The sequence below is a fragment of the Pedobacter steynii genome (assembly GCF_001721645.1).
GTDB classification, from domain to species: domain Bacteria; phylum Bacteroidota; class Bacteroidia; order Sphingobacteriales; family Sphingobacteriaceae; genus Pedobacter; species Pedobacter steynii_A.
Window position 1 is genome coordinate 4,037,000 of sequence record NZ_CP017141.1, and the last position, 115,343, is coordinate 4,152,342.

Annotated in this window: 62 protein-coding genes (2 of these 62 running past the window's edge); 50 read left to right on the plus strand and 12 right to left on the minus strand. The window is 40.1% G+C overall.

All coding sequences use genetic code 11. The features are described 5' to 3' along the window. Positions 1-876: the 5' end (the start) of a SusC/RagA family TonB-linked outer membrane protein gene (locus BFS30_RS16895; protein ID WP_069380368.1), read on the minus strand. The gene continues 2,193 nt to the left of window position 1, outside the view; only the first 876 of its 3,069 coding nucleotides appear in the window; it begins with the start codon at positions 874-876; the stop codon falls past the left edge of the window. Between the two features lie 292 nt (positions 877-1,168). Here BFS30_RS16895 and BFS30_RS16900 point away from each other — a divergent pair, with 292 nt between their 5' ends. Beyond that, the gene (locus tag BFS30_RS16900; protein ID WP_069380369.1) at positions 1,169-3,934 is read left to right on the plus strand and encodes a TonB-dependent receptor; all 2,766 of its coding nucleotides are present in this window, start codon (positions 1,169-1,171) and stop codon (positions 3,932-3,934) included. 165 nt (positions 3,935-4,099) lie between these two features. Here BFS30_RS16900 and BFS30_RS16905 read toward each other — a convergent pair whose 3' ends face one another. Beyond that, complete coding sequence (locus tag BFS30_RS16905; protein ID WP_069382487.1) at positions 4,100-4,885, minus strand: M12 family metallopeptidase; 786 nt, start codon at positions 4,883-4,885, stop codon at positions 4,100-4,102. Positions 4,886-5,186: 301 nt separating this feature from the next. On the opposite strand from BFS30_RS16905, the gene BFS30_RS16910 reads away from it, so the two are divergent. Genes BFS30_RS16910 through BFS30_RS16930 form a run of 5 tightly spaced genes read left to right on the plus strand, consistent with a single transcriptional unit; the run spans position 5,187 to position 9,540 of the window. Then, a complete protein-coding gene (locus BFS30_RS16910) occupies positions 5,187-5,726 on the plus strand; it encodes a hypothetical protein (protein WP_069380370.1) in 540 nt (179 codons plus the stop codon). Between the two features lie 42 nt (positions 5,727-5,768). Then, complete coding sequence (locus BFS30_RS16915; RefSeq protein ID WP_069380371.1) at positions 5,769-6,683, plus strand: UbiA family prenyltransferase; 915 nt, start codon at positions 5,769-5,771, stop codon at positions 6,681-6,683. Then, positions 6,680-7,309, plus strand: coding sequence for a class I SAM-dependent methyltransferase (locus tag BFS30_RS16920; RefSeq protein ID WP_069380372.1), 630 nt, complete (start codon positions 6,680-6,682; stop codon positions 7,307-7,309). The genes BFS30_RS16915 and BFS30_RS16920 overlap by 4 nt, the downstream gene beginning before the upstream one ends. A 50-nt stretch (positions 7,310-7,359) precedes the next feature. Further along, positions 7,360-8,325 carry an energy transducer TonB gene (locus BFS30_RS16925; protein WP_069380373.1) on the plus strand — a complete coding sequence of 322 codons (966 nt, stop codon included), beginning with the start codon at positions 7,360-7,362 and terminating at the stop codon, positions 8,323-8,325. Positions 8,326-8,379: 54 nt separating this feature from the next. Next, a complete protein-coding gene (locus BFS30_RS16930) occupies positions 8,380-9,540 on the plus strand; it encodes a DUF3095 family protein (RefSeq protein WP_069380374.1) in 1,161 nt (386 codons plus the stop codon). Here the strand turns inward: BFS30_RS16930 and BFS30_RS28125 are convergent. The 3 genes from BFS30_RS28125 to BFS30_RS16940 all read right to left on the minus strand — a co-directional run bounded on the left by BFS30_RS28125 (position 9,504) and on the right by BFS30_RS16940 (position 12,314). Further along, complete coding sequence (locus BFS30_RS28125) at positions 9,504-9,632, minus strand: hypothetical protein (RefSeq protein WP_257785582.1); 129 nt, start codon at positions 9,630-9,632, stop codon at positions 9,504-9,506. The genes BFS30_RS16930 and BFS30_RS28125 overlap by 37 nt on opposite strands. A 108-nt stretch (positions 9,633-9,740) precedes the next feature. Then, a complete protein-coding gene (locus tag BFS30_RS16935) occupies positions 9,741-10,385 on the minus strand; it encodes a carbonic anhydrase (RefSeq protein ID WP_069380375.1) in 645 nt (214 codons plus the stop codon). 12 nt (positions 10,386-10,397) lie between these two features. Continuing rightward, complete coding sequence (locus BFS30_RS16940) at positions 10,398-12,314, minus strand: SPFH domain-containing protein (RefSeq protein ID WP_069380376.1); 1,917 nt, start codon at positions 12,312-12,314, stop codon at positions 10,398-10,400. Between the two features lie 99 nt (positions 12,315-12,413). On the opposite strand from BFS30_RS16940, the gene BFS30_RS16945 reads away from it, so the two are divergent. Continuing rightward, positions 12,414-13,316 (plus strand): hypothetical protein, encoded by a 903-nt coding sequence (locus BFS30_RS16945; protein WP_069380377.1) that lies wholly within the window; start codon positions 12,414-12,416, stop codon positions 13,314-13,316. Between the two features lie 86 nt (positions 13,317-13,402). Here BFS30_RS16945 and BFS30_RS16950 read toward each other — a convergent pair whose 3' ends face one another. Both BFS30_RS16950 and BFS30_RS16955 read right to left on the minus strand, forming a co-directional pair. After that, the gene (locus BFS30_RS16950; RefSeq protein WP_069380378.1) at positions 13,403-16,681 is read right to left on the minus strand and encodes a TonB-dependent receptor; all 3,279 of its coding nucleotides are present in this window, start codon (positions 16,679-16,681) and stop codon (positions 13,403-13,405) included. Positions 16,682-16,736: 55 nt separating this feature from the next. Further along, complete coding sequence (locus BFS30_RS16955; protein WP_069380379.1) at positions 16,737-17,699, minus strand: MBL fold metallo-hydrolase; 963 nt, start codon at positions 17,697-17,699, stop codon at positions 16,737-16,739. A 184-nt stretch (positions 17,700-17,883) separates the two neighbouring features. On the opposite strand from BFS30_RS16955, the gene BFS30_RS16960 reads away from it, so the two are divergent. The 10 genes from BFS30_RS16960 (at position 17,884) to BFS30_RS17005 (ending at position 25,613) form a co-directional block, all read left to right on the plus strand. After that, positions 17,884-18,264 (plus strand): hypothetical protein, encoded by a 381-nt coding sequence (locus tag BFS30_RS16960; protein WP_069380380.1) that lies wholly within the window; start codon positions 17,884-17,886, stop codon positions 18,262-18,264. A 74-nt stretch (positions 18,265-18,338) separates the two neighbouring features. Continuing rightward, positions 18,339-18,812 carry a DUF3347 domain-containing protein gene (locus tag BFS30_RS16965; RefSeq protein WP_069380381.1) on the plus strand — a complete coding sequence of 158 codons (474 nt, stop codon included), beginning with the start codon at positions 18,339-18,341 and terminating at the stop codon, positions 18,810-18,812. A 34-nt stretch (positions 18,813-18,846) separates the two neighbouring features. Next, positions 18,847-19,422: a DUF3347 domain-containing protein gene (locus tag BFS30_RS16970; protein ID WP_069380382.1), complete on the plus strand. Its 576-nt coding sequence runs from the start codon at positions 18,847-18,849 to the stop codon at positions 19,420-19,422. 9 nt (positions 19,423-19,431) lie between these two features. Further along, positions 19,432-19,896 (plus strand): heme-binding domain-containing protein, encoded by a 465-nt coding sequence (locus BFS30_RS16975; RefSeq protein ID WP_069380383.1) that lies wholly within the window; start codon positions 19,432-19,434, stop codon positions 19,894-19,896. 3 nt (positions 19,897-19,899) lie between these two features. After that, positions 19,900-22,164 (plus strand): multicopper oxidase domain-containing protein, encoded by a 2,265-nt coding sequence (locus BFS30_RS16980; RefSeq protein ID WP_083252089.1) that lies wholly within the window; start codon positions 19,900-19,902, stop codon positions 22,162-22,164. Positions 22,165-22,237: 73 nt separating this feature from the next. Further along, entirely contained in the window at positions 22,238-22,858 is a 621-nt protein-coding gene (locus tag BFS30_RS16985) for a hypothetical protein (RefSeq protein WP_069380384.1), read from the plus strand. Between the two features lie 106 nt (positions 22,859-22,964). Further along, positions 22,965-23,936, plus strand: a complete 972-nt coding sequence (locus tag BFS30_RS16990) for a 3-keto-disaccharide hydrolase (RefSeq protein ID WP_069380385.1) — start codon at positions 22,965-22,967, stop codon at positions 23,934-23,936. A 21-nt stretch (positions 23,937-23,957) separates the two neighbouring features. Then, positions 23,958-24,749: a helix-turn-helix domain-containing protein gene (locus BFS30_RS16995; protein WP_069380386.1), complete on the plus strand. Its 792-nt coding sequence runs from the start codon at positions 23,958-23,960 to the stop codon at positions 24,747-24,749. 83 nt (positions 24,750-24,832) lie between these two features. Beyond that, positions 24,833-25,270 carry a TQO small subunit DoxD gene (locus BFS30_RS17000; protein ID WP_069380387.1) on the plus strand — a complete coding sequence of 146 codons (438 nt, stop codon included), beginning with the start codon at positions 24,833-24,835 and terminating at the stop codon, positions 25,268-25,270. 31 nt (positions 25,271-25,301) lie between these two features. Continuing rightward, positions 25,302-25,613, plus strand: a complete 312-nt coding sequence (locus BFS30_RS17005) for a hypothetical protein (protein ID WP_069380388.1) — start codon at positions 25,302-25,304, stop codon at positions 25,611-25,613. 1 nt (position 25,614) lies between these two features. On the opposite strand, the gene BFS30_RS17010 is transcribed toward BFS30_RS17005, so the two are convergent. After that, positions 25,615-25,956 (minus strand): import component protein, encoded by a 342-nt coding sequence (locus tag BFS30_RS17010; RefSeq protein WP_069380389.1) that lies wholly within the window; start codon positions 25,954-25,956, stop codon positions 25,615-25,617. Between the two features lie 206 nt (positions 25,957-26,162). Here BFS30_RS17010 and BFS30_RS17015 point away from each other — a divergent pair, with 206 nt between their 5' ends. Together BFS30_RS17015 and BFS30_RS17020 are read left to right on the plus strand one after the other, a co-directional pair. Next, positions 26,163-28,025, plus strand: coding sequence for a helix-turn-helix transcriptional regulator (locus BFS30_RS17015; protein WP_069380390.1), 1,863 nt, complete (start codon positions 26,163-26,165; stop codon positions 28,023-28,025). Between the two features lie 61 nt (positions 28,026-28,086). Next, positions 28,087-30,126 carry a tetratricopeptide repeat-containing sensor histidine kinase gene (locus tag BFS30_RS17020; RefSeq protein ID WP_069380391.1) on the plus strand — a complete coding sequence of 680 codons (2,040 nt, stop codon included), beginning with the start codon at positions 28,087-28,089 and terminating at the stop codon, positions 30,124-30,126. A 15-nt stretch (positions 30,127-30,141) separates the two neighbouring features. On the opposite strand, the gene BFS30_RS17025 is transcribed toward BFS30_RS17020, so the two are convergent. Further along, the gene (locus tag BFS30_RS17025; RefSeq protein WP_069380392.1) at positions 30,142-30,372 is read right to left on the minus strand and encodes a hypothetical protein; all 231 of its coding nucleotides are present in this window, start codon (positions 30,370-30,372) and stop codon (positions 30,142-30,144) included. 282 nt (positions 30,373-30,654) lie between these two features. On the opposite strand from BFS30_RS17025, the gene BFS30_RS17030 reads away from it, so the two are divergent. The 8 genes from BFS30_RS17030 (at position 30,655) to BFS30_RS17065 (ending at position 41,877) form a co-directional block, all read left to right on the plus strand. Next, a complete protein-coding gene (locus BFS30_RS17030) occupies positions 30,655-31,233 on the plus strand; it encodes an RNA polymerase sigma factor (RefSeq protein ID WP_069382489.1) in 579 nt (192 codons plus the stop codon). Positions 31,234-31,315: 82 nt separating this feature from the next. Continuing rightward, the gene (locus BFS30_RS17035; protein ID WP_069380393.1) at positions 31,316-32,473 is read left to right on the plus strand and encodes a FecR family protein; all 1,158 of its coding nucleotides are present in this window, start codon (positions 31,316-31,318) and stop codon (positions 32,471-32,473) included. Between the two features lie 239 nt (positions 32,474-32,712). Further along, positions 32,713-36,141, plus strand: a complete 3,429-nt coding sequence (locus BFS30_RS17040) for a TonB-dependent receptor (RefSeq protein ID WP_069380394.1) — start codon at positions 32,713-32,715, stop codon at positions 36,139-36,141. Between the two features lie 18 nt (positions 36,142-36,159). Continuing rightward, on the plus strand, positions 36,160-37,566 hold the full coding sequence (locus tag BFS30_RS17045) for a RagB/SusD family nutrient uptake outer membrane protein (RefSeq protein WP_069380395.1): 1,407 nt from the start codon (positions 36,160-36,162) through the stop codon (positions 37,564-37,566). Positions 37,567-37,599: 33 nt separating this feature from the next. Beyond that, a complete protein-coding gene (locus BFS30_RS17050) occupies positions 37,600-38,775 on the plus strand; it encodes a TlpA disulfide reductase family protein (RefSeq protein ID WP_069380396.1) in 1,176 nt (391 codons plus the stop codon). Between the two features lie 6 nt (positions 38,776-38,781). Then, on the plus strand, positions 38,782-39,852 hold the full coding sequence (locus BFS30_RS17055; protein ID WP_083252090.1) for a TlpA disulfide reductase family protein: 1,071 nt from the start codon (positions 38,782-38,784) through the stop codon (positions 39,850-39,852). Positions 39,853-39,865: 13 nt separating this feature from the next. Then, positions 39,866-41,059, plus strand: coding sequence for a TlpA disulfide reductase family protein (locus BFS30_RS17060; protein WP_069380398.1), 1,194 nt, complete (start codon positions 39,866-39,868; stop codon positions 41,057-41,059). 122 nt (positions 41,060-41,181) lie between these two features. After that, the gene (locus tag BFS30_RS17065; RefSeq protein WP_069380399.1) at positions 41,182-41,877 is read left to right on the plus strand and encodes a DUF2461 domain-containing protein; all 696 of its coding nucleotides are present in this window, start codon (positions 41,182-41,184) and stop codon (positions 41,875-41,877) included. A gap of 2 nt (positions 41,878-41,879) precedes the next feature. On the opposite strand, the gene BFS30_RS17070 is transcribed toward BFS30_RS17065, so the two are convergent. Next, positions 41,880-43,304, minus strand: a complete 1,425-nt coding sequence (locus BFS30_RS17070; protein WP_069380400.1) for a PLP-dependent aminotransferase family protein — start codon at positions 43,302-43,304, stop codon at positions 41,880-41,882. A gap of 104 nt (positions 43,305-43,408) precedes the next feature. Between BFS30_RS17070 and BFS30_RS17075 the strand changes: the two genes are divergently transcribed. The 11 genes from BFS30_RS17075 to BFS30_RS17125 all read left to right on the plus strand — a co-directional run bounded on the left by BFS30_RS17075 (position 43,409) and on the right by BFS30_RS17125 (position 55,965). Beyond that, positions 43,409-44,302, plus strand: a complete 894-nt coding sequence (locus BFS30_RS17075) for a DMT family transporter (protein WP_069380401.1) — start codon at positions 43,409-43,411, stop codon at positions 44,300-44,302. Positions 44,303-44,387: 85 nt separating this feature from the next. Then, positions 44,388-45,683 carry an esterase-like activity of phytase family protein gene (locus BFS30_RS17080; RefSeq protein WP_069380402.1) on the plus strand — a complete coding sequence of 432 codons (1,296 nt, stop codon included), beginning with the start codon at positions 44,388-44,390 and terminating at the stop codon, positions 45,681-45,683. Positions 45,684-45,993: 310 nt separating this feature from the next. Then, entirely contained in the window at positions 45,994-46,269 is a 276-nt protein-coding gene (locus tag BFS30_RS17085; protein ID WP_157262943.1) for a hypothetical protein, read from the plus strand. Positions 46,270-46,288: 19 nt separating this feature from the next. Beyond that, positions 46,289-47,227 carry a hypothetical protein gene (locus BFS30_RS17090; protein WP_208602982.1) on the plus strand — a complete coding sequence of 313 codons (939 nt, stop codon included), beginning with the start codon at positions 46,289-46,291 and terminating at the stop codon, positions 47,225-47,227. 202 nt (positions 47,228-47,429) lie between these two features. Then, on the plus strand, positions 47,430-48,662 hold the full coding sequence (locus tag BFS30_RS17095) for an alpha/beta hydrolase-fold protein (RefSeq protein WP_069380404.1): 1,233 nt from the start codon (positions 47,430-47,432) through the stop codon (positions 48,660-48,662). A gap of 873 nt (positions 48,663-49,535) precedes the next feature. Next, positions 49,536-51,017 carry an MAC/perforin domain-containing protein gene (locus tag BFS30_RS17100; protein ID WP_069380405.1) on the plus strand — a complete coding sequence of 494 codons (1,482 nt, stop codon included), beginning with the start codon at positions 49,536-49,538 and terminating at the stop codon, positions 51,015-51,017. Between the two features lie 189 nt (positions 51,018-51,206). Then, a complete protein-coding gene (locus BFS30_RS17105) occupies positions 51,207-52,745 on the plus strand; it encodes a serine hydrolase domain-containing protein (RefSeq protein WP_083252091.1) in 1,539 nt (512 codons plus the stop codon). Between the two features lie 328 nt (positions 52,746-53,073). Beyond that, positions 53,074-53,640, plus strand: a complete 567-nt coding sequence (locus tag BFS30_RS17110) for a Crp/Fnr family transcriptional regulator (RefSeq protein ID WP_069380407.1) — start codon at positions 53,074-53,076, stop codon at positions 53,638-53,640. Between the two features lie 208 nt (positions 53,641-53,848). Next, positions 53,849-54,526: a type 1 glutamine amidotransferase domain-containing protein gene (locus BFS30_RS17115; RefSeq protein ID WP_069382491.1), complete on the plus strand. Its 678-nt coding sequence runs from the start codon at positions 53,849-53,851 to the stop codon at positions 54,524-54,526. A gap of 96 nt (positions 54,527-54,622) precedes the next feature. Then, complete coding sequence (locus BFS30_RS17120) at positions 54,623-55,486, plus strand: AadS family aminoglycoside 6-adenylyltransferase (RefSeq protein ID WP_069380408.1); 864 nt, start codon at positions 54,623-54,625, stop codon at positions 55,484-55,486. A gap of 140 nt (positions 55,487-55,626) precedes the next feature. Further along, positions 55,627-55,965 carry a hypothetical protein gene (locus tag BFS30_RS17125; RefSeq protein ID WP_069380409.1) on the plus strand — a complete coding sequence of 113 codons (339 nt, stop codon included), beginning with the start codon at positions 55,627-55,629 and terminating at the stop codon, positions 55,963-55,965. Positions 55,966-56,048: 83 nt separating this feature from the next. On the opposite strand, the gene BFS30_RS17130 is transcribed toward BFS30_RS17125, so the two are convergent. Continuing rightward, positions 56,049-56,738, minus strand: a complete 690-nt coding sequence (locus BFS30_RS17130; RefSeq protein WP_069380410.1) for an OmpW/AlkL family protein — start codon at positions 56,736-56,738, stop codon at positions 56,049-56,051. A gap of 141 nt (positions 56,739-56,879) precedes the next feature. Between BFS30_RS17130 and BFS30_RS17135 the strand changes: the two genes are divergently transcribed. The 3 genes from BFS30_RS17135 (at position 56,880) to BFS30_RS17145 (ending at position 60,401) form a co-directional block, all read left to right on the plus strand. Beyond that, entirely contained in the window at positions 56,880-57,080 is a 201-nt protein-coding gene (locus BFS30_RS17135; protein ID WP_157262944.1) for a hypothetical protein, read from the plus strand. A 135-nt stretch (positions 57,081-57,215) separates the two neighbouring features. Then, entirely contained in the window at positions 57,216-59,402 is a 2,187-nt protein-coding gene (locus tag BFS30_RS17140; RefSeq protein ID WP_157262945.1) for an alpha-galactosidase, read from the plus strand. A 480-nt stretch (positions 59,403-59,882) separates the two neighbouring features. Beyond that, positions 59,883-60,401, plus strand: a complete 519-nt coding sequence (locus tag BFS30_RS17145; RefSeq protein ID WP_069380412.1) for a UpxY family transcription antiterminator — start codon at positions 59,883-59,885, stop codon at positions 60,399-60,401. 143 nt (positions 60,402-60,544) lie between these two features. On the opposite strand, the gene BFS30_RS17150 is transcribed toward BFS30_RS17145, so the two are convergent. Further along, entirely contained in the window at positions 60,545-63,055 is a 2,511-nt protein-coding gene (locus BFS30_RS17150) for an outer membrane beta-barrel family protein (protein ID WP_069380413.1), read from the minus strand. A 645-nt stretch (positions 63,056-63,700) separates the two neighbouring features. Here BFS30_RS17150 and BFS30_RS17155 point away from each other — a divergent pair. The 9 genes from BFS30_RS17155 to BFS30_RS17195 form a co-directional block, all read left to right on the plus strand. Further along, positions 63,701-70,075, plus strand: a complete 6,375-nt coding sequence (locus tag BFS30_RS17155) for a non-ribosomal peptide synthetase (protein ID WP_167353159.1) — start codon at positions 63,701-63,703, stop codon at positions 70,073-70,075. 23 nt (positions 70,076-70,098) lie between these two features. Continuing rightward, on the plus strand, positions 70,099-76,425 hold the full coding sequence (locus BFS30_RS17160; RefSeq protein ID WP_069380415.1) for a non-ribosomal peptide synthetase: 6,327 nt from the start codon (positions 70,099-70,101) through the stop codon (positions 76,423-76,425). 10 nt (positions 76,426-76,435) lie between these two features. Further along, positions 76,436-88,846 (plus strand): non-ribosomal peptide synthetase, encoded by a 12,411-nt coding sequence (locus BFS30_RS17165; protein WP_157262946.1) that lies wholly within the window; start codon positions 76,436-76,438, stop codon positions 88,844-88,846. Positions 88,847-88,930: 84 nt separating this feature from the next. Beyond that, entirely contained in the window at positions 88,931-90,559 is a 1,629-nt protein-coding gene (locus tag BFS30_RS17170) for an MBL fold metallo-hydrolase (RefSeq protein ID WP_069380417.1), read from the plus strand. A 63-nt stretch (positions 90,560-90,622) separates the two neighbouring features. Further along, complete coding sequence (gene asnB, locus BFS30_RS17175; RefSeq protein ID WP_069380418.1) at positions 90,623-92,479, plus strand: asparagine synthase (glutamine-hydrolyzing); 1,857 nt, start codon at positions 90,623-90,625, stop codon at positions 92,477-92,479. Positions 92,480-92,564: 85 nt separating this feature from the next. Then, positions 92,565-95,723: a non-ribosomal peptide synthetase gene (locus BFS30_RS17180; RefSeq protein ID WP_069380419.1), complete on the plus strand. Its 3,159-nt coding sequence runs from the start codon at positions 92,565-92,567 to the stop codon at positions 95,721-95,723. A gap of 127 nt (positions 95,724-95,850) precedes the next feature. Further along, the gene (locus BFS30_RS17185) at positions 95,851-104,676 is read left to right on the plus strand and encodes a non-ribosomal peptide synthetase (RefSeq protein ID WP_069380420.1); all 8,826 of its coding nucleotides are present in this window, start codon (positions 95,851-95,853) and stop codon (positions 104,674-104,676) included. 88 nt (positions 104,677-104,764) lie between these two features. Beyond that, on the plus strand, positions 104,765-112,417 hold the full coding sequence (locus BFS30_RS17190) for a hybrid non-ribosomal peptide synthetase/type I polyketide synthase (protein ID WP_069380421.1): 7,653 nt from the start codon (positions 104,765-104,767) through the stop codon (positions 112,415-112,417). Positions 112,418-112,467: 50 nt separating this feature from the next. Next, positions 112,468-115,343 carry the start of a hybrid non-ribosomal peptide synthetase/type I polyketide synthase gene (locus BFS30_RS17195; protein WP_069380422.1) on the plus strand. It continues 15,616 nt past the right edge of the window, so only the first 2,876 of its 18,492 coding nucleotides appear in the window; the start codon lies at positions 112,468-112,470; its stop codon lies beyond the right edge, outside the window.

Sequence of the window (115,343 nt, forward strand, 5' to 3'; positions counted from 1 at the left end):
TGTAGAGGCATTTACATCTAGTTTCATGGCGCCGCTGGCGCCTCTTTTTGTGGTGATCAAAACAACGCCATAGGCTGCTCTTGATCCATAAATGGCCGTTGCAGAAGCGTCTTTCAGGATTTCCATTGTGGCAATATCGCTGGGATTGATAAAGTTTAAAGGGTTTCCACCAGGAGCACTACCCAGGCCGCCTCCAGGATCAGTTCTCACACCACCTACAGAACTCGGACTGGCGCTTGGTCTTGCCGAATTGCTGGTCAGTGCTACTCCATCCACCACGTATAAAGGCTGACCAGTACCGGTCACGGCTGCATTTCCACGGATTCTTACCGTTGTGGCACCACCTGGCTGACCACTGTTGTTCATCATCTGCACACCAGCAACCTTGCCCTGAAGTAATTGATCAGGCGCAATAAGTGGCCCTTTATTAAAGTCTTTTGAAGAAAGGGTAGCCACAGCACCGGTAAGGTCACTTTTTTTAACGGAACCGTAACCAACTACAGTAACTTCACTTAATTCATTTGCTGAACTGAGACTGGCATTCAGGACTTTCTTTCCGTCAATATCCAGGGTTATGGTCTGCATTCCTACATAACTGAAACTTAATCTTTTTCCATCAGCAGGTACATTTATGGAATATCTTCCATTGGCATCAGTCAGGGTTCTGATGCTTTTGCCCTCGACAGAAACGGTTACACCAATGAGGGTTTCCTTGTCTTTATCTGTGACTGTTCCTGTCACCACAGATTGGGCATAGGCCGTGACGCAGGATAAGAGCAGGATAAAGAGAGAAAGCACTGCTTTCTGCAGGGTTTGAAGGCCGGGCCTGTTTTTAAAAACGACTCCGGAATTTCTGAGTAAAAAATTGCTTGTCATAATTGGTTAGTTATGGTTTAGATTAAAGGGGTTTAATAGCAAGAAATCAATGGCGTTTTACCCAGGCTAAAATTGGCCTTTTATAGGTGTAATATTTGGTCTGTCAGGCGGGTGGCCTTAACCTAAGTTAGTTTATAATTTTCTAAAGTCCAATTTTGTTGAAATTTGAGCAAATAATTGAGGTTTTATTTGCTTAATTGTGATGTCCCGCAATATTGTATACTGTGGTTTGGATAATAATTGGTATTTTATGTTGAAAAATCAAACCTATTGTTCACCTCATCCCACCACTATGAAAAAAACATTATTACTCCTTATGGCCCTGCTTTTCCTGGGCTCAGAACTGACATTTGCCCAAAAAACGACCATCACCGGCACGGTAACTGATGCCACAACAAAAGAAACTTTAATAGGCGTATCTGTGTACATTAAAGGAAGTAAACAGGGAACCAGTACCAATTCCGGCGGACAGTTCTCTATTGAGGCGGTATCAACAGATCAACTTGTCTTCAGTTATACCGGATATAAACCGGTAACCCTGCTGGTCGGTTCCAATACGACATTTCAGGTCAGCCTGGAAAGCAGTGCGGCACAGTTAGATGAAGTTGTATTGATTGGTACCCGCTCCGCAGGCCGGGTAAAGCTGGAAACCGCAGTTCCGGTAGATATTGTAAATGTAAGCAAGACTGCTGCTACTACCGGTAGATTGGAACTTACAGATATCTTAAATTATGCAGCACCTTCATTTAATTACAACAAACAATCTGGTTCCGATGGCGCGGATCATGTGGAGCTAGGCACATTGAGAGGGCTGGGGCCCGACCAGACTTTGGTATTGGTGAATGGGAAGCGTCGTCATTCTACCGCCTTTGTTTCTGTATTCGGAACCCGGGGCAGGGGAAATTCAGGAGTAGACCTGAGCACGATTCCGACCGCTGCAATCGAGCGGGTCGAAATTCTCCGTGACGGAGCTTCGGCACAATATGGTTCTGATGCCATCGCAGGTGTAATCAACCTGGTGCTTAAAAAAAATGTAAATGAGTTTGTAGCCAATGCCGGCTATTCAGGGTATTATGATCCGGCCTTTAACAGTAAAAAAAGCCTGGCTGCTGCCCAATATCCTCATGGAGGCAGTATCGATGGAAATGCCTTTACTTTTGATGCCAACTACGGGTTGAAAATAGGAAAAACCGGTTTTCTGAACCTGAGTGCTGATTATTCCAAAAGCGGTAAAACCTATCGTCAGACAAAGGATACGGCAACTGCCAATCCTAAAGCATTGCCCTTAAATACACCGAGAAGGGCAAATGGTGATGGATCATCGGAAGGAGGGACGATATTTTTTAACAGTGAGATCCCAACCAGTGCCAGGACCACTTTTTACAGCTTTGGTGGTTACAGTTATAAAGGATCAGAAGCTTATGCTTTCACCCGTAATTTCTCGTCCAGACCGGAACGTTTCCCGACTAATGGTACCAGCATCATCCCGGTAGAGGGGATCATCATCAAAACCCCTGACGGAGAATCTTATTACAATCCGCTCATTGAAACACATATTAAAGACCTGGCTTTTGCAGCCGGCTTAAAAGGTAGTTTTGGCAAGGACTGGAACTGGGACCTGAGTAACAATACCGGAAATAATGATTTTCATTTTTATGGTAAAAAGACTTTCAATGCCTCTTTAGGAGCCGACAAAACTTCTTTTGATGACGGAGGATCTGAGTTTTTACAGAATACAACAAATTTAAACTTCAGTAAACGTTTTGATCAGGTACTTTCCGGATTTAATCTTGGTTTTGGTGGGGAGTACAGGTATGAGCGTTATAAGATCTCTGCAGGAGAAGAAGCTTCCTATAAAAACTATGATCCGGATGGCATTAAGGCTGCGGGATCACAGGGTTTTCCTGGTTTTCAACCTGCTGATGCTGCAAATTCCAACAGATCGGTGTTTGGTGCTTTTGTTGATTTTGAATTGGATGCAACGGATAAATGGCTGATCAATTTTGCCAACCGACTGGAACATTACAGTGATTTCGGCTATAATTTCAGTACAAAATTTGCCACGCGCTATAAAATCAGCGATAACTTTAACATTCGTGGTTCGGTAGGTACAGGTTTTCGTGCCCCATCGCTACAACAGATCAATTATAGCTCTACCTTTACCAATGTGCAGGGAGCCATCATTTCTGAAGTGAAAATCGCTCCGAACAGCAGTCCGATCACAAAAGCCGCCGGAATCCCGAACCTTAAACAGGAAACTTCAAAAAATGCAGGATTGGGCTTTACCTTTAAGCCCGTTCCGGAATTTAGCATTACGGTAGATGGTTACCTCATTAATGTAAAAGACAGGGTGGTATTGTCCGGGCAGTTCAGTGCAGCAGATGAAACACTTGACCCCGTATTTACCGATGCCTTAAAAGCATTGAGGGTGGGTACAGCTCAGTTTTTTGCCAATGCTGTAAACACGACAAACCGTGGTTTGGATGTGGTACTGGATTACAACAAAACAATCGGGGACAACCGCTACCGACTTTTATTTACGGGGAACTTCCAAAGTATGGACATCGATAAAGTAAACTATCCAACCATTTTGGGCAGAACAGAGGCCTTAAAAGAAACCTTCCTGAGCTCAAGGGAAAAGAAATTCATTTTAGCCTCTGCACCCAAAACAAAGTTTTCATTGAATCCTGAATATGGCTACCGGGACCTGACTATCGGGATGCGTTTCACGTACTTCGGAAAAGTGGATATCTATGGGTATGGGGACGGAACAGGAACTTCACCTGTGGTCCCAAAAGATGACGGTTCCGGATCAGTAGCGGATCTTTACAACTATAGCGGTAAAATGGTAAGTGACGTTTATTTTTCTTATAAACTGAATCCATACGCCCGAATCTCTCTGGGGGCTGATAACCTGTTTAATGTGCATCCGGACCTTGGTTATATTCCCGGAGCCAAAGGCTGGGCCTATAATAATGAACCTGCAGGGCCATTTGATGCCGTTCAGATGGGCGGAAATGGCAGGCGCATTTTTGCAAGGATCGGCTTTAATTTTTAAATAAAAGCAGGAGGAAGACCAGTGTCAGACCAATCATTGGGAATGGCACTGGTCTTTTCTTTTACATACTGTTGCATAAAAAAACCTTCAGAAGCAATGCCTCTGAAGGTTGAATACCGGACCAAATGAATTTTTAGGATGAGTTAGTAATAGTGTATCTGACGATTATCTGCCAGGATAAATGCTGGTCATATATAAGGCGTCTTTAGCCGAAATGGTGGTGTTATTGGCTGCAATCGTTACATTGTTTGTGGTAAACTGAGCCTGAACAGGGTAGTGCATGATCGAAGCCGAATCATAAGCAGTATAGTTCAATCCTGTTCTTGAAGATACCGCAAGAACGTTATAGTCTACCTGAGCTTTTGTCCAGTAATTTGGTGCGCCCATGTAGTAGTCATAAACAGCTTGGGTATTCCATGGAATATTGGCATCAGGATGTGACTGCTCATGATTTAAACCTAAAGCATGGCCAAATTCGTGGGTTACTGTTCTTCTGAACTCGGTATCGCTGGTATTGTTATTGAACCAGCCATAGTTCATAGAAACGGTTTTGTTTTTGGTATCGGTTCCAATGTAGGACCAGGAACCTCCGGCATCAAAAGCAACTTTAATATCTGCAGCTGCATTATCTGCAACAAACTGGAAGGTAAGGTTGGCATAAGTTTCCCAGCTTTTTGCATACTGCTGAACTTTAGATCTTACGTAAGTAGTTCCTCCGCTAAATCTAACCTTAATGATGCTTCCATTAGGCCATACTTTGTTGGCTGGTCCGTTGGATTCCGTACCAGGTAAGCCATTAGGAGCATCCACTCTCATCTCACAGGAAAATGGAGCGCTTGATTCAGTTTTTACTACCGGAGTTTCCTGCTGGATGTTGTCAGTGTTTTTTTTACAGCCTGCCATGATTAAAAGCGTAGCTGCAACGAACAATAGGTTTTTTGTAATTTTCATAAAATTGGTTTGTTTTTCGGTCGGTATTAAACCCAATATATGGTAATTTTCTTGATACATTTGCCAATTTGATATATTTTTTATGAACAATAAAAAATTTTGATGGATTCGGAAAGCCATATTCTTTTCGCTAATTTTAAGAATTCAAAGCCTATACGCTCCTGATCTATGTTTTTTTTAAAATCAACTGCTATTTTTCTGTTTCTATTGTGCTGTAGTTTTTTCGGAAGGGCACAACACTTAAAACCTGGCTTTGATAAAGCCGAGTATAGAGAGCTGATTTATTTGTCGTCCACCTCATTTGAGACACCACAAAAGGCTAAACTTATTCCTAAACCGTTTTAAAACCTATTGTAGTGTAGCCCCAAAGCCAGGAAACTTATACTTTGCCTATAGTTACGAATCGACAACTCAGGATGGCTGGGCGTATAATGTGATCAATGCGGCTGATTGGGTACCTCAAACCCCTTTTTCAGTGCAGATGCTGGATGACCTTCCGGAAGTAAGCCCTGGTCCTTTGATGGAGGGCTTAATCAAAAAGCAACCCTTCTTTAAGCGCATCATCCTCAATATGGTGTATAACAGCGTACGTAACCCTTCCCGAAAGGTAGTGAAGCGCTATCAGAAGCTATTGGGAAAGGAGATGGCAAAGAAAATAAAAACCTATTTGCCGGATTATAAGGCTCCTGATTATTATAACAGCAGTAATTATGTCCGGACAGGAACCTCAATCGTTTTGTATCCGAAGCCGGGTTATGGTCAGAAATTTCCAAATGAGGGCAAAGACATGATGCTTCATCATTCTTTTCCTCCATATCTATACCTCCTTAATCAGGAATAAACGCGAAATTGGCCTGCGCATCGCTGTGTTATTAAAATATTAATGGGCAATAAAATCGTCAGATTCGTTTTTTTTGGTAACTACTTTGTAGGGCTGCTTGCCGTGGCGCTTACGCTGGAAGCAACCCAGCAACTCAGACTACCCTATAATTCCCTGAATTATTACCTGTTGTTATTTCTGGCGCCTACGATCTATTATACTTATGCCTATCATCAGATTTCTGCCCGGCCTTCCCTGAATAATCCCCGGAGCCAGTGGTATTTTAAGCATAGGGTATTTATCAGCTGGAGTCAGGGAATTTTATTTAGTTTATGTATTGCCCTGGCTGTGAGATTGCTCTATATAAATTATAGTCATATTCTGAACCTCCCGCTAAGCTATTGGCTTGCGATCACTGTGATTGTACTGGCTGGTGGATTATATTACCGGCTGCTGCCCAGGTCTTTCCTGAACTTCGATCTACGGAATACGGGCTGGTTAAAGGCTTTTGTAATTGGCTTTGTCTGGGCTTGCTGTGCAAACATATTGCCACTGATTATGCTGAAAATAGAAACTGGAATCGGTTATCATGATCCGCTGCTGTGGACCTGGCTGTTCATCAAAAACTGGATGTTCTGTACGGTGAATGCCATTCTGTTTGACATCAAGGATTATCCTACAGATGCCAATAAACACCTCAAAACTTTTGTCGTAAGATTTGGCTTAAGGCGTACCATATTTTATATCCTGATTCCTTTGCTGATCATTGGCATGATATCCCTGTTTATATTTGCCAGGTATAAAGGTTTTGGCCCGATCCCGACAGCATTAAATATATTGCCTTTTATCCTGACCATTTATATTGCCTATTCCATGCGCCGGAGAAAGAACATCTTATATTACCTGATGGTGATTGACGGATTGATTTTGTTTAAAGCGATTTGTGGTATCATCGCAATGCAATTCATGCCGGTATGACCAATAATTATGACCATATCGCCAATTATTACGACCGACTGAGCCGTATGGTTTTCTTTAAATCTCAGGTAAATGCACAGATTGATCAATTGGGCTATATTCCGGAAAATAGCAGTGTTTTGATTGTAGGTGGGGGAACCGGATGGATTCTGGAAGAACTGGCGAAAGTCCGGCCGGCGGGATTACATATTGTTTATGTGGAGATATCCGCAAATATGATTGCCCTTTCCAGGGATAGAAATCCGGGGGCCAATGAGGTGGAATTTGTAAACAAGAGGATAGAAGACTTTTCTTCCTCAATGAGTTTTGATGTGATTTTAACGCCGTTTTTGTTTGATAATTTTTCAGCAGAAAGAGCAGTTGTTGTGTTTAAGCAGCTGGATCTTTTGTTGAAAGAAAATGGTTATTGGCTATTTGTAGACTTTAGTCTGAAAGGAGAAAGAGGGCGATGGTGGAAATCAGCCTTTCTGCAGCTGATGTATTCCTTTTTTAAGCTCATCAGAATTGTGGAAGCCTCGGAACTGACCGATATGGAACCGTATTTTAAAAATGCCGGTTATCAGGAAATTATAGGTAAAAGCTATTACGGAGGCTTTATTCAAGGCCAGGTCTACCGTAAAGGATAATAAATTCCCTAATTTTAGCGGAAATTAATCGCTGCCCAATTTATACTGTTATGAATAAACTTAATATGCTCGTATTATTCCTGTTGTTTGCAGGTTTGAATGTGCTTGCTCAAACTCCGGCGGACACTACCTATTACCTTAAAAATAAAGTTGGTTATGTCAGGAATAAAGACAGCGCAGATTATAAACGTGTGGTAACTGCACCAGGTCCCGGAAGTAACCTATATCAGATCAATGATTATTATATAGATGGAAAGAAGAAGAGCACAGCTCAGGGAAGGATGGATAAACGGATGATTTATGAGGGGCCTTACGTTTCTTATTATCAAAATGGTAATAAGCAGAAGGAGGGTACTTATGTTAATAACGAACTGGAAGGTGAAGTGAATACTTATTATCCGGATGGAAAACTATATGTCACTAAAATTTACAAAAAAGAGGGGACACCTGCCCTGAGATCTGAGTATATAAAAACGGTTAAGGATAGGAAAGGAAAGGTTCTCGTTGTAAATGGCAACGGTAAATACCATATATATGATGAGGATTTTAAGCAGATCACAGATGAAGGAAGTGTTAAGGATGGAGTATATGATGGGACCTGGACTGGAACAAATGATGAAGATCAGATCAGTTATTCTGAAATTTATGTTAAAGGAAAGTTGATTTCTGGAAAAAGTAAGGACGAAAAAGGGAACAGTTATGATTACACGGAATTAATAGTGTCTCCTGAATTTGTGGGCGGCACGGGGGCACTTTCTGTATTTCTTGGAAGAAATATCAAGTATCCCCGAAAATGTATGGAGGAGGGAATTGAGGGAACGGTTATCTTAACGTTTAAGGTACTTAAGACGGGGGCGCTCAGCGAGATCAGTGTCACCAGGGAAATTCATAAGGACCTGGCCAAAGAAGCTGTAAGGGTAGTTAAACTTAGTCCGCGATGGAAAACAGGCTATTACAGAGGTGTTCCAAGTAATATCCTTTGTAATCTTCCTGTGAAGTTTGTGCTGGGTAATTAGCCCTGGTACTCAGGTAGCAGTTCTTAATTACAAAAATGATAGTTATTTTTAAGGATGTCTGAAAATACGGATCGGTTTTATAATGGCCTGCCCGCCAATAGAATGGCGCTGGCCGACCTTTTGGTTAATGCAGAATTGTTTGCTGAGGTTCCGGCCGACTGGCATGTCATCATTACGGATATTAAACGATCTACTCAGGCTGTCTTCGATGGTCTTCATGAGACGGTCAACCTGATTGCCACAGGAAGTATTGTCATGGTATTGAATATGGCTTTCAGAGCAGGAATCACCATTCCTTTCTTTTTCGGAGGTGATGGAGCTACGTTTATTGTTCCACCTTCTATTGTAGATCAGGCGATGGGGGGCTTGATGTTGTATCAATCAAATACCTCAGAGAACTTTAATCTTGAATTGCGCGTTGGAACAGTTCCTGTACAACAGATTTATGAGAAAGGTCATGAATTGCATATCAGTAAACTCAGTCTTTCTGCGTCTTTCTCTATTCCGGTGGTATTGGGAAAAGGGTTGAGCTTTGCGGAGCAGCTGATCAAAGCAGAAGACTACCTTTTTGCAACAGCACTGAGTCCTGCGGAGGAACTCGACCTGACCGGAATGCAATGTCGTTGGGATAAGATTGACCCGCCCGAAAACAGCCAGGAGATTGTAACCTTGTTGGTGGTTGCCAGAGGAGGTATTGCCCCGGCTCAGATCTTTAGTCAGGTGATGCGCCAGATCGACGATATCTATGGGCCGCCGCAAAAGAGACAGCCAATTTCTGTAGCCAAACTAAAGTTAAAATCGAGCTTCGACCGGCTGGGGGTAGAAATGCGTGCCAGAATTGGAAAGATTCGTTTTTTTGAGTTGATGAAGAGCTGGTTGATCAACTTATACGGTTATATTTATTTTCATACCGAAAGCGGAAAAAACTACCTGAACAAGCTGGTCGAAATGTCAGACACACTGGTGATCGATGGAAGGATCAATACGGTGATGACCGGAAATGAAGCGCAACGCTTAGCCTTGATAAAGGTATTGGACCGGTTTGAAAGCTCAGGAGATATTTTATATGGAATTCACATTAGTGGTGATTCCGTGATGTCTTGTTATGTACGTGACCTTAAAGACGGGCATATTCATTTTGTAGACGGAGCGGAGGGAGGTTATACGCAGGCTGCACGTCAGCTGAAAGCAAAGAACCGGACAATAGCCTCCTGATGACTCTCCGCGTTGCCGGTATTTTTATCTCCGGATTTATCTCCGCTGTTTCCAAAATGGTAACTGATGCTCAGTTGTGCAAAGGCTTTCACATGGATTTTATAAAGTTTAGAGGCGTAGTATAATTGTCACTGCTGTTTCTTTAAAAAGGAGAAAGTTGTTGTATAAGACGAAAATTAACCGAAAAAACGTGTAATATTTTAGGGGTAAAAGGTGACGATACCAGTGGAGAGGTCGTACATCGCAGGAACAATTTTTATTTCGCCACTGTCTGCGAGTTGTCTGATGGCACTGCTCTGTTCCAATATCTGTTGCATAGAGCGGTATACATTTAGGACCGCTACTTTATTGACAAAAGAGGCATTCTCTCCGGTTCTGTCGGTGTATTCAGTCAGCTCCTGCGGGATGCTGATTTTTACCTCTCTCAGCAAACCAGAAAGGTTTTCTATCATCACATTGTTGCAGGCACTTTTAACCGCACCGCAACCCGTATGTCCCATAACTACAATCAGTTTTGCACCTGCGGCTAAAATGGTATATTCCAGGGAGCCTAGGATATGGGGGGAAACTACATTCCCCGCCACACGGATGTTAAAGATATCGCCTATACTCTGATCGAAGATCAGTTCCGCAGCAACCCGGGAATCCATGCAGCTCAATACTGCTGCAAAAGGTCTGGGTTCGTCTTTTGTTTCCTGTACGCGCTGCAAGAGGTCCCGGGGGGTACAATATCCTTTCTGGAATCGTTCATGCCCATCCTGAAGTAATTGCAAAGCCAGATCCGGTGTCATTCCCAGCAGCTGCTGCGGGTTTTGATCGATGAGGTGGAGGTGTTCGGTTAGCATAATCCTGTTCTGTTATTTACTGTTCGTTGGTTTTTCTTTTTCCTGCTGCATCATTTGCATGAGTTGCATGCCCATCAGGCCGCTCAGGCTTCCATCAGTACCGTTGCCGCCGCTTACGATCAGGTCAGGTATGATCTTAATCCTTCCTTTTCCAATTTCCTCTGTGATTTTGAACCTTGTAAAGTTGTCACCGCCCATTGCTTTTACCTGCAGGTCATAGGCATCGGCGGTAGATTTACCAATGGCCATGATTTTCTCGGCTTCGGCCAGACCTGTTTTTGCAATCTTCTCTGCATCGGCACTGGCATTAAGTCTTGTTGCTTCTGCCTGTGCTCCTGCACGGGCTTTTGTAGCCTCTGCCTCCGCACCTGCACGCATTTTAGTAGCAGTGGCTTCCGCGTCGACCTGTAGCTTAAGACTATTGGCATCACCTTCTGCCTTTTTTACCGTGGCATCTGCAGTACGCTGGGCGATTTCTACGTTTTGCTGTGCTTTCACAATTTCCTTTTGCATATCTGCAATGGCGGTTTCTTTTTCCATGCCCTGACGTTGTTCCTGTGCCATTCTTTGGATCTGATAGGTTTTTTGTTCCTCTTCGGCGATCTTACGGTCGGTCAGGGTTTTCATCAAAGATTCGGGCGGAAGAATATCGCCGATCAGGGTGTCTACGGCATTGACATTGTAATCGTCCAGTACTTCCTTAATGTGTTCTTTTGCAGATTGCTGTCTTTCTTTACGGGTAATGAGGAAACTGATCACATCGCTGTCCTGAGCCGAGTTTCGAAAATAGTTACCGATGGTAGGCTCCAGAACCTGACTAACCAGGTTGCTCATGCTGCCAAATCGGGCGATTACTTTAGGGGCTTCAGTAGCCGGGATATGGATGATCTGAGAAACATCGAGGTTAAAGGGAAATCCATCTCTGGAGCGGACGGTAATCGTACTCAGGTTTTTGTCTAACTGATGTGATTCATTCCTGGCATTCGCCCAGTTGAGCACCAGATTGGTTGTAGGAACCAGCTCTACCTTCATGATGTATTTGTTGAAGGGGTATTTGCCGGGGCCATAAGCTTCCATCCAGACACCACGCTGGCCTTTGCTCACGATGTTGCCATGTTTGAAGCTTTCCCCGCTGATGTCTTTGCCATCTTCTCCGATATAACTGATCACCACACCTACGAAACCTATAGGTACATCTGTCATCGGTATTTCTTCGATCTGGATTGCCCATGGATTGATGTTGTAACTACCCGCTAAAATGATGCTGGGTTGCAAACCACGGTTACCGCCATTCTTTAGAAAAGCATCGATATCCTGGAAATTGTTGTGACCGCTAACCTGCTTACCCGCAATTTGTCCGGTATCGATTGGAAGGCCGTCCAGTGTGGTGACAATGCCTACCATGTTTTCCCTGATACTTACCATATCGGCGATGGTTACCGTAAAAGCAAACAGGTTGATGCGGTAGGTTCCTGCGGTGATATAGGAGGTCTGACGACCTTTTTGTCCCTGGTTATTCAGGAACTTCTCAGTATCCTGAAAATTGTCGGAGTCGACCCTTCGGGCAAGGATGGCGCCAGTAGGTATTTCAGCACCATCGTTGGCGAGGATCAAGCCTATTTTTCCTTCGGGGATAATGGTGAAACCCTGCATGTTTACAGAATACTGCCAGGGCCACATGCCCCAGTAGAGGCCTGGTGCGAGTGCTCTTGCCTGAAAGCCTGCTTCGCCTTTAGTGGCGATGATACGGCCATCAGGCAGTTCTTTGTCCCTGCCAAAAAGAACAAATTTCTTTGTTACCAGTCCGATTTTGTTTTCGGGTACGATAACCATCCCCAGGAAAACACGTAAAATAAACTTGTAAAATAAAAGGGTGAACAGGATGGCGGATATCCACCAGTAGTTCAGAAAGATTTGATAATAGTCCATGGTTGTTGGTTTTAAGTTGAATCAAACTTCATAAAAGAGTAAAATATAAAAGTCTTACATCAGTATTATATTGTATTATTTTAATCTTATATTAGTATTATGAATAAAGAGGACTTGCTACACCTGGAGAAACTGATGAACTTTCTGGCCAGTAATTTTCTAAAGAAAAAGAGTTGGAAAGATGTTTCTAAATCTGAATGGACGTATATCGTAGAGGAATTAAATGGCTTGTTGCAGGAGCGCAACAGGAAGCAAAGGATCAAAAAAGAGAACAACTTATTTGGGGCAAATTACCTGTATGAGCATTTGATTATCAATAAGCTAAAAGCATATGAAAAGAAGAAAGACCTTAGCGGATCGAGCAAACCCAACCTCAGTAAACTGAGTCTTATTGTACAATTACTGGGTTATGATAATTACATCGATTTTATCAATTCACATAATGAGGTTTTCAATTTTAACGATTTAAAGATTGACATTCCTAAAGCAACAGTAAACCATAAATTGCTGGATGAACTGGTTGGTTTATGGTATTCTTTTAACCGGAACCTGCCTGATAATCCGGAAAAAATTAATGAGGAAAGGATCTGGCGTTCTTCCGTTGAAATTTATAAATCTGAATCTACGGGTGAATATTTTATTGAAAGGAGCGGGGGAGATAACCATAAGTATTACGGGAAAATCACTTCCTATGCGGATTACATTTTCATCATCATGAACAGCAACACCTTTATTCGTCAGCGGCACTTTATTTCCCGCCTGAAAGATATTGGAGAGAAGCTAAAACAACCTAATTACAGGATTGAGGAAATGCATTTCATCAGTACCTGTATTAGTTTTAATCAGGAGCCCATTGCCTTGTTTGAAATATTTCAAAAGGTCAATACCACAAAAAATTACGTAGCGGATTCAGTGAGTTTCCCAATAGAAAGCGCAGAACTTCCTGCGGGGGTTGTTGCTTACCTGAAGGATACGGAAGGAAACAGGATTAATTACAGGTAAGCGGAGGGCTGAACGGCAAATAAAAAAGGTGATGAGGTGATTTCCTCATCACCTTTCAGTGATATGTTTAAATATCAGTTCAGCGGTTAGTTGAAACGATATTTGATACCGAACTGCATTCTCCATCTTGCGGTCTCATCGATGCTGTTAGAGAAAGAATTCACCATTGGTGAAGCACTCGTAGAGTCCATATAAGGGAAAGAGAAGGTTGGTTTTTTAGTGTCCGGATCTATACCTTTATAGCTCAGTAATCCATTTGCCCTGTTCGCAAATTTAGGAACACCCCATGTTTTGTTGATCAGGTTTCCGAAGTTGAAAACATCAAATGTGATTTGCAAAGAATGTTTTTTGTTGCTGAAACTGGTAAATAAATCCTGTGCAATACGCAGGTCTAATGTACCCACCATATTCCCTACAAGTCCGTTTCTTTCGGCATATTTTCCCCTTCTTTTGTTTAAATAATTGTCCTGGTTAATGTAGCTGTCTAATTGCGACCAGATTTGATCAGGCGTACGCAAGTCTGGCGTTTTACCGGTGTTTTCAGGTACCAATAAAATTTCCGATTTGTTTCTCGGTATATAAATCAGGTCATTCCCTTTTAAGCCGTCATTGTTCAGGTCATTGGCATAAGTGTAGGAATATCTGAAACCATCCTGTAACTGATAGAACATAGAGATGGTTGTTCCCAGGTGGTTGATGTATTCCTTTCTGTAAACCAAAGAAGCGATAAAGCGGCTCTTAACCATATAAGTAGAATAAGACATGGCTTCGGAATTCGGATCTCCTGAAACCTGCCTGTCTCTCCACATGGATTGAGCAATCGTTCCACCGTCATTTACCGAACGGGAATCCGTATAAGTGTAGCCCGCAGTTGCGAAGAATCCTCCTTTGAACTCTTTGGAAAGTGTTCCCGTCAAGGAAAGGCTGTATCCTTTATCGGTATTGGTCATTACTATCGCTTCAGAAATGTTTGGCTTTGCCGGAGTTGGGGTATTGTCACCATAAATTCTGGAGCTTTTGTATACCGGACGGTTATCTGCGCCTACCAATGGAGATGAATCATTGGTATTCAGGTTCACGTTTCTGAAATAAACGGAATTGATGTCTTTTGAATATAAGGCTTCAATTGTTCCATTCAGGCCTCCCGGAAGTTTCTGATCTACCGCGAGGTTGGAGCGCCATACCTGCATAAACTTGAAATTCGGTTGAGTAACTGCAAGGCTGTAAGCGGTATTGTTCGCCGCAGTTGATTTGTTTACATTTCTATAGGCATCAACGTCTGGAGTAAAAGGGCGATTTGTTGGATTTGCGGTATTCTCTGATCCAAACTGAACCCCGTTATTGCTGGCTTGATTGGAGATCCAGACCAATGGAGGGCGGCCTGTAAATAGTCCGGTTCCACCACGTACCTGTGTTTTTCCTTCGTTATTTACATTCCAGTTAAATCCTAGTCTTGGGGACCATAGTATCGAGGCCTTTGGAAATCTGCTGACATCAATCTGCTCTCCATTGACAAAGCTTAGTTTTTCTACATTCTCGTTCCTTAAACCTGAAGAGGAAGAGATATCATTTAAATCAGCACGTAATCCGGCAGTCAGCTTAAACTGATCGCTGATGGTAAAAGCATCCTGTACATATAAACCATATGTGTTGGATTGTGTTTTGGCATAAGGAAAAGAACCGTCAGGAAGAACAGAATACTGGATGCTGTAATTCGTAGCATTGGATACCCCATTTTTTGCACTGTTATAAAAATCATCCAGGCTTTTAAAAGAATAGGCTCCATAATAATTCGGGGCGAAACCATTTAAGGTTCTGTATCCTTCGTAATTAATACCTACTGTGATTTCATGACGTCCGGCATAGATATTTAAGTTATCCGTTACCTGATATACTTTTGTTTTTAACGTATTGAAGGCTGTGAAGGGCTCATAACCGAAAGCGGTTGATGAAGTTCCGTCTGAGTTCATGATGTCTACAAGTGGGAATGGTTTACCACCTTTAGATTCTCTGAAATCGTTCATGTTGTTAAATCCAACGGTCAGCTGATTGGAAATCTTATTGCTGACACGAGTTCTGAATTCCAGGTTCAGGTTGTCCATATTGTTGTTGATCCCATAACCTGCAGACTGGAAGGGAAGTCCTTGTCTGGAAGGCTGACGGTTGTTTGCAGGAGCACCGCTGTTACTTGGCAAAATGTCTTTATAAGACCTGAAATAGAAGTACTTTAAGCTTAAAGTATTCTTATCGTCAATATTGTAATCTACCTTGGCTGATAATTTATCACTTCGGGTATTCAGGGCATAATTTTGATATGGACCAGGATTATAGCCCAATCCCTGCAGATAAGTGCTCAATGCCTCTAAGTCTTCCGCTTTGACCTGCGAAACATTCGGGCCGGTACTGCCCCCACGGGAAGCAACAAAACCGGTTCCCGGATCTGTACGTCTTTCCAGCTCTCCACTTAAGAAGAAGAACAATTTGTTTTTGATGATCGGACCTCCTAAAGTCAGTCCATATCCTTTCAGGTTAAAATTTGTTACCGGTGTTTTTAATCCTGCATAGTTATAATCACTCACCAGGTCCTGATTTCTATAATAGGTATTTAGGGTTCCCTGAAATTCATTGGTTCCACTTTTTGTTACCGCATTGATGGCTGCCCCTGTGAAACCACTTTGACGGATGTCGTATGGGGCGATGTTTACGTTGATCTCTTCAAATGCATCCATATTAATTGGCTGAGAACCGGTTTGACTACCAATTGTTCCCTGTAAACCAAAAGCATTGTTAAATAAGGCTCCATCCACAGTAAAGTTATTGCCTACATTACTTCTTCCGGCAAAACTAGGGCTTCCAAACTGAACTGAAAACTGAGGGGTAAGCTTTACGAAATCGGTAAAACTCCTGTTTAGAGTAGGTAAGTTCTGAATTGCTGTTCTGGAAATGTTTTGTGCAGCTCCGGTTCTGCCGGAGTTGAAGACTTTGCTTTGTGTTGCGGTAACCGTTACCTCCGACAGGTTATTGGCTTCTTCACTCAATTTAATGTTTAGCGTAGAATTCTGACCCAGTGCCAGTTTCTCTATACGGTCTGTATTGCTTTTATAACCAATAAAGGAAACTGTAATTGAATAAGGGCCGCCGATGCGCATAGCGGGAAGGTTATATCGTCCATCTGTTCTGGTAGAAGTAGCATATTTCGTACCTGACGGCTCGTGAATTGCAATCACAGATGCACCGGCAATAGGTCCTTGTGCATCTGCGACCACACCATTAATGGAAGCAGTAGTTTCGTTTTGTGCCCGGACCAGCTGTCCGCCAAGCATCAAAACGGCAGTAAACAGAAACAATAGTAGATTTCTTTTCATGAAGTTTTTTTCTGCAAAACTACTTCCTGAAATCAGTTTTTAAGGTAATTTGGTGTTAATTTATTATTAACATCCTCCCCTGTTGTGGGAAAATTAACCTTAAATTTAAGTCGTTTGCTGCTTTTAGTTGCGTTTTGATTCTTTCTTCTTTATAAACCGGTGGTTTCCGGTGGGTAACGATAAAAGACAGATTTTTGAAAGCTGTGGGTTCTGTTAGCTTTTGCAGTTCCTGAAGTTCTTTAAAAAAGAGCTTTGGGGTCAGGTGGCCAAAGAGTTGATTTTCGGGCTGCTCATTTGGAAAGGAGACTTCCAGGAATATGGCTTTTAACTGCCCTGCATTGATCAGCGGCGCGGCTTTTTGCCATAATTTCTTTAGCCGGTCTGATTTTTCGATCTCATCAGCACCGGTATCTCCCAGGTATAAAACATAGCTATCCTGGGCTTTCACTAAAAAAGCAGTGCTTTGATAAGGATTGCCATGGCTCAGGGTATAGGCCTGAACCGTCATTTCCGTTCCTTCCAGTACATGGGGGATATCTTCTTCAAGCGGGCTGTAAGTGTATTTTTTCAACTGAGGTTTTTCTCCTTCATTGGCAAAGTTTGCCCAGGCATCCCATGTAAAGTATTTATCCCGGATGATGTTCAAAACTTTTGGCATTGAATAGATATTTTTAGCGCTATCAGCCGGAGAATTGATAATCAGACCGGCGAGATGATCCAGATGAGCATGGGATATCAGGTAACCTTTTACCTGCTTTTTCAATACATCCTGAGTTGATCCTTTAAAAATTCCCTTTTGAATGGCTTTTTGAATCCCCGCATGAATGGTTCCTGCATCAAGAGAAATATAGTTGTTACTGTGCAGAGGAGCCAGAAGATAGGCCGAGAGGTTGCTTTCATCATCGCCACCTTTAACACCAAGGGGCACGATTTTGAAAGCGGTAGTTGATTGCTGTGACCAGGACGTAAATCCGCTGATCAACAGGAGGAACAAAATGAAAGGTGTTGTATATCGCATAATCAAGGATGTTAATGCCTCAAAGATACCTTTCAAAAGGATTTAAACTTCCGGTAGTCCTGAAGGAATTTTATGGTTTTAAACAAAGCGCTGTTTGTCAGGTCTTTTGATGCTACGGTATAGTGTAAAATTTTCGCGGAATTATGTAAATTGTTGTTAGAGAACTGATTTAACTTTGTATGTGATGAACAGAAACTCCGGCATACAGCGAAAGGCAGCCTTCTTACTGATCGTATTTCTTTTGAATACGGTGGTCGGTTTTGCCTGCTCAGTAGGTATGGAGATGGGGGCAGTTGAGCATCATCATCATTCCTCAAAAGCAGAAAAAGCAGCCGATGACTGCTGTACAGATAAAGTTCAAAAAATAGAGCGGACAGACAAACTGAGTCCTCCGGTTGTGGAATTCAGTAGTTATCAGCCATTTTATACCCTTATATTTCCTAATTACTTTCTTGTAGAAGCTTCAGTGTCTGCTCTGGAAATATCCCGTCCCAAACATCCGGACCGGGACTATCATCTCCCCATTTCTGATATCAGGATTGCCTTACAGAGTTTTCAGATTTGAGATGAAGTTTTAATCGTGTTCTCAGGCGAGCATCATGCTTAACCTATTAACTTTTAACTTCAAAATCAATCAAAATGAAACAGATATTTTTTATCGTTGCCTTTGTTGCAACCTTCTCTGTGCAAAATGGTTTTGCACAGGATCATCATAATGGATCCAAACCGGGTCAGTTACTGGATATATATTACGGAATAAAAGATGCCCTGGTGAAAGGCAACGCCGACCTGGTGAGGACCAAAGCGGAAGAGTTTTCAAAATCTGCTGTTACTGTACAGGATCTCCCCGATGCAGACCGTAAGGTGTTACTTAAAGATGCTGCTGCCTTGTCTTCTGCGAAGGATCTGAAAGAACAGCGGGAATACTTTGCCGACTTTTCCGAGCATATGTTTACGCTGGCTAAGTCCGTAAAGCTGAGTGGGGATCCGATTTATAAAATCTACTGTCCGATGAAAAAGGCAAACTGGCTGAGCAAAGAATCTGCCATCAAAAACCCTTATTACGGAAGCGCGATGCTGACCTGCGGAAAAGTAGCCGACACTTTAAAATAATCTTCAAAAATTAACTTATCTTAATCTAATAGAAATGAAAATATTCATCTTTAGTGCCCTGCTTTCTACTTTATTTCTTGCTGCATGCAGCAACAGCAGTTCTACGGCTAATCAAGAGGCCGCTACACAAGGCACCGATACCAATACCTCTGCAATTCAGGCAGAAAAGAAAGAAGCTGCTCCGGCAGATGGAATCATAAATGGCTATTTAAAGCTTAAAAATGCATTGGTTGCTGACGATGATAAAGCAGCAGCGGAGGCGGGAAAAGTCATGACCAAAGCCATGGCTGCATTTGATAAATCGGCTTTGAGCACCGAGCAGGTCAAAATCTATGCTGATATAGAAGATGGCGTCAAAGAACATGCGGAGCATATCGGGGATAATGTAGGTAATATCCACCATCAAAGAGAGCATTTTGAAAGCCTGAGTCAGGATATCTACGACCTGGCAAAAGCCATGGGAACTGGTCAGAAGTTATATTTTGATCATTGTCCAATGTATAACGATTCAAAAGGAGCGAACTGGCTTAGTGAAACAAAAGAAATCCGTAATCCATATTTAGGGAAGTCAATGCCCGATTGTGGGTCGGTAAAGGAAGAAATTAATTAAGGAATATTTATGAAAAGGACAAAGGTGGTGCTATTGACCTTATTCGCTTTATTTCTAATTATTCAGTTGATCAGGCCTGTCCGCAATGAAAGCGGGCAGGCTCCTGAAACTGATATGAGCAATATTTACCAGATGCCGGAAAGCGTCCGGGGCATTTTTAAAAAGGCTTGTTATGATTGCCATAGTGACCATACTGAATATCCATGGTATGCTGATGTTCAGCCCATGGGCTGGTGGCTGGCAGATCACATTAGAAAAGGAAAGGAAGAATTAAATTTTAACAGGTTTGGAACTTATTCCATCCGGAAGCAGAAAAGTAAACTAAAATCTATTGCAGGCAGTTTAGCAGACAACAGCATGCCTTTATCTTCCTATACCCTGATCCATAAGAATGCAAAGCTGTCTTTAGATGAAAAGAAGTTAGTGCTGGATTGGTTAACAAAAACAAGAGATAGCATTTCATTAAACAAATAGAATATGAAAACGATATTAATAATAGTACTGGTGTTTGGTTTTTCCCAGTTGGGTATTGCCCAGCATGAAGGGCATCAGATGCCTGCCAAACCAAAACAAAAGCCGGCGCAGGAGGTGAAAAAATGGATAGCCTCGGATAAGAACAGCCCATCAGTAAAAAGGCAACCGAAATCAGTGCGTTATGACCTGTATGTCAAAGACACGATAGTTAACTATTCCGGAAAAGAGAAAAAAGCGATTGCCATTAATGGCAGTATTCCGGGGCCTGTGCTGACTTTCACAGAAGGGGATACGGCGGTGGTGTATGTGCACAACCTCATGCACATGGAAACTTCGATCCACTGGCACGGTGTCTTTTTGCCTAACCGCTACGATGGGGTTCCCTATCTGACGCAAATGCCGATCAAACCTCATTCTACCTTTGTCTATAAATTCCCGGTCATTCAAAATGGTACGTATTGGTACCATAGTCATACCGAACTGCAGGAACAAAGCGGAATGTATGGGGCCCTGATCTTTAACAAGGTGAATGAACCCGATGTTCCGACTATTCCGGTTGTACTGAGCGATTGGACAGACATGAACCCCATGGAAGTAGAGCGGTTTTTACACAATGCCAACGATTGGTCTGCCATAAAGAAAGGAACAACCCAAAGTTATGTGGAAGCAATACAAAAAGGACATTTTAAAACTAAACTGACCAATGAGTGGAAGCGGATGAGCGCGATGGATGTGAGTGATGTTTATTATGAAAAGTTCCTGAGCAATGGGAAACCAGCGATTGATTACACACAGTTTAAGGCTGGGGATAAAGTCAGACTGAGGATGATTAACGGGGGCGCTTCTACTTATTTCTGGCTCAGCTATTCTGGTGGTAAGATTACAGTGGTAGGAAATGATGGTAATGATGTGGAACCTGTGGAAGTAGACCGGCTGATCATTTCTCCTTCTGAAACTTATGATGTGATCGTCACCATTCCACAAAATATGCAGTATGAGTTTTTATCGACCGCCGAAGACCGTATCAATTCTACCTCTATATGGTTGGGAAGCGGAATGAAAATGCCGGCAAAACCTTTAGGAAAACTGAAGTATTTTGAGGGGATGAAGATGATGAACGACATGATGAAGATGGATGGGAGTATGGCCCCGATGGAAGGAATGGAGATGAGTAACCAGCAAATGGACATGAACAATGTCATGTATCCGGAAATTACAGGCCATGATATGAAAGCCATGGGAAGCCAGGATGCTACCGATCTGGTTACACTGAATTATGGAATGCTGCGGGCCACGGAGAAAACCACTTTAAGGAAAGGGCCGGAGCGGTTGTTGAAATTTGAACTGACGGGAAATATGGATCGTTATGTCTGGACTTTGGATAATAAAACAGTTTCAGAATCAGACCGGATCCTGATCAAAAAAGGAGAAAACGTGAAAATTATCCTTTACAATAATTCGATGATGCGCCATCCTATGCATTTGCATGGCCACGATTTCCGGGTGTTAAACGGACAGGGAGAATATGCGCCATTGAAAAATGTACTCGACATCCTGCCGATGGAAACTGATACCCTGGAATTTGCCGCTACTGAAAGTGGAGACTGGTTCTTTCACTGCCATATTCTTTACCATATGATGAGTGGAATGGGAAGGGTATTCAGTTATGAAAACTCTCCTCCAAACCCTGAAATTCCGGATCCGAAATATGCACAAAGGATGTTGAACAGTGACGACCGCATGTTTCATCTGATGGGAATGGCGGGACTCGAAAGTAACGGAAGTGACGGACAATTTATGCTGGCGAATACGCGCTACCGTCTTTCTACCGAATGGCGGCTTGGGTTCAAAGCACATCATGGTATGGAAAGTGAGACTTATTTCGGCAAGTATCTGGGGAAAACACAGTGGTTGTTTCCTTTTATAGGATTTGATTATCATTATAATCCGGTTAGAGATGAAAGAGAAAGGAATCTGTTGGGGCAGTTGAGCAATCAGAAAAACAGAAAGGCGCTTACTGCGGGTATCCAATACACCTTGCCTATGCTCATTGTTGCGGAAGCGAGAGTAGATAGTAAGGGGAAACTGCGCTTTCAGTTAAAGAGGGAAGATGTGCCCATCACCAACAGGCTAAGATTTAATTTCTCGGCCAATACAGATAAGGAATATATGACCGGTTTCCGTTATATCGTTACGAAGTATTTCTCTTTGTCTACCCATTATGATAGTGATATGGGCTATGGGGGAGGAATCACATTAAGTTATTAAGTATGCTTTTTTATTTTTAAGTTTAAAACCCCGGTGAATCCCGTTTTTGGGTGTTGACGAAAATAAAGAGTGTATGAGAATTTCCCGAAATGACCCGTTTGATTTGGATCTGTTTATCAGAGGTTTAGGCGTGTTGCTGACACAGATGCATTCTGATCTTTATGAATATACCTACTTCCTGACGTTTAAGAGATCTATGAAATCCTATGCTAAAGATTTCAATGATCCATGGGAACAAAGCATCGAACATCTGGATTTCTTCGAAAAAATTGAAGATCCCTTTGTCCAAAACTGCCTTGAAGCCCAGGTGAAACTGATCCATTGTAAAGAAGAATTGACTTTGAGGTTTGGAATTGATGAAGTGGAAGATCTGGAAGATCCCTCAATTGCGATACAGGCATTGCGTTTCAGGCCTTATATGCTGGTATTTAAGCGGTCCAAAAGCTATAAAAAGCTAAAACTCTATTATGAACGGTCGCTGTCCGAATTTATCGAGAGCCTGTATTTCTATGCCTGTGCGATAACTGCTGAAAGTTATAAAATCCCTTTGGTGCTGAAAAAGAGGTTCAGCCTTCCTGATGAAGAGAGCTTCAGACTGCTAAACCAGGATGACCATACGGTGGAGTTACTGAGCAGCCTGATTATAGGTTTAAAGAAAGACCTGAACGACCTGAGGTTGTTAATGAAGAAATAAAGCCTTGTGCAAAAAGCGAATAAATCCTATCTTACGATGCCGGTTTCGTAAGATAGTAAAGCAAGGGTAAGGTGAGGAGACTGGTTAACCTAATCATTCGAATCAAATGCATCAGAAATTTCTCTTATTGGGGCTTAGCAGCCTGTTAACATTCGGGTCGGCAAACACCTTGTTTGCAGCAGACCATTTCCCTTCCAGCCGCATTCAGCGGGACGTAACTGCAAAAGATTTAATCGGCCGCTGGGATATTACCATGGACGAAGATGGAAAACCGGTACCTTCCTGGCTGGAGGTTAAACTTTCAGGCCACCGCACACTGGTGGGCTATTTCGTAGGCGTATCCGGAAGCGCACGTCCGATCGCAAAAGTAAATTTTGACAATGGGAAGTTCAGCTTCACTATTCCGCCACAATGGGAAGGAGGGGATCAGGACTTCGTGATTGAAGGAGAAGTATCCGGTTCGGAAATTCATGGAACGCTGGTTAGCAGTGAGGGGAAAAAATACACCTGGAAAGGGGTAAAAGCACCTGCTTTAAAAAGAACAGTAACCGCATGGGCTAAGCCTGTTGAGCTGTTCAATGGAAAAAACCTTTCCGGCTGGAAAGCTTTGGGTAAGAACCAATGGCTGGTGAAGAATGGCGTATTGACCAGTCCTCAATCCGGAGCTAACCTCATTTCAGAGCAAAAGTTTAAGGATTTTAAATTACATGTAGAATTCAGGTATAAAAAAGGGAGTAACAGTGGCGTGTACCTAAGAGGCCGCTATGAGGTTCAGATTGAAGACAGTCCGAAAGATGAGCATCCTTCCAGCGTATTGTTTAGCGGAGTTTACGGGTTTCTACCTCCATCCGAAATTGCTGCCCTGGGCCCGGATAAATGGCAGAGTTACGATATTACTCTTATTGGAAGAAAGATAACAGTAGTGGCGAACGGAAAAACAGTGATCAGTAATCAGGAGATTCCCGGGATAACCGGTGGTGCACTGGACAGCAATGAAGGGGAGTCCGGACCAATCTACATTCAGGGAGACCACGGGCCGATTGAATTCAGAAAAATCAGGATTACTCCGGCAAAATAGAATTTAGAAAGGGAGTTCTATATGATTGAAATAAAGAATTTTGATAATATAGCCGATTTGCAGATACCAAGACGTATTCTGAAATACGTCCTGGTATTCTGTACTTCCGGTACGGCGACCATAGTGGTGGATGAAAATGAATTTGAACTCAGTTCAAATACCGTAATTACCATTACCTCCGGACAGATTCATTATTTCAAAAGTGTAGCAGGGGCAAAAGGAATCATTCTGGAATTTACTTACGATTTCTTTATTAAGGATGATAATGATATGGAGCTCATTTTTCACAATGGCTTGTTTTGTCATTTTGCGATGAATGAAGCCATCAAAGTAGAGCATGGAAAAATGATTGCAGAAGAGCTGAACCAGATAGAAAGAGAGCTTCTGACCAGTCCGTATCAATACCTGATTTCCATTCACAGCAGAATTGAGCTGATCCTCATTGAGATCAACCGTACGAAGATTAACCGTGGCGATGAGATCTATAAGCCTGATGCCTTGTTTCTACGGTTTTTGGAAGCCGTATTGGGTAGTTTTAAGGATAACCTTTCTGTAGCGGATATGGCTGCGTTTCTGGGGACCACGGAATCTAAATTAAACGAACTTTCGAAATTGCATACCAGTAAGACTGCGCAGAATGTGATCTTCGGATTGATGATTTCCGAAGCAAAAAGGCTTTTTACCTATGAAAAGTTATCTGTTAAAGAGGTTGCTTATTCTCTGGGTTTCAATGATCCTTTTTATTTCTCTAATTTCTTTAAAAAGCATACGCGGGTTTCACCAAAATCTTATAAAGAGCAGGTGTTGAACTAATATTATATGCTTTTCCCAGGATTCTCTATTCTTTAGGGGAGGGATCCGTTGCACCTTTATCTTTCAATCAACAGCAACAAAAAATGAGAAGATATCAGGATACCGCAACGTTATTATTACGACTCGCACTGGCAATGGGGTTTTTATCAGCAGTAAGCAGCCGGCTAGGATTATTGGGCCGCCATTCTTCAGGCTGGGAAAACTTCCTGGTTTACGTGGGGAAGGTCAATTCTTTTGCGCCCGAGGGTTCGGCTTTAATCTTTGCCATTGCAAGTACCATTTTTGAAAGTCTGTTTGCGATACTGTTACTGATCGGATATCAAACGAGATGGGTTTCGGTTGGCGCCGCGGCTTTAACCCTTGCATTTGCCTTGGCTATGACCTATTCTTTTGGCCTCAAAGACCCTCTGGATTATTCTGTGTTTGCCTTTAGTGCCGGGGCATTTTTGCTTTCTACGGTATCCGGATATTATTGGAGCATTGACGAATTGATCTTGACACGATCCCTGAAGAAGTCGTAATTTTAAAATAAAAACAACAAAAATCCTCTCTATGAATTCTAAAATCTGCGGGGCCTGTGGTACGGAGTTTTCATCCGGCAGCAGCATTTTACACCTTCCTTTTCTTTCTCCTAAGGGTGTAGTCCTCTGCGGGGATACTTTTTACATTTCGCCCAGCAAAAAGCATATGGCGGCCATGTACAGTTATCCCAACAGAATCCCCTTGGCTATCAAAGAGACCAGGCGGATTAAGGACCTGATGATGGACCTCGAATTTGATACCATGCATGGGTTTTATGCGGACCAAAATGTCTATCTGGATGCAAAAGTAATTTTGGAAGACTCTATGAACCGGTACATCTGATTTATATCGTTTTGGCAGAGAAATTGAACTTGCCTTCGAATAATTTCCCAATTAGCGGAACGGGCCTTTCTACTTCGTTTAAAGCGGTGATGACTCCGAACAGCAGCAGAATTAAAGGGATAAACAAAGCCACATAAAAAACGATTGCCAAGGCGGGAATGAGGGATAAAATGATGCCTCCAAGGATGCTAATGAGCAGGTAAGAGAGGAATATTCCCAACGCCTGCCCTAAATGATAGTTAACCAGTTTACTTTGTTCCGTCGATTTTTTGTATTCCAGGTAAGCAACGATCCAGCCGATGATGGTGATGTAGGCCAGGACGGCCATAGTTTTATTTTTCATGTTTGTGATGAGATTAATGTTGGGTTACAGAAACAAAATTAGCTCCTGTCTTTGCCCCCTGCAAGCAATGTCTGGCTACGTTATGACTACTATATCGAATCGGAACGACTACAATGTATCTACCGAAAAACCTTAAGTTGTTTTTATTCAGCTGTTTATGTTGATTAATGATTTCTTAAAGCGTTTCTTTTTTCTATTTTTGGTTTATGCAACTACCTGTCAGATCCCTATTCCTGCTAGGTGCCTTCCTGTTGATTTTCTCGATAAAATCGGAAGCACAAAAGATCTATATAGATTCATTGACGAGTTTATTACGACACAAAAGTCTTTCAAATGAAGACCGGACTGTGGTTTTGTGTAAGTTGGCAAAGGCAAATTTCGAGCAGGACCTTCCCCAATCCTTTAAGCTGGCAAAGCAGGCCCTTCAGGTGGCGGAAGGTAGTCCGGACGGACGAGGGAAAGCGATGGTTTTTGCTACGCTGGTACACCTTTATGTGCGTAAAAAGGACATGAAAAAAGCCTACGAAAGTCTGGATAGTGCAAGGTACTATGCAGGGCACACTAAAGATCCGGTTTCCAATGGCTTTGTTGCGCTCAGAGATGGCTGGCTGGATCTGATCAATGATGAAAATGATAAGGCTATAGCCAAGCTCCTGAAGGCACTTAACTTTTTTAACGGACAACATGCCGAGGAATATGAGAGTCTGGTTTATCATTACCTGGCCAGTTTATATGGTTATGGCAATGATCCGGATAAACAGCGGAAGTATGCCCTCTTATCGTATAGTACCGCCCAAAAGAGTAAGCAGGTTGAGTCATTGAATACCGCATATTTTACCCTGGGTCAGAGCTATTATGACCGTTTTAAACTGGATACCGGAAGGCGTGTTTTACTGGATTCTGCTTTTGCCTGTTATAAAAAAGCGTTGAATCTTTCCACAAAGCAGACAGGGCGTCTGTTGGTGCATAGTAATACTGCTGCCATCGCATTAAATACGGCCAACAGTTATTTCAAACATTATCCAAGTACTTATCGGGACAGTGCAGAGAAGTACATTGACATTGCAATTGATATTGCAACCAGGACAAACCTTCATGAGGTGTTATTGAATTGTTATGGGATGCGTAGTGAATATGCAATGCGGGAAGGAAAATACGATGCCGCTGAACAGATGCTGTTAACAGGTTTGAGTAAGGTTAAAGATGAGGTGATCAAAATGCCGGTTACCAAGGCCAGGATGTTTCTGGCGCTCTCCAGCATTGCGGAGAAAAGAGGGGATCCTGCTGCTGCGCTCAACTACCTGAAAAAGAATGTAGAGTTTACCAAAGAAGCCTTTGATGAAGAGAAAATCAACAGCATCCAAAGGATAGATGCGCAATATCAATCCGAAAAAAGAGAACAAAAAATAGCTTATTTACAACAAGAAGCCGCATTTAATAAAAAGAGAAATGTCCTTTATATGGTGTTGGGCGCAACTGGTCTTGTGGTCTTGCTTTTATTGCTCAGTTCTTATAATTACAAACTGAAGGCTTCGGTTCGGAAGCAGAAGCTGGTAGATCAGGAGAAAAAGGAGGCTGAATTAAGGGCACAGCTTAAAGAAGCAGAGGCGATTCAGTTACAGACTGAACAGGACTTGTTAAAGGAACGACAGGAGCGCCTGGAAAAAGAGCTGCTTGCAGGGACCTTACAAATTGAAGAAAAGAATGAATTGTTGGGATTATTGTCCGGGAAAGTGAGTACTGAGAGTCACCTCTCCCTTGATGAACAGATTAAGCGGATTATTAACCAACAGAAAAAGATGGATAAGGACTTTGAAGATCACAAAACGGATTTTTTTGAAACCAATACTGTTTTTTTTGAACGCCTGCAGCAGAAAGCAGATCATGCTCTTACCCGTCTTGACCTGAAATACTGCTCTTATATTTTAATGGGCATGTCTAACAAAGAAATATCGATACGTCTGGGGATTGAACCCAAGAGTATCCGAATGGCCCGTTATCGTATAAAACAGAAATTCGGATTGGAGAAAGAGGAAAGCCTGGATAATTTTATCCGGATGCAGGAATAGAAAGGGCGGGCATTTTGACAATGGAATGATTTATGATACATACAAAAGATAAAACCTACTGATGTCTTTCCGAATATCCTTATTGCTCTTGTGTTTAATTTATATCCTTTCAGCTGCCTCCTGTAGAAATACTGACGGAGAACCAGCCGATCACCAGGTACATTTCGATACTGTGATCAATCAGGCTACTACTTATTTAGGCGATGGACAGAATAAACGTGCGATTTCTTATCTGGATTCGGCTTATAGGGCTTTTCCAGATCCGGGAGTGAGAGATCTTTACAGAAAATATGATAACCTGCTTAACATTTACCTGAACTACGATTTTAATATTCCTAAAGCGAGGCAATACACGGATAGCATATTTAACCTCCTAAAGGGGAAAGAGACCGGTTATAAAAATGAATATGCCAGTGGCCTGTTCTTTCTTGGAGAAGTTCTGATGGCTGAAAAGCGCTATAACGAGGCTTTTAAAGTCTTTTATGACGGACGTCTGTTTGCTAATAAAAACCTGGAAGACTGTAACCTTTCCACATTTAGTAATAAGCTGGGCCTGGTCAGGTATAATCAGGAAGAGTACCTGAAAGCCATTCCCTTTTTTAAGGAAGCCCTGATCCAGAACAGGAATTGTAAACCCGTAGCTGGCTTTGATTATCTGTTTATCTTGCCTCAAAGTTACCTGAATACCATTGCCTTATGTTTTGAAAAGTCCGGACAATCTGATAGTGCCCTGGTTTACTATCAGAAAGCCCTGGATTTTATTTCTCAGAATAAAGCGCGCTTTCCTAAAAGGAAGTCTTTTACCGAAGCGGCTAATGGGGTGATATATGGAAATATGGGGGGCATTTACATTAAAGAAGGGCAATATCAAAAGGCAGAAGAAAGCCTGAAGCAAAGCATTGGTATTAATGACCATGTTGGGTATGAGATTCAGGATGCACAAACGGCCAAATTAAAACTGGCCGATCTGTATATCAGACATTCAGATTTTGTTCCGGCAGAAAAGCTGTTGGATGAAGTACAGCAATATTTATCAGGTAAATATGGATTGGGACAAAGAAATATCAATATCAGATTAAGGTGGGTGAGGCTCAAATATGAATATTATGATAAAAAAGGAGAGCCGATGATGGCTTATCCTTATCTGGAAAGAAGCGATTTCTCACGCGACTCGGTGATTAAGGCTGCCGGCGAATTAAAGAATCTGGATGTGGATAAGGCATTCAAAGATAATGAGCAAAAGTATCGGCTGGCATTGCTGAATAAGGATAATCAATTGAAAACGGCCTATTTATCTGCTGCTGTAATATGTATGATTATGGGCATGATCATCCTTTTCTTTATCTGGTATAACCTGAAGCATTCCAGAAGGATAAACAAGCAGATCTCCGAACAGAATATCAATATGCAGAAGACTTTAAGTTCTCTGGAACAAAGTCAGGAGGAAAATGTAAAGATGATGATGATTGTTGCTCATGACCTGCGCAATCCGATTGGAAATATTACAGCAATGGCAGATTTAATGTTATTGGAAAATAACCGGTCTGAGGATGACCTGTCGATGCTGGCGATGATTAAAAAATCCGGACAGAATTCTCTGCTGCTGGTGAACGATCTGCTGAAAGTGAATAGCCAGATTGAAAATTTACAGAAAGAGCCTGTGGACCTGTACGTATTGATGAATTATTGCGTGAACCTGCTTCGTCATAAAGCGGAAGAGAAAAAGCAGCAACTGGTTTTGGATGCGGTGCATGTGACGATATCTCTTAATACCGAAAAGATGTGGCGGGTGATGAGCAACCTGATTGGGAATGCTGTTAAGTTCAGTCCGGAGGCTGCTACAATTAAGGTGAGTATAAAGGAGAAAAAAGAAACGGTTTTGATCGCTGTGGAAGACCATGGAATTGGTATCCCTGCAGCGATTAAAACCAAAATTTTTGATATGTCGGGGGCGGGGCAAAGGTCAGGGACCGCAGGCGAAGAGCCTTTTGGACTTGGACTGGCCATCTCCAGACAAATTATTGAAACTCATGGAGGAAGGATATGGGTAGAAAGCGAGTCTGAAAAAGGTTCCGTTTTTTATATTGAACTTCCTCTTTAGAATCAGCTGAAGCGATTAAACGTACTGGTTACGTTGTGCTATTTTCTGTCCGATTTCGATCAGCTGCTGGTGAGTCATGAAAACATCTGACTTCCATAAACCGCTGTTATTGCCGTCGGCAGGCCATACTGTTCCTATTTCTTTTTCCCCATTAAGCAGTTTGTACTTATTTTCCTTCTCAACCGGGAATACCTGTAGCTTTTCTTTTTTGTTGCTTACTGTTACTTCAATATCAAATGTATTCATTGGTCTATATTTTTGATGGTTAAGCTATTATAACGTTTATTATTTTAATTTGTTTGCTATTTTATAAAATAAATATTTCTATTTAATCGTTTTGGTGACCTTGGTTTCTGAGGAAATTTCTTTTTCTACTCGTGAGAAATGATTGGGCTTGTTTTCCGGTTCTTCAGCCGGATTTTTTAATTAATAATATCAATGTGTCCTGGGCTAAGAGGGCGCTAAAATTCAAATTGTTTAATTAACATTGGCCAGCGTTTATTACCTTTATGTTAAGGGGATATGGGGATGATAACTTATACAGGTCTTAATGACGGGGAATTGGCTATTTTACTGCAACAGGGTGACCGGGCTGCTTTTACCGAGATTTATAGCAGGTACAAATATCTTTTATACCTGCACGCGTACAAACGTTTAAGGAACGCAGATGAAGCAGAGGACATCATTCATGATCTTTTTGCAGTGTTATGGAACAACAGGGACAGCTTTGTCTTAAAGACACATCTGTCCGGCTATTTATATACTGCAGTGCGAAACCGCATCTTTAAATTTATGGCGCATAAAGACATTGAGTCCAGTTATATTTCTTCCTTTTTTGAAACTGCAAAAAACACGGTTAACATTACGGATCACCTGGTCCGGGAAAATCAGATGGCGATTCTGATCGAAAAGGAGATTGCGGCACTCCCATTAAAAATGAGAGAAATATTTGAAATGAGCCGTAAACAACACCTTTCCCATAAAGAGATCGCGGATCAATTACAGCTTTCTGAACAAACGGTCTCCAAACAAGTCAGCAATGCTCTCCGGATTTTAAAGGCTAAACTGTGGTTTTTAACCTTCCTGGCCTTTTTTATTAAACCATAAAAAAATATTTTTAAATCACCTACCTGTTCCGCCGGGGTTAAGGGTCTATATCTTTAAACCAGATCATTAATGCCCTCAGGCGATGAATAAAGAAGAACTAAAATCATTACTGGAAAAATTTGAAGCAGGACACTGTACTCCTGAAGAAACAGGCATGCTGGAAAGCTGGTATTTGCAATGGCGGACAGAGGAGGATATTGACCTTGCTGAGGCCGAAGCGGAACAGCGGATAGATCATATCTGGAGCAGATTGGAAGTAGCCGAGGGAATTCAAAAAAGACCATTGCGTTTATGGTCGCATTTTGCCAGGGCAGCGGCAGTAATTCTGATTACACTCAGTACCGGACTGTTTTTTTATTTTAATAGCAGAGAAGAGGCGCGTCCCGTGGTAAAACAAGATGTAGCTGCAGGTGGGAATAAAGCTTATTTAACCCTGGCAGATGGAAAACGGATTGTATTAACCAACGCTGCCAATGGAGAGCTGGCCAGACAATCCGGTGTAGAAATCAGTAAAACTGCTAATGGGCAGCTGATCTATACCCTGGCTGATCAAAAGCCGCTTAAAGCCGGAACGACCATGTACAATACCATTGAAACCCCGAAAGGCGGACAATATCAGGTGGTTTTACCGGATGGAACCAGGGTCTGGCTTAATTCTGCTTCTTCCCTCAGGTTCCCTGCGACATTTGCCAACCTGGAAAAAAGAAGTGTAGTGTTAAAAGGAGAAGCCTATTTTGAAGTCGCCCATAATAAAAAACAACCTTTTATAGTGAAGACGGCGAAACAGGAGCTGGTGGTTTTAGGAACTCATTTTAACCTCAGCAGTTATGATGAAGAAGAAACCAGGACCACCTTACTTAAAGGAGCCGTACTGATCAACCGTCTGGGCAATGTGCTGAACCCTGTAGAAGGGAAAGACTTTGTTGTCCTGAAACCCGGCGAGCAGTCGGTACTTGAAAAGAGCATCCGGATTGACCGTGCAGACCTTGAAATGGCGACCGCCTGGAAAGATGGGAATTTCCTGTTTAATGAAGTCAACCTGAAGAGGATCCTGCAACAATTGTCGAGGTGGTATAACGTTGACGTTGATTATACCAATGTTCCGGATAACCGAAGTTTCACCGTATTCATTTCCAGAAGTGTGAACCTTTCCAAGGTCCTGGAAATGATAGAAATCACCGGTGGGATCCAGCTCGAAATTGAAAATAAGACTATTAAAGTGATTAACCTGAAAAAGTAAATAACCTAAAAATAACGCCTATGTAACGAAATGTACCTCGCCATGAAAAAAATAAACCAGATACGGTGGAACGCATCTGGCTCTATTAAGGCACAGTAGTAATTAAAAGTAGCACAATCAACTAACCACAACCTTAACTAAACAAATGTATGAATTTCAAAATTCTATACAAGGGACCCTATTGCTCTAAAAAAGGAACTTCTCATCCCCTTGGTTTAAAACCTAAATTAATTTTAATTATGAAATTGACTGCAATTATCGTCCTGATCTGCTGCCTTCACGTTTCAGCTGCCGGGTATTCTCAGCAGATCAGCTTATCGGAAAAGAATACTTCATTAAAGAATGTTTTGCAGAAGCTTAGAAAATTAAGCGGTTATCAATTATTATACGATGCGCAATTGATTGAAAAATCAAATCCGGTGACGCTGACCCTGGTTAATGTTCCGATCGGTTTTGCATTGGAACAGATCTTTAATCAGCAACCATTTACCTTCAGCATTTTTGATAAAACCATTCTGGTAAAAGAAAAAGCGAAAGAGACCCGTTTTCAAAACCCGAAAAACCTGGTCATGATCATTAACGGCACCGTAAAAGATCTCAATGGCAATCCGCTTAACCTGGTTAGTGTGAAAATTAAAGGAAGCACTAAAACTACGGCCACGAATATAGAAGGGATGTTCTCCATTAATGCACCTGATGAAAATACCATTCTTGTCTTTTCCTGCGTAGGGATGGCTACTAAGGAATTGCCTGCAAAACAGGGTATGGTCGTACTGATGGAACCAGAGCTCAATAAGTTAAATGAGATGGTGGTTGTCGGGTATGGCAGTACCAGAAGAAAGGACCTGACCGGGTCTGTTTCTTCAGTGAATGTGAGTGAAGTTAAAGATGTTCCTTTTATGAGTATCGACAATGCGCTGTCGGGCAAAGCACCAGGAGTTCAGGTGACCAAGGCCGATGGATCTCCGGGCGGTGCGGTGAGGATCAGAATCCGTGGCGGGGCCTCCCTTCTGGGTACAAACGACCCGCTCTATGTAATTGATGGAATTCCTACTGTGATCTCTAATAATTATATCAATGGGCAGTCTGATCTGGTAAACCCACTGGAAGCCGCTAATTATGGAGAAGATTTCAATAATAGTGTTTCCGGAGCCTTTTCAAGGGGATTGAACAGCCTTGCTGGTTTAAATATTTCAGATATTGAAAGCGTTGATATCCTTAAAGATGCTTCTGCAACCGCTATTTATGGTTCAAAGGCTGCGAATGGAGTGGTGATCATCACCACAAAAAAAGGAAAGCGGAATTCAAAACCACAATTGTCTGTTAATTATTATGTCGGAATGAACACGCCGATTAAAGAGCAGGTTTTAAATGCAAGCCAGTATAAAGCCGGACTTCAGGAAGCAGCCACAAACTATATTAATGAGCGTAAAAGGCTAAATATGAGCCTGACTACGAGCGCTGCTCAACAGGCTTTAAGTATCATGAACGATCCTTCTTTTTTCGGAAATGCAGAGACAGACTGGCTGGATCTGGTTTTAAGAACAGGAGTGACACAAAACGCAGATTTTTCTGTCAGCGGTGGTGGAATGGATTCCAGATATTATACCTCTCTGAATTATACCGACCAGAAAGGAACGCTGGTAGGAACTGACTTTATACGTCTTTCCGGGAAGATCAATCTGGATAATGAAATTTCCAAACGTCTGAGATTGTTTACAAATCTGAATTTTGGGTATACTAAAAACAACATCACCAATGGAATATACGGGCAGGCTTTAACCGCTCCGCCGGTATTTTCTCCTTATAATCCGGATGGTTCTTATTCCACATTAGGGGCACTTAAGACCGACTACAGAGGTTATCAGAATCCCCTGGCGGTAGCGGCAGGCACAAACAGAGGTAAGAACTACTCTCTGATGGGTTCTGTGTCTGCGGAGTATGACCTGATGAAAGACCTGAAATTTAAAAGCACCTTATCTATAAATTACGGGTCCTATAACCAATTAAACTATGTTCCAAGCTTTGTGGAAATAGGCGGATTTTATGGACGTGAAAATTCTCAGGGAGGCCTGGCCACGCAGGCCAGTTCAGGTTCATTGAGTAGTTTCATAGAAAATACGCTGACCTGGAATAAAGAATTCAATGATAACCATCGCCTTACCGTTTTGGCGGGTACTTCCTGGGAAAGCAATAAGAGCGACTATTTTGCGGCAACAGGGAGAGGGTTCCCGGATGATTTTATACTCAACAATCTCAGCTCAGCTGCCACAGCAGTATCCGTGAAGGGAGCAAACCCGGATGGTCAGAGTTCATTGTTGTCCTTTTATATCCGCGCCAACTATGTATGGATGGATAAATACCTGTTCACCTTTACCGGAAGGTCTGATGCTTCCTCGAAATTTGCTCCTTCCAATCAGGTAGGTTACTTTCCTTCCGGGGCAATTGGCTGGAGAATCTCTCAGGAAAACTTTCTGAAAGATGTAAAATGGATCGACGAGATTAAGCTCCGGGCCAGCATGGGTAAAACCGGAACCCAAAGTATAGGTGACCATATGTGGCGTACGTTATATTCTCCGGATTCTTATGCAGATAGAAATGCCGTTATACCGACACAACTTGGAAACGTGAATATCAAATGGGAAGCGACAAGCCAGCAGGATCTGGGCTTGGACTTTGTCTTTTTTAAAGGCAGGTTAGGAGGTACCTTTGGATATTATAATAAAGTAACTGATGGCGCCCTTTTAAACCTGACGCCTGCACCAAGCTCCTCTTATCAAAGTGTGATTTATAATATTGCAAAGATCAGGAACCGTGGTCTGGAACTGGACCTTCATGGCGATTTTGTCCGTGAAAAGGTGTTCAACTGGTCGGGAGCTTTTAACATTTCAAGAAACATCTCAAAAGTGCTGAATATTGACGGGGGGCCTTTTTCCAATCCGAACGACCGGAATGCACTTAATCTTGGTACCAGTATCGTTAAGGAAGGAGAGCCATTGGGACTATTGTACGGAAGGGTAGCAAAAGGCGTGATTAAAACCCAGCAGGAACTGGATGCCTATAAGGAAGCCTTTCCGTACTGGATTTATTTTAGTCCCTACCTGAACATTGGAGATTTAGCTTATGAGATGGCGGAAGATGGATTCTGGAAACAGGATATCATCGGCCATGCAGCCCCGAAATTCTTTGGAGGGTATACCAATACGCTTTCTTATAAAAATATAAGCCTGATTTCCTTATTCACCTTTTCTTATGGCGCTAAGCTGATGTATCAGAAAGATGTCAGCGATATGGGCTTCGGCAGTCTGCCAAATAAAGGGGTCGCTGCACTGGATCATTACAGTCCATCAAACCCGGGCTCAGATAAACCAAGGTATCTGTTAAACGATACTCCGATGTTAACCGATCTGAACGTCTATGATGCTTCTTACCTGAAACTGAAATCCATCACGCTGGCTTATAATTTAGGGCGCAAAGCTTTACAGAAACTAAAGATGAACAACCTTTCTGTATATGCTACCGGAACCAATTTGTTTACGGCGACCAAATATCCCGGACCTGATCCGGAGGTGAGTGACGACCCTGGCAGCGTAATCGGTGGTGGTCGTGATGTAAGTACTTATCCAACAGTGAAGACCTTCACTTTTGGGGTTCGAATGGGATTCTAATCATAAATATTTAAAGTAATGAAGAAATTAATTCTGATATATAGCTTGTTCTTTTTAGCCGCGGGTGCCCAGTTATCCTGTAAAAAAGAACTCAATGCATTACCCAGCCAGTCTAAGGTAGTTGGGAATGCTATCATTGACCAAAAAACTGCTGAGGTCGCTTTAAATGGGGTTTACCTCCGGTTGGCTGAAGGAGGAGATGACCGCGGTACACCCAGTATACTCTGGGCTGAGAACCATGAAATTGTGCCCACTTATCTGGCCGGTTACATCACCTATCCAAATGGGGGTTCATCATTGGATGAAAACAACCGGATTACCGGTACTGATTATCGGGTGGAGTCCTTATGGGCAACTTATTATAGCCTGCTGAATGCTGCAAATGGAGTCATCGAACAGGTTTCCAAGCTTCAGGACAGTCAGTTTTCCGGAGCGAGGAAATCGGAGATCATTGCAGAGGCCCGTTTGTTAAGGGCTTATGGACACCATTACCTGCTGCGTTATTTTGCGCAGTTCTATGACCTGAACAGCAACTATGGCGTCATGTTGAGAAAGGAATTTGTGACCACCAATAACATTTCTCAAAAACGCAGTTCTGTAAAAGAAAGTTATGATTTTATCCTTGCAGATCTGGATGACGCCATCGCGAACTGTCCGACGGTAAGTGTAAACTATTATACGAATAAATGGGTCGCGAAGGCATTAAAAGCAAGGGTATTGACGATTCGTGGCGCTGCGGGCGATTATCAGGAGGTGATTTCTTTAACAAAAGACATCATTCAGCATTCGCCCTATGTGCTCGAAGGGAATCTTCAGGATATCTTCAGTACCAAGGGATTGGATAGTAAAGAAGTGATGCTGGGGCTGGTTCCGAAGGTAAACCAGGTCAGCAGATCAGATGCCTATTTTTATAGAAATAGTCCTAGCTATACGGCTACCCCATCACTTAAGGCGCTGTTTGAAAATGATCCGAGAAGCAGCTGGATGATTGGAGTGGTGGGTACAGAACCTGATGGGATCCTTAAATACAAGGGGCCAAAAGTAGAGTTTTCCTATGCTTTAAGGTTATCAGAGATTTATTTGCTGGAGGCCGAGGCAATTGTACGGTCCGGAGGAAACCTAGGTGAAGCCAGAACCCTGTTGAAGACGGTACAACAACATGCGGGAGTAACGGATTTTAGCGAAATCGATAATGCCGGTACCCCTGATTTGCTATTGATTCAGATTTATAAAGAAACGGCCAGGAATTTATCTTTTGAAGATGGTCAGGATTGGTCAGCACTATTGAGAATGCCGCTTCCTTTTGTATTGTCGGTTAAAGCGGCAATCACCGATAAAAACCATTTTATTCTTCCTATACCAAAAGATGAATTTGATAAGAATCCCACAATAGGGGACCAAAACCCTGGTTACAGTAAAAATTAAGAAAACTTTTAAACCTGTTAAAAAATATAAGCTATGAAAATATGTAAGTTGTTATTATTTTCCTTGTTGTGTTGTCAGATACAACCCACTCTTGCCCAATCGGCGCCAGTTAAAAACCAGTTCAGTCTGAAAGGAACTGTAACCGGGGCAGACTCCGTTCTTCTTTATTATGGAGAGGTTAGGGGAAAACAGATCCAGTTATCCAAGCTGATTTCCAATCAGAAATTTGTACTTAATGGAAACCTGAGCAAGCCGGTTAATGCGAGGCTTTTGTTTAAGAAAAAAGGGGAGGTCATTCCCCGTGATCAGTTTTGGGAGCGGATGACAGAAGTTTACCTGGAGCCTGGTGTAATGACGATTTCCGGTAATGCTGCCGACCTGAGTAGTTTAAAAATTACCGGTTCTGCGACACAGCGTGAGTTTGAATCGCTCAATGGCAAGGTTCAGGTTGTTCGGAAAGAGATGCAGCCGATCATCGATGCTTTGACTAAAGAAAAGGACCATGAGAAAGCTTCGGAAATCAGGGACCAGCTGGAGCCTTATAATGACCGGATCAAAAAAATCACTTATGATTTCTTTATCACCCATCCCAATTCCTACGTCACTGCCAATACGATGCGTTTTTACCTGAGCCGTATGGGGCTGGATTCTGTTAAGAAGATATACAATAGTTTTAATGCGGAAATGAAGGCACAGTCCAATGTAAAAGAGCTGGCAAAGGAAATCCGTAAAATTGAAATGGGCATGCCAGGCAGGCCTGCAGCAGATTTTAGTGCAACAGACATCGAAGGTAAAATGCTGTCCCTTTCCAGTTTCAGAGGTAAATATGTAATTATTGATTTCTGGGCCAGCTGGTGTGTTCCTTGTCGCAAGGGAAATCCTCATCTGATCAATCTCTACAATACCTACCATGATAAAGGATTGGAAATTATCGGGATTTCTGATGATGACCGCAATCATGAGGCTTGGAAAAAGGCCGTAAATCAAGATAAAATTGGCATCTGGCACCATGTGCTAAGGGGCTTAAACATGGACCTGAGAATGAAAGACCTGCCTAATCCTGAGGACATTTCCGAGAAGTATGGCATCAGTTCCCTGCCTACAAAAATACTGATTGATCCTTCAGGAAAAATCATAGGCCGCTATGGAGATCGCAATGGCGGTTCAGATCAGGACCTTGACAAAAAATTAGAAGAACTATTAAAATAATCAACCATGACAAAGAAATTGAAATTTATAATGCCTGTTTTATTTTTCTATGGCATTGCTGCTTATGCGCAGACCGCATATGTTTCAGGAAACATCACAGGCCTGAAGGACAAAGAAATTTACCTTTATTATTACCGGGACGGCAAGTCTAAAACGGATACCGTTAAAGTGACCAATGGTCAGTTTAAATGGAGTCCGAAAATCACCGAACCACAAAAAGTGGGCAGTATGATTTTTAACAGATATTACCAGTTTTTTGTAGAAAGCGGGAACATTAAAATTACCGGAGGGAATACGACTGAAGAGCTGAAAATTACGGGCTCCAAGTCGCAGGATGAGTATGAGGCTTACGAAAAAACACTGAAAGACCTGGATGATCAGGAAGCTCCTTTATACCAGAAGTGGGGGAAAGTAAGTAAAGATGAGCAGATTGCCCTGGAAGAAAAAGTAGAAGATTTAAGGAATCAGCGAAGAGCCCGTAATAGCGAATACATTAAGACTCATCCCAATAGCCCATTGAGCATCAGTATGGTTTCTGAAAAGGCCATGATGGGGAGCTACGATGACGTTGCCCTGGCATTTAAAAAACTGGCTCCGGCTGCTCAGCAAAGTGAAGAGGGGAAGCGTATTTCGGAGCGTCTGATGGTATTGAAAAGAAGTGCGATCGGGGAGCCGATGTTGAATTTCAAACAAAATGATACTGAAGGAAAACCAGTGCAATTTTCAGATTTCAAAGGTAAATATGTGCTGGTAGATTTCTGGGCCAGCTGGTGCGGACCTTGTCGTGCGGAAAATCCCAATGTGTTGAAAGCCTATAATCAGTATAAGGATAAAAACTTTACTGTGGTTGGGGTTTCTCTGGACGATAAAGGAGAGAACTGGAAAAAAGCAATTAAAGATGATAAAATGCCATGGACTCAGGTTTCTGATTTGAAAGGCTGGAAAAATGAAGTCTCCACCTATTACGGCATTATGGGGATTCCAAGTACTTTGCTGATTGATCCAGCGGGAAACATCATTGCAAAAGACCTCAGAGGTGTGGCCCTTAATAAAAAACTGGCAGAATTGTTCAACTAATCAAGCGGATCACATGAAATATAACTCAATAAAATCAGGCCTTTTTATGGGAGGTGTTGTTCTGCTGTTGAGCAGTAGCTGTAAGCAACCGGCAGCAGATAGTTTTAGCATTAAGGGCTCGGTTAAAGGGCTGGATAGCGGTGTTGTTATCCTTCAGCAGTTTGACGAAGAAGAGATGACAAAAAAAGTACTGGATAGTATTCCTTTCAAAAATGGTGCTTTTGAATTGAATGGAAAAGCCATGAATCCCGAAATGATGAGCATCGTGGTTCGGCCAGGTAACTGGCAGACCAATGTTTTTGTAGAAAACAGTGAGATCAGCATCAGTGCTGATACCACCGGGGCAGAACATTATGATTATACCGCCTATGGGGGTGATAAGGGTGCTGTTCTGAAAGAGGTGCTGATTACCGGATCCGGCAATCATGATGCCTATCAGACTTTTGAGAAAGACCCTCAGCAGCTTAAATTTAAGGAAGGTTTTGCGGCATTGAATAAGGCCTATGAACTGGAGAAGAAGCCTGAGCTTAAGGAAAAAATGAAGTTGAAGTTTGATTCCCTTGGTAAGCTGAATAATGCCTGGCAATCAAAATGGATCAATACCTACCTTCAACAGCAGCCAGGCTCTGTGGCGGGGGCTTATATTTTAGCCAGTTATTATCAAATGAATTCCGATATGCCCCTTTCGGAAATTGAGGCGCTTTTAAGTAAGGTTAAGGGAGAGGCTGAAAAATCTATCTACTACCGGCGAATATTAAAAAGCGTCAATTCCAGGAAGGCGGTAATGGTTGGGAAAGATGCTCCTGATTTCGAGCTTTTAAAAAGAGACAGTAGTTCATTTAAGCTTTCTTCGTTGAAAGGTAAATACGTGATGCTTGATTTCTGGGCCAGCTGGTGTAAACCTTGCAGAGAGGGGATTCCTCATTGGAAGAAGGTATATCAGCAATATCAGCCCAAAGGATTTGAAATTGTCAGCATTACCAATGACAGCCGGAGAGCGGATTGGACCAGGGCTTTGGATCAGGAAAAGATGCCCTGGATACAGGTTGCGGATGAATTTCCTGTAAAAAACAGAACGGCCAGGGTGATTTCTCAGTACGAAGCTCCATTTTTGCCTTTTTATATTTTGCTGGATAAAGCCGGAAAAATCATTGTCCGGTCTGGAGATGAAAAAGACATCGACCAGAAGCTGAAAGAGCTGTTGTAAAGCATAGAGAATATACCCGGCAGATCAGGAGATATGCCGGGTATGTTTCCAACGTCGGGTTTGTAATGTAAATGTTTAGCTTCATCTTTGCGGATCACAAAAAAAGCAATTAGATTAGCCCAATGGCAAAATATCCTACAAAAATTCATCAATCTGGTTTTGAATTCCTAAATGCCTTAAAAAATAACAACAACAGAGATTGGTTTAACGAGCATAAAACAGCATATCAGCAGGAAAAAGTATTGGTGGAAGACTTTGCCGAGGCTTTGTTGGAGGACCTTCGTACCCATGATCTGATTGAAACACCGTCCGGAAAAAGAGCACTTTACCGTATCTACAGAGATGTTCGTTTTTCTCATGATAAAACTCCTTATCAAACTTACTGGGGTGGTGCCTTTAAACGTGCCACAAAATTCCGCAGAGGTGGCTATTATTTCCATTTAGAACAGGGGAAAAGTTTTGTGGCCGGAGCTTTCTGGGGACCTTCATCTCAAGATTTAAAATTGATCAGGAATGACATCTCTTTTGATGATGCTCCATTGAGAAAAATATTAAACAGTGAATCATTTATATCAAATTTTGGAACCCTCAAAGGAGAACAATTAAAAACCAGTCCTAAAGGATTTGATGCAGATCATGAAGCCATTGATCTGCTGCGGTACAAACAGTTCCTGCTGATCAGGTCATTTTCTGATGAGGAAGTGCTTCACGAAAGGTTCTTAAAAGAAGCCGGTTCAACATTTCGGGAAATGCGTCCATTCTTTGATTACATGTCTGAGGTATTGACTTCAGATGGCAACGGGGGAGCTGAAGACTGAACTTATCCGGAAACGTAATGTGTCTTTGCCAGACTGCCGAGTTGCTTTAGTTTTAGGTTTAACTTTTCCGACCAGGGCAGGCCGATACATAACCTCATACAATTTCCAAATTGATCCTGCAGGGTAAACATCCGTCCCGGTGCAATACTGATCTGTTGTTTTATGGCAAGTTCATAGAGCTTTGCAGTGTCAATGTCTTTGCTAAATTCAACCCACAATGCCAGTCCGCCCTGGGGCCTGCTTGTTTTGGTGCCTTCGGGGAAATATTCTGCTATGGCCCGGACATAGTTTTCATAATTGTTCTGCAGGGTCCGGCGCAGCAGACGAAGGTGCTGCTCATATTTTCCGGTTTTAAGAAAATTGGCTACTGCTTCATGGACAATAGAGACAGAGGAAATGGAATGGACCAGTTTTAGTTTCAGTATTTTTTCTTTGTATTTTCCCGGAGCAATCCAGCCCACCCGATAACCTGGTGCAAGGGTTTTTGAAATGGAACTGCACCATAAAACATTTCCTTCCTGGTCAAATGATTTACAGCATCTGGGGCGCTGTGAACCAAAATAAAGGTCCCCATATACGTCGTCCTCAATGAGTGGAATCTGATGTCTGGCCAAAAGCGCTACGACTTCTCTTTTATGCTCCTCCGGCATACAGCTGCCCAGGGGAGTATTGAAGTTTGGGATTAACAGGCAAAGATTAATCTTAGGAATGGCATTCTTCAGGGCTTCTATATCAATGCCGGTAGCAGGGTGTGTTGGTAATTCCAGGACTTTCAAACCCAGGCTGAGGGCTAATTGTAAAATCCCCGGATAACATGGGCTTTCCATAGCAATGGTATCGCCTGGCTTTCCCAATGCCATCATGCAAAAGGAAAGTGCGTTTACTCCACCTGCGGTTGTGATCAGGTCATTTTCATGCAAATTTCCTCCCCAGGCTAAAGAGCGGACAGCGATCAGTTGGCGTAACTTCAGATTTCCTTCCAGCGGCTCGTATGCGGTGCCACCTTCCCCAAGTTCCCGGGTTGCCTGGATGATTTCCTTTTTCAGTTTTACCAGGGGTAATAAATCTCCGGAAGGAGCACCGATAGAGAAAAGGGTAAGCTCCTTATTTCCCATATTGGCATAGACTTTACTAACCAGTTCACTTGGTTCATCATCATTTGCAGTCAATGAAGGCCGGCTGACATCCGGTAATGGCAGTTCCCGGTGGCGTTGCCTGCTTACAAAATAGCCGGATTGTGGTTTTGAATCAATGAGAGACTGTGCTTCCAGTTCAAGGAATACCCTTTTTGCGGTGTTCATCCCGATTCCATGCTCCTGACATAACATTCTTACAGAAGGGAGCCGGTCGCCCGTTTTCAGCACACCATTTCTGATCTGACTGGCAATTCCGTTTGCGATCTCATCATATAGAAAGTCCTTATTCATCCCACAAATATAATTAACTGTGTCTATTTAAATTCTAAAAACTGAGACTGTGTTTGTTTGAGTCGCCCCTCTACTTTTGTATGAATTAGAATAATCCTTTTATCATGAGCAATACATCATTTTCCGGCCTGCCCCAGGAAAACCCAACCGCGGGTTGGATTAACGGCTTTATCGGCGTACTTCTATTCAGTGGCTCTATGCCCGCAACAAGAGCTGCTGTCCTGGATTTCTCTCCTGTGTTTTTAACTGTTGCCCGTGCGGGCATTGCAGGCCTTCTGGCTTTGTGTTTACTCTTAATTTTTAAGGAAAAGCGCCCGGCAACACAGCATCTCGGTTCCCTGGTCATCATTGCAATGGGTGTGGTAATAGGTTTTCCTTTGCTGAGTGCCCTGGCATTGCAGTATATTACTTCTGCACATTCTATCGTCTTTCTTGGAATGTTACCACTTACCACGGCTATATTTGCTGTGCTGCGCGGGGCTGAACGTCCCCGTCCGGCATTCTGGTTATTCTCCGGACTCGGGAGTTCGCTGGTTATTGGATTTGCAATTTCTCAAGGTCTCTCTGCATCACCTGTTGGTGATATCCTGATGTTGCTGGCTGTGATTTTGTGTGGTTTAGGTTATGCGGAAGGGGCAAAACTTTCCAAAACACTTGGGGGCTGGCAGGTTATCTCATGGGCTTTGGTATTGGCATTACCTTTAATGTTGCCCTTAATGTTTTTCCTGCGCCCTTCTTCATTTGAGGGCCTGAGTTCGGGTGCCTGGATCGGACTATCCTATGTTTCGCTGTTTAGTATGCTGATTGGTTTCATATTCTGGTATCGCGGCTTAGCCCAGGGTGGTATTGCGGCGGTGGGGCAGTTGCAACTGTTACAGCCTTTTTTTGGATTGGTACTTGCTGCCACTTTGCTTCATGAACAGGTGAGTATTGGTATGATGGGTATTACCGTGGGGGTAATTCTCTGTGTTGCGGGTTCAAAGAAATTTGCGAGATAGTTCTGTAGTATACCTGCGACTTATCAGGGGCTTAACAATTTGTTCACAGCTGGTTGTTCTTTTTGTAGCAAAACAAAAGAATACGATGAAAAAAATAGTACTACTTTGCTCTGTAGCCCTTGCGGCATCATTTTCTTCCTGTAAAAAAGACAGGAATGGTGCTATGGCGCAGACCAGTTATCCGGATATGGCCGAAGCTTTTGATCCTGCATTGTTGTTTCAGGCTTCCAATGGTGTGAAAGTATACAATGGAGGATTTGGTTCTGCGGTGGCAGCTGATCCGAATGACCCCAATGTATTTTACCTCTTAACCGACCGTGGACCTAATGCTGAAGGGCCTGCTTCGGATATAAAAATCTTTGGTAAGGCAGATTTTGTTCCTCAGATTGGTAAATTCCGGTTAAAGGAGGGCAAACTTGTGCTTGAGCAAATCATTGAGTTTAAAAATGCAGCCGGGCAAAAGCTGAACGGATTACCAAACCCAACGGGGCAGGGCTCTACAGGGGAAACGGCGATCGATCTTAACGGTAAAACCTTGAACCCAAGTATTGACGGTATAGATTCTGAAGGATTGGTAAGGGCTTCAGATGGGAGTTTCTGGATCAGTGATGAATACGGACCACACCTTCTGCATGTGGATGCCAGCGGACGTACTATCGAAAGAATTAATCCTTTTGGAAATGGCACCGGTGGAAGGAGTATCCCTGCAGTTTTTGCAAAACGTAAAGCAAACAGAGGGATGGAGGGCTTAACGATTACTCCTGACGGAAAGACCTTGGTAGGAATAATGCAATCTCCAATGTCTAACCCTTCCGGTGCGGCAGTGAGCAGTTCCGTCGTATTACGTATCCTTACTTTTGATATTGCTACGGCAGCAACAAAGCAATATGTTTATATGATGGACAATCCGTCTCTAACCGGGGTCAGCGAAATCGTAGCGGTTAATGCGACTACCTTTTTAACGCTGGAAAGAGATGGTGGTTATGGCGGGGCAGCTACTTCAGCTGCAACTTTCAAAAAGGTCTTCAAGATTGATCTTTCTATGGCTACCGATATTTCTGATCCTGCAAATGGGGTTAAGGGGAAGTTGTTTGGCGGTAAAACTGTGGAGGAACTGAAAGATCAGGCCAACCTTAGTGCAGCTGGAATTGTTCCCGTCAGCAAATCTCTTGTTCTGGATCTTTTAAAAGATTTGCCCGGGATTTATCCTCATGATAAAGCTGAGGGATTGGCGCTGATCAATGGGAATACATTAGTGATCTCCAATGATGATGATTTTGGCGTAATCCCGGGGCCTAACGGAACTTTTGCACAGAAAATCCTGCCTGTTACCAAATCAGTTGACCGTAACCGGCTGTATTTTGTAAAAGTCAGGTTGTAAAATTTAAATAGGGGGGTCCTGGGTTTGAATCCCAGCGGGATCACAAAAAAACACCATATGGTAGTGTTCAACTGCAAATGGTGTTTTTTTATTATAGTTTCTGCTGATATTACCCTTAATTTGCCTTTTCCTAAAGGCAACGATTTTATAAAAATTTATCGGGTTGAAAGACACTGTTTACCTCAAAAATACTTTTGGAATCTTATTAATTTTATTAGGGTTCTTTCTGATATTCACCGTAGTGAAATCAAAGTTTCCGTTGATTTATGGAGATGAAGTATCTGCTCAAGTGGTTAATATTGATTCTGTTATGACTAAGAAGAACGATGTAATTTCTTATACTCATTATGCAGTTTTAAAATTTAAGGACATCAATAACCGAACGGTTACCCTTACGAACAGAATGAATACCCTTGATGAATTGGATTTGAAGATCAATGATATGGTAGATGTCTACTATGACGAACAATATGGTTTTGCTTCCAATTATTATAAGGTCAGTATGACTACTGGCATTTTCCTTCTAATTGGCATTGTATTTCTATTTTTCGGATTGGTTCTCGTTATTAACAAGTTTAAAGGGTAATTTATCTTTTTTTAGTACTATGGAAACAAAATTAATTCTCTCTATCATTTTTATCATGAGTCTGGGCTGTAATGATTTGAAAAACAGTAAAACAGACAAAGCGATAACTCAAGTAATAAAAGAAAAACAAATCACCTATACCATCAGTGCCACTACCCCAATACCAGTAGTGGTCTATTTTAATGATATAAAAGTATCAGAAGAGCATACTCCGCTTAATTCATCTATAGATGTGAATGGTTATGCCTTGAAGAATGGGAAGTATAAAGTCAAAATACAGATTTTTCCAGTGTTTAAACGAGGAGATAAGGTGGTATATCCAGAAGATATTAAATCATGCCGATTCAGTTTTGGAAGTTTTGTAAGAGATGGGGAGACAGGAGATATTTCAAAACCTCAGACCTATGTTCAATTGTCACTAAAAGATCTGAATTCCCCTGTCGCCTATTTTGAGCAGGAATGGGAAGTTGATATTAAAGAACTTCCTTATACATTAGAAGGCTGGAGTAAAGGGCAGGACCTGTCGAAAATGGATAAAAAGGAAATTGAAAAAAAAGTGATACAATACCATGAAAGCATCAGAGAAACATTGAACCAGGGAAATGGAGATCAATGGATAGATTTAACAAAGAGAAGAGCTACGGAAACGGCGGTTTTTAATTATAGCAGTACTGAACGATATGAAAGTTCTATCAAGGAGAACAGAATGAATGTTGAAAAATATTGTGCCAATAGAATGATTCCTTTAGAAGATTATGAATTGAAATTATATGCAGAGGGAAAATTAGCTACATTAGAGAGAAGAAGCCATACTACAGAATTTAACAACAAATCTCCATTGGATATAAAGGGTTGGGGTCCCTTAATTCGAAAAGGACAAAAGGGTGGAGGAGCCGATTATCGCCTATTATTATATCTTCCGCAAAACAGCAACGATTTTGTGATTGTCCGTAAGTAATATGCGTTTCTTGCATCGATGACTTAAGCGGTTTCATATTTCACTAATGCCATTATCTTTTCAATGAAAATTCACTATCTTGAGCTTACTAGAGTAACATAAAACTGACGTGTTTTATTTGAATCGAAGTTTTCATAACATAAGCATTTCCTAAATATTTAGGCGTTGCAAGATATTAATAGCAGCAAACCATATCCCGACAATGAAAAAAATAATTCTCTCGGTTCTCACCGTATTCTTTTCGCTGTGTGTCCTGGCTCAAAAGGACAACAAAGTGACCATCGGAACAATTGATAGCATCCAATCGAAAATTCTGAATGAACAAAGAAAAATCTGGGTATATGTACCAAATAGCCGGAACGCGGATTCTAAACAGCGATACCCCGTAATGTATTTATTGGATGGTGATGCCCATTTTTATTCAGTAGTAGGTATGATTCAGAACCTCAGTCAGGTAAATGGTAATACCATTTGTCCCGAAATGATCGTAGTTGGTATTCCAAACACAGACAGGACAAGAGATCTGACACCAACACATGTAGGTGCTGATCCGCCTTTTATCGACAGCGCATTTTCAAAAACATCAGGGGGTGGCGAACGCTTTGTTTCCTTTATTGAAAAGGAATTGATGCCACATATTGATTCCTTATACCCAACGCAACCTTACAAAATATTAACCGGACATTCATTTGGAGGTCTGACAGTGATGAACGTTGCCATGAACCATACAAAATTGTTCAACTCCTACATTTGTATAGACCCAAGTATGTGGTGGGATAAAATGAATTTTTTAAATACAACTAAGAAATCCCTGAGAGAAAAGAAATTTTCAGGTACTACTTTGTATTTAGGAATTGCAAATACCATGAACGAGGGTATGGATATCACTAAAGTCCGGAGCGATACATCTGGTGGTACCAGGCATATCCGTTCAATTCTTGATCTGGATAAATATATTAAAGATCAAAAGCAAAACGGGTTAAGGTATGAAAGTAAATATTATGGGAATGATGACCACGGATCTGTACCCTTAATCACAGAATATGATGCGCTTCGTTTCATCTTTAATAAGTATCGTTTTAAACTTTCCCCTAAAGACCTTTTAGACGCCAGGGTAGACATAGTCAGTAAATTCGAAAAACATTATCAGGAAGTTTCAAAACTGTTGAATTATAAGCTTTCCCCACCTGAAAATATGATAAATGGCCTGGGGTATGAATTTTTGCAACGAAAGCAATATGACAAAGCCGGAGGGCTATTTAAAATGAATGTTGAGAATTATCCTGAGAGTTTTAATGTTTACGATTCTTATGGCGACTATTTCCAGGCAATTGGCGATAAATCAAAAGCGATTGAATATTTCAAAAAGTGTCTGTCCGTAAAAGAAAATCCAGAGTCCAGGAAAAAACTAGACAAATTATTGTCAGGAGAATAAAACCTTCAATAAACAATGTCAGGCCCTAAAACAGGTAACTATTTTAGAACCCGACATAACCGTTCATTAGAAGGCGGTTTTTACTATTTGCTGTGCTCTATTAATTGTATTATTCTCATTGCTACCTCCCTGGATGATTGATAATTTTGTCCGGTAATAATCCTTCCATCAGTTTCAACATGTGCAATGTTCCTAGCTGAAAATTTAAATGTTCCGCCTCTTTCTTCTATCGTTTTCTGAATTAGAAATGGAAAATGTTTAAAATATTCAGCATCTTGTTTTTCGTAACCATCAGGATAGCCACTTATTCTTTTTCCCTCAACTACATATCTCCCGTCTTTAGTTTTTAAATGGACAATACCGGCCGTGCCATGACAAACGGAAGATATAATCCCTGCATTTTCTTCATATACCTCCTAAAAATATATCCGATATGCTTTTTTCCTTTTTGAAAATCACAAAGTACAGACTCAAAATAATGCCATTAAAAGCACCTAATGCACTTAAAAAGAAGAGTATTTGGTTGTTGAAATTCATTTTTTGAAGATACTGATGGTTTGGCTCCTTTCCTAAAAACAGGACTTCATTAAAGTAGATAGTTTCTGTAAATAATCCAAGGAAAATAGTCTTAGGTTTATTTGGTTTTTTTTGATTTAATATGCTTGTGGATCCAGAGAAATAGAAGCTTAATTAATTATATCTTAAATATCGGCCTTTTGTTGTAGTGAATCGTCTATGTTTATTACTTGATTAATCCATGTGAAATAAAAATCATTATTTTTAATAAATTAAAAATAATTTAACATCATATTTCTAAAAATGAAATGCATAATGCATATATTGTATATAATTAAAACATATAAAAATCCCTAAATGAAAAAAAATTTAAAATGTATCAGTTTAATACTGGTCGCAACCGCCATCTTTAGTGGCTGTAAAAAGAATGAACAGCCAAAGTCTGATTCAGAAATTATAACAAAAGGCAATAACCTTTCTATCGGTGATGGGAAATGGGATGTATTGTCGTATGGTTATGATGTAACCGGTGATTTTTTAAATCCCAATAATATCTCAGATGCTCCAATCCTTGACATGAAGCGGTTTGAGACGGATTATTTGCAGCGAATCGATGTGGGTACAGGTTCAATAGGAACTGATAGTGCTTATATTGGATCATCGGCAATAGATTACCTGAAAGAGGTATCTAAAAAAAGGTCATGGGGTCTTGAAGCTTCGTATGGTCAGAAAGAGTCTAAAGACACTAACAAAACCTTCTTTTCAGCAAGTGTGAACAGGAATAAACAAGATGATACCAAAAGCACTTTTTACAGCAGGTTTTCCTATGCCAGTTATGAGTCGTACCGTGCGGTAAAGAGAATAAGATTTACAGGTGATGCCCCAGTATCTTTATTAATGAATTACCTGACTCCGGAATTTATTAATAATGTAGCTACCAGAGATGCTGATTATTTAGTGTCCAGATATGGTACCCACGTGCTGTTAGACATTACCTTGGGTGGTCGCCTTAGATTTGATTATAGCGCCACTATAGCCAATCAAAGTGAATACAGCAGAAAGGTGAGAAATACTAAAGTTGGTATCGCTGGCTTTTTAAAGAAAGTAGGAATTAATTTTTCTTCTGATGTCAGCAATGAAGAAATAAACAAAGTTCTTACTGAAAGTAGCAGCAAACAATTTACAGTTACTTATTATGGAGGGACTACTTCTGGTCTGTCTTTGACGGCTGATGCGAACGGGAATTTTTCTCAATCTCTTAATATTGCCAGCTGGCAACAGAGTGTAAATGACAGAAACTCTCAATTAGTTGAGATCGGAAAAGCCGTTCGACTTTCCGATTTTATAACCGATCCTGTTAAAAAAAGCCAGGTAAATGCTGCGATTGATAAACGTATAAACGACAGCCAGATTAAGGAATTAGGCGAACTACCTGTTCATGAATTTCATAACGCAAGTAGCGGAGGACACGTTTTTACCATTAATAAAAACGACTACCCGTATGAGCAAAACGGCTGGGAATATTTTGGCGTTAAATTTCATGCGTTTACTACACAGAAATCAGGAACTTTGCCTGTTCATTTGTTTATTAAAGATTCAGTTGGTCAGCATGTTTTGACCATCAACAGAAACGATTACCCTTATTTGCAAAATGGATATACTTATGCAGGAGTTGCATTTTATGCTTATCCGAATCAGGCTAATGGAACCTTACCGGTTTATATCTATTATAACGCACAAATAAATAAGCACACTTATACCGCCTACCCAGGTGAATATGCCTATGAACAAAACGGTTGGCAGAATGATGGCGTTAGTTTCTACGCTTTTCCAAGATAATAAATATGCTTTTTTAGCGACTAATTAGTTCTGCTTCCAGCAGGAACACAAAAAGCCCCAATGAAAATTGGGGCTTTTGTATTAAAAGACCTTTTTAAGGTTAGTCCTAATTGTGTACCGGATCTGTCCGGTGTAACCTGTTTCTCCATGAGCTCGTCTTACCCCACATAGTAATCTAATTCATGATTTATGACTTTACACAAGAAATTTAACAACTGGTCTTTATTTGTATTTTATGTCCCGGCTTTTATGGTATGTGCAATTTTCAGTGCGTTTATCAACACCTCAGGTCAGCGAGGAAATCTGATTAGAAATGACTTTTATAGCAATAAAGAAGCTAAAATCTTAAGTGATTCGCTGGATGGTTTATTAAGCCGCATTAAACAATCATTTGGAGGGGCTGAGATCAATTTAACTTTAGGTGTGGTAAAGGACGGTGAGGTCTTCCTGAAAAAGAACTGTGGTTTTTCCAATCCGGAAACAAAAACGCTATTTTCTGATCATACGCAAATTTATCTGGCATCAACGTCGAAGTCACTAACGGGAACGCTGGCTGCGGTCTTAGATCATAAAGGCATCATAAAATTAGATCATACCCTGGCTGATTATTTTCCGGATTTTCATTTTGATGATAAAAATATTCATCCGGAAAAAATCACGATACGCTCATTAATGACGCATACCCATGGCATCAAAAATAATGATCTGGTAGTATGGACCGCTTTTATTGGTCATAAGGGTGCCGAACAAATGATGGCGTTGCTTAAAAACTACAGCACTGCTTTGCCAGATCAGGCCTTTTACTATTCTAATTTAGGACCTGTTATTTATTCATTGATTGTTGAAAAGCAGACCGGAAAGCCATGGCAGGAGGTGATGAACGAGCAGGTGTTTCAACCATTGAATATGCAGAAGACTACTGCTTATATTTCAAAAGCAAACCCCAGATATATCAGCAATGTTATTGACCAGTCGGAGGGTAGACTGAAAAGCGTATTTGATAAAGCAGATAATTCGATGTCGGCGGCCGGCGGACACGTAAGTACAGTAAACGATCTTCTGAAATATTTGCAATTCTTTATCAGTGGGGGAAGTTCTGTTCCCGGTCTATTGAGTAAACAGGAGATTGATTTTTCGGTCTCTGCAATTGTTCCTCAAAAAAACCGCTATCAATCTTATGAAAGATTTGGTTATGGATTGGGCTGGGAACAATCCATTTTTAATGGAGAACAGCTGGTATCCCGTTTAGGGGGATATAGTGGGATTTCCTCTCATTTATCTTTTATGAAAGATCATAAAATCGGAATTGTGGTCTTAAGCAATAAAAAAGGAATGGAGGCACTGGCTCATCTGGTTGCCAATTATGTTTACAACTCGATGTTAAGCAAAGGAAATAAGAATGAGATTGTTAAGGAAAATCTGGCGTCGCTAAAGAGGAATTTTGACTCGGATATGCTGGAAACAAAGGAAATAAGGGAGGCTAAAGAGCTGCATATCCTTACGGACAAAAAGTATGCTGGCTTTTACAATGGTGCTGAAAAATCCGGCACTATGAAGATCAATAAAACAGGTAAAGTTTCCTGGGGCAATTTAAAAGGGCAGTTGTTGATGTTGTCTGATAGTACGGGTATAATCGACTTTAAAACCATGTTAAGGTCTTTTTCTGTAAAAAAAGAAAATAATATTCTGGTGGGTGTTTACTCTAACGACCGGTATTTCAGACGGTAGGAATAACAGCATATTCTTAAAATTCCTATTGGCAGGAGTTATGGAACAATCCTGCCAATCCTAAGATCAGCAGGATTGTTTGCCATTTTTCTTTTATAGATCAAAAAGAATAAAACTCTAATTTTCGCCTACTGTTTTCAAGGGTTTCGGCCCGTCCCTTAACAGTTTAAAGTTACGGAGTTGTGCTGCCTCTGAATAGGGCAATTAGTCCCAAATTCTGATGTCTTAATGCGGTAAATATCTTGCTCGGCCGTAGCCTGAGAGTCGGCGGTTCTCAGGTAAATCGATCTTTTGTCGCTCATTTTTGAAAAATTAAATAGATTTGAAAATGAGTTCAGCCTTGCGTCAACATATAGAAAAGCTAATTACCTTAACCGATGAGGAGTTTGATTATGTACTTTCTAAGTTTAGCACCAAAAAACTTAAGAAACATCAGTTTTTGGTGCAGGAGGGAGCAGAGGTACTCAATGATTATTGGGTGGTAAAGGGTTTGCTGAAAGCTTATCATGCTGATGAAGATGGTAAAATACATATCCTGCAATTTGCAATGGAAGACTGGTGGATTTCAGACTATAATTCCCTGGTATACGGTACTGCAGCAACCATTAATATCGACTGTATTGAAGACAGTGAACTACTGGTGATATCATCGGAAAATAGAGAACTGCTCTGTAATGAAATGAAGGGAATGGCCAATTTTTTCCGTAAGAAATCCCATGCCGGGTATGTTGCCTTGCAACAACGCATTTTGTTTCTCCTCCATAAAAATCCGCAGGAAAGATATAACCGTTTTTTAGCATTGAACCCTAAGTTGCTGCAACGCCTGCCAAAAACACTGTTGGCGGCTTATATAGGCGTATCCAGAGAGACATTGAGTCGTTTGAGTCATCCTTAGTGTGATTGTAATCACATAAATTTTGTGATCAGTTCCCTTTTAGCACTTCTGTTTTAATTGAAACTTTGTCCCGTCATCCATTGTAATAGAGGTGGCATTTAAATTCAATACTATGAAGGTGATTAAAACGGGAATGATGGTTCTTGCATGTTGCGCCATTTTCTCCTCTGTAAATACAGCAAATGCTCAAACCCTAAAATCTAATCAAATGAAAAAGAAAATCTTATTTGTGGTGACGAGCCATGATAAAAAAGGAAGTACCGGAGATGCTACAGGTTATTACCTCGGAGAGGTGAGCCATGCCTGGAAAGTATTAAAAGAAGCCGGCTATGAAATTGATTTTGTAAGCCCGAAAGGAGGGAATCCACCGGTAGATGGATTCGATTTATCCGATGCTGTTAATAAAGAATTTTGGGAAGATGAGATTTATCATAAAAAGATCAGCAATACCCAGACACCGTCGGAAGTAAAGGCTGAGGAATATAATGCTATTTATTATGCGGGAGGACACGGCGCTGTTTGGGACCTTCCTGATAACACTGAAATTGCCGCTATTGCGACTAGTATATATGAAAACAATGGAATAGTAGGCGCTGTTTGTCATGGTCCGGCAGGATTGGTCAACATTAAACTGAGCAATGGAAAGTATTTGATTGATGGCAAAAAAGTGAATGGGTTTACGAACGAAGAAGAAACAGCTGTTAAACTGGAAAATGTAGTTCCATTTTTACTGGAGGATAAGCTGAAAGAACGTGGGGGGATTTATGAGAAATCTGCAGCCTGGCAGGAACATGTTGTTACCGATCAAAGAGTAGTAACCGGACAAAACCCGCAATCAGCCAAAGCTGTTGGCGAAGCCGTAAAAAAAGCATTGGAAAATTTATAAATTGCTACTCATAATTAAAATACATAGTGAATGGAGCTGAGGATATTCCTCAGCTCCATTTGACGTAACCGATATTGTAAAAATAGTTTTAGCGAAATGGACAGCAGGGATCAGAAACTTCAGCAAATCTTAGAATGGGCGACAGCGAATGATGATGTAAGAGCCATGTTGCTGACGAGTTCTCTGGTTAATCCTTATGCACCAGTAGATCAATTCAGTGATCTGGACATTGAATTGGTTTTTTCCGACTTGCAAAAGGTGCTGAATGATGACGGCTGGTTATCCCATTTCGGCAAAGTGGTCGCGAAAATAGCAGAACCTGAAACGGTATTCAATGGGAAACATGCGATGCGAATGGTGTTGTATGATGACTATGTAAAAGTTGATTTCAAGTTGTATTCTGTTTCTAAGTTCAGGGAAGATGTAGAAAATGACGAACTTCCTGAAGATTGGGATATCGGTTATAAAGTTCTGGTCGATAAAGACCGGCTTACAGCAGATTTAAAACCAGCGAGCCATCAGGTTTCCCTGATCAAAAGGCCAACGGCTGCTGAGTTTGAGCAGAAACTGAATGATTTTTGGTGGGACATGACTTATGTGGCAAAATGTCTGGCAAGGGATAACATCTTTTATGCAAAGTTCATGTCTGAAGATAATATGAGAACAGGTTATCTGGTTCCGATCATTGAATGGTACATCGCAGTAGATCATGGCTGGAACATGACTACCAACAAGCATGGCCGGTTATTCAAAAAGTATTTGTCGCCGGAAATATGGCAGAAAATAGAGGCTACATTTTCAGGAAGTGATATACAGGATAATTGGCGGGCATTAATTGCTTATGCGGATTTAGTGCGGGAGTTGGGGACCACATTAGCAGATAAATTAAGCTATAGTTATCCGGGAGAGCTCGAAAACAATATCCGGCAATATCTGGTTTTTGTAAAAGCATCGAAATAATAAATGCGATTATGGGTTTTCTTTTTTTTGACCACACTATAGCTTTAGGGAGTTTATGGAAGCATATGTCGGGTTTTTACAAACGTTGTCTTTTATAGTCTGATAATTTTGTGCTTAAATACTTTTTAAGCAATGGGCAAATGAAAACGATTTATAAAATGACGATTGTACTGCTATTAATTTTCTCCTTTGGTCATATGATGTATACTTTTCTTGAAAATTCAGGATCATTGGAACAGCAAATGTGGTTTTTTTCGGCATCCCTGGCGATGTTGGGCAGCGTATTTCTCAACGTGCTCAATCTGGATGCTACCAATAGAAAGCTGAAATTGCTGACTGTGTTAATGAACCTTATGATGTTTTTGTTTTGCCTGGTTTTATGCTTTATCGTTCCTGAAATGCAGGTGGTGGCACTTACGCTGGTTTACCTGATCTCTTTAACTGTTTCTGTAAGGTCTTCAGCCGCACTAATTCCATAAGCTACCAGGATTTAATATAGTCAAGTCAGTAATAATAGAATTATTACTGACTTGACCACCGGTTTCGATGAGATTACAACAGATCAAAATTTACATCCAATACCCAGGCCCAATAACCATGGTCTGATTTTTACATCTGCTTCGATATGTTTTAATACGGGGGCCAGTTCCGGGCTTCCGGCAGGACTAAGATTTTCCGCATCAACTGTAGCATTTGTAGACAGGAAGATTTTCTTTAAATCGACATTAATAAACAACCTTTTGCTGATGTCGTAATCAAAGCCGGCCTGAGCTGCAAAAGCAAACTTATCCTTATATTTTATTCCCTTTACCACCGGTCCCTGATCTGCATTGTAAAAAATGGTGTAATTGACACCGGCGCCAAGATAGGGATTGAATTTTCCAACCGGATAGTGGTATTGTAAGGTCAGTGTAGGTGGAAGTAACCACACTTTACCTAAATCTACATTAGCGGAACTTGATGCACCTATGGCACTTAAATCGGATCCTGTTGTGCTTATCTTATGCCTGGTGGTTCCTAAAATCAGTTCTGCCGCAAAATGCCTGTTAAAGAAATAAGTGAAATCCAGTTCCGGAATAAAGGAGTTTGAGATTTTTACATCGCCACCGATGACTCCGATTGAAGCACTTTCCTGTGGAATAACAGCCAGTCCTCTAAGTCTGATCCTCCATTGCTCTTCGGTTTGGGAGGATTGAGGATACACATGAAATCCGGCCAGCATCAGTGCCATACATACCATTAACTTTTTCATATCAGTAATATTTATTTGAAGCAAATCTATTGTGGCTGGTCAAAGAAAAAAATGCCTTTAAACAGCTATTAAAATGATCTTGCTCAGGATGTTTTTACATTAGTTTGGCGAAATAGTCCCCGAGTCCATTTAATGGAAGGAATGAAATATGTAATTTTGATCACCATGGGTAAGCAGCCGAACAGGAAAAATCAAAAATGGATTACCACTCCCGCTAAAACAATACGTAGTTTACTTAAGGAAACAGTTTTTGCTAATGATGAGGCTTTGCAAGACGATGCCGATGACGTATTGGATCTGATTACAAGGTGGTGTCCACCAGAGTTCAGGGTTCGGGAATAAATAGTTTACAAAAAAAGCATTAATTTCAACTGATATAATAAATCAATAAACCAAATGGTATTAGCGGGCTATAGATCTGACCAATCGATCTGTTGATGCTGGATTTTTAACCAACAAACACACAAATAAACACAAATGAAAAGATTTACCATTAAGTGCATCCTGCGGGGAGTATCCCTGATTGGCTGTGGATTAATTGCGTCAACACCGGTCTTGCTGGCTCAAAAACAGACAAAAAGTGACTGGCTGTTAAACTCTGCCAGTTATATGGCTATGGTTAAAACCAACGAAAACAAAAAGGAGGTTACACTTGACAATGGCCTTGTGAAAAGAACATTCAGGATAGCGCCCAGTGTGGTCTGCATTGATTACCAGAACCAGGTGAACGGGCAGCAGCTGTTACGGGCAATAAAGCCGGAAGCCAGAGTCACTATTAATGATAAAATTTATGAAATTGGCGGACTGACCGGGCAAAAGGAAAATGCTTATATCCGACCGGAATGGTTGGGTCAGTTTACTCCTGGTAATCAGGCTTTTAAAATGACTGGTTTTGAGATCAATCCGATCCGTCCACAGCTCAACTGGAAAAGCAAGTTCTGGGCTGCAAACCATAAGCAACCTACCGGAAAAGTACTTTCATTTCATTATCGCGCTACCGCAACTGAATTATCAGGTCTGGAACTTGATGTTAATTACGAGTTATATGATGGTCTTCCTCTGATTGTTAAGTCACTTTCTATTCGCAACAAGGGGAGTGAGTCCTTTACCATTGGCCGGGTAGTGAATGAAATCCTGGGCATGGTGGAAGAGCAGAGTGCTGTGGTGGGAGGAGTAGATCAGATGGCGAAACCGCAGGGGATTTATTTCGAAACCAATTACGCTTTTAACAATGCCATGAGGTACGATCTGAGTGACCAGACGACCCACTGGAAAGTAGATTCCACCTATAGATCACAGGTAAATTATGATTATCAGACGCCTTGTCTGCTCGAAATCTATCCGGATAAAGTATCCGGAATCGAATTGCAAAAAGGAGATTCTTACCATTCGGTGCGCAGCTATGAATTGTTGATGGATAGTTATGATAGAGAGCGCAGGGGACTTTCCATTCGCAAAATGTACAATACTGTTGCACCATGGACTACCGCAAACCCGATATTTATGCACCTTGTCAGTAAAAATGATGAGCAAGTACGTACGGCAATTGATCAGTGTGCTGCGACCGGATATGAAGCTTTAATCCTGAGCTTTGGAAGTCATTGTAATGTGGAAGATACGACCGCCACAAATATTAAAAAATGGAAGGAACTTGCTGACTATGCACACAGTAAGAAGGTTTTTATCGGAAGCTATTCTTTATTCAGCTCCCGGAAAATCAGTGAAGAAGATGATGTAATTAATCCAAAGACAGGTAAAACCGGGGGTGCTTTTTTTGGCAATGCTCCTTGCTTTGGGAGTAAGTGGGGATTGGGATATCGTGATAAGATTAAGGCCTTTTACTTAAAAGCAGGTTTCGATATCTGGGAGAACGACGGTCCATATCCTGGTGATGTATGTGCCTCAACTACGCATCCCGGCCATAAAGGACTGGAAGATTCTCAATGGAAACAAATCAACATTCAAAAGGAATTGTATCATTGGTTAAACGAAAGAGGGGTGTATATCAATGCGCCAGATTGGTATTTTCTTGATGGTACACATAAAATCGGAATTGGCTACCGGGAAGTGAACTTCTCTTTGCCAAGGGAAAATCAGCTGATTCTGAACCGTCAGAATATCTTTGATGGTACCTGGGAGAAAACGTCTTCTATGAGCCGGGGTTTTGTTCCGCTTACGAGGTATCAGGGAGGTGGACCTGAAGCAGTATTGGAGCCCTTAAAAGACCATCTTAAAGATTATGAACAGTTAATGGTTCAGTATTATGGAGCGGGGGTTCAAGCTTGTTATCGCGGACCAAGGTTGTATGACACCGAAGAAACCAGATTGATGGTATCGGGAGTGATAGATTGGTATAAGAAATACCGCGATATCCTTAATTCGGAAATTATCCATTTACGCAGAGCGGATGGGAGAGATTGGGATGGCTTGCTCCATGTAAATCCTAAGCTTAAAAACAAAGGGATGATGATGTTGTACAATCCATTAAAAGAGAAAATCACGAGAACGGTTAAAGTTCCTCTTTACTATACCGGTTTAACCACTGTGGCAAAAGTGACGGAAAAAGGAAAAGCTCCAAAGAGTTATGCCCTGAGCAGGAATTATGAAATTGAATATACCTGTACCCTGGAGCCGGAAAGTTATTGCTGGGTATTGATCGAATAACAAAACAACGTAAACAATATCGGTTCTGGTTTGTTGCTGAGTCATGAGTAGGTGTCGTTCTCTGATGTAAAGTGTTTTTTCAATTCTTACCAGGTTTTTGATTTAGACATATGTTTAAAAATATATGTTGAAAAACTTTTTTTACGTGTAAATGTTTTATAATTTGGATAAGAGATATTTATATTCCAAAGATTAATCTTTGGAAAAACATACATTAATTCTGTTTTCTTTTAAGAATTTTCAGTCGATCTGGATAGTAGTCCGTATATGTATAACCCATTTATAATTTAAAACAAGATGAAAAACTATTTTAACAACTACTTTACCTATGTAATTGCGAAGTGTTTATCTTTGTAATTAATAATAAAATAGCTCCTCATAATTTTAATAACTATTGTTAAATAACAGGGGAGGCTTCAATTCAAGTGCTATTCATGAAGTTTTAAACTGCCCTGTTAACTCATCCCTAATTTTTTTTATATGAATAGTATTAATGTCCCTAACTCGAAGTGGTATGTCGTTTACACATATCCAAATTATGAAAAGAAGGTTCAAAGTATTTTTTTACGCTCAAACATTCCTTGTTTTCTACCTGTTCAAACAGTAATCCGGAACTGGAGTGATAGGAAAAAAGCAGTGGAAATTCCTTTGTTTCCAAATTATATTTTTGTCTATGCAGACCATAAAACGAAATATCAGGTGCTCAATGTGTATGGTGTTTCACGATATGTTTCTTCTAATGGTGCACCTGTAACTATTTCAGAAAATGAAATAGATGTAATAAAAAAGTTAATGGTTGTTCCTGGAATTGTTGTGGAAAGGAAGGTCGATGCCGGAGATTTGGTGGAAATTACTGATGGTGCATTTGAAGGGATAAAAGGAGTGGTTTTCAAAAAGAGTAGTAAGTCGAGGCTTGGTATTAAAATCCGAGGTATCAATCAATTTCTTTCTATTGAAATTGGTATGTCCTCAATAAAAAAATGTGAAATAAAGATTTAAGTTCTCTATAGGTGTTTTGGTAAAATGAATATCGGTCTTCTGTCTCAAATCTGGTGTAATTAAATATTGGATTTGGGACGGGAGGACAGATTTATGGTTGTCTCCCCTCATTAAGGTGGTTTTTCTTATTTGTGCTGTCTATCTTATTGTGTTTTAACCCGGTCTTTTTCAACATCAACACTTCCTGTTTTGCGTTTTTTTGCGCCATTCTTGGATTGTGCAAAATTATAGGTGAATCCTAGTGTGAATACTTGTGAATTATATCGGTTTCTGAAAGAAGAAGTTGCATTTGGAATATAGTTCGCTATCCCATCAGTGGTGTAGGTATTGAGGAGATCTCTTGCATTTAATTTAACTGATCCATTGTTGTTTAATATTTTTTTCTGAATGCCAGCATTTAGTTGTCCGTTAGCATAATTAATAAATTGGCCATTTGCTCTGCGCGTGATATAAAACCCTCCGATTTCAGCACTCCATCCTTGAGGTAAAGTGAATTGATTGGTTAGGTTGATCTCTCCGAAGGTGGAGGATTGGTCAATGTAGCTGGAGAATAGCTGTCCTTTGAAGTTATTTCTAAAAACTTGTATGTAGGTGTTTAAGAACCACCATTTGGTTGGTTGTAACGCGAGATTAACGGATGCGCCGAGATATGTTGCTGTTCCAATATTTCCAGTGCCATTAATGAAAATATTTCCCTCTTGCCTGACGATTTCGTTCTGAATGTCGGTAATGTGATTGTAGTAGAGTGCTGCGGTAATTGTACTTTTATAACTGTAAGATAGTTTATAGTTGTCTGAATATTGAGGTTTTAAGAATGGGTTCCCCGATGAATAGGTGAATTTATCTGAAAGGGTGATGAAAGGATTTAGGTCCTGATAATACGGTCTGCGTATTCTTCTGCCATAGGAAACAATCAGTAAATTTGTCCCTGAGCTATCAAGTTTGTAAGAAAAATATGCAGTAGGAAATAAATTGGTGTAATTTTTAACAAAAGAAGAGTCCTTTCGGGTTGGGTTTCCGGTTTGATGACCTTTCGCATTTGTATTTTCCAGGCGTAGTCCGAGTTGTAGGGAGAGTCTGTTGAAATTTTTATTCAGGTTGAGGTATATTGCGTTAACATTCTCCTTGTATGTAAAACGATTGGTTAAGTTGTAATCGATTGTACTTGTTCCATTCCGCTCATTGAAATAGTTGGCTTCATTATCGGTGTTTACGTAGCTTCCTTTGGCACCCGCCTCCAGTTTAGCTCCTTTATTTAAGGGTAGGGTGTAATCTGCCCTGGCAGATGAGATATGGATGTTTGTCGGTAAATTATCCTTAATGATCTGGGTGTTTGTTAGGGTGCAGTCTGGTCCAAATGACTGATTTATAAAGGTTTGGTTGATGCGTGAATTGTAGTTTAAATAATCCAGATCAAATGTTAGTTGTTTTCCCAGACTGTCAAACTGATGGCTATAATTGAGGTTAATTCCTCCATTGTAAAAGCGATTTTTGCTTTTGTTGTTAGCGGTGATTAATGAGTCCAGCTGGAGTGTGTTGTTTAGTAATCTATTATCCGAGGGGTTGTCCACTTTACCTGGAGTTGCTGCGCCCGTGAAAACGATGCCCCATGTTGTTTTGGGAGATAAGTAATAATCCATGCCGATCTTAAGGTTTGCGGCATTGGTCTTACTTTTGATGTATTGTATTTGTTCAAAAGCAGAATTGAAGTTTCCGTTGCTGTCGAAATAATTCCGGCCCAGATTTAGTTTCCGATAGCTATGGTTTAGACTATAAGCTGCATTGGAAAAAATATTTATTTTATTGATGCGATAATTTAGATTTAGGCTTTGGCTGGTTTGTGTATAATGTGCTTGTCCTAAATTGGCGGATAAGGAGCCGTTAAACCCTTTTATCTTAGATTTTTTTGTCTTAATGTTAATCACTCCGGAGTTTCCTGCTGCGTCGTATTTTGCAGGAGGATTGTCCATTAATTCTAACTGATCTAAAACGGAGGACGGAAGTGACTTTAGATAATTGGCAAGGCTGTTTCCTGATAAGTAGCTGGGTTTGCCATCAATAAATACGGTAACACCTGATTTTCCTTTAAAGCTGATATTTCCGTTTCCGTCCACAACCACCCCCGGTGATTTTTCAAGGACTTCGAGTGCATTGGCTCCATCATTAGAAATCAGTGAACCCACATTGATTACTGTACGGTCTAGCTTCTGCTCGATATATGCTTTTTTGCCAGTTACAACAACCTCTTTTAAATTGCTAACGTTGGCTGTTAGGATGATGTCAGGAAGTTTGACCTGTTGTTGTTCTCCTAGTGTTAAGCTTATTGATAATGGAAAGGTGCCTATCGCTGAGACGCCAATCAGATATTCTCCTTTTTCTGATACATTTAATTGGAATGAGCCAATACTGTCAGTAAAGGTAGATTGTATGACTTTACCGGAGTTGATTTTTTTGATAATAATTGTGGCATAGTCTATAGCCTGATGATTGACGTTGGTTACCTTTCCCTGAATTACGTAACCAGTTTGCCTGTTAGGCTTTTCTGCTAATGTATAGTGACTCCCCTTTAGAATAGTCCGATCCCTTAATGGAGATGCAATTAAATTATTTAAGGACGTAATTATAAAAATAAGGGTGAAAAGAGTAGTGCGCATAGTGTTAAGTATTCTATGAATAGCAGATATTTTCATTATTTACTAATATATATAATAAAAAAGTAACTATTGCTTGTTGTTTTTAAGATAGATGGAAAATATTTAAATATTTAATTGTAATTTTTCTCTGAATACGTGCCTGTGTAAATGTTGCTACCTGTTTAGTATATAGTTCTTTGTGGTGTTTGTGGCTAAGTGATTTAATAGATATTTGTTTTTAATTTAATAGTAGATTAATATAATTTGGATTATTTGAGGTAAATAAATAATTATTGAAATTAAAATTATTATTTATGATATCAAATATGTTAAAAAATTTGTTTTTTGCATATTAATAAATTATAATTGTTTTATGTAAGAAAATGCCAGCAGGCACTGCCTGCTATAGCATTCAATAGCTTTAACAAAGTTGGTTTTGTGACCATCTCTAGCAGAGCTCTAACCTTTTCTGTAAGCGAGCTATTTCCATTTTATATTTATATGTTTTGATGTTATAGTCAGATTCGTTTTTTTAAGTAAAACTGATTTTGATAACTGTCCGTAATACTTGCTTTATTCCGCTTACGTTGTGATGTCCCGCTCATTCCCGGCGCTGATATAGATTTCTCTATTTTCTAAACGGATTAAATAATGCCTACCCATTGTATGTCAGAAAGAACTCTTATTCGAATGTTGCAGCGTTGCGCCGAACTGAAATCGGTTGGCGTGACTTTTATTGAAGATAGTGTAAAGGAAGATTTCTTATCCTATCATCAACTTTATGAGGAAGCGTTGAAGGTCCTCGCTATTTTTCAGGAAAAAGGTATAGAGCCCGGTCATGAACTGGTTCTTCAGTTGGAAGATAATAAGACATTTATAATTGTTTTTTGGGCTTGCATCCTGGGAGGAATAATTCCTGTTCCTTTATCTATTGGACAGAAAGATGATCATAAGAAAAAATTGTTCCAGGTATGGTCTGTTTTAAATCATCCTTTTATAATTTCGGGTGATCAGGTATTACAAAAACTAAATGCCTTTGCGCTTGCAGACGGATCAGATGAGCTGTTTCTTCAGATTAAGAGTAAGTGGATAGCGGTAACTGATATTTGGTCTTCTTCTTCTTCAGGTCGTATTTTTGAGGCAAAGGAAGATGATATTGCATTTCTTCAGTTCTCTTCGGGTTCAACTGGTCATCCTAAAGGAGTTATCCTTACCCATCAAAATTTGCTGGAAAATATTGAAGCTATAAGTAAGGCTTCAGCTTATTCAGCCAGTGACTCTATGTTAAGCTGGATGCCTTTAACTCATGATATGGGAATGATTGGGTTTCATATCAATCCGTTGTTTATGCAAATCAATCAGTACTTGATTCCTACTGATATGTTCGTCAGAAGACCTTCACTTTGGCTGGACAAAGCAACTAAATACGAAGTAAGTATTTTATGTTCTCCCAATTTTGGGTATAAATATGTCCTTAAACATTGTTCAGGACTTGAGATAAATAACTGGAATCTCCAAGCTGTCCGTCTTATTTATAATGGAGCAGAACCCATATCTGAGAAACTTTGTCGAGATTTTTCGGATTTTCTTGCTGTCTATGGTTTGAGAAGAAACAGGATACGTCCGGTTTATGGTTTAGCTGAGGCGACATTGGCTGTTTCGATTTCCGATCTTGAAGATGAAGTGATTACTTGTTATCTGGATCGGGATAAGTTGAAAACCGGAGATAAGATTACGATCATTAAAAGTAGTGACCACCGGGCTATCCCAATTGTTAATGTAGGTAAAGCTATTTCTGGTTTTGGGCTCAGTATTACTGATCATGATGGCCTGCCAGTAAAAGAACAGGTAGTAGGAGAAGTCCACATCAAGGGAGGTAGTGTTACCACTGGTTATTACAACAATACTTACGAGACAAACAAAGTTGTAATGCCAGATGGCTGGTTTAATACGGGCGATCTTGGGTTTATGATGAATGGATCATTGTATATAACCGGAAGATCTAAAGATGTGATTTTTATAAATGGTCAGAATTATTACCCTCATGATATAGAGGATGTTGCCCATTCAGTAGAAGGGGTTGAACTAAATAAGATCGCTATTGCTGGCTTTTTTAATTACCAGGCGCAAAAAAATGAGGTGGTGGGATTTATTTTTCATCGCGGCAGTCTGAATAAATTTGTGCCACTTTGTAAGGAGGTTAAAGCATATATCAACAGTAAGACCGGTATTGAACTGGATGCCTTGATCCCTGTAAAGGACATACCTAGAACTACAAGTGGGAAGTTACAAAGATTCAGGTTGGTAGAGCTTTACCAACAGGGCGAGTACAAAGAAACTGAAACCGCATTAAATTTACTTTTAGATGGCGAGGATGGCCAAAGAATCATTCCTGCGGAAACAGAAATTGAGCATCGTTTATTACTGATATGGAGATCATTGCTTGATAGAGTGGATTTTGGTATTGCCCATGATTTCTTCGAAATAGGAGGTAGTTCTCTAAGAGCAGCTGAAATTGGTATGCAAGTTTATAAAGAGTTTAATGTTGAGTTACCATTTGACATCATTTATAGAGAAAGAACAATAAAAGCACTTGCCGTTGTTATTGCTTCTTCAGTAGTGAAGGAGTATCAGGCTATTCCAGTTTCTCCGGTATATCACTCTTATCCTGTTTCACCAGCTCAAAGAAGACTTTATTTTGCCTGGGCAATGGATAAAAATTCATTGGCTTACAACCTGCCATCTGCCTTCCGTTTAGCGAACAAACCGGATGTGAAAAGAATGGAAGCGGCCATCCGGCAATTAATAACCAGGCATGATTCACTTCGTATGACTTTCTTGTTTATTGATGAGCCGGAATTTAAGATAAATGAACAGATCGATTTTATTTTGAAAGTCAGGGAATCGAAGAAAGAAGAAAAGACCGAAGAATTATTGAAGGACTTTGTCAGACCTTTCGATCTCACATCAGGTCCATTATTCAGAATAGAGTTATTGAAATTAAGTACAGGATATTTATTGCTTACTGATTTTCATCATATCATTTCTGACGGATTATCTGTATATAAATTTTTAGATGAGTTATTCCATCTCTATCAGGATCATCAACTGGAAAGGCTACCCATTGGTTATAAGGACTATGCTCTCCGGGAATTTGAAAGTAAAAATGATGAGCAGGGAGCTATACCGGAAAAGTATTGGCTCGACCATTTGAGTGGGGAAATCCCGGTGTTACAAATGGCAACTGATTTTCCTAGACCCATGATTTTTGACGCGCATGGTGGCAAGATTAAATTTCAGCTGGATGGCAGTGTTGTTTTGGCATTAAGAAAACTAGCTTTAGCTAATGAATCGACATTACATGTGCTTTTACTGGCAATGTATAGAATACTCCTTTTTAAATATTCAGGGCAGCAGGAGCTAATTGTAGGTATACCTGTTTCCGGAAGAGATCATCCGGATCTGCGGAATTTACAGGGAATGTTTGTTAATAATTTAGCACTGAAAGGCCCGCTATTATCAGGGAAAAGTTTTAGAGATTACCTGATAAGTGTAAGAGATTCAACCAATGCCGGATTAAATCATCGGAATTATTCATTTGATCGACTAATAAATAAAATACAAGCAACTCAAAATGCGAGCAGAAACCCACTGTTTGATACCATGTTTTTATTCCAGGAAATTAATCTACAAAAGATTGGTGGCGGTGTAGAGCTAACAGATACTTATTTCTTTGATCCTGAGATTTCAAAATTTGATATTTCAATGGAGATTCATGACCTGGCTGAAAATGAGATTACCTGTTTTCTTGAATATTCGAAGAGTCTCTTTAAAAAAGAAACGATTTTGCGCATTGCCAGTCATTTCCGAAACCTTATTTCCGAAATTTTACAGGATCCGTTAAAGCAGGTCACTGCCTTACAAATGATCAGTACAGAGGAGCAACAGAAAAGCAGGAATAATGATTATTTTTATAGAGAAGGACTTCCTGAAGGCGAGAATATCTGGTCTTTAATCGAGGCACAGATAAGCGCTAAACCTGACCAGGTGGCTATAGTAGATCATCAATGTAAGGTGACCTATGCAGCATTAAATGATGGAATTAATAGGCTGGTGTCTGAACTGAAGCAGCAGGGGTTTAGAGCAAATGATATTATTGGTATCCAGTTACCGAGATCATCGGAATTTGTGATCAGTCTATTAGCTGTAATGAAAGCTGGCGGAGTATTTTTATTAATAGATCCGGAGCTTCCTGAGGAAAGAATAAAATATCTGCTGAGCAATAGTAAAGCACGCTTTCTTATTGACAAGTTGCATGGACTAGTAGTTAATAAACCTATCTATAGTGAGAACCTGACAGCTGCTGAAAATCTTGCCTACATTCTTTATACTTCTGGAACAACGGGAAATCCTAAGGGAGTGATGATTGCTCATGATTCTTTATTCAATTATATCACATGGGCAGCTGAGACCTATGTTGGTGAAGAAAAACTGGATTTCGCTTTATTTACTTCTGTCTCCTTTGATCTCACTTTAACTTCAATTTTCGTCCCTTTAGTTACCGGTAATCAGATGATTATTTATCAGGAAGGAGAAGCAGCAGGGCTAATTGAAAAAATCATTAATGATAATATGGCTGGTGTAGTGAAATTGACACCCTCACATCTTCGTATTTTAAGAGAGCTTCCTTTTCAGGAATCCTTAATGAATGCTAAGCTCAAAAAAATCATTGTGGGAGGGGAGGCCTTCGATAGTCAGCTGGCAAGTGACATATTTCATAAATTTAAAGGAAATGTTGAATTGTTTAATGAATATGGGCCTACAGAAGCAACTGTTGGATGCATGATTCATCGTTATAATCCGAAAGAACAGTATTTATCTGTACCTATAGGAGTCCCTATTCCCAATACCCAATTATATGTTCTTGATCCATATTTAATGCCTGTACCAGAAGGGGTGATTGGCGAACTTTATATTTCCGGTAAGGGCCTGGCCCAGGGATATTTATTCAATGAGCAGTTAACCAACGAAAAATTTATTCCCAGTCCCTTTGTCAGCAATGTTTTAATGTATAAAACCGGCGATCTTGTCAAAAGTATTAATGGAAGATATCTGGAATACATAAGTAGGACAGATTCACAGTTTAAAATTAACGGATACAGAATAGAACCTGCGGAGATAGAATTTCATTTATCAGCTCATGAAGATATCAGTGATGTCGTGGTTGCGCTAATTAACAACGATGCGGGAAAAATTTTAAGTGCTTTTTTTGTTTATAGGAACATTGACCTGCCTGTAGAGGCTTCTGTACTCAGAAATTTTCTGTCGGCAAGGCTACCGCATTATATGTTGCCTGCACGCTTTATATCCCTTGAAACCATTCCTTTAACAAAAAATGGTAAGGTTGATTACCTGGCATTGCAATATGTTGGGAATCAGGAGCAGGTACTGAGGGTGAAACATGAAGCAAAAACCCCAATAGAAAGATCCACATTGGAAGTCTGGGAGAAAGTACTTCGTCAGAACGATCTTTCGATAAGAGATAATTTCTTTGAAGCAGGAGGTGATTCTATCAAAGCTGTTCAGATCGCTTCCCGTTTATTGGAAAAGGGAATCAAGGTAGAGGTTAAAAAAATCCTCACCTATCAGACTATTGAAGAAATAAGCAGGCACAGTGAACAGGTTGAGGTGGCTGTCCGTCAGAATCATAAAAATAACATTGATATGGCAGAAGGGTTCTCTCCGATAGCTGCCTGGTTCTTTAGTCATCAATTTAAGAAAGCTGAGTTTTTTAATCAATCAGTTGTATTGAAATTCAAGCTGGAAGTGAATATCGGACTGTTGGAACAGGCATTTCAGAAACTGATTGCTCATCATGATGCCCTGAGGTTAAATTACAATACAAAAAGAAAGCTGCTCTTTATTAATGAAAAACACCTGAGTCATTCTTTTTCTGTGACACAGTTGACAGGACCTGAATTATTGCCAGATTTAAAATGTAGCTTCAATCTGGAAAGCTCTTTACTCTTAAAAGCTGCAGTTTTTAGCAACGATCAGGCTTCTGATTTTTTATTTATTACTGCGCATCACTTAATCACTGATGGCGTATCCTGGCGAATTCTTCTGGAAGATCTGTTTACTGCTTACATGCAACTGAGTGCTCAACAAAGCATAGCATTGCCTGCGAAAACAGCTGTTTTTATAGATTGGGATAAGATTAGAAGGATCAAAAAATACCAATGGCAGGAAGAGTACTGGAAAAAACAAGAATCCCAGAATTTTTCTATACCTCTGGATTTTGAAACCGTTAACTGGACGGTGGGTAATAAAGGTAAAGTTTACGGTCTCCTGTCCCAGGATAAAACCGATTTTCTAACTGGAAAGGCGAATAAACCTTATCGGACAGATGCTCAGATACTTTTGTTGACCGCTCTAGCACTTGCATTAAAAGACTGGACCGGTTCTGAGCGGCCTGTGATAGAGATGGAAAATCATGGGAGGAATCTTGAATTTGCTGATGTCTCCAGGACAATAGGCTGGTTTACGGCGATTTATCCTTTGTTGTTACGAGTAGGTGATTTAGGAATCGGAAGTCAGATTAAAAATATTAAAGAACAGGTAAAGGCTGTGCCCGATGATGGGGTTGGATATGGAGTGTTAAAGTACACTACCGATCACGGTCAAAATAATTCAATTGCAGAAGTAAGATTTAATTACCTGGGACATTTTGATTCAGAGTTCAATAATGATCTTTTTTCTTATACGGGAATTTATGATACTGAAGATGTTGCAGCTGAAAATCAGCTGACAGCTAAACTTGATTTAAACATGATGGTTATCGGAGGTCAGCTTCAATTAGAAATTGCCTTTAATAAAGAAGCTCATAAGATGTCTACCATGACGACGTTACTAAATTCTTTTATTCAGCACCTGAATATGATTCTGGATCATGTAAGAAATGAAGACGATATACATTTTAGCCCATCTGATTTTGATTCTGTTGAAATTGATCAAAACGAACTTGATTCCCTTTTTGATTAAAATAATCCCTAACTGAGCTTATAATGGAAGGAAAAATTAAAAAAACAAATGTCCAGGATATTTTGGAACTGAGTGATATCCAGAAAGGAATGCTATTTCATTTCCTTCATGATACCGGGCAGAATTTGTACAATATTCAATTGTCTTTTAATATTCTGGGACAATTAGATGCAGACAGGTTAAAAAGTGCATTTAAGCAAGTGCAGAGGAACCATGATGTGCTCAGATCAGTCTTTGAATGGGAGAAATCGAAAGTACCTCTACAGATTATTCTTAAAGAATCTGATTTAAATTTTAGTTATCAGGATATTTCCTCTTATGAAGGTACTTTGATCAGGCAATGGTCTGCTGATGCTATAGCTAAAGATAGACAGGAGAAATTTGATTTGAGAAACACTCCCTTCAGGGTTAGTCTGATTAAAATTTCAGCGACAGAATTTATACTTAATATCACCCATCATCATATTCTGTACGACGGATGGAGTACCGGAATCTTACTTAAAGAACTATTTAGCACTTATAATAATTTTGAAGCTGAGACGGTAGATAAAGTATCTTATAAACAAGTTTTTCAGGAGCTAAAAGGAAAGTATGACAAAAGTTCATCCGAATCCTTCTGGATCGATTATCTAAGTTTATATGAAGTTACTCCGGTATTTGGCCTTAAACCTTTATCTGGAGAATTCACTGAAAAATTAAAAACATATCACTCTGAGTATCCTATTGATGCACTGAATGAGTTTTCTACTTCCTCCCGAATTACAAAAGCAGCTGTAATTTATACTGCTTACGGATTATTGTTGCAACGATACAGAGATACTACGGATATCGTTTTTGGCACACCTGTTTCTAATAGAAGCTCATCGGTTAAAGGGAGCGGAGATGTAATGGGGAATTTTATCAATACTATTCCGCTAAGAGTATGTGCTGCAAAGGAAGAATCTTTATCAGATATACTCAAAAAGGTAAATAATGAATTGTTGGATAGGGCAGAATATAGCAGCACTTCCTATAGTGATATCAAAGGCCTACTTTCTCTGAATCCTGCAGATACCTTGTTTGATTCTATTCTTGTTATTGAAAATTATCCGCTAGATATTGAAGCTATAAATTATAACTCTGCGTTTGATATTAATCTCAGGTCTGCCTATGGTGATACCGGGATACCAGTTGTGGTTCATGTGTTCTTTAGAGAGAAGCTGGAAATAGAAGTGATTTATCAAACCCGCTTAGTTAGTGAAGAATTCGTAGAAAGATTTGCGTTTCATTTTAGTCAGGTTATTGAAGCCATTATAAATAGGCCAGATGAGAATGCATTAACCTTTAACTATCTGACAGAGGAGGAGACGCAAAACCTGCTTTACGATTATAATGATACAAAAGTAACTGAAAATCAGAAGAATACTGTTTTAGAGTTGTTTAGCGACCAGGTCGTTTCGAATCCGGATGCCATAGCGGTTTGTGCCGATAGTAGGGTGTTGACCTATAAAGAGCTTAATACTCTGTCAGACGTTTTTGCAAATCACCTCAATGAGGATCATGGTATAGGAACAAATGATATGGTTGGTGTTATTTTGGAAAGAAATGACTGGCTTGTTATTGCTATTCTTGGAATCTTAAAATCGGGTGCAGCTTTTATACCTATTGATCCAGAGTATCCTGCAGACAGGAAGGCCGCTATACTTGCCGGTTCCGGCAGTAAATTATTGGTCTCAGAAGCATATTATGTTTTTGAAAATGATTTTTATGACGGCCCTATATTTATTGCTGATCTGGAATTTGACGAACATAAATACCAGTCCGTGCCACTGAAACATCAGGTTGGTTGTAATGATCTGGCTTATGTGATTTATACTTCCGGTTCTACAGGTAACCCTAAGGGAGTAATGATAGAACATGGTTCGCTATTGAATTATGTCTCTTGGGCAGCAAAAAAATATGTCCGTAAAGGAAGGAGTAATTGCCCCTTATATACCTCTATTTCCTTTGATTTAACCATCACTTCTATTTTTATCCCATTGATAACGGGAGGGAAAATCCTGGTATATAAGGATGAAAGTATAGATGTTCTGATAAAAAAAGTAATCAATAATCAAGAGTGTGACATCATCAAATTTACTCCATCCCATCTGAAATTGATAAAGGATGGGGAATTCGATTTGGACGACATTAACCCAAAAGTTATTATCGTAGGTGGGGAGCAGCTGGAAAGCCGACTGGCCATGGATATTTATATGCGGTTTAAAGGTAATGCTGATATTTTCAATGAGTATGGGCCAACAGAAGCAACTGTTGGTTGTATGATTTATCAGTTTCATCCTGCTGTCTTGTCTGAAGTTGTTCCAATCGGAAGACCAATTGACAATACAAAGATTTATTTGTTTGACCAACAGATGAATCCGGTGCCAAAGGGAGTTGCCGGAGCACTATTTGTTGCTGGAGCAGGTCTGGCAAGAGGTTATCTTCATCGTGAAGATTTAACAAATGAAAAATTTGTAATGAACCCCTTTGTTGAAGGGGAGCGACTGTATAAGACAGGTGATTTAGCTATAAGGATGCCGTCAGGAGACCTCGAATATATAGGCAGGATTGATAGTCAGGTTAAAATCAGAGGATATCGTATTGAACTTGGAGATATTGAGCACCATGTAGGGGCCTACCCTTCGATAAAGAATGCCGTTGTAGTAGTATATGATTATCCGGACGGAAAGAATTTATGTTGCTATTATACTTCAGAACGTGAAATTGATCAGGAGAAATTAAGATATTTCTTATCGCAAAGGTTGCCTGGTTATATGGTGCCTTTCAATTATATTTTTGTCGAAAGAATTCCGCTTACGATTAATGGAAAACCAGCTTTAAAATTACTTCCTGATCCTAGAATACCTATAAAATTGCAAAGTTATGTGCCGCCCACTACGGAACTGGAGCAGACGTTGGTCAGTATTTGGGAGGAAGTATTAGACATCGAGAAAGTTGGGTTAAACGATGACTTTTTTGTGCTTGGAGGTCATTCCCTTACTGCTATACGTCTGATTAGTAAATTGAAGAATGTACTGGCAGTTTCTGTCTCCATTAACGCTTTCTTTGAATATAAAACTATTGGATCCCTTGCCGTTTATATCGGTAATCTGGAGAAGAATAAAGATGCTCAAATCTTAAAAAAGAGAGATAAGCCTGTTCGATTACCCTTGTCATTTGGACAAGAAAGGCTGTGGTTTTTAGATCAAATGGACGGCTCTGTACATTATCATTTGCCTTTAGTTTTAAAGTTGGAGGGAGAATTGGATCCAGATGTGTTGCTGACCGCATTGCAGGCCTTAATCAACCGTCATGAGCCCTTACGAACAGTAATCAGATCTTCTGGAGGTATCCCATTTCAGGTTGTGCTTCCAATTGATTCATGGAATGATTTTATCATAAAAGATATTGAAGGATTTATGACTCAGGAAACGGGTCAGTTGATAGAAACATATTCCAAAGCATCTTTTGATCTTTCGAAGGACCATATGATCAGAGCAAGATTGTTGAGGAACGTTGCTGGATTTCAGAAATTGATTCTAGTTATTCATCATATTGCTTTTGACGGATGGTCAACTCCAATCTTTTTAAAGGAACTTGCGTCTCTATATGGGACCCTTAAATTAAATGTTCCAGACCAGCTCCCAGGACTTCCAATTACCTATTCAGATTACAGTTCATGGCAGCAGTCTGATTTGCAAGGAGATTTATTGGAAGAAGGTCTTCGTTACTGGGAAAGTAAATTGGGCGGCGTACAGCCATTGAATCTGGCCGCAGATTTTGCCAGACCGGGTCAAATCTCTTACAGGGGCAGGACACATCGTGTTTTAGTAGATAAATCTCTAAGCCAGGAGCTGACTGATCTTGCCCATGCTCAGGGGTGTTCTTTATTCATGACTTTTTTAACTGTGTTGAAGGTATTACTGTTTCGTTACACTGCTCAAAATGATATTTGCATCGGTACTCCCGTAGCTAACCGTCAGCAGTCTGAGACAGAACATATGATTGGCTTTTTTGCAAATACAATCGCTTTGCGATCAGAACTTAACGGAGATATGTCATTTGTTGAGCTTATCGGGCAGGTCAAAAAAACGATGTTAGAAGCCTACGAATATCAGCAGGTGCCTTTTGAGAAAGTAATTGACAGGTTGGTTAAAGAGCGGGATTTTAGTCATAGTCCATTGTTCCAGGTCATGTTTATTCTTGAAAATGAACCTTTAAAACAGCTGGAATTTGAAGGATGGAATGGAACCCCTGAGTGGCTGGAACGTGACCGTGCAAAATTTGAACTTACTTTTGAGGTTATTCAAGGTGCCGATGGTACAGAGGTCCTGATTAACTATTTCAGTGACCTTTTTAACGAGGATACCATAAAACGAATGTTAGTTCATTATGTTCAGTTAATGAAAGCGGTAGTTGCCGAACCCGATAGTAAGATAAAAGACCTGAATATTTTACACGAAGAGGAGCATAGGGAATTGCTTGGTATAGGCAAGGGTGTTCGGACAAATTACAGGAGTGAAAATACAGTCATTGACTTGTTCCGGAAGCAGGTGAAAAGAACTCCTGATGCTACGGCTTTGATTTTTGAAAAAGAGTCACTCAGTTATCAGGAACTGGACAGGAGATCCAATCAGCTTGCAAGACTCCTGATTGAAAAAGGAGTTCTAACTAATATACTTGTTCCCATTTGTCTGGAACGTTCTTTTGAAATGGTTATCGGGATTTTAGGCATTTTGAAGATTGGGGCAGCCTATGTTCCAATAGACCCAGAATTTCCTGAAAACAGAATCAATTTTATTCTCGAAGACACCGGGGCTGAAATTTTGCTGAGTAGTACTGCTGTGGCCGAAAAATTGAAACTGGAGTCAAACGTTAAGTGTTTTACAATTGATGACCCTAAACTGTTCGCTAGCTGCTCAGAAGAAGAGATCGTTGCGACTGTATTGCCTGAAGACCTGGCCTATACAATTTATACATCGGGGACCACCGGAAGACCTAAAGGAGTACAAAACCAACATTCAGGATTACTAAACAGGTTGTTGTGGATGCAGGATTATTTAGATCTGAATCAGAGAGATGTGGTTTTGCAAAAGACGACATTTTGTTTTGATGTATCCGTATGGGAGCTGTTGTCTTCTCTTATCTGTGGTGGGGTTATGGTTCTGGCGAGGCCAGAGGGACATAAAGATGCAGATTACCTACAGGAACTTATTCAAAGACACCAGGTAACTACCATTCATTTTGTACCTTCTATGCTAGCCGTATTTCTATTAAGAGCGGACGCCGGAAAATGTAGCAGCCTCAGATCAGTTATCTGCAGTGGAGAAGAGCTCAAACTCAATACCGTATCTGCTTTCCAGGAACTATTTAATGATATTGACCTTTACAATTTTTACGGGCCTACTGAAGCAGCTATAGATGTTACTGCCATCAAACTGGATCGCACAGCAAATTTCGTTAATCGTATTCCGATAGGTAAACCTGTTGCGAATACTTACTTATATATTGTCGATCAGAATGGGCGGTTACAGCCAAGGGGAGTTACAGGAGAATTACTTATTGGCGGTGTTCAGGTCGCATTAAGATATTTGAACCGGGTAGAATTGACTGCACAAAAGTTCATTCCAAATCAAATCAGTCCTTTTTTAGAAGGGTGTCCTGTTTTATATCGGACCGGAGATCTTGTACGCTGGTTACCTGATGGAAATATTGAATTTCTAGGACGGATTGACGATCAGGTGAAGATTAGAGGGTATAGAATAGAGCCTGCCGAAATCGAGGCTACTTTAGGTCAGCTTTCAGGAGTGAAGCATGCTGTTGTATTGATTAAAGAACGTGGGGAAGATAAGTATCTGGTAGCTTTCGTAAAACTTGAAAACGGGGTGGATATTGATTCATTAAGTAATCAGCTGAAAAGTATCCTTCCACAATACATGGTGCCTGCGGTAATGGTCAAGGTAGATGAATTCCCTTTAACTATAAACGGTAAAATCGACCGGAATCAGTTGAATGTAACTACTCTGCCATTGATAGCCGAAACCTATGTAGCGCCAAGGAATGAAGTGGAATTAAAGCTGACAAAAATATGGCAGGATTTACTGAAAACTGATAGAGTAGGTGTTCTGAATGATTTCTTTGCTCTTGGTGGGCATTCCCTTCTAGCTATCCGTGTATTATCGGAAATCAGCAATGAGTTTTCTGTGAACATTTCCATAACCTTATTCTTTCAGCTGAGAACTATAGAAAAATTGAGTGCGTATCTGGAAGTATTACAGTCAGCAAAAGAATTGAGTGTACAGGAAAATGTAAATACTATTGAGCTTTAAAAATCTGAAAATGATAAAAGAATTAAATATTAGTTCCGACAAGACCGAAAATATTATTTCACTGCTCGGTAAAGCTGGTAAGCTAGGGATTTCTATCTTTTTAAAAGAAGATAAACTGATGATTTCTACTGCTAAAGATACCATAATTGATCAGGCATTTCTGGGGCTTATCAGAAGTCATAAAGAAGAAATCAAGGCATTTTTATCTGCTGAGTCCAATAGTTTTCAAAATGATACTTCTGCTGAAAAGATTGAGTTGATAAACAGGGCAGAGGGTTATCAGTTTCCCCTTTCTTTTGCTCAGGAAGACCTCTGGTTTATTGATCATTTTGAAAGTAGCTCACATTATCATATTCCTCTGGTTTTCAGACTTAGTGGAGAGCCGGTTATCGAGACAATAGCCTATGCCCTTAACCTGATTGTGAATCGTCATGAAAGCCTAAGGACTATATTTATTGAGAAGGACGGCATTCCGCATCAGGAGTTACTTCCTGAAGATTGCTGGAAACTTTATCTCGATCATGATCAGACAGCGAATCTGCCGAAGGATTATCTTGAAACTTTCATTCAAGCGCCTTTTGATTTAAGTAGCGAGCATATGCTCAGGGCTGCTTTGTGCCAAGTTAAACCAGAAGAATATTTCCTAACCATAGTTATTCATCACATCGCCTGCGATGGTTGGTCTATTCCATTGTTAATCCAGGAATTGACAGAAATATATACCGCAAAGACAGGAGGAAGATTACCCTTATTACCGGAACTGAAGGTACAGTATGCCGATTATGCCGCCTGGCAAAGGCAAACACTTACTACGGAAAAGATTGGGGCTAAACTTACCTATTGGGAAACGCAACTTAAAAGTTTAAGCACACTTAAGCTCCCTGAGGATTTTCCACGTCCGGCTGAACAAAGCACGAAGGGTGCCAAATTATTTTTGAAGACTGACAAAGTTTTAACAGATAAACTTCGTGTATTGGCAAAAGAGCAAGGGGTAACGATGAATATGTTGCTGCTGAGCGTTTTTAATGTTCTGCTTTACCGTCATACACATCAGACTGATATTGCTGTTGGAACTCCTGTTGCAAACAGGGAGCAACGAGAGTTGAATACGCTGATTGGCTTTTTTGTAAATACTATTGTTCTGAGAACCAGGTTAAATGGCGAAATGGTTTTTGAAGAACTATTAAATGAGGTTAAATCCTTAACGCTTCAGGCTTATAGAAACCAGGATGTACCATTTGCGAAAGTAGTTAGAAAAATCCAGAAACAACGTGATAAAAGCCGTAGCCCTTTGTTTCAGGTGATGTTTGTTTTTCAGCAGCAGGAAGATATGAAGGATCTCCAAATGGGGGATCTGAATTGCTCCATGGTGCCCTATGCCTATCCAGTTTCCAGATTCGATCTGACTCTATCTGTGAATGAGTTACCGAACAATCTGGAAGTAGTTTTAGAATACTGTACTGATTTGTTTCTGCCCTCTACTATTGCGGGGATGGGAGCACATTATCTAAGACTCCTATCCGCTGTCAGTGAAAGGACCGATATACCAATTGGGCAATTGGAGATGTTATCCGTTTCCGAAAAAGTTCAGTTACTTACGGAATTTAATGATACAGCGGTCAATTATAGCAGCACTGAAACCGTTGTTGATCTTTTTCAACAACAGGTAAATGCGAACCCTCAAGCTATTGCTTTGGTTTACGAGCAAACGATTTTGAGCTATATCGATCTAGATGTATTATCCAGTCAATTTGCCCATTATCTGCTTGCTGACAACCGTTTTAAAAAGGAAGGGCTAATTGCAGTGAAATTGCCAAGGAGTGAATGGTTAATCACCGTAATAATGGCTATTCTAAAAGGAGGGGCAGCTTATGTGCCGATCGATCCTGACTTTCCTGAAGAAAGAGTTGATTATATATTATCAGATAGTAAGTGTGATATTATAATCGATGAATCAGTAATCAAAGATTTTATTATTCGTAAAAATGATTATTCAGACAAGAGGCCTGGTGCCGGTGTTAGTCAGTCAGATTTAGCCTATATTATTTATACTTCAGGAACCACGGGGAAGCCTAAGGGAGTAATGATCGAGCATGGGGGTATTTACAATCTGGCAGTTGGACAGATTTCATTTTTAAAGCTGACTGACGACGATCATGTTTTACAGTTTGCAGCGGCAACTTTTGATATTTTTTGTGCTGAGCTATTTTCAACTTTAGCCGCGGGTGCGAAGCTTTGTATTCCAACCCGAAGTATGCAGTTGTCGATGGACGATATGAAAGATTTTATTCGTAGTCATGAAATCACTGTCGCAACTATTCCTCCTTCTTATCAAGTATTGTTAGTTGATCATCTTTCCTCTTTAAAGACAGTCATTTCTGCTGGTGAAATTATCAATATTAAATTAACGGAGCTGTTACAGCAAAGAGGGGTCAACGTAATTAATGGATATGGGCCTACAGAGAGTTCTGTTTATGTTACGATGTCCTCTGATCCTATAATCGAGGGTTATAAAAGTACAATTGGGAAACCTCTTGAAAATGTGAAAATTTATATACTGGATGAAAATAATCAGCTTGCTCCTGTGGGAGTTATCGGAGAATTGTGTGCAGGTGGGATACAGGTAGCACGGGGTTATCTTAACCGGCCGGACTTAACTGCTGAAAAATTTATTCCAAATCCATTTGACAATGAAGGGGGAAATTGTCCTGTTTTATACCGTACAGGTGATCTCGCGCGGTGGCTTCCAGATGGTAATATTGAATATGCCGGGCGGATTGATCATCAGGTGAAAATAAGGGGATATAGAATCGAACTTGGTGAGATAGAGGCTGCCCTAGAGCGATATGAACCGATCAAACAAGCCGTTGTTAAGATTTACGCTGATGAACAGGAGAATAAAAAAATTGTAGCTTATGTAATTGCCGAAAATGAACTGAATGAAAGTGCTTTATATAGTCACTTGAAATCAATATTGCCTCAATATATGTTACCTTCATTGTATGTGAGGTTGGAAGAATTCCCCCTAACATCCAGTAATAAGGTTGATCGGTTAGCCCTTCCTGATCCGGACATGTCCTCTTTTTCGACGAAAGGTTATGCTGCGCCGACAAATCCCACAGAAGAAAAACTGGCGCAATTATGGAGCGTCCTGCTAAATATTAAAGAAGTCGGTATTCACACTAATTTTTTTGAAATTGGAGGGGATTCAATAATTGCTATTCAATTTGTAAGCAGAGCTAAAGAACTCGGCTTAACATTTAGGGTTAAAGATGTTTTTGACCATCAGACAATTTCCAGATTAGCAGAACAATTACAACAGAGCAATACGACATTAAATGAACAAGGGGTGCTGGAAGGTCATGCTTTTCTGCTTCCTGTCCAAAAGTGGTTTTTCGAAGCAGACTTCAAGTGTAATGATCATTTTAATCAGTCCATTCTGTTAAATTTAAATAAGAATATTGACCACTCTTTTTTAACGGAATGCTTTGATCATCTGCTTAATCAGCACGATGCGCTGAGGTTCAGGTATGAGGATTCTGAACATTCCGGAACGATTCAGTCCTATGGTAATAACAGGCTGGTTCCGGACATCAGGGATTTATCTGGCAGCAATAATTTTAGCGATGACGTTTTATCCGTTTGTGAATTTTATCAGCAGAAGTTGTCTCTAGAAGAGGGCATACTTATCCGTATGGTATTTATCAAAACGCCGGATCAGGAGGAATTTAACCGTTTATTTTTGGTGACGCATCATTTAGTGATAGACGGGGTTTCCTGGCGCATCCTTATTGATGATTTATGTACCTTTTTAAGAGATATAGTATCTGGGAAAAGAGTCGATCCAGGATTAAAAACCACCTCTTACCGCCAATGGGGGAATCTGCTCCATGATTATGCAAAATCTGCTGCGATCCATACTGAGTTTGGTTATTGGAAGGATGCTTTAGCGGGATTTGTTCCTTTATCAACAGTTCAGCCTGATCATAATCTGAATACGCATTTACGTAGCGATATCAGATTACAGCTTTCCAAATCACAGACACATCGTTTGTTGCAAAAGTCCAATTCAGCTTATCATACTGAAATAAATGATTTACTTCTTTGCGCGCTGACACAGGTTATTTGTGACTGGGCTGAACGTAAAGAATTTGTACTTGCCCTGGAGGGCCATGGCCGGGAACTATTATTTGAACATGCTGATCTAAGTAAGACTGTCGGATGGTTTACCACAATATTCCCTGTTAAGTTGAGCATGGAGGACGATGAATCTTTGTCTGGTTTAATAATCAGGCTAAAAGAACAGATGCGTAGTGTTCCGAATAAAGGTATCGGATATGGAGTACTTCGTTACCTGAGTGAGGATGCTGAAAAAAGGAAATGCCTTGAAGTTGATTTCGGACAGATAATTTTTAACTATCTGGGAAACTTTGATGCAGCAATGAACGGAAATGAGTTCGTTAATCTTGCTTCAGAATATGCAGGGTCAAATAATAGTCCTGCCAACCATAACGTTAATGCAATGGAGGTCAGCATAAATATTGCTGAAGGGCATCTTAATCTGGTATGGACTTATGATGTAGCGATTTATAGTCAATCTACCATTGAATTTCTGGTTAATAGATATCATGAATATCTGAATGAAATTATAGACCACTGCTGTTCTCTGAGTCTGCCAATAAAAACCCCATCAGATTACGGACTCACTGGTGTCGCAAACCATTCCAGTCTTGATGTCTTTATGAAGGACAAGTTGAATTTAGAAGATATCTACACGCTTAGTCCTTTACAAAATGGTATGCTCTTCCATAGTTTATATCAGAAAGATTCTGGCGCTTATATTGTTCAGTTTGCTTGCGATTTTATTAATGGACTGGTTATAGACGATTTCAGAAATGCCTGGAAACAACTCATTGCTACACATAGTATATTGAGAACAGGTTTCTTTTATGAGGTATTTGAATCTCCTGTACAATGTGTTTTCGGTGATGTTGAACTTCCATTAACAATAGTTGATTACAGTGGTTTAAAAGGAGGAGCTCTTGAGCTGGCACTAACTAATTTTCTGAAAGATGACAGTCAGAGAGTTTTTGATCTTGAACAGCCGCCATTAATGCGTATCAGCCTTATTTTACTTGCTGAGCACCGTGTAAAAATGGTGTGGACCAATCATCATATCATATTAGACGGATGGTCTATGTCCGTTTTAATCAGAGAATTCCTTGTTTTGTATAAACGATTGAGATCTGGCAGATCATTATCCGATGTGGACAAGGTAGATTATTTTAAGGATCTGATCGCTTATCAGAGAAAAGTAAGCAAAGCTGATTCAGAGCGACACTGGTCGCAGTATCTGGCTCAATTGAAGTCGCCAACTTTACTTCCCTTTATTCATCAAAGGGTTCCTAGAAATAAGCAGTTGGGCAATCAGGTCACTCAATTTGTCGCAGAAGAACATCTGACCAGAGGACTTCATGATTTTGCTAAACAGCAGCACCTGACTTTAAACACCATTATACAGGGAGCCTGGGCTTATCTTCTTTCCAGATATACGGGAACAACTCAGGTAGTTTTTGGAACAACTGTTTCCGGCCGGATGGCTGCAATTCATCATGTTGAAGATCGTGTTGGTTTGTACATTAATACCATACCAGTTTGTATAGGGGTAGAAAATGATTTAAATATCATCAGCTGGCTTAGGAAAATACAAGAAGATCATGCTGTTTCCACAGAATATAGTCATACACCTCTAGCGGATATCAGAGTTATTACCGGATTTGATGAGGATTTCTTTGACAGTTTAGTTGTTTTTGAAAACTATCCTGTGAGTTCTATAACTGAAGCGGAGACCGATCTCAAAATTGAAAATGTACATAGCCAGGAACAAACTCATTATTCTTTGTTGTTATGTGTTAAAACAGATGAGAATCTAACAATAGATTTTAGTTATCATTCGGAATTGCTGGCATTGGAAACTGTTCAGTTGATGATCACTCACTTAACTGTACTGCTTGACGCTATCGTAAACCCTCATCATGAGACGATTGCTGATTTGAACTATATGACTGCCGTTGAGGAGGAAAGGTTACTCTTCGGATTAAATCATTCTTTGGTATCTTATCCTGAAAATCGTACTGTGGTTAGCTATTTCGAGGAGCAGGTAAAGCTTTATCCGGATCGCATAGCTCTGGTAGATCAGGATGTTTCGCTAAGTTATCAGGTACTAGATGGTTTGAGTAACCGGCTTGCCCGTGTTCTTCGTAATGCTGGGGTAGGACGGAATAGTATTGTCGGTTTATTAACCGGACGGACACAGGAGACTGTGATAGGGATGCTTGGTATCCTGAAAGCTGGTGGGGCTTACCTTCCTATGGACCTGGATTATCCACAGGACCGGATCAGTTATCTGCTGGAAGACAGTCAGGCTGTGTTGCTTCTGGTGACTGCAACTGACTACCTGGTATCGTATGATATAACTACGATGGTTGTTCAGCAGGTTCTTGAACAGGATGAGATCAGCCTTGAAGCTTTACCTTCGGAGAATCTTGCCGAAGATCTTTGTTATGTGATCTATACCTCCGGTACCACTGGTTATCCAAAAGGTGTACTGGTAGAACACCGGAATGTTGTGCGTTTATTTTTCCATTCAGATCCTTTGTTTGATTTCGGAGCAGAAGATGTCTGGACGATGTTCCATAATCCTTATTTTGATTTTAGTGTCTGGGAAATGTATGGGGCGTTATTGTATGGCGGAAAACTGGTGATGATCCCCAAAATGGTAGCCCGTGACCCGGGTTCCTATCTTTCCTTACTGGTTTCTCATGGTGTTACGGTATTGAACCAGACCCCTTCGGCATTTTATAACCTGATCGAAGCAGAATCGTATGCGGGGTTATCACCCGATGCATTGAAGTTAAGGTATGTTATTTTTGGTGGTGAAGCTCTTAAACCTTTAAAGCTATCTGGCTGGTATGCCAGGTATCCGGATATCGCGCTGATCAATATGTTCGGGATTACCGAGACGACAGTGCATGTGACTTATAAATTAATTACAGAACAGGAGATCGGTGGGAATGTGAGCAATATTGGTACACCTATTCCGACACTATCTGCCTATATTTTTGATCCTTACCAGCGTTTGGTTCCTCAGGGCGTTACCGGAGAACTGTATGTTGGTGGAGCAGGTGTTTCCCGTGGTTATCTTAACCGTCCGGAGCTTAATGCATCTCGTTTTGTGCCCAATCCCTACCGTGCTGAAGAACGTCTTTACCGGACCGGGGATTTGTGCCGTCAGCAGGCAAACGGAGAACTGGAATATATCGGCCGGATTGACCATCAGGTTAAAATCCGTGGTTATCGGATTGAACTTGGGGAGATCGAAAGCCGTTTGCTGGAGCATGACCAGATTTCAGATGTGGTGGTGCTGGTCCGAGAGGATCATGAAAATAACAGTTCGTTGTGTGCTTACCTGGTTAGTACAGAAGAACTGGAGTTGTCCGTGATTCGGAGTTATCTTTCGGGGGTATTGCCAGATTATATGGTTCCCTCACACTTTGTTCAGGTTCCTTTCCTTCCTCAGACCGGAAACGGGAAAGTAGACCGTGATGCACTACCAGCACCTGTTCCTCAGGATGGATCTGCTTATGTAGCTGCGGAAAGTGACCTTGATATTGCCCTAAGTAAGCTTTGGTCTTCTGTACTTCAGGTTGCTGAGGTCGGCTTGACCAGTAACTTTTTCAGTTTAGGTGGAGATTCTATGCTTGCACTGAAACTGGTTAGCCGGATCAACCGGGATCTGGGTTTGAAGATGAGCATTGCCGATCTGTTTACCTATCAGTGTATTGGAGAGTTGAGCCCACGGTTAGTGGCTGTTTCTCCGTTGTCAGATGAAAAAGAAGTAGTTGCCGGTTTACTGGCCTCTTATGATATTTTACGGTCGTCGTTCCTGGAGTCACATCCTTCAGTGAATGGGGATGATGTAAGTGCTGTTTATCCGGCAAGTGACATTCAGAAGGGGATGCTTTATCATTCGATGAAAGAGCGGGGACTTTATCATGACCAGATGGTTCATGTGGTCCGTTATCCGGATCATTACCTTTCGTTGCTTGATCAGGCGATGGGCCTTCTGATCGAGAAACATTCGATTCTTCGGACAGGTTTTTACCAGGGAGAGGAAGAGCTGTTACAGGTTGTTTTTACCGAGGGTGTTGCCGATATCCGTTACCAGGATTTGAGTGAGCTGTCTAGCTCAGCTCAGGAGGCTTTTATCCGGGAATCGCTGGAACAGGATAAGGATGAGCCTTTCGGTCTTGGTGAGCCCGGCTTATTCCGATTGCTGGTTTTCCGTTTGGAAGAGGGTCGGAGTTGTGTATGTCTGGTTTGTCACCATGCGATTATTGACGGCTGGAGTGAGGCCTCTTTGAATACAGAGCTTCACAATACGCTGATGAGTCTTTCTGCCGATCCTGAATTCCGTCCTGCCGGACTGCGCCATAGCTATCTGGACTTTGTTATTGATCAGCATCTGGCCTCGATGGACGGGAGATTACAGACTTACTGGCAGGAAGCACTGAAGGATTATAAACGTTTTGTTTTTTCCTCAGTAGAGGAAGTATCTGAGTACCGGACCCACCAATCGAGTTTGGACGGGGCTTTACTTTCGGGGTTAAATTCCTGGAATTTATCTTCAGAAGTGAGTGTTCGCAGCCTTTGTTTTTCAGCTTTTGTTTACGCCCTTTATATGTTGAGTTACGAGAATGACCTGACGGTTGGATTGGTGACCAATAACCGTCCTGCTTTGGAGGATGGGGATCAGATTCTGGGTTGCTTTTTGAATACTGTACCTTTTCGGACTTCTGTACCTGAGCAAGGGAGCTGGCTTTCTTTTGTGCAGGGGATCAATACAAAGCTGAATGGACAGAAGGAGTATGAGCGTTTGTCTTTTTCGAAGATTGTATCCGGGCTGCATGAGGCTTCAGGAGATCAGAATCCGATCACTGATGTGCTGTTCAACTATGTAGATTTTCATGTTTACGATGCTTTACAGGGTGCTGAACTGAATGAGGGTGGAGGGGCAGTTTTGTCAGATGGACCAGTTGCTGATCAGGGAGAAGGAGTTTCAGGAGAAACGCGGAACAACTCCTTATTTAACCTGAATGTAGACCGGACCGGCGGAGAACTGAAGCTTTCCTTATGTTACCAGAGTAATTTTGTGAGTGGAAGTACCGTGGAGCAGTTCATGAGTTATTACCATCGGGTACTGGAACTGATCTTAAGCAGTCCGGATTCTCCTATTGGTATGGGTTCAGTTTTATCTGTTCAGGAGCAGGAGCAATTGTTGTATGGGTTTAACGCTACAGCCGCTGTTTATCCGGCAGATCAAACAATTCTGGACTTATTTGTGGAACAGGTAGGGCGAAATCCAGAAGCAGTGGCATTGAGTGATGAGCAACGGAGCATGACTTATGAAGAACTTGATCAGCACAGTTCTCAGTTGGCCAATTATCTCAGAAATCATGAGGTGACCTCAGGAAACCTAGTGCCGGTATATATGGATAGATCTGCAGAATTGATCGTTGTATTACTGGGCGTGATGAAAGCCGGGTGTGCTTATATTCCTATAGATCCCAGCCATCCAAAAGAACGGATTGAATATATTCTGGAAGACATCAGCGCCCCTCTGGTGATTACGGCTAATAGCACAGCAGCAGCTTTTGAAGACAGTACAATTAGAGTAATTAACATCGATCAGATTGAGGATAAGATTAGAAAAGAAGCTGCATTTTTAGCGTGTGAACTCCCCACTTCGAAAGCGCTGGTGTATATTATGTATACATCAGGCACTACCGGAAAACCAAAAGGGGTAATGATCGCTCATCAGGCATTGTATAACTTTATCCTTTCAATGACTAGTCTGCTTGAGGCTTCTCGTAATGACTTGTTCTTAAGCCTGACAACTTTTAGTTTTGATATATCATGCCTTGAGTTTTATCTGCCTTTATGTACTGGCGGACAGTTGGTCATTGCTTCAGTGCAAGCTTTATCAGATCCACAAATATTAATTGCAGACCTGGAAAAATTGCGTCCTGCTTATGTTCAGGCAACGCCATCGAGATGGCAGATGTTATTGGATGCGGGTTTGAAGTGTACAGGGAATACAAAGATACTTTCGGGCGGAGAAGCACTTACGGATAGGTTAAAGGACCAACTAGTACTAATAGCCAAGCAGCCAATCTGGAATTTATATGGTCCTACAGAAACGACCATCTGGTCCTCGTCGGCTCTGCTTAATTTGCAGGATAGAGTTAACATCGGTAAACCAATTGCTAATACCAGATTATACATTCTAGATAAAGACATGAATCTCCTGCCTCCCGGCGTGAACGGTGATTTGTATATTGGTGGAGATGGACTATCTCAGGGATACTATGGGAAGCCGGAGCTAACAAGGGAAAAGTTTATTAATTACCAGTTTTCAGCAGAGAAGGAAGAATTAATTTATAAAACCGGCGACATAGGGAAATGGCTTTCAAGCGGAAATATACAGCTTAGCGGCAGGGCAGATAACCAAATAAAAATAGACGGATACCGAATGGAGGCCGCTGAAATAGAATATCAGCTTTTAGCGCTGGATCAGCTTAAAGAAGCTGTGGTGATGGCAAAGGAACACAATGGCAATAAATTACTGGTTGCTTATCTGGTTACATCCCGGGAGATTGAAGATGAAGAAATCAGAACTCAATTGTTAAGATCATTGCCAATCTATATGGTACCTTCTTTGTTTATCCGATTAGAAGAGATGCCACAGACTGCAAATGGAAAAATCGATAGAAAATTACTTCCCGAACCGGTTTTAATGCTTTCCGGTTCGAGAGCACACATTTCCCCAATTGATCAGATCGAAGAAAAGTTACTAGTGATATGGGGCGAAATATTAAGCATTGATTTACAGTTAATCAGCACTGATCGTAATTTCTTTGAAATGGGCGGGAACTCTGTTAAAGCAGTTCACCTGATGATTAGGATTCAGAAAGAATTTTCAAAGAAAATAGAGCTGAGGGAAATATTTACGTACAGTTCTATCTCGAAATTAGCTACCCTGATTAGGGAAAGTCTGACTATCAAAGATACCGGTATTCCAGTATTGGTAAAAGAAGGACCTTTCCTGGCATCAGCGGCACAAGAGAGAATATTCTATAAATACATAAGCCATAAAGAAAGCCTTGCCTATAATATTTCTGGCGCTTATTATCTGGAAGGACAGCCTGATCCGGCAAAGATTGAGCAGGTTCTACAGTTGCTCACCGATAGACATGAAGGCTTGAAAACGAGTTTCTATATGACAGTAGATGGTCTTATGCAACGAATAAATAAAGCTGTATCCGTTGGCTTACAATTCTTAAATGCAGCTAACATACATGAAGGTTTTGCAAAGTTTATAAAGCCATTTGATTTATCAGAAGGACCATTGGTTCGTTTTGGTCTTTTAAATCTGAAAGGAAGTGGTCAGGCTTTACTCTTTGACGTCCATCATATCGTTGCTGATGGCATTTCACTAAATATCCTAATGCAGGACTTTAAAACTATTTTTCAGGGTAATCCTTTAGATAAATTGAAATATAGTTACGTAGATTACGCCGCATGGCAACGTAGTAGCACTAGTACATTATCAAAACAACGGGAATTCTGGAGGGATATGCTTTCAGGAGATCTTCCCTGGGTTGAACTGGCAGAGCATAATCATGATGTTCCGGATGAACTTACGGTGGCGAGAGTACAGCTATTAACTGTTGACAATGAACTTTATACGGCGATAAAGAACTTTACAGTGTCAGCAAAGGTTTCTGATTTTATGTTTTTATTATCAGTGTATTACATCTTGATATATAAAATGTCTGATCAAACCGATCTCATTATAGGTAGCGATTCGATCGGGAGAACGGATAGTGATCTCAGGAACGTGGTGGGAACTTTCGTAAACATTCTACCATTGCGAATAAATCTCGATGATGAAGAGCAATATCGTGAGTTTTTAAACAGACTAAGGGAAGTTGTCCTGGGAGCATTTGAAAACCAGGATTTTCAGTATGATGATATGGTGAGTATGATCAATTCCGGTAATCCGAATCCAAGGCCTTTGGTGAATATTCATTTTGCCTTTGCAAATTATATGGAAGGTAAAGCTGATTTCGAACTAGATGGCTTGAAATTTAAATCCGCTCAAATAGAGCGGGAAAAAACAACCCAGTACGATTTTAAATTAGAAGTTACGGAAAGAGATGACCAATTCCTGATTGAGTTCATTTACAGCAAGGCAATATACGATGACGAAATGATTGGGCTTCTCCTGAACTATTATCAGGCAATACTGAAGATAGTGCTGGAAAACGATCAGTTGAATATCGGAGATATTGAAATTTAATGTTTCCTTAAAATTTACCAGTATAGAATATCCCTTCTTTTTAATGAATAACTATTTTTTAGTAAACCTAGAATAAGCAGTGACATGGAAAAATTTTTGTTAAAACCCAATGTAGTTATAGAACCGTTATTTGACAGATGGTACGCCTGGCCACATCTGATTTCTCCTGCAACAAGTGCAATGAACATTGTTGGAAGGCATTTGAAAATCATGAATTCCTATCTTCAATCTCCTAAAATGCACGAGGCAGCGGTCAAGAACCCAAAAATGCTGGGAGGGCCCTTTATGGATTTCCCTACAGAAAGAGTAGAGGATATTGCGCTGCTGAAAGCAAAAACCCTGGAAAAACAAAGTAAATCAATTCTGTTTGCAGAGGCGGTCCAGGAGTTGGACAGTATGCTGAAAACCAATGTTAGCGGAGGCTCTCTTGAACCATTGTATGAAAAAGTTCCTGAAATTCTCAAAGGATATGTTGAATTGGTTTATGATCTAAATAATAATCCTTCATTCCGTTTTTTTGAGCCACTGCTTTATCAAAGCGAGTTTTATAATAAATCATCTCAAAGTATTGCCCTGTGGTCAACTTCAAATGATGAACGGCCTTTCTGTTTGAGCACTCCGCGTCTTGATGAACCAGGTGTTCTGCACCTCGATATTCCGTTTGATCATCCCGGGATTGATCAGTTGAGTAAAATGAAAAGAGAACCAGGTTCCATTGATGAAATAGCTAAGGTGCTTGGGATAAATGATAAAGACAGGGAACTGTTCGATTCTTTTTTTACCACCGAACCCTGTCAACCTTACGAAAAGTATAAAGGTTCAAAGGCGCGAATGAGGTATTTTGGGCATGCATGTATCATGATAGAGACGGAAGATGTATGTGTCCTTACTGATCCGGTAATCAGTTATTATGGATACGAATCCAGCGTGGCCCATTTTTCTGATATTGATATTCCTGATGTGATCGATTATGTATTGATTACACACAACCATCAGGACCATATTTTATTTGAAACATTACTACCCCTACGTCATAAAATCAAAAATATAGTTGTTCCAAGAACTTCAAGTGGTGCATTACAGGATCCTAATCTTAAACTGATGTTTAAGAGTGCAGGATTTCATAATGTTATTGAAATAGATGAAATGGAAGAGATTCAGTTGAAAAATGTAAAGATTACCGGGCTTCCATTTACCGGGGAACATAGTGATTTAAATATTAAATCGAAAGCATGTTTTCATGTAGCGATAGACCAGTTTACTTTTCTATTTGTTGCTGATTCCAGAATTCTGGAAGCAAAAATTTATGAGCATATACAAGCAATAATAGGAGATGTAGATGTTATTTTTCTGGGAATGGAATGTGATGGTGCCCCACTATCATGGTTATATGGTCCATTGCTGACGGAGAAGATTTCAAGAGAAAATGATCAATCAAGAAGACTTTCCGGCTGCGATTGTGAAAGAGGAATGCATCTGATCGATATTTTCAATCCGAAAGAAGCTTACGTATATGCTATGGGGCAGGAACCCTGGCTGGAATTTATAAGCAGTATCAAATATACCGCTACCTCACATCCGATTGTTCAATCAGATATGCTGGTAGAATACTGTAAAAACAAAAATATCGTTGCGGAAAGATTATTTGGAGAGAAGGAACTATTTTATACTTATGATGAGCTTCAATTGAAAGAAAGCTATCAGTCAATTTAACATTGGCTTCCTATCGACCTACTATCCTGTTTTTTATATTATCAATTTAACTAAAATAACCATATGTGTGGTATTTGTGGCTTTTTAAAATATGATGCGCGTGCAGACGGTAATGACAAAGAGATTATAGAAAGAATGACTCATAAGCTCATTCATCGTGGTCCGGATGCTCAGGACACTTTGCTTTTTGAAAATGTAGTGTTTGGCTTTACGAGGTTAAGTATCATTGGTTTACAGGATGGGATGCAACCGTTGTACAATGAGGATGAATCTTTAGTGTTGATTTGCAATGGAGAGATTTTCAATTATATTGAACTCAAGGAGCAATTAGTCAAAAAAGGACACCATTTTAGAACAACTACTGACATCGAAGTAATTCTTCATTTGTATGAAGAAAAAGGTGCAGATTTTTTAAATGAACTCAATGGTCAGTTTGCCTTTGCCCTATATGACAGGAAAAGAAAACTCCTGTTCTGCGCCAGAGATCAAATGGGAATCATCCCCTTCTTCTATACCCGCGTCAATCATACTTTTATTTTTGGTTCAGAAATAAAGGCGATTCTGGAACATCCCGAAGTGGCACGTGAAATCGATACCGTGGGGCTGGATCAGGTATTCACGTTTGCCGGGCTCATAAGTCCGAGAACTATGTTTAAGAATATTCACAGCCTGGAAAACGGACATTATCTGATTCTTGATGATAACGGAAATTTAAAAGATGTTGAATATTGGGATTTGATCTATCCGGAAGGCGAAACCACATTTAATGGAAAAACAGAACATGATTATATCAGTGAACTGGAAGAGTTGTTTAATGAATCAGTTAAATTGAGGTTGAGGGCAGACGTTCCCAGTGGATTTTATTTAAGTGGTGGTCTGGATTCGTCTATGATTGCTATGAAGGTGAAGCAACAGGCTCCGGGGATCCTTAGGAAGGCTTTTTCAATTGATTTCGAAGATGCATTGTATTCTGAAGCAAAGTATCAAGACATTATTTCAAGGGAATGTGGATCTGTTCTGACAAAAAATATGTTTCCTTACAGTGATATCATTGAGCGGTTGAAGTTGTCAGTTTATCATAGTGAATGTCCGATTAAAGAAACTTATAATACGGCTTCTATGGCGCTATCAGAAAGTGTCAGGTCACATGACTTAAAAGTAATCTTATCAGGAGAAGGAGCCGATGAATTTTTTGCTGGTTACGTTGGGTACCGATTTGATAAGATGCGTTCAATGAACCTGATAGGAAATGAAAGTACTGCAGCAGAGAAGGTAGTCAGAAACAAACTTTGGGGAGACGAAGATTTTTTCTATGAGCGAAATTTTACAGATTTTGACCTATTGAAGAGAAACCTTTATTCAAAGGATTTAAACGACAGATACGATGAAACCAACTGTCTTAATTATCCGGTAGTAAATAAAGATCGCATTAAAAATAGAGATGTGCTCAACAAAAGAGCTTACATAGATTATAAATTAAGACTAGTAGACCATCTTGTTGGCGATCACGGAGACCGGATGGCTATGGCAAATTCCGTTGAGGTCAGATACCCTTTTCTGGATAAAAATCTGGTTGAATATTCGGCTAAAATTCCGTCGGAATTAAAACTTAACGACTTTACAGAAAAATACATTTTACGAAAAATAGGAGAAAGCATCCTTCCGAAAAGTATTATGGAAAGAGAAAAATTTCATTTTATTGCACCTGGGAGTCCCTATTTGTTACAACAGAACTCCGCATATATCAATGATCTTTTGTCTTATGACCTGATTAAAAGACAAGGATATTTTAATCCGGATGAAATTGAAAAACTTAAAGCCATATATAGCACCCCGGGCTTTGTTGTAAATGCCCCGTATGAAAGTGATTTGTTATCCACTGTCATCACTTTCGGAATGTTGCTGGAAACATTTATCTAAATCAGTTCAAGAACATACTACTTGATTTTCCAGCCTTAAAACAAAAACAACGCAGTTCAAGCGATTACACTTTAATAAAAGAACCATGATATTTCAGCATAAACTAATTGAAAGTCTCAACCGTGGAAAAGAAACTATAGCCATTGAGTATCAAGATAGAAAAGTATCTTATGCTCAATTAATAGCGGATGCCAACCGCATAACGAAGAGGTTACTTGATGATCAGATACCGCATGGTACCTATATCGGAATAATTTTAGATGACAAAGCGGATCTGATTAAAGCTATAATAGGAATTGCCAATGCAAGATGTGTGTTTGTTCCTATAGATCGTTCCTGGCCTGCTGGTAGGTTGGAAGCTATTAAGACAAATTTGAAGCTGAGCCACATCATTACTTCGGGATCTCTAGTGGAATCCAGGATTTCCGTATCAAATATATACCACCTGGAAGATTTGATAGGGGAATCTGTTCCTACGGAGACTTCTTCTCTTATTTATCCTGGTTTCGAAGAAGAAGATAGCCTGTATATTTATTTTACTTCTGGTTCAACCGGTATTCCTAAAGCTATTATTGGAAAAAATTCTAGTTTGACTCAGTTTTTGAACTGGGAAGCAGAAGAATTTGAAATTGATAATTCATTTAGAGTAAGTCAGCTGATCAGTCCATATTTTGATGCATTTTTAAGAGATGTTTTTCTACCCCTGTTTACTGGTGGAGTACTTTGTATACCTCCGGATCACGAAGATTTCTTTACTCCTGAAAGAATGTTCGACTGGTTAGAACAGTCGAACATTTCATTGATTCATTGTGTGCCGAGTGTTTTCAGATTAATAAAAGACCATAAAGGACTTAGGGAAGACAGTTTTAAACATTTGAAGTATATTCTTTTATCAGGTGAGAAGATCGTTCCCGATGAATTTAGAAACTGGTACCAGATCTTTAAGGATAGGATTCAGTTATGTAATTTATATGGCACTACGGAAACAACACTGATCAGGGCATTTTATAGAATTAAGCCTGCAGATGTTTCCAAGAACAGGATACCAATCGGTAAACCTATCGCTGATACGGAACTGTTGGTTACAAATAAGGACTTCAAACCATGTAATGTTTTAATATCAGGTGAATTGTACATTATTTCCGATTTCCTTAGTAAAGGATATCTTAATGCAGCAGAACTGACTGCCGAAAAATTCATTCTGATTCATTCTGGACCTTTCGAGGGAAGAATGGCATTTAGAACGGGGGATAAGGCTAAAATATTACCTGATGGCAATTATGAACTTCTTGGAAGAGAAGATCGTCAGGTAAAATTAAGAGGAATCAGGATTGAACTGGATGAAATTGAAAATGTATTGATACAATCAGCATTGGTAAAGAATGCCGTTGTCATTAAATGGACAAGGTCGAATGATACTGAAGGAAGTCAGGATATCGGAAACCAGGAATCGATTATTGCATTTGTTATTAAAGCGGAAAATCTAGCACATACTTCTTCTCTCGAGGACAAAATTCACAACTATCTAATGGCTATTTTACCGGCGTATATGATGCCTGCCGGTATTTTGTTGATGACTGAATTTCCGCTATTGGGGAATGGGAAAATTGATCATAAAAGACTAGCAGAAGCGTATGAATTAAGTCATGAATCAATATTGGTAGCTCCTGTCAACGATATAGAAAGAGCTCTGCTGATTATCTGGAGAGAGACTTTGGGTGTGTCGGAAATATCAACCGAGGATAATTTTCATAAAATAGGTGGGAACTCTTTAAGCATGATGAAATTAATCGCCAAAATATATGCCCGTTTTAAGGTGCGGTTTCCGCTGAGCGATCTTTTTAAAATGTTGACGATCACAAGTCAGGCTACTTATATTAAAAATGCGATCAGAAATGAGTTGTTTGAAATTAAAAAAGCACCGGAAAAGGAAACTTATTATTTGTCCTCAGCTCAGGAGCGGTTATATTTCCTTTATGAACTCCATAAGCAGAGTACAGCTTATAATTTACCTGTTGCATTTGAAATTACCGGTAAAGCAGATACAGATAAAATCCAACAGACTTTTATCGCTTTAATTGAAAGACATGAGATTTTAAGGACTAAATTTGTAACAGGCCTTGATACTGTTTATCAGGAAATTGCTCCGGGACTTGATTTTGAGTTGGAAAACATATCAGGCGAATCAATAGCCGAAGCCATTGATTCTTTTATAAGACCTTTTGACTTAAATAAGGGACCTTTGTTCAGAGCTGCCCAGCTGACAGCTGAGGGTAGAAATTTTCTTGTTTTCGATATTCATCATATCGCTTGTGACGGGCTTTCTCAAATTAATATCTTTTCTGATTTTCTAGACCTGTATGCGGATAAAGAACTTAAGCCATTGATTTTTAGGTATGTGGACTATAGCGAATGGGAGAAAAACTTCCGGGAAACTTCAGAATATAATTTGCAAAAAGGTTTTTGGACGGAGATGTTCAGCGGAAGAGTTCCCAAACTGGAGCTGCCCGTAAGTGCATCATTGCAAGAACGAAATGAAGAGTCGGGGGCTCAGGCAAATTTTGAAATAGAAAGCAGTCTGATATCGGATTTGGTTACAAAAACCGGAACAGACGGTATCACCGCTTTCTCCGCTTTACACTCCGTTTTCTTCTTGTTTATGACCCAGTTAACGGGGCAGGACGACCTGGTAGTTGGTACCATGTCTTCCGGAAGGTTACAACAGGGACTCGAACCATTAGTTGGCATGTTTTCAAGAACGCTTCCTGTAAGATATAAGGTGGATGCAAGGAAATCGTTTAATGATCTGGTAAAAGAAGTGAATCAGCTTTTGATTCAGATACAGAGTCATCAACTATATGATCTCGCGGATATTCTGATCGAAGTAAATAAGAATAATGGTGTTTCGGAAACGCAACTGTTTGATGTGATGTTTGTTTATCAAAACTATGATAAGAACAGATTAGGCCTGGAAAATACCAGTTTTTCTTATCATGAATTTGAGCATAAAGCGACCAAGTACCCTCTTTCTTTAGTTGTCAGCGAATCTGCCAGTGTGTTTAACTTTAGAATGGAGTATGCAACCCGGTACTTTTCTCCATCTGATATTGAACGGTTGATTGCAGAATTCCAAACATTGGTGATCACACTTTCTGAAAGGCCAGATACTGAATTAATTGATCTGATCAGTAATACTGAACAGTCTTCTGAATTTATAGAAGATGATATTTCATTTAATGTCTGAACATCTTCGTCTCTAATTAGTCAGCCTTAGTAGACCAACCTTATTCCAAATTTTAACTAAACATATAGCCCATGGTTGTTTGTCTCTATGATTAGCAATCGTGGTTCTATTAGAACCACTGAATAATATGTCTGATAAATCTAAATTGAATATTAAAGCAATTGAAGCCAATAGAAATATTGGTGCAAGATATTATTGGGAGGCCAGATTAGATGGTTTCGAATCCGAGTCTTATTTTAGCAATCCCGATCCGATCAGTAAACTAAATCATAGCGGACAGCATGAATGTTTGTTGTCGGTTCCTTTAAATGTTCTTGCAGAATTGGATAAGGTTGCTCCCTCAGCAAAGAGTAAGCACGTCGTGTTTCTTTCCATTTTAACTGTTTTAGGTTATAAGTTTTCAGGCAAAGATGATGTTTGCATTTTGACTCCTTTTTATAAGGCTGAGATTGCAGAAATGACGAATGAAGTTATTCCATTCAGGAGCAGCGATTTTTCTCAGCTTAAATTTCTGGAATTGCTTATTCATACAAAAAGCACACTTCTAAAAGATTTACATCAGGGCAATTACCCAATCGAGAAAATGTTCAGGCAGGGTTATGATCTACAGTCAGAACCTTCAATTGGATTGCTGGTTGAAGGTCTGCACACTGCCCAGGCATTTCAGGGATTAAATCCTGATCTCTTGTTTTCTTTCCATATCAGTGATCAGCTCCTGAAAATTAAATATAACAGTAAGCAGTATACGTTATCTTATATTGAATATATCGGAAATTGCTTTTTAAACCTTCTTTCTAAAGTACTTCTTAACATTCATATCCCTATCCGGGAGATCGAAGCGATCACTGAGGAAGAGAAAGAACAGATTTTGTACACCGCTAATGTTATAGAAAGCACTATTTCAAATCACACCACAGTGATTTCCTTATTCAGAAATCAGGCTCAACGTACTCCTCAGCATATCGCTTTTTCCGCTGGAGATCAAATTTGTACTTATCAGGAGCTAGATCAATGGTCTGATAAAATTGCAGGTTATCTTAACCAAAATTACGATATTAAGAAGGGAGATAGGGTCGGGTTATTTTTAGCACATGAAGCATGGTTGATTCCAGTGATTCTTGGTGTTTTAAAAGCCGGAGGGGTGTATGTACCAGTTGATCCGGCATATCCAATTCCTAAAATCAAGGCGATCACCAATGAAGCTGATCTAAAGTTAGTTATTGCCAGAGGAGGCGATGTAGCAGATTTATCAGACACCGTGATTCTGGACCTGGATATACATGAGCAGCTGATTCAGACATTTTCATTTGAAAATTCTTTAAGCATACCTGGAAGTGAGGATTTAGCTTACATTATTTTTACTTCGGGTTCCACAGGAAAGCCTAAGGGAGTGGTCATTCAGCATAGCTCTTTATTGAATTATATTTCCTGGGCGTCAGATTTTTACATTGGTAGTTCGAAGGCAACCTTTCCACTTTATACTTCAATTTCATTTGATCTAACAATTACTTCAATTTTTACTCCACTGATATCCGGTAATAAGATCATTGTTTACCAGGATGCAGGTCCTGAGTTGATCAATGCACTTTTTGTTGATGATGAAATCGATATTATTAAGTTAACGCCCTCGCATTTAAATATCGTCAGACATCTTGATCCTGTTTCGTGCGAGCATTCCAAAAAGAATAAGAAACTGATTGTTGGTGGTGAAGAATTATCCAGTCAGCTGGCTGCTGAAATTTATTTGCAGTTTGATAAACAGATCGATATTTATAATGAGTATGGACCTACTGAAGCCACAGTTGGTTGTATGATTTATAAATATGATCCATTGGATCAGTCATTTTCAGTCCCTATAGGTTATCCAATAAGAAATACGGCAGTCTATCTTCTGGATAGTAATTTTAATCATGTTCCTGCAGGAAGCATTGGAGAGCTTTACATTGCCGGAGAAGGACTGGCAGCAGGATATTTCCGTCAGGAAGAATTGAGCAACCAGAAATTTATTGATAACCCTTTTGTACCTGAGTTGAAAATGTATAAAACAGGCGATCTTGCTATTCGTGATCTTGCCAATAGAATCGTATTCAGAGGGAGAACTGATGAGCAATTCAAAATTCGTGGTTATCGTATTGAGCCGGCTGAGATTGAGCGTAGTTTATTGCAGTTTGAAGGTGTAAACCAGGCTTTGGTTACGGTGATGATGCGTGAGGGAGAGAAATATCTGGTTGCCTATTACACTGCTGAAAATGAAATTTTTTCTCTTAGGGAATACCTTCTTGGAATTCTGCCTGCTTATATGGTTCCATCTTATTATGTTTGGCTCTCTGTATTCCCATTAAGTGCAAATGGGAAAATAGATAAAAAACTTCTTCCTGAAGCTGGGCCGGACCAGAAACAAAATTTCCAGGAACCAAGAACAGCGGGAGAAAAGGAACTGGCTCAGATCTGGGCGGAAATACTTCACCTGGATGCTGAAAAAATCAGCGTGAACAGAAGCTTCTTTGAACTTGGTGGTCATTCTCTCAAAGCGGTAAATCTGATGAACAGAATCAGGAAACAGTTGGGAACTGAAGTGCCACTTAAAGAAATATTTAACTGTGACACTATCAGTAGTTTATCCGTGTATATCAATGATATTGCTATCCGTTCAACTCAGGCTGCGATACAGGTCTCAGCAAATCACAGCTTTTATCGCCTATCTTCTGCACAGCAGCGGTTATATTTTTTATACGAATTAGACAAAGATTCGTTGGCATATAATATGCCTCAACTGGTTAGAATCAGCGGAGGAGTTGATCGTGAAAAGCTGATTAATGTCTTCTGTACTTTAATTTCCCGTCATGAAAGTCTGCGGACTAGTTTTGTGCAGGTGGATGGGAGGGTATTTCAGACCATTGGGGATGGTTCCGATTTTCAGGTAGAAGAGTATACGGCTGTTGAGTCTGATCTGAATGAAGTAATCAATCAATTTATCCGCCCATTTGAGCTGGACAGTGCCCCTCTTATCCGTGTAGGGCTAGTTTCTGTTTCAAAAGACGAGGATGTGTTACTTGTGGACATGCATCATATTATTACTGATGGGGTTTCTCAAGACTTATTAATCCGCGATTTTATAAAACTATATAGAGGGGAAGAGCTGCCAGTACTTCGTCTGCAGTATAAGGATTATTCGGAATGGCAGCAAAGTGAAGAGGAAAAGGTCCATATCACTCAACAAAAAGATTTTTGGCTTGCAGAGTATGAGGAGTTGCCAGAAGTGCTTGACTTGCCGGTTGATTATGCAAGACCAAAACAAAGAAGCTATAAAGGGGACAGTTATACTTTTGAAATTAGTGCACAGACGACAAATGCATTGAGGGAATTGGCCAGTCGTGAAGGAGCTACCTTGTATATGGTACTTTTATCGGTTTACAATATTTTCCTTGGGCATTTATCCGGCAAGGAAGATATTGTGGTTGGAAGTCCTGTTGCTGGAAGACGTCATGCTGATTTGGAAGATATAATTGGAATGTTCGTGAATACACTGGCTTTGCGTAATTATCCTAAAGGCGGATTAAATTTCAGGGAATTTCTAGGTGATTTACGTTCAGGGACACTCTCTTGTCTTGATCATCAGGATTTTCAATATGAGGAATTAGTGGAAGAATTAAAACTGACACGTGAGATGAATCGTAATCCTCTTTTTGACGTAATATTTTCTTATGAAAATTTCAGTACTGAAGTGCTGGATATTTCCGGTCTAACAATGACTCCGTATAATCATCAGGAAAGGAGTTCAAAATTTGATCTGACTTTGGCGGTAAGAGAGGGGTTAGAAAGTTTATCATTTGCTTTTAATTATTCTACCGATCTGTTTACCACGGAACGCATCGTTCGATTTGGTGTTTATCTGGAACACATCATCGAAATGATATTGGAGAATCCGGATATTCGGTTGAGTGATATTAAATTATCAGGAGAAGATGAGGAGGCCTTTTTACTGGCATTAGGTCAGGGTGCAGTAAGGTCGTACAGTGAAGATCAAACTGTGGTTCATCTTTTTGCCGAGCAGGTGGTGAGCAGGCCTGACGCTATTGCACTGACTTTTAACGATCATCATATCAGCTATGTGGAATTGCATAAAAAGTCGGATTATATTGCAAATCTGTTAAAGGAACAAGGCGTCAAAAAAGGGACACTGGTTCCGGTATTTACGGAACGTTCGTCAGCGCTGATTATTGGTATTTTAGGAATACTGAAGGCTGGAGGAGCCTATGTGCCGATTGATCCGGAATATCCTGAAAGCCGGGTTACTTTTATGCTTAATGACCTAAATGCGAAAGTTATTTTAGCCGGGGCGACCTTCAAATCAGAAGAAGACCTCATCGTGTTGGATCTGAATAAACTTCTTGAAAATTATGCGCCAAGCTCTGATTCTTTTTTAAGGGAATCCGTTGGGGGAGGAGACGTCGCTTATATAAATTACACTTCTGGCAGTACCGGTTATCCAAAGGGGGTTATGGTACCGCATAGGGCAATTCTAAGGCTCCTGGACTTGGAAAACATCATTTTTAGCAGAGATACCGTAACGCTCCAGCTATCCTCTGCGTCATTTGATGCCGCAACATTTGAAATATGGCCGGCACTCTTAAGTGGAGGCCGTATCGTAATTTACTCTGAAAAGCATGTTGATGTAAAGAAAATCAACCAACTGATCAGCAAACAGCAAATTAACACTTTATGGTTAACCTCTGGACTGCTTGATCAATGGGTAGATAGTAATATTGAAGATTTGCCGTTAAAATATTTATTATCTGGAGGAGATGTAGTACATGCTTCATCGGTGGTTAAAGTTTATGCTGCATTACCTGGTGTGACGGTCTATAACGGATATGGTCCGACAGAAAACACCACTTTCACCTGTTGCCATAAGATACCCCGTGACATAAGGGGAGATCAGCATATACCAATAGGTCGGCCAGTGTCTGGAACAAGCGTATACATTTTGAATAAGTATCAGCGGTTAAGTCCTTATGGTACTGTCGGAGAACTTTGTATCTCAGGAATTGGTTTATCTCATGGATATATTAACAATCAGGTATTAACCGATGAGAAATTTATACTAAACCCATACCTGGATGGCGCTTTAATGTATAGGACAGGAGATCTGGCTCGCTGGTCAGCGAATGGCTTTATCGAATTTTTAGGAAGAACGGATGATCAGGTTAAGATTCGAGGATATAGGATAGAACCCAGGGAGATTGAAAAGAACTTGCTGCAATTAGGTGGAGTAAAGCAAGTATTAGTGGTATTAAAGGAGGGCGAGGCTGATAAGTATCTTGTCGCTTATTATGTTGCTGAGGTAGAAATAGAAGATGCCTCAATCCGAAAATTTCTACTGGAAATTCTTCCTGATTATATGATTCCCACTGGTTTTGTTTATCTGGACAGCTTTCCTTTAACCGTAAACGGAAAGATAGACCGGAGATCTCTGCCTGAAGTCGTGTTTTCTAAGGGGAAATATGAGGGGCCGGTTACGACTACCGAGCAGCAATTGATGAAAATCTGGTCAGAAGTATTACCTCTGAATATAGAGGAAATAGATATTCGCAGTAGTTTTTTCGATTTGGGCGGCCATTCTTTGAAAGCAGTAAGTGTGGTCAATCAGATCTGGAAAGAAATGGAAGTAGAGGTCCCACTTTCCGCAATTTTCGGTTATCAAGATATTCGAAGTCTTTGTGCTTATATTAATGATTCCGCCAGACATTCAGGGTATACTGAGATCTCGGCTTCAACAAGGCATTCTTTTTATCATTTATCTTCTGCCCAGCAACGGTTGTATTTTTTACATGAACTTGATAAACATTCCATTGCTTACAATATGCCTCATCTCATCAGGATCAGTGGAAAAACTGACCGGACAAAGGTCAGCGCTACTTTCGCGCTGCTTATCGCCAGGCATGAGAGCTTACGTACCAATTTCATATGGAAAGATGGGGAAGCATTTCAGGTAATCGGAGACGGTTCAAATTTTTCAATGGAAGAGTATAATGCCATCGAATCTGAATTGAACGGAATAATAAATAGATTCATTCGTCCCTTTGATCTTAGTGAGGGGTCCCTAATTCGTGCCGGATTGGTTTCTATTTCTGAAGGAGAAGAATTGCTGATGATTGATATGCACCATATCATTAACGACGGGATTTCTCAGGATATTCTGATCCGAGATTTTATGAAATTATATAAGGATGAAAAACTACCCTCATTACGCTTACAGTACAAAGATTATTCGGAATGGCAGTTGAGTGATAAGGAACGGTTACGGATAAGTCAACAGAAAAAGTTCTGGCTGGAGGAATATCAGGATTTACCTGAGGTGATGGATTTACCTTCAGATTTTGTGCGACCTAAAAAGCGAAACCATCAAGGTGGCGTTTATGCATTTGAATTGAACGAACAAACAACCCAGGATCTACGTGATTTAGGAGCAGAAGAAGGTGCAACATTATTTATGGTATTATTATCGGCATTCAATGTTTTGCTTGGTCGTTTGGGAAACAGGGAAGATATCGTGGTTGGAAGTCCTGTAGCCGGGAGGCGTCATGCTGATCTTGAAGGTCTGATCGGGATGTTCGTTAATACATTAGCATTGCGGAACTCCCCAGCAGGAAGTTTAAGTTTTAGAGAATTCCTAAGAAATCTGCGTTCTCGTACTTTATCTTGCTTTGAACATCAGGATTTTCAATATGAGGATCTTGTAGAAGAGCTAAAGTTAACACGTGATGTTAGCCGTAACCCTTTGTTTGAAGTCATGTTTTCTTATGGAAATTTTGATAATGAAAGATTGGAGATTCCTGGTTTAACACTTAGTGCTTATAATTATAAGGAACACAGCTCAAAGTTTGATCTTTCACTGTCGGTTGTGGAAACTCCGGAACGCCTATACCTAAGCTTCGATTACGCTACCGATTTATTTACAGCAGAACGTATCGGCAGTTTTGCAGAATATCTGCTGCAAATTATTAATACAGTAATTTCCAATCCGGATATCCTGCTTGGAGATATTAGTCTGCTTGGAGAAAAAGAACAGCAGTATTTAACCATGCTTGGTCAGGGAACTAGTAAAGTTTATTCCGAAAAAAGAACAATTATAGATCTTTTTGCTGAGCAGGTAAAAATGGTGCCAGATGCAGTCGCTGTTGTTTTTAAAGAAAAGCAGCTGAGTTATCGTGAACTCGATGAAAAAGCAAATGCCTTATCTGAATTAATAAAAAATTCAGGAGTTAAGTCAGGTGAGCGTATTGGTGTATTGATCGATCACTCTCTAGAATTATTGATATCGTTTCTGGCAATCATGAAAAGTGCTTGTACATTTGTCCCGATTGATGTACACTGGCCTCTATCACGTCAGAATCAAAGTATTGCTTTGACAACTGCTGCAATGGTACTGTGTCAGGATGATATTGAAGGTCTTGAAGCGCCACTCAGTTTAAAAGTAAGGCATGAGGAACTTCTAAATACATCCGGTACAAAGAGAGTCATACTAAGTATGGAGGATCCGATGTATATCATTTTTACTTCGGGATCCACAGGAATACCTAAAGGAGTCGAGGTGCCTTACAAAGGAATCATGAACAGACTGTTCTGGATGAATGATTTTTTTGGTCATAGTACTGCCACATCCGTTCTTCAAACCACCAGATATGTTTATGACAGCATGGTCTGGCAGCTATTCTGGCCATTGATTAATGGTGGAAAGACGATAATACTGCCCCCACACTTCGAGATGAGTTGCGAAAACATTTGTAAGCTGATTAGGTTACATGACATCAAACTAGTAGATTTTGCGCCTTCGGTGTTTAATACCGTATTTGAATATTCTAAGAATCCCGAGTATGAAATCAGTTCTCAATTGGCTTCGTTAAGGTATATAATTCAGGGAGGAGAGGAGATCTCTGTCAAGTTTACACATCAATTTCTTCTTGATTATCCGTCGATATCAATTGTAAATTTATATGGACCAACAGAAGCAAGTATTGGTTGTATTTATCATTTGGTTAATCCGGATGGAATGGGGAAAATACCTATTGGTAAACCCATAAATAATGTTCGGGTTCGGATAACAGACCGGTATGGAAATTTAGTTCCCCAAGGAGTGAGTGGCGAAATCCGTCTTTCGGGAGTCTGTCTAGCTACAGGATATTTCAACAATAAGAAACAGACTGAAGAAAGGTTTGTGAATACCTCCGAGAAGGGTTTAAGGGAATACCTCACTGGAGATCTTGCCAGACAGGATAAAGATGGTAATATAGAATTCCTGGGCAGGATAGATGATCAGGTCAAAATCCGGGGCCATCGTATTGAACCGGGAGAAATTGCCGGCCGATTGCTGGAATTGTCAGCGATAAGAGAAGCAATTATACAGGTCAAGGAGAATGAGGGAGACAAATACCTCGTCGCTTTTTATGTAGCTGAAACGGCTATTCCCATACAAATTTTACAGACTTATCTTCATGAGCTTTTACCGGCCTATATGGTTCCTTCCTATTATGTCCACTTAACAGAGTTTCCATTAACTGCGAATGGTAAAGTAAATAGGAAAGCACTCCCGGAGCCAAAGCTGATTAATGATGATGAAATTAACATCAAAGCGGTTGATCAAACCGAAAAAGATCTCGTAAAGATATGGGCTGAGGTATTGAAGACGAGAGAAGAAAATATCGGAGTGAACAGGAACTTTTTTGATTTAGGTGGAAATTCTCTCAAACTGATTGGCTTAGTTGGGAAGATAAATCAGCATTTTAATGCCAGTTTATCGGTGGCTAGTTTATTCGAATTATCAACGATCCGTCTGCAGGCTGGGCGCATCCATCAGGTTAAGGAAATAGATCAGGATGCTGAAGAGGAAAATCTTTCAGCTTCGGAACTGGAAAGTATGGTAAGTCTTTTCAATACGGACGAAGGGGATTAGTTAAACTAACCCGTAATAATTTAATGTATCCCATCTAACAATCGGGATATTTCAAGAGCTGAATTAATAAAAATTTATTTAAATACAGATGGCAAAGTCAGACGTTAATGGATTGGAAATTGCAATTATCGGGTATTCCGGAAAGTTTAATAATTGCGTGAATGCTGAAGAGTACTGGAATAAACTTTTCAATGGAGAAGAGACCTTTCATAACTATAGTAATGAAGAATTGGCCGAGTCTGGTATTGCTGAGGATATATATAATAGCTCCAGCTATGTTAAAGTAAAGGGAGTACTCCAAGATAAAGAATGTTTTGATCCTCAGTTTTTTGGATACACCCCTGCAGAAGCAAATATTATGGATCCCCAGATCCGGATATTTCATGAAATCGTATGGAGTGGGTTGGAAATGGCAGGTTGTAGTCCTGAAAAGACTAATAAAAGAATTGGTTTGTACGCCTCTGCAAGTGATAATAATTTATGGCAGTCTATCATGTCTTTAAGTGGAAACCCTGATTCAGGAGAACTGGAAACGTCTTATCTTTCAAATAAGGATCATTTATGTTCTTTGGTCTCCTATAAGTTAAATTTGAAAGGGCCGGCTATATTTACGCAGACCGCCTGTTCCTCGTCTTTAGTAGCCGTACATCAGGCAGTCAGAGCATTGTTGACTGGAGATTGTGAAATTGCTGTCGCTGGTGGAGTTTCAGCATCTCTGCTGGATAAGGGGGGATATCAGTATCAGGAAAATTTAATCTTTTCTTCCGACGGTCATTGCAGGGCATTTGACAGTGGGGCTGATGGAACCTTAAAAGGTGAAGGCGGAGGAGTGGTTATACTAAAAAAATATAAAGATGCCGTAAAAGATGGAGATACAATTCATGCTATCATCAAAGGAACCTCGGTTAATAATGATGGAAGCGATAAGATTGGATTCACTGCTCCCGGTATTCAGGGACAAAGAAGAGTCATCAAAAGTGCCCTGCAGCTTGCTGGTGTTGATCCAAACTCAATTACCTATATCGAAACCCATGGAACAGCGACAAGATTAGGTGATCCCATTGAGTTTAAAGCTTTGAATGATGGGTATGGTCAGACAGGAAGTCATCGCAGCCCGATAGGTTCTGTAAAAACCAATATCGGACATCTGGATAGTGCTGCCGGAATTGCTTCTTTAATTAAGGTGATCCTGATGATGAAGTACAGAAAAATTCCTGCGAGTTTACATTTCAAATCTCCGAATCCTGAAATTGATTTTGAAAATTCTTCTTTTTATGTTAACCAGGAATTGCAGGATTGGGAAAGCCCATATGCTAAACTCAGAGCTGGAATAAGCTCTTTTGGCATAGGGGGAACAAATTGCCACATTATCGTAGAAGAGGCGGTTCAGATATCTGAGGCAAGCAATAATGCATCAAGCTCTTGTACTATCAATTTATCTGCAAAATCTTCAAAAAAATTACATGATGCTGGGTTGCTTCTTGCCGATCATTTGAGAAATCATCCCAGTATTAGACTTTCGGATTTATCATATACACTTAATTGCGGAAGGACTGATTTTAACTACCGAACATCGATTACTGCTTCTGGTACGGAAGAATTTGTTCAAAAATTAAGTGAGAAACTAGTGGTTAGTAATATACAGGAAAAAAGCCCTGGAAGACCTCATTGTGTTTTTATGTTTAGCGGGCAGGGTGCTCAATATGTGGAGATGGGTAGGGATTTATATGAGAAATATCCATTTTTCCGCCAACAGATGGATGAATGTTTTGAATTGATAAAACGTCACCATGGAATTTTGCTAAAAGAGGAGATTTACAGAAATGGAAATAGTGCAGAACTAAAAATCAATGATACCTTATACACTCAGCTGAGTTTGTTTACGGTGAGTTATGCGATGGCAAAATTTCTGATAGCAATTGGGATTAAGCCGGATGCCCTAATAGGACACAGTATCGGCGAGTATGCCGGAGCAGTCATTTCGGAGATGATTAGTTTAGATGAAGCCATTCAAATTATAGGAAAACGAGCATTATTAATGCAAAATACCGAAAGGGGGGAGATGTATGTGGTATTTACCAATGAAAAAGAATTAAAAGATCTGCTTCCTCCGGATTTATCCATTGCAGCTATAAATGGAGAAGAGGTAGTCGTCATTTCTGGAAATAAGATTTCTATGAGCGAATTTATAGAAACCTTAAATTCAAAACATATCATCGCTAAAAAATTAAATACTTCTCATGCATTTCATTCCTCAATGATGGATGAAATCCTGGAGGAATACCGCTTATTTTTAGAAAACTATAATTTCAAAAGAGGGAAGATACCTTTGATTTCTAATATTTCGGGAAAATTTCTAGATACTGGCAGAGATGCCACCTATTGGAGCAAACATTTGCGTGATACTGTTCTTTTTGGTGATGGATTAAAAACGTTAATTGCCGCAGGTAATACTCATTTTGTTGAAGTTGGTCCCGGAAATCAGTTGGTTAAATTGGTTGAGCAGTTAATGGTAACAGAAACTGTTATGCCGGTTAATACGTTAAGAACCGCTTCTCAGACGGTACAGGATGACGATTTACTGCATCAAAATATAGCGAAGCTTTGGATGAATGGATGGCCTGTTGAGTGGTCTAGATGCTACGAAGGCATGGCCGTAAAAAAGATTCCATTGCCAATATACGCGTTTGAAAGAATGAGATTCCCCCTACAGATTGATCTGCAGAAATTAGTTGGGAATTTGTATTTCTCTTATTTAACGCCTGCAGAAAATAGTAAAAACTGGTTGTATGAATCAACCTGGACAAAAGATGAGTCTGATATACAGATTTTGAATCCAAAGTCAGAAAAGAAAAATCTGATGGTTTTTTGTGATGATAAGGGAGTTGCTGAACTTGCATTGGAAAAATCAGGTATTGACTTTAATGCTCTAATTAAGATTCGCATTGGAGATAGGTATGAAAAAATTAACCCTCTTTCTTATGTGGTCAATTGCCATAACCTGGATGAATATAGCCGGTTGGTTGAAGATCTAAAATCCGATGGTTATGAGAAAGCAGATGTTATTCACGCATTTGGATTGGACGACTTCCCGGTCTCTTTGGATGACGGGATGTTTCGGGGATATTTAAGTCTTGTTTTCCTAATTAAAAGCTTGTCCGATCATCAGCTTGAGCATGAAAGGAATGTGATGGTTTTGGCTAGCGAAATAGTTAGGATAAATCCGGATGATCAAATCAATCCAGTAAAGGCCATGCTACTTGGCGCGCTGAAAATTATTTCAGTGGAACACGATAACTTAAACTGTAAGCTCATTGATTTCGATAAGAATGATACTCCAGTTAGCTCAATGATTAGAGAAGTATGGTCAAAAAAAGATGGTCAAATTAGCGTTGCTTATCGCAAAAACTCAAGATTTATACCGTCCATTGCAGCAATAAAGGTAAATGGAGCATTTAAAGACCCACTAAAAAATCAAGGATGTTATTTGATTACCGGTGGTTTAGGAGGAATGGGTTTATCAATTGCTCATGACCTTGCTTTAAAAGAAAAAGCAAAACTTACGCTAATTTCCAGACGTGATTTTCCAATCGAAAGTGAAAGAAAAGCATGGGTAGATAAATACGGAAAAGAAGATGTCATCAGCAGAATTATTTATCAGATCTGGGATATGGAAAGGAATGGTGCTGAAGTTCTTGTAATTTGTGCTAATGTGGCTGACAAATTACAGATGCAGCATGCAATTCGTTTGGCTGAGGGGAGATTTGGAAAGATTAATGGTCTGATTTGGTCAGCTGGAGTGATAGATTACGATGGCGTTATACGGAGAAGAACCCGGGACCAATTTATTGATAATATAAAGTTGAAGGTTCATGGACTTTTGATTGCTGAACAATTGTTGAACTTTGATGAACTTGATTTTATTGTACTATTTTCTTCTGCGGGAAACTTGTATTATAAAGAGAAGTTTGGACAGGTTGCTTATAATGTTGCTAATGAGTTTACCGACGCTTTTGCAAGAAGTAATGATGCCAAATACAGGATATCGGTCATTAACTGGTGTGACTGGAAAAATGCGGGGATGACTGTCGATGGGCTTAAAAAGAGGGATGCGGGTATTACTCAGGAAGATATCAATACTTTTCTTAAAGATGGACTTACGAATGAAGAAGGTGTTAAGGTTTTCCGCCATTGCCTGACAAATCCTGAATCTGCCTACATCATTAGTAAAAAAAATCTCACCGGTTTTTATAACCAAAAAAATGAAGAACAAACTGAAAAAGTTGAGGTTGTCGATCTTATTGAAAATTCATTTGAAAGACCTGAACTCATTACACCGTTTATAGCGCCTTCTACAAAAACAGAAATCCTTTTATCAAACCTATGCTGTACTCTTTTCGGTTTGAATAGAGTGGGGATCAATGATGACTTTCTTGAATTAGGTGGTGATTCTTTAAAAGCAGTAAAATACATCAATCAAATAAAAAAGGAACTGAATGTAAGAATCTCTTTGGGAGACTTCTTTAGTAATCCAACAATCCTGCTGCTTTCAAAGGTGATTAATTTAAAACTTGATCCTGGAGAAATATCTGAAACAGATCAGCAACAAGCGGATTTATCTGATAATTGTCTCTTACTACCTGCTCAAAACAGGATATTCATTCTAGACAGATTGAATCCATTACAGACCATACACAATCAGATTTTTACTTTTAAAACCAAACCTATTTCTAAAGCAAAATTGAATTATGCCATTGGCTTACTGATTGAAAAACATGACGTTCTTCGCGCCTCTTTTGATTTGGAGGGAGCGTATCCAAGTCAATCTTTCGGGAATCATATCACAGCTGAAATAGAAAATTACTCTATTCTGCAGGAAGATGAACTTGATGCAATTATGAAGCAGTTTGAGCGTCCTTTCAATTTATCAGTGCCCCCTCTTTTCAGAATCGGATATGTTACAAATACTTCCGGAGATGATTTTTTGTTAGTTGATATTCATCATATTATATCAGATGGTGTCTCCAACAAAGTCTTTCTGACTGATTTATTCTGTTCTTTAGATGGTGTAAAATCAACGGAAAAAAGTAGCGACTTCAGATCTTATATTCATCAGTTTTATGCTGCTGAAATGCAGGAGGAAATAAAAGCCGAGGAACAGCATTGGTTAAATAAATTTAAAGATTATAGTCAACTCAATGGACTGATGCTCGATCATCCCCGAAAAGCAAATGATCAGAAGACAGGAAAAAGACACAGATTTACAATTCCTGCCGATCTATCACTGCTCGCCATCAACGCAGCTAAGAATGAAGGCGTAACTTTATTTACTTATACCTTGTCTGCTTTGTACGTATTGTTGAGGAAGCTGACCGGAGAGTCCGAAGTGATCATTGGTACCACTCATTTTGGCCGGGATATTATTGGATTTGAAAATACAATGGGGATGTTTATTGAAACTATCCCACTCAGAAATACGATTGATGATGAAATGGTATTCCAGGTCTTCCTGAATCAGATAAAAAATAATACTTATGAGGACTTTGACAACAGAAAGTTTCCATTTGAAGAGCTGATCGCCAAGCTAGAATTGCCAAAAGACAGAAAAAGAAATCCTCTTTTTGACGTCGTATTTTCTTCTGATAATATTGGAGAAACCGTGGTTGAGCAGCCTGATCATCACACCGTATTGAACTACGTTGAACATGGTAATGTCAAAGTAGGATTTGATTTATTATTCACTTTTAGTTTGCACCAAAACGAACTGAGTTTCTGTTTCGAATATAACTCAAGTTTGTTTGAAGAACAAACAATATCACTTTACAGCGCTTATTATAGGCATATTTTACATCAGATTTTAGAAAAACCCAATCTTCAGATTAAAGAGGTTAACCTATTGTTGCCCAACAATGAGGAAAGTTATCCTGATATGGTATTAAGAGGTAAAGAAACCGTTCAAACCAGCGCATCTCTTATTTTTTCTGAATTCTGTAAAGTTGCAGAGGAAGCAAAAGATAATATCGCTATTCACTTCGATGGAAGACAAATGACTTACGGCCAGTTAATCAAAGAAGTCAATAAGCTTTCTGATTATCTGATTGATAGTTGTAACATCAAAGAAGGAGATCGTGTTGCCATATATCTGCCTAAATCAGCTTACCTCATTATAGCAATCCTGGCTTCCATTAAAAGTCGGGCTGTCTTTGTTCCAATTGATATCTCCTTACCGGAGGAACGGGTAAAATATATAATGGAAAACTCAGCTGCAAGCGTTGCACTTACGTTGGCTGATTATATGTTTGACCTGACTTATTTCCAGGGGACTGTATTTTGCATGGATATTCAGTTAGCGGAATTACCGGTCAATGATGAACGTGTATATCAAGGAGAGTTAACCGATGGCGCTTATATTTTATTCACCTCAGGTTCAACTGGTTATCCAAAAGGCGTGAAGGTTGCTCAAAATAGTCTTGCTAATTATATCAGTTGGGCCAATGAGTTTTACTTTGATCAGCAGCAGTTTGACCTCCCTTTATTTACCTCAATTTCTTTTGATTTTACACTAACCAGTATTTTTTCTCCATTATTAAGGGGAGCTGCGGTGTATGTATTTAGTGATGACCACGCTGTTGACGATTGTTTGAAAAAGATATTTCAGTCCGATATAAAAGCTGTTAAGGCAACGCCTGCACACATCGATATGCTGAGTTCTTTAAACCTTACCAGTACTTCTTTAGATATTGTTATTCTAGGAGGAGAGGAACTTTTGCCGAAACAAATTTCATTCCTGAAACAGCTGAATAGGAATATCCGGATATTTAACGAGTATGGCCCTACAGAAGCTACCGTGGCCTGTACTGCTATTTTAATAGAGGATGAGAATGAATTAATTACGGTAGGTTCTCCTGTTGATAATACACAGATTTATATTCTTGATGAACAGTATAATTTGTTGCCGTCAAATGTTCCTGGCGAAATTTTTATTGCCGGAGGATGTCTGGCGGAAGGGTATTTGAATGAAGAAAATACCCGTATGAGTTTCATTGAGCTTCCTACCGATCCTAAAGTAAGAGTTTACAAGTCCGGAGATAAGGGGCTTTTAAATTCCGCCAACAGATTAGTATATATGGGTAGAATCGTTAAGAATGATCAGGTAAAGATTCGTGGATATAGGATTGAACTGAAGGAAATTGAAAAAATATTCTCTGAAATTGAAAATGTTGACAGAGCGATTGCTTTGGTAAAAAAGCTAAATAATGAAGATACGTTAGTCGCTTATTATTTAGCAAAAGAGCGTCTGGATGAAAGAAAGATAAAAGCAGTGTTGACAAGGTACCTGCCAAACCAAATGATTCCCGGAATAATCATCTGGTTAAAAGAGTTTCCGATTAATATTAACGGAAAGGTCGATTATAATTTATTTCCCGATCCGGTGATCAAGAAGAGCAGTTCTTATATCCCTCCTGTGTATGAAATAGAAATAAGACTCGTGGAGATCTGGTCTGATGTCCTGAATATTGAAAAAGAGAATATCGGAGTAAATGACGGTTTTTTTGCGATGGGAGGTAATTCACTGAAGGTTGTTCTGTTGAGTCAGAAAATAGAAGATGCATTTGGTATATCCATTCAGGTCGCTGAACTATTTGACCATGACACGATAAACACTTTTATCAATAAGTTTCTGAAAGACTTCAACAAAAATAATGCAACTGTTAACGCGCTTGATAACCTAGAAAGTTAAGCCGAAAACCTATTTACAAATTCACTCAATTAAAAATAATAGTCGATAAAATGGATTTAGATTCTAATACAAATTTTACCGGATTGGAAGTTGCAGTTGTTGGTATGGCTTGCAAGTTTCCGGATGCTGAAAATATAAATACTTATTGGGAGAATATTCAGAGAGGCAAGGAATCTGTCAGATTTTATACCACTGAAGAAGTAATGGAATCTGGGGTAAAATCTGAACTCCTAAACGACCCCAACTACATTAAATCGAATGGTTGTGAGATTGCAGACAGGTACGGTTTTGATGCAGAGTTTTTTAATTATACTGCTGATGAAGCGATTTTACTGGATCCACAAATCCGGCTGATGCACGAGTGTATATATAATGCTCTAACCGATGCCGGTTATGCTCCTTCTGATTTCAAAGGTAATATTGGCTTGTTTGCCGGATGTTCAGCAAATCCATTATGGGAAGTATTGTGTAATGTTTCCGGTATCTCCTCAGAAATCGGAAACTGGTCGGCCAACCATTTTATGAATAAAGATTTCGGGCCAACATTGGTGTCTTATAAGCTTGGACTGAAGGGCCCAAGTGTCAATGTTGATACGGCTTGTTCTACTTCGTTGGTTGCAGTACATATGGCATTGAAGTCTATTTTATCAGGAGAGTCTGACCTGGCCATTGCAGGTGGAACCTCGGTCAGCGTAAACAGAAGCATAGGCTATTTATATAAAGAGGGATACATTAATTCGCCGGATGGGCATTGCCGGACCTTTGATGAAAATGCCAATGGCATTATTGGAGGAGAGGGTTCAGGAATGATTGTACTTAAATTGTTAAGTAAGGCGATAGCAGATAACGATCATATTTATGCGACGATCAAAGGAAGTGCGATTAATAATGACGGGAACAGAAAGGGTGGTTTTACTGCTCCCAGTGTACAGGGGCAGATTGAGGTCATTAGAAATGCGCTGAAATTATCGGGACTTGAAGCAGAGCACATTGGTTTTGTGGAAACTCATGGAACGGGTACTAATCTGGGGGATCAGATAGAAATAGAAGCGTTAAAAAAGGCCTTTGATACTGACAAAAAGAATTATTGTTATCTCGGGGCTACCAAGACTAATATCGGACATCTGGATGCTGCTTCCGGTATTGCCGGACTAATTAAAACGATACTTGTCCTTAAGCATAAAGTGATTCCACCTCTTGTTAATTTTCAAACTGAAAATCCAAAATTAGGAATTGGTAAATCCCCTTTTATCCTTACCAATAAACAAGAAGACTGGGTTTCTGAGCAACCCAGAAGAGCGGGAATTAGTTCCTTTGGAATTGGCGGGACCAACATACATATGGTATTGGAAGAGCACCTCAGTACTGTTTCAGATAAGGAGGCCTCTGACGATGAAAAAATACTGATTCTATCGGCAAAAAATAAGATTGCACTGGAATTGATGAAAGAAAATCTCTATGAATATATCCAGAAAAATGAGAATCTGGATATGTCTGCCCTGGTTCATACTCTTCAAACCGGAAGGGATCATATGGCCTGCAGATTGAGTGCGGTATTCAGATCCAGGGAAGAATTACTTGATATTTTTAAACTAAACGCCTTTAAGAGCGGGCTAGCCATCTCAAAAAATAAGAAAATAATATTTGCATTCCCCGGTCAGGGTATGCAGTATGCAAACATGGGTAAAGAGCTGTACGCAGAAGAAGTCCTATTCTCTACTGTTCTGGATGAATGTTTTGGTATATTAAAAAGAATCACAGGAACAGATTTCAGTACCGTACTTTATCCAGATGCAGACGAAAACAGTGAAAAAATCAATGAAACTATAAATAGTCAGCCCATATTATTCAGTTTTCAATATGCACTGGCAAAATTAATGATCTCCAGAGGCATTCAACCAGACGCATTTATCGGACATAGTATAGGGGAATATGTTGCTGCCTGTTTATCAGGGGTGATTTCATTAGAGGACGCGCTCCGTTTAGTTTCAAAGCGGGCTGAGTTTATGCAGAATATGAAACCTGGTAAAATGCTTGCTGTAAACTTAAATTGGAAAGAGGTGGTCAAATTTACCTCTCCTTCGATTTCATTTGCATCGATAAACAGCCCATTGCACTGTGTATTGTCCGGCACGACGGAAGAGATCATTAAACTGCATGGCATATTTACCGAGTTAAACATCAATGCCGGTATTTTAAAAACATCACATGCTTTTCATTCTTTTATGATGCGGGATGCAGCAGAAATGCTGGAAAACGAAATGGAAGATGTCGTATTTCATGAGCCTCAGATTCCATTTATTTCTAATGTAACAGGAGATTGGATTAAAACTGAAGATTGTCAGACTGCAGTATATTGGGCTAAACAGTTAAAGAGCCCAGTACAGCTTGAGAAAGGAATAAGCAAAATACTTGAAGCGAAAGAAGTGATCATTCTGGAGCTGGGACCTGGAAATTCTATAGGGTCATTTGTTGAAAAAAATAAAGAATTTAAAGAGAGTCATCACGTTCATAGTATTGTAAGACATGTAAATAATCATTCTTCTCCAGATTTAAGATATTTACTGAATAAACTTCGTGACATCTGGTTGTCTGGAGTAGACATTAACTGGTCTTCATTTTATAAAAGTCAGGCGAAAATTTCCTTGCCAGGATATGGTTTTACTCATAAAGAATTTAAAATTGATCCACAAATACTGGATGATTTATTAAGCGGACGTAAGTTAAATGGAGAGACCAATAAAAATGAAGTAGAAAAATGGTTCTATATCCCTGGATGGAAAAAAAGCACAGCTCATTATAAGCAAAAAAAATTAGATGGAAAATGGTTGATCATAGGTTTCGATGAGCAGCTGATCCGTAATTTTATAAGTCATATCGACGTTCCTGTGGACAAAGTATACAGCCTGGTGCCAGGTTTATCAGA

Bases quoted from the DNA above. Each gene is read 5' to 3' on its own strand.
- BFS30_RS16900 (WP_069380369.1), top strand. From the start codon at position 1,169: ATGAAAAAAACATTATTACTCCTTATGGCCCTGCTTTTCCTGGGCTCA.
- BFS30_RS16905 (WP_069382487.1), bottom strand. From the start codon at position 4,885: ATGAAAATTACAAAAAACCTATTGTTCGTTGCAGCTACGCTTTTAATC.
- BFS30_RS16915 (WP_069380371.1), top strand. From the start codon at position 5,769: ATGGGCAATAAAATCGTCAGATTCGTTTTTTTTGGTAACTACTTTGTA.
- BFS30_RS16920 (WP_069380372.1), top strand. From the start codon at position 6,680: ATGACCAATAATTATGACCATATCGCCAATTATTACGACCGACTGAGC.
- BFS30_RS16925 (WP_069380373.1), top strand. From the start codon at position 7,360: ATGAATAAACTTAATATGCTCGTATTATTCCTGTTGTTTGCAGGTTTG.
- BFS30_RS16930 (WP_069380374.1), top strand. From the start codon at position 8,380: ATGTCTGAAAATACGGATCGGTTTTATAATGGCCTGCCCGCCAATAGA.
- BFS30_RS16935 (WP_069380375.1), bottom strand. From the start codon at position 10,385: ATGCTAACCGAACACCTCCACCTCATCGATCAAAACCCGCAGCAGCTG.
- BFS30_RS16940 (WP_069380376.1), bottom strand. From the start codon at position 12,314: ATGGACTATTATCAAATCTTTCTGAACTACTGGTGGATATCCGCCATC.
- BFS30_RS16945 (WP_069380377.1), top strand. From the start codon at position 12,414: ATGAATAAAGAGGACTTGCTACACCTGGAGAAACTGATGAACTTTCTG.
- BFS30_RS16950 (WP_069380378.1), bottom strand. From the start codon at position 16,681: ATGAAAAGAAATCTACTATTGTTTCTGTTTACTGCCGTTTTGATGCTT.
- BFS30_RS16955 (WP_069380379.1), bottom strand. From the start codon at position 17,699: ATGCGATATACAACACCTTTCATTTTGTTCCTCCTGTTGATCAGCGGA.
- BFS30_RS16960 (WP_069380380.1), top strand. From the start codon at position 17,884: ATGAACAGAAACTCCGGCATACAGCGAAAGGCAGCCTTCTTACTGATC.
- BFS30_RS16965 (WP_069380381.1), top strand. From the start codon at position 18,339: ATGAAACAGATATTTTTTATCGTTGCCTTTGTTGCAACCTTCTCTGTG.
- BFS30_RS16970 (WP_069380382.1), top strand. From the start codon at position 18,847: ATGAAAATATTCATCTTTAGTGCCCTGCTTTCTACTTTATTTCTTGCT.
- BFS30_RS16975 (WP_069380383.1), top strand. From the start codon at position 19,432: ATGAAAAGGACAAAGGTGGTGCTATTGACCTTATTCGCTTTATTTCTA.
- BFS30_RS16980 (WP_083252089.1), top strand. From the start codon at position 19,900: ATGAAAACGATATTAATAATAGTACTGGTGTTTGGTTTTTCCCAGTTG.
- BFS30_RS16985 (WP_069380384.1), top strand. From the start codon at position 22,238: ATGAGAATTTCCCGAAATGACCCGTTTGATTTGGATCTGTTTATCAGA.
- BFS30_RS16990 (WP_069380385.1), top strand. From the start codon at position 22,965: ATGCATCAGAAATTTCTCTTATTGGGGCTTAGCAGCCTGTTAACATTC.
- BFS30_RS16995 (WP_069380386.1), top strand. From the start codon at position 23,958: ATGATTGAAATAAAGAATTTTGATAATATAGCCGATTTGCAGATACCA.
- BFS30_RS17000 (WP_069380387.1), top strand. From the start codon at position 24,833: ATGAGAAGATATCAGGATACCGCAACGTTATTATTACGACTCGCACTG.
- BFS30_RS17005 (WP_069380388.1), top strand. From the start codon at position 25,302: ATGAATTCTAAAATCTGCGGGGCCTGTGGTACGGAGTTTTCATCCGGC.
- BFS30_RS17010 (WP_069380389.1), bottom strand. From the start codon at position 25,956: ATGAAAAATAAAACTATGGCCGTCCTGGCCTACATCACCATCATCGGC.
- BFS30_RS17015 (WP_069380390.1), top strand. From the start codon at position 26,163: ATGCAACTACCTGTCAGATCCCTATTCCTGCTAGGTGCCTTCCTGTTG.
- BFS30_RS17020 (WP_069380391.1), top strand. From the start codon at position 28,087: ATGTCTTTCCGAATATCCTTATTGCTCTTGTGTTTAATTTATATCCTT.
- BFS30_RS17025 (WP_069380392.1), bottom strand. From the start codon at position 30,372: ATGAATACATTTGATATTGAAGTAACAGTAAGCAACAAAAAAGAAAAG.
- BFS30_RS17030 (WP_069382489.1), top strand. From the start codon at position 30,655: ATGATAACTTATACAGGTCTTAATGACGGGGAATTGGCTATTTTACTG.
- BFS30_RS17035 (WP_069380393.1), top strand. From the start codon at position 31,316: ATGAATAAAGAAGAACTAAAATCATTACTGGAAAAATTTGAAGCAGGA.
- BFS30_RS17040 (WP_069380394.1), top strand. From the start codon at position 32,713: ATGAAATTGACTGCAATTATCGTCCTGATCTGCTGCCTTCACGTTTCA.
- BFS30_RS17045 (WP_069380395.1), top strand. From the start codon at position 36,160: ATGAAGAAATTAATTCTGATATATAGCTTGTTCTTTTTAGCCGCGGGT.
- BFS30_RS17050 (WP_069380396.1), top strand. From the start codon at position 37,600: ATGAAAATATGTAAGTTGTTATTATTTTCCTTGTTGTGTTGTCAGATA.
- BFS30_RS17055 (WP_083252090.1), top strand. From the start codon at position 38,782: ATGACAAAGAAATTGAAATTTATAATGCCTGTTTTATTTTTCTATGGC.
- BFS30_RS17060 (WP_069380398.1), top strand. From the start codon at position 39,866: ATGAAATATAACTCAATAAAATCAGGCCTTTTTATGGGAGGTGTTGTT.
- BFS30_RS17065 (WP_069380399.1), top strand. From the start codon at position 41,182: ATGGCAAAATATCCTACAAAAATTCATCAATCTGGTTTTGAATTCCTA.
- BFS30_RS17070 (WP_069380400.1), bottom strand. From the start codon at position 43,304: ATGAATAAGGACTTTCTATATGATGAGATCGCAAACGGAATTGCCAGT.
- BFS30_RS17075 (WP_069380401.1), top strand. From the start codon at position 43,409: ATGAGCAATACATCATTTTCCGGCCTGCCCCAGGAAAACCCAACCGCG.
- BFS30_RS17080 (WP_069380402.1), top strand. From the start codon at position 44,388: ATGAAAAAAATAGTACTACTTTGCTCTGTAGCCCTTGCGGCATCATTT.
- BFS30_RS17085 (WP_157262943.1), top strand. From the start codon at position 45,994: ATGACTAAGAAGAACGATGTAATTTCTTATACTCATTATGCAGTTTTA.
- BFS30_RS17090 (WP_208602982.1), top strand. From the start codon at position 46,289: ATGGAAACAAAATTAATTCTCTCTATCATTTTTATCATGAGTCTGGGC.
- BFS30_RS17095 (WP_069380404.1), top strand. From the start codon at position 47,430: ATGAAAAAAATAATTCTCTCGGTTCTCACCGTATTCTTTTCGCTGTGT.
- BFS30_RS17100 (WP_069380405.1), top strand. From the start codon at position 49,536: ATGAAAAAAAATTTAAAATGTATCAGTTTAATACTGGTCGCAACCGCC.
- BFS30_RS17105 (WP_083252091.1), top strand. From the start codon at position 51,207: ATGACTTTACACAAGAAATTTAACAACTGGTCTTTATTTGTATTTTAT.
- BFS30_RS17110 (WP_069380407.1), top strand. From the start codon at position 53,074: ATGAGTTCAGCCTTGCGTCAACATATAGAAAAGCTAATTACCTTAACC.
- BFS30_RS17115 (WP_069382491.1), top strand. From the start codon at position 53,849: ATGAAAAAGAAAATCTTATTTGTGGTGACGAGCCATGATAAAAAAGGA.
- BFS30_RS17120 (WP_069380408.1), top strand. From the start codon at position 54,623: ATGGACAGCAGGGATCAGAAACTTCAGCAAATCTTAGAATGGGCGACA.
- BFS30_RS17125 (WP_069380409.1), top strand. From the start codon at position 55,627: ATGAAAACGATTTATAAAATGACGATTGTACTGCTATTAATTTTCTCC.
- BFS30_RS17130 (WP_069380410.1), bottom strand. From the start codon at position 56,738: ATGAAAAAGTTAATGGTATGTATGGCACTGATGCTGGCCGGATTTCAT.
- BFS30_RS17135 (WP_157262944.1), top strand. From the start codon at position 56,880: ATGAAATATGTAATTTTGATCACCATGGGTAAGCAGCCGAACAGGAAA.
- BFS30_RS17140 (WP_157262945.1), top strand. From the start codon at position 57,216: ATGAAAAGATTTACCATTAAGTGCATCCTGCGGGGAGTATCCCTGATT.
- BFS30_RS17145 (WP_069380412.1), top strand. From the start codon at position 59,883: ATGAATAGTATTAATGTCCCTAACTCGAAGTGGTATGTCGTTTACACA.
- BFS30_RS17150 (WP_069380413.1), bottom strand. From the start codon at position 63,055: ATGCGCACTACTCTTTTCACCCTTATTTTTATAATTACGTCCTTAAAT.
- BFS30_RS17155 (WP_167353159.1), top strand. From the start codon at position 63,701: ATGTCAGAAAGAACTCTTATTCGAATGTTGCAGCGTTGCGCCGAACTG.
- BFS30_RS17160 (WP_069380415.1), top strand. From the start codon at position 70,099: ATGGAAGGAAAAATTAAAAAAACAAATGTCCAGGATATTTTGGAACTG.
- BFS30_RS17165 (WP_157262946.1), top strand. From the start codon at position 76,436: ATGATAAAAGAATTAAATATTAGTTCCGACAAGACCGAAAATATTATT.
- BFS30_RS17170 (WP_069380417.1), top strand. From the start codon at position 88,931: ATGGAAAAATTTTTGTTAAAACCCAATGTAGTTATAGAACCGTTATTT.
- asnB (WP_069380418.1), top strand. From the start codon at position 90,623: ATGTGTGGTATTTGTGGCTTTTTAAAATATGATGCGCGTGCAGACGGT.
- BFS30_RS17180 (WP_069380419.1), top strand. From the start codon at position 92,565: ATGATATTTCAGCATAAACTAATTGAAAGTCTCAACCGTGGAAAAGAA.
- BFS30_RS17185 (WP_069380420.1), top strand. From the start codon at position 95,851: ATGTCTGATAAATCTAAATTGAATATTAAAGCAATTGAAGCCAATAGA.
- BFS30_RS17190 (WP_069380421.1), top strand. From the start codon at position 104,765: ATGGCAAAGTCAGACGTTAATGGATTGGAAATTGCAATTATCGGGTAT.